The sequence below is a fragment of the Hymenobacter mucosus genome, assembly GCF_900188255.1.
Classification (GTDB): Bacteria; Bacteroidota; Bacteroidia; order Cytophagales; family Hymenobacteraceae; genus Hymenobacter; species Hymenobacter mucosus.
The window spans coordinates 1-115,343 of record NZ_FZNS01000008.1 but is presented as its reverse complement, the minus strand read 5'-3'; the positions used below and the strand labels follow the sequence as shown (position 1 = coordinate 115,343).

The following is a 115,343-nucleotide window of genomic DNA, read 5'->3' as shown; positions in this document are numbered from 1 at the left end:
GTCGGCCGACCGGAAGCCCGCGGAGGTTTGCACACCGGTAGCCCGGCCATTCTCCACTACTATTTCTTGCACGGGCGTATTGTATTCCAGTTGCACGCCTCGCTCCTGAGCCAAGGCAACCATACCTTCCACAATCTTGTGCATGCCTCCCAAGGGATACCACGTTCCCAAGGCCAAATCGGCGTAGTTCATCAGCGAATACAGCGCCGGCGTATTCTCTGATGTGGCTCCCAGAAATAGAATAGGAAACTCCACTAACTCCAACAGGCGCGGGTTCTTGAAGAACTTGCGCACGTGCTTGTGCATGCTCTGCAAGATGTCGAGGCGCAGAGCGTCAACCAAGAGACGGGGGTCGGCAAACTCAAGCAAAGAGCGCCCCGGCATGTGCACAAATTTGCCAATGCCTACCTCATATTTATACGCCGCCTGCCGCAGAAATTCGTCGAGGCGCGCCCCACTCCCGGGCTCATAGTGCTCAAACAACTGGCGCAGCTCGCTCATAGCGGCTGGGATGTCAACCGTTTCGGCGCCTTTGAAAATTACTTGATATGATGGATCCAGGCGCACCAAATCGTAGTAGTCAGCTACCTTCTTGCCAAATCGGGCAAAGTACTGCTCAAAAATATCGGGCATCCAGTACCAGCTTGGCCCCATGTCAAACGTAAAGCCCGCAGCCTTAAACACTCTGGCTCGACCACCTGGCCCCTCATTCTTCTCTAATATGGTGACGTGGTAGCCGCGTTGGGCCAGCGAAGTAGCCGCCGCCAGTCCGGCAAAGCCAGCTCCGATTACGATAACGTTTTTGGTAGTGGTGGGGGTAGTAGATGACAACGGAAAGGGCGTTTGAGGAAGCTGAACTGCAAGCTACAATTTGATGGGCATACGCAAATGTTTCAGTGATGGCCGCCAATGGGAGGTAGCTACCAACGGTACCTCCACAAACAATCGGGCCGCGAACCACGCAGCCAAAGGCTTGCGTCGTCCGCGGCCCGCGATACGCCCGGGGCGGGTCTGTACTCTCTCCCTATTCCCTACACGCCGGGGGCGTATGTCGTCAGCGCCTGCTTAAGTTCTTTGCGGGCGATGTGAATACGGTTCTTAACGGTGCCAATCGGAATTTGCAGCTTCTCCGCAATTTCCAGGTACTTATATCCGATGTAGTACATCATAAACGGAGTCCGATAGTCAGAGGAGAGACTGGCAATGGCTTCGTTTATATCTGTTACTACGAAGTCTGAGGTTGCTCCGTTGTGCGTAATGTAGTTTTCGTCAGTATTAAAGTACTGGAAGTACTCTGTGCTGTCGATATTACTGTTACGCTTGGTGATCTTGTTGTAATTGTTAATGAAGGTGTTGCGCATGATGGTGTACAACCATGCCTTCAGATTGGTGCCCGTCTTGAACTTGTCCTTATTTAGGAGCGCTTTCAACAGCGTTTCCTGCACTAGGTCCTTGGCGTCATCGGCGTCACGGGTCAGGTTCATCGCCACGGGCTTTAGCGAGTAAGAAATCTTTTGTACTTGGTCGGTGAATTCCAAAGAGGTCATACTGTTTAGCTTTTCGTGGCAAAAAGTTAAACAAATATACGAGCGTTTCCGGAAGTCGACTTACCAAGCCCTATTTATTTTTCTCTAGCTCAACACGACGGCCTTACCTCGCCCACAATAGCACAATGCATTGACGTCCAATTAGTAACAAGGTTGCTAGCACATTCAATAATTCCGACCAACAGCCCCAAATGCCACACAAACCGCTTGTTCTACGCCATGAAAAAACCCGTTCGCTAGAAAGATTCTAACGAACGGGCTCCGGTAAGGTTAAACAAGTGATGTTATGTTTTTATGATGCTAGCGCCTCAGTTCGTGCTTGATGTACCAAGCCATCGGCCAAGGCCAGAAAATCAGTCATAACGTGCATACGTACTGCATTTACGGGTACTTGCAATGTATCTGTTTGTACCAATGGACCATACAGAAACAGCGTAGTATCCGGGCAGAGGTCGGCCATTTGATTCACAAAATGTTGTACTTGGTCGCGCTCGGGCACCGCCGTCATTACCGTACATAGCGCGTACGGCTCGTAGGCTTCACACACGGGCTTTAACTCCTGAATGGGCAAGTTCTGACCCAGGTACAACACATGATGACCACGTGCCCGCAATGCGTAGTTCATGAAGAGAAGTGCCATCTCGTGCATTTCTCCCTCCAGCAGAAACAGTACCCAGCGTCGAGCCTGAGCAGGCTGTACAGGGGGCAAAGCATCGGTAGCGGCCAGCAGCTTCTGGCGCAGTAGGTTGGTGACCAGATGCTCCTGCGCAGGATTTACCGTTCCGGCCTGCCACATTACCCCTATGCGCTGCAGGAAGGGGTAAGCAATGTGTAAGATAGCCTCCTCGAAGCCCCGCTGCCGAATAGCCCGATTGAGTAAGTAGGTGAGTTGCTGCTCGTCCATGGCAAGCATGGCGGCCAACAGAGCATGTACTTGCTGGCAACAGTCGTTCGTATCGTTGTAGCAGGAAATAACAGCGTCAGCCAGTTCTTGCTCTGAGAGGCGCGCTACTTGCGAAATCCGGTATCCACGGCCGCATAGAGTAGCTACATTGAGCAGACGACGCAAGTCGTCGTCGCAGTACGTGCGGATATTGGTAGCGGTGCGCACCGGACGCAGAATTCCGTAGCGCTGCTCCCAGATACGAATGGTGTGCGCCTTAACTCCAGAAAGCTGCTCTAGGTCGCTAATTGAAAAATGTCCCACGGTTACGTTCTCCCTCTACTAGTCAAGTTAAACAGACGCATTGGGCGGCTGACGTAGTACCCGCGTGGGAGCAGGCTTGCGCAGGGCCAGTGCAAAATATTTGGGTGACACCCACAGCAATCCAAACTCTTCGGAACCGTCGCGACCAGTTGTTTTGTGGTGCATTTTGTGAGCCATATTCAGAGCCCGCAAGTACGTATTCCGCGACTTTCGCCAAAAACGTAGGCGCCCATGGATCAACACATCATGTACAAAGAAGTACAGTGTGCCATAGGTTGCAATGCCAGCCCCCATCCAAAAACGGTAGTCCTTGGCGGGCGAGCCGTAGATAATAAGCAGCATAGACAGTGACCCGTAGAACAGGAAAAAAAAGTCGTTGCGCTCAAAGCGGTGTGGGTGACGCACATGGTGCGAGCGGTGCAAAAACCATAGGGGCCCGTGCAGCACAAAGCGGTGCATAAACCACGCCACAAACTCCATTCCCAGAAAGGTAGCCGTCAGAACGGCCACGGCTGCCAGCGTTGTCATACAGGTGAAACTAGCGTACTAGTAAGAAGGTTTGAAATGGGTAGCAGGGAGAAAGTTAACAAGAATTGAGGCTATGGGCTGCCTCTTTGTGCTACCAACCTAGAAATAACTCTGTGACGCAAAAGCCTCCTAATAGCAACTCAAGCTACTGAGCACTACCACGAGGCTTCCACAGCTACGCATTAAGAATGTGTGCTTCTAGCTAACTGGCTCTTTGCTATTGCCTGTTGATTAGCTAGTACTGAGGTAACTATTAGTTGTCCCAAGCTATTTTTTGCTTGCTGAGAAAAGCAGCAATGCCACGGCGGCAGTCCTCCGATCCGCGCGCCTCAGCATTCATCCGTGCTGCGTAGCGGAGGCTGTCTTCCAACGGCATCTCCGGAAGCCGGGCCAGCATTTCCTTGGTTGCTTCCATGCTTTGGGCAGAGTTTTCCACGCACAAGCGGCGAGCAAAGCGATACACGTTATCGGCTAGTTCACTAGCAGGAACGAGAAACTGAACCAAGCCAAAATCGAGGGCCGTTTGCGCCGTAATGGTATCGCCCGTCAAGAGCAACTGCTTGGTACGTCCCTCTCCTATTTTGCGCAATAAGAATACACTTACAATAGCTGGCAAGAAGCCAATCTTCACTTCTGTGTACCCGAATTTGGCCTCAGGTACCGCAAATGCAAAATCGCACACGGTAGCTAGGCCGCACCCACCGGCTAGGGCATGACCCTGAACCTGAGCAATCACCACCTTTTTCAGGGTGTACACTTGATGAAACAACTGCATGAGATGAGTGGAATCGGCCAGATTATCCGTGTAGCCGAAGCCCTGCAATTCTTGAATGTATTGCAAGTCAGCGCCCGCGCAAAACACGTCGCCCTGGGCTCTCAGCACAATCACTTTGCAGGCTTCATCATCTTCTGCAAACTCAAAGGCCTGCTTCAGCTCCGTTACCATGTCGGCACTGAGGGCATTGCGCTTTTCGGGGCGGTTAAGGGTAATGTAACCGATAGAATCCTGAGCATCATAGCGGATATAGCGCAGGGCTTCCAATTCCTGAGTCGGCATATTTTCCATAGTCAGGGGCTTTGCAAATCGGTGAAAAGAACAGCACATACGGGCTTTTGCCCGCCAACAACATTGTGCCCACGAGGAACACAGTCGCTAAACGTAACAAAAAGCCGCTAGCCATACACTCTATAGCGCAGGAATAGCCGCCGGGTTTCGACCAACGTTTCTCTTGGCCCCGCCTACTGCACAGGGCGCACGATGAACGCACCCTGCGCTGTGACGTCATGCGTCTGGAAACCAACTTGGTGCAGGAGTGAATCTTGCCGGGCTACGTACCAGCTTTTGCAAGAAGAATCAAATACAATTAATCCGCGGGTGCCAAACGTAGCCGCTAGGTCAGCCGGTTGCACGCGCGCATTTCGGCGCAGCACCACGGCATCGACTGGCACTGGCTGATGGGCTCCGCTAAGTCGGCCGTTGATGATGGCTATTCGCAGCCCCCGCCAAGCTGCCAATACCAGGCCGGGCTCAGCTACGCGGGCAGGCACACCGCAACTGCGCCACCCGGCGTGGTAGTTCACGCGTCGTGCCTCCCGCTGAATAATACCGGGCACAATGCGGTAGGTACGTTCCGTTTCAGTTAGGGGCAAAGAGTCGAGCGTGACTACCTCCGCGGCGGCTCCTTGCCAGAAGCCCACTACGGACCGCCGCGGTATGCTATACACTACCAGTTGCTCATCGGGGGCCACTTGCTGGGCGGCCCACACCCGGCTACCCGCAAAAACGCCCAACAGGGCACAGGCTATACCCAGCCAGGGCAGCTTTTTGACGGTAAAGAAAACCAGCAGCGCGAAGATGACAGTGAAGATCAGCCAGGTTTGCGGGGCCGTCACGTGTACTCCCGAAATCAAGGCCCCCGGCATTGTGCGCCCTACCCAAAAAATATACTCGTTAAACGCCCATATCAGTTTCTCAAACACCCATGCCACCCCCTTAGGCCCATAGGCAAGCAACGCTGCTAGCCCAGGTGCTATACTGCCCACTGCTGTTATTAATCCATGCAATACCAACAGCACCAGCCCTACATACACGGCGACGCTAGAGATGGGCACGGCAATCAGATTAGAAAACAGAAAGCTAAGCGGAAACTGTTGGAAGTAAAATAAGCCCAGCGGGAACGTGGCTACTTGGGCGGCCAACGACAACGCCGTGGCTTGCCATGTTTTTTCTGCCATCCAGCCCATTCCCTTCCATAGCTTCTGCACGGCCTGCGGCTGCCACGGCCGCTGCTTGCTCAGGAAAAAATCGTTGGGCTCTAGCCATGCCACAATGCGCGGCTGCAGATATACAATACTCAGAACAGCCAGAAAGGAAAGCTGGAACCCGACGTCACATAGCAGGTAGGGGTCGTAGCAGAGTAGCACAAACGCCGCCACGGCCAGCAAGTTGTACATAGACGTCTGCCGAGCCGTGGCGCGTGCTACAATAATGAAGGAGAACATAACGGCGGCCCGCAGCACCGAGGCTGATAAACCAGTAAGAAATGCGTAGGTCCAAATAACGCCCAGGCTCACTAGTACCGTCAGCAGCCGCAGCCCTGGCCCCCGGCGGCCGGGCACCTTGCTTAGCAGCCACATCACAACGCCAAACAACAAGCCTACCTGCAAGCCCGATACGGCCATGATGTGGGTGGTACCCGTGTTGGCGTAGGCCTGCTTGGTTTCCTGATCTACATCGTCTTTAATACCTAACACAAGAGCCGAAGCCAACGCATACTCTCGTTTGGCCTGCACGTAGTGACGAAATACCCCATCCAGTACACGCGCTGCCCGCATGGCTATAGCCCGCAGCACGCTTGGCGGTTCCAGGGCAAGCACCCGATACTGATCGGGGTGGACGAACTGCTGATGATATACTTGGTGGTAACTTAAGTAGCGTCGATAATCGAACTCGCCGGGGTTGAGAGGCGCTTTGCTGGGTGCTGGCGCGCCCCGCACCAACCACACCTCGCCGTACTGCGGGGCGGCCACAGCTGAGTCGCGCGGGATAGATACTCGAATGCCACCAACTGCCGCTTGCCACTTACCACCCACCCGTACCGCCGATACCCGCACGGTAGTAGCATAGGTTAGCGGCCGCACTACAGTGTAGTCATCCACCACGGCTCGGTAGAACTCAACGCGGGACCCAAAACGATACAGGTGAACCGCACTTCGGCTTTCGGTGGCTTGCTGGGTTAGGGCCACACCCACTACGTACAGGGTAGCTATTGCCAGCAAGCCCACAATATCGATTGGACCACTGTGGCGCTGCCGGGCCGCCCACCCGTGCACGACGCCATATACGCATACCAATAGCACTACTACCAGCCGTAAGTCGGGCAAAGAGGCTCCTAGGTAGAGGTAGGTTACGATACCACCCATCAGTGGTAGCACTAGCCGAACAAAGGCATTGGGGGCCCAAGTGATACCCATAATGTATAGTTGATAATCGAGAATAACTACCCGGCCACTAAGGAGTAGGGATACAAGAAGTAAAGTCGTAAAAAGAAGTCATAATTCAATCGCCCTAGGCAAATTACAAATTACTTATTCTTCATAAAAAAAGCCGCTTTGCTGGTGGCAAAGCGGCTTCTGATTTTAAATGGGCAGTATTTAGTCAGGTTGTTTCCACTGCATTTTGTAGTGGTCAATGTCGCACTCGGCAAACTTCTCCCCTACTTTCTCAAAGCCATGACGCTCGTAGAAGCGTACGGCGGGCAATTGGGCGTGCAAGTACACCGTGGCAGCAGGATGCGCCGCCCGTACATCATGCAGCACGGCCCGCAAGAGAGCTGCCCCGGCCTCTTGGTTACGGTGGGAGGCCAACACGGCAAAGCGTTCCAGCTTTACCCCTTTTTCCGTGGGGCGCCAGCGGGCCGCTCCACACGCAGTACCATCGGTCGTACGGGCGAGGTAATGAATGGCGTCCGTATGGTCGTGTATGTCACGTTCGTCTTCGGCCGGTACGTTTTGCCCTTGCACGAACACCTCATGGCGAATGGCAAAAGCAGATTCCAAGTCTTGGGGAGCAGTAATGCGGTGAGCTTTCATAATCAACAGAGTAAACAATGAACTGCTGCCCGGCGCACAAGTGGGTAGTAGTGCCGCCTGTGGGCAGCACCACAAAAGTACCACACCAGTAACATTGGACGGAAAATATTACCCAACAAAAAGGGCTGCTCGAGGCAGCCCTTTTTGTTTCTATGCGAAATACGCTGGTATCTACGCACCGTAATTCAGCGGCTCCAAGCAGACAACAAACCTACTGCTCGTGGTTGACGGGTAGCTCCTGCATGCCGTCATCCTCACGGCGGGCATCGGGGTGGCGCCCTGGGTCAGAAGCAGCCATGCCGGGGCCATTGGGGCGGCGGTAGGGCTGGTATTCACGCGGAGCACGGTTGGCTTGATTAGCTTGATCCTTCTGCATTTGCACATCGAACTTGTCGTAGGCCTGCACAATTTGCTTTACCAAGCGGTGGCGCACGACGTCCTCGGAGGTCATTTCCACGAACCCAATGCCGTTTACATCGCGCAGAATATCCAGGGCTTGAATCAGGCCGGATTTCTGTTTGGTAGGTAGGTCAATCTGGCTACGGTCACCGTTTACCATCACCTTGGCCGAGGGCCCCATCCGAGTCAGGAACATCTTCAGCTGCGAAGGCGTGGTGTTCTGGGCCTCATCCAACAACACAAACGCGTTGTTAAGAGTACGGCCGCGCATGTATGCCAACGGAGCTATTTCAATGGTCTTGTTCTCAAGATAAAACTTAAACTTCTCGGGCGGCAGCATGTCTTCCAGCGCATCGTAGATGGGCCGCAGATACGGATCAACCTTCTCCTTCATGTCGCCGGGCAAGAAGCCCAGGCTTTCTCCTGCTTCTACTACGGGGCGGGAAATGATGATCTTTTTGACCTCCTTGTTTTTGAGTGCCCGCACGGCCAGCGCTACCGAGATGTAGGTTTTGCCCGTACCGGCCGGCCCCAGCGCAAACACCAAGTCATTCTTCAGCACCGTATCTACGAGGCGCTGCTGATTGGCAGTCTTGGCTTTAATAACGCCGCCTTTGGCACCAAACAAGATGACATCCGGAGAAGCCGCTAGTATCCGGTCCTGCTGGTCCTCATCGGCAGAGGTTAGGTACTGGCTTACCGTTTTATCGGTAATCTGTCCGTATTGATGGTAATGCTCCAGCAATGCCGACAGGATGTCGTTGATGCGGCTGATTACCTGGGTCTGCCCCTGGATTTTAATCTCATTGCCGCGGGAAATAATTTTACTGCCCGGAAAAGCAGCCGCTAATTGGCGGATATTCTGGTTATCGGGCCCCAAGAACTCAACGAGGGACACGTTTTCGAGCGTGATGACTTTCTCGACCAATCTGAGGGAATTTAAAAACGAATGGGAAGGAAAAGAGCCGGCGGGCTGAGCCCATACCATCCTCTGCGTAGGAGAACAGCAAAAATTCGCTAATCGTTGCTATTCCCGATTCACGGCAAAACGCCTACTTTTGCCGCCCGCGCAGGGGTACTGGCAATAGTACGAAGAACTCACAATTTCCGGCTATGGGGTTGATTACGTTTCTATCCGATTTTGGCTACCGTGACCACTATGTGGCGGCCGTCAAAGCGCGTATTCTCCAGCTTGCCCCTCAAGTTCCGGTACTGGATATATCGCATGGTGTTGAGCCCTTCAACATTGCACACGCAGTACATGTGCTCAATGCAGTATTCCGAGATTTTCCTGCTGGCACCGTGCATTTAGTGGGCGTCAACGATTTGGGAGCTCCGCGCGCCGCATGGCACGCCGCCAGCTTTCAGGGCCACTTCTTCGTTGCTGCTGATAATGGACTTCTGCCTCTGCTCTGCGACGGCCAGCCCGATGCCCTCGTGACGTTGGCCGCTGGGCAGTCGCCAACTTCATCCCCCACCCGCGACCTGCTCGTGCCAGCTGCGGTGCACTTAGCCAAGGGCGGCGGGCTGTTAGACCTGGGCCCACTCACAACGGATGTGTATCAGCTACTCAATAGGCAGTTGCGCCTTCAGGATAACCGCATTATGGGTCACGTAGTGCACGTTGACCACTATGGCAACCTCGTCACCGATATCACGCGCACGGCCATGGAAGTCATTGGTCGCAACCGCAGCTTCACCATTCATTTCGCCCGCGAAACCGTGCGCGATATATTTCCGCACTTCCAAGCTACTACTCCCGGCGAAGTGGTCTGCATTTTCAATAGTCAAGACCAATTGTGTATTGGAATTAACCAAGGCAACGCCTCAGAATTACTAGGACTCCACTTCGATTCACAGGTGGATGTACGCTACCCTACCGAGTCCTAGCATCCTTTACAATCACTCCTCATGTTGCTACACAAGGGTATTTTTTCTATATATTTATTATGTTAAGTAGTTTGTGACAACCTGTCACCTGTTTTACAGCATTCCCACTACTTGTATTTTTCTTATGTTGATACGCATTGTGCGCATGACTTTTCTTCCTGAGCAAGTAGAGAGTTTTCTGCGCCTATTCCATGAGTCGGAAAATAAAATCCGTCAAATGCCGGGGTGTCAGCTGCTGGAACTCTGGCAGGATGCCGACCAGCCCCATATCTACTGCACCCATAGCCATTGGGAATCTGCCGACGCGCTGAATACTTACCGTCGTTCTGAGTTATTCGGTGAAGTGTGGCCCGCTACCAAGCGGCTGTTCGCAACTCCTCCTCTAGCGTTTTCAGTTCATCGAACGACTTCTCCTGCCGGGCAAAAAGTTGTGTAGGTGGGCCCAAACACCTTCCGCTGGCCTAGTTACCCTCAGTACAGAGATAAACAAAGCCGCGCGTTTCGGCTTCTACTGCTGCTTCCTCTTACCTCTCCGTGCCTACGTGCGTAGAAGAATCCAAACCTTTCGGAAGCAACTGCCTTTCTTTTCCCATATGACTCCCGATTATTTTGGCTTTTACAGCCTGCCCGAAACATTTCGCCCGGATGAGGCGACACTCAAGCGCCAGTACTACGCGCTCAGCCGCCAGTACCATCCCGATTTCCACGCCACTGAAAGCCCCGAGAGGCAACAGGAAATCCTTGACCTAGCCACGCTCAACACGAATGCGTACCGCACGCTTTCCGATTTTGACCACCGAATGGCGTACATTTTAAGCCGCCACGGTCTGCTAGAAGAAGGAAAACAGGAGCTTCCACCAGATTTTTTAATGGAAGTTATGGACCTGAATGAGCAACTCATGGAGCTCGAATTTGACCCCGATCCTGCTACTACCACCAAGGTAGAAACAGAAGTTAACGCTCTGACTGACACACTAGATGCCGGCATTGAACCAGTACTAGTTGGGTACGAAGGTCTACCAGCAGATGCTCGCCCACAAGCCCTACAGCAGATCAGAACTTATTATTTGAAAAAGCGCTACCTCTTGCGCATTCGCGAAAGTCTAGCTAAGTTTGCAGCCCGTTCCTGATCTACCAACAGGGACGGTTGAAATGCCCAGATGGCGGAATCGGTAGACGCGTTGGTCTCAAACACCAATATCGAAAGATGTGCCGGTTCGACCCCGGCTCTGGGTACTAGAGTAGAAAAGCGAGGCCGATACTTCAGTGAAGTATCGGCCTCGCTTTTTTATGGTATTTTCCTTTCGCAAGTGAAAGGCCGACGGGCAATACGTCGCAACATCGGCTGGCAACCCTATTTCGCTTCCAATTTTTTCAGTTTGTCGTAGGTCTTCTGCGACAAGGCGTACTGACGTTCTACTGCTAGTCGAACGCCTCCTTCCAAAGTGCCCTGGCTAAGCGCGTCTTCGTAGGCTTTCAGTGCCCATTCCTCACCATATATATTGGCGCCGAGGATGGCTTTTTCGTCCTGACCCGTAAGGCTTGCTTTGGCGTCCATCCAGCGGCGGTACAGCTTTCCTTTGAGAGTAGTAGCGTTTTGCTCCTCCGCTCCTTGCTGACGCAGCGCAGTATTTAAATCATTAGCAAACTTCTGGCTTTGGCTTACTAGCTGCTTATAATAGCCCCGTAGTTCTGCATCCTCACTTTCGTCAACGGCCCGCTGATATCCTTCAATGCGGTCATTTACAAAGTATAGCAGTTCCTGCAATGTGCTAGCTTGGCTGGTAGGTTGCGCAGCATTTTTGTTGCGGCTAGCGAGGTAGCCCACTCCTATTACTAGTAAGGCTCCGCCTACTACCTTTTGTGTAGTGCTCAGCTTATCATAGCTGGTAGTCACCTTATTGCCCGCATTTTTCAAGGAAGGGGAGATTCGTCCAATCATATCGGCCATGCTGCCTTGGTTGAGCCATTGCAGAGCTTGGTCGAGCAGGGGACCACCAGAGCGCGATGTTGAAGTTGAAGACTGATTCATAGCTAAAAGAAAGTATGGTATGTGGCTAGGCTTACGCACACTGTAACCTATTCGTTAGGTTGAGTTTACCTTATTATTATTCCGCTTCGTGAAGTGCGGCACTAGGGTAAGCACGTTTTTACACTTAAGGAGAACCTATTCACCGCATAGGCATACTGCCCTCATCCAAGATGGATGGACGCATTTTGCGTGTGCTACTCCAGTTGGTTTGTCAAGAGTGTATTGCGCGTGCAGCTGTTCCTAATCACCTAAGTAGTGCAGGCACCTATACCTGCTTACAATTGCACCACCTATAAATTTTATGTCACTTTGATATAATAATTGCTTTTTATTCAAATAACACCCTTGCATGAGAGGTGTATTTTGCTAGATTTGTGAATATACACACCTACACCCATCATAATTTAAGGCTTTTTTCAAAAGTCTTATTTCTTGATAGGTGTGTATTGCTCCTAGTTACTGCTCCACCCACACTTTACTTTTCTTCTTTTGTATACTTAACCTCTCGGTCCTATGGTACCGCAGCACGTTCCTACCGTCGTTGTAATTGGCAATGGCATGGTTGGCTACAAGTTTTGTGAAAAGCTTCTCGCCAAAACGTCGGTTTTCAAGTTGGTTGTTTTTGGGGAGGAGCCGCGAGTGGCTTACGACCGGGTGCACCTGAGCGAGTACTTCGGGGGCAAAACGGCCGACGATCTGTTGATGGCGCCCCTACAATGGTACCACGACCATGGGGTAGTGCTACACCTCGGCGACCCCGTGCTGGAAATTGACCGCGCCAGCCAAACGGTACACTCACGCAGTGGCCTTATACAGCCCTACGACTACTTGGTACTGGCTACTGGCTCGTCGGCCTTTGTGCCCGACATTCCCGGAGTTGAGAAAGAAGGTGTGATGGTATACCGCACCATTGAGGACCTTGAAGAAATTAAAGCCAGTGCAGCTACTGCTCGAAGCGGGGCAGTACTAGGTGGCGGACTGCTTGGCTTGGAAGCAGCAAAAGCCTTGCTCGATTTGGGCGTGCCCGAGACTCACGTGGTAGAATTTGCTCCACGGCTTATGCCGCGGCAGATTGATGCGGCTGGTAGTCAGATGCTGCAAACCAAGCTGGAAGCGCTAGGACTGCAAATTCATTTGAGCAAGGCTACGTCGAGCATTGCCGGGGAAGGAAAAATAGAGGCCTTGCATTTTGGCGATGGCTCTATTTTGGAAGTTGATATGCTGGTTATTTCGGCAGGTATCCGCCCACGGGATGAACTAGCCAAGCTGGCGGGTCTGGAAGTGGGAATGCGCGGCGGCATCGTGGTAAACAATGAGATGCAAACCAGTGACCCACGCATCTTTGCCATTGGCGAATGCGCTTTGCACGGCGGCATGATCTACGGATTGGTGGCGCCAGGTTACGACATGGCCGAGGTAGTAGCCAGCCAGCTCACGCAGGGCACCCGTGCCTTTACGGGGTACGACATGAGTAGCAAGCTTAAGCTTATTGGGGTAGATGTAGCCAGCTTCGGCGACCCATTCATTGCTGAGCCACACAGCCGCTCTATTGTATTCGAGGATGCCCACAACGGGGTGTACAAGCGCATCAATATCAGCCCCGACGGTAAACTGCTACTCGGAGGCGTACTCATCGGCGACGCGGAGGCCTACAACATGCTGCTGCAAACCGTCAATAACAAGATTGCGCTTCCTCCCCATCCCGAAGACCTCATTTTAGGGGCGCGGGGCGCCGAGGCAGCCGAAGGAGCCGGTGTACTGAGCCTACCCGATGATGCCCTGGTATGTTCGTGCGAGGCCGTGACCAAGGGTGCAATTTGCGCTGCCGTCACCGACCTCAATGTTACCTCCCTAGATGCCATGAAGAAGTGCAACAAGGCCGGCACAGGCTGCGGAGGCTGCATTCCTATGGTCAAAGACCTAATTAATGGTACCCTCACGGCGCAGGGAGCGTATATCAAAAACGTGCTGTGTGAGCATTTCGACTACTCCCGCCAGGAGCTATTCGACCTACTCAGGATCAACGACATCCGTACCTACGACGCGGCCCTCAACCATTTTGGGAAGGGCGACGGGTGCGAAACTTGTAAGCCTGCCATTGGCAGCATTTTGTCGGGACTCTGGAATGATCTGATTGTCAAGCATAACACGATTCAGGATACCAACGACCGGTACTTGGCTAACATCCAGAAAGGTGGTAGCTACTCGGTAGTGCCGCGCATTGCGGGTGGTGAAGTAACGCCCGAGCAGTTGATGGTGATAGGTAGGGTAGCTCACAAATACGGCCTGTATACCAAGATTACGGGTGGTCAACGCATCGACATGTTCGGGGCCCACGTGAGCGACCTACCCGATATTTGGGAGGAGTTGATTAACGCGGGTTTTGAGAGCGGACACGCCTACGGTAAGTCGTTGCGCACCGTGAAAAGCTGCGTGGGAAGCACCTGGTGTCGGTTTGGCCTGCACGACAGCGTATCATTTGCCATCGAAATAGAGAACCGGTACAAGGGGATCCGCTCCCCCCACAAGCTGAAAAGCGGTGTGAGCGGCTGTGTGCGCGAGTGCGCGGAAGCCCAGGCCAAGGATTTCGGTATTATTGCTACGGAGAAGGGCTGGAACCTCTTTGTATGTGGCAATGGTGGCTCCAAACCCCAACACGCCCAACTTTTGGCGACCGACATCGACAAGGATACTGTGGTGAAGTACCTCGACCGGTTCCTGATGTTTTATATCAAAACTGCCGATCCGCTGATGCGCACGGCCACCTGGCTTAACAAGATGGAGGGGGGCCTGGCTTATCTAAAGAACGTGGTCATTAATGACAGCCTCGGTATTTGCGCTGAGCTGGAGGCTGAAATGGCCCTGCTCATCCAGAACTACCACTGCGAATGGAAGGAAGTGGTAGAAAATCCTGAACTGCGCAAGCAATTCACCCACTTCGTGAATGCTCCGAAGGTGAAAGACCCTACCATGGAATTTGAGGAAATGCGGGGACAGAAGATGGTAAAAGCCTGGTAAAACCGGCCGTCTATTTCCCTTCCATCTTCTTTGCCCCTACCTAGCTCAGCAACCACAAACACTTAACGGATAGATTTTTATGGAGACTACCACTGCCGTAGCCTGGCTACCCGTGTGCCATACTACCGACATTCCCGCCGATGGCGGAGCCTGCGCCCTAGTAGAGGGCGAGCAGGTAGCTATTTTCAACTTTGCCCGTCGGGGCGAGTGGTTTGCTACCCAAAACCTGTGCCCCCATAAGCAACAGATGGCGCTGGCGCGGGGCATGATTGGCAGCACCGGCGAAACCTGTGAGCCCAAGGTGGCCTGCCCGTTTCACAAGCGCACCTTTTCCCTGCGCACGGGAGAGTGCCTCAACGGCGACGAGTGCAGCATCCAAACCTACCCCATCAAGGTGGAGGGCGATGTTGTATACATCGGGTTAGCCTAATGCTCGCCAATATTTTCTTCTGCTGTATCTCCTAGCCCTACTCCCCCACATGGACGCTTCCCTTGCTGCTCAGCAGCCCCTAAACCGGCTCAACATCTTTGCTACGAAGGGTGTGCAAATGCGCACGTTTCATCTGACGTGGCTTACGTTTTTCTTCTGCTTTTTTGGGTGGTTTGGCATTGCCCCGCTTATGCCTCTGGTTCGTGAGCAGCTTCACCTTGATAAGGGGCAAATCGGCAACATCGTTATTGCCTCGGTGTCCGCTACTATCCTGGCTCGCCTCATCATGGGCAAGCTGTGCGATACCATTGGACCGCGTCTCGCCTACACCATCTTGCTGGGGGTAGGCGCCATTCCGGTGCTAACCATTGGCCTGAGCAATAGCTACGAAAGCTTCCTGCTATTCCGGCTAGCTATTGGCATCATTGGAGCTTCGTTTGTCATCACGCAGTTTCACACCTCCATGATGTTTGCGCCCAACGTGGTAGGCACAGCCAATGCCGTAGCGGGTGGCTGGGGTAACCTGGGAGGGGGCATTGCCAACATGGTGATGCCGCTGGTGGCCGCGGGTTTCGTGAGCCTGGGTTACGTAGATAAGGCCAACTCCTGGCGCCTAGCTATGGTAGTACCCGGCGTGATTTTGCTTTTGATGGCGGCCCTGTACTACAAGTACACCCAAGACACCCCCCGCGGCAACTACGCCGACATTCAGCGCAATGCAGCCGTGAAAAGCCAGGGCACCTTTATGGTAGCCCTGCGTGATTACCGCACCTGGATCTTGGGGCTTGCCTACGGGGCCTGCTTTGGCATCGAAATCACCATTGATAATGTAGCCGCCGTGTACTTTGTGGACCACTTTGGTGCTACACTGGTAGCGGCTGGTATGCTAGCGGGCATTTTTGGCTTCATGAACATCTTTGCTCGCGGCCTGGGCGGCGTGGTAAGCGACCGGGCCGGCCGTGCCTACGGCATTCAGGGCAAGTGGATGTTGCTGGGCGGCTTGCTGTTACTGGAGGGGGTAGGCATTGCCGCCTTTGCGCTGGCACCTAGCCTACCCCTGGCTATTGCGGCCATGCTGGTGTTTGCCTTGTTCCTAAAAATGGCCAACGGCTGCACCTACTCCATCGTGCCATTCGTGAATACCAAGGCCATTGGTAGTGTAAGCGGCATTGTAGGCGCTGGCGGCAACCTGGGCGCTATGCTGGTAGGATTTCTGTTCAAGTCAGCTACCATCAGCTACACTATGGCGTTTCTGTACATCGGTGTTGGCGTGGCCGTGGTAGGAGGCCTCGTGCTGCTGCTCCGCTTAGTGCTGAAAGAAGCAACCGAAACGGCTCCAATGGCGCTGGCCGGCGCTTAAGCCATTTTTTGCAGCTTCCAATACCCTAGCGCCTCCTGTGTATGCCCCTTGCCTCCCCTGCTATTCCTTCTACGTGTTGCTACTGCGGCGTGGGCTGCGGTGTGCTAGTTAAGCCGGAAAAGAACGGTGACGTCACCGTCACTGGCAACCCTGCCTACCCCGTAAACCGAGGTGCCTTGTGTAGCAAAGGCCTAAACCTGCAATACACCGTGAACGACCGGAGCGACCGGCTGCTGTACCCACACATGCGCTACAGCAAAAGTCGGCCTCTACAGCGCGTGAGTTGGGAGGAAGCTCTGCACCGCACCGCGGCCGTATTTCGCACTTTTATTGAGCAGTATGGCCCCGACTCGGTAGCCTTCTATGCTTCGGGCCAGTGCCTGACAGAAGAGTACTACGTCATCAACAAGCTGATGAAGGGGTTCATTGGCAGTAACAACCTTGATACCAACTCCCGCTTGTGCATGAGTAGCGCGGTGGTAGGGTATAAAATGGCCTTGGGCGAAGACAGCGTACCGGTTTGCTACGACGATATTGAACTGGCCGACTGCTTTTTGGTGACGGGCGCCAACCCCGCGTGGTGCCACCCCATTTTGTGGCGACGGGTAGAAGCCCACAAGGCCGCCAACCCCCACGTCAAAATTGTAGTGGTAGACCCCCGCGCTACGGACACGTCTGCCCTAGCCGACGTGCACATACAAGTTCTTCCCGGTACCGATGTAGTGCTGCACCAAGCTTTGGCGCGGGCCCTCATCGAAAACGGGGACATTGATGTAGCCTTCATTGAGCAGCACGCCGAAGGATATGAGGCCTACCGGCAGTTGGTGTTTGCGCGCACCCTGGAAGAAGCGGCCCAATTATGCGGAGTAGCCGAAGCCGATATTCGGCTGGCGGCAGCCTACATTGGGGCCGCCAAGGGCTTTCTGTCGATGTGGACTATGGGGCTCAACCAAAGTGCCATGGGGGTGGATAAGAACCTTAGCTTGCTGAACCTACACCTTATCACCGGGCAAATTGGCAAACCCGGCGCTGGCCCGTTGTCCCTTACTGGCCAGCCCAACGCCATGGGTGGGCGCGAGGTAGGCGGCCTCAGCAACTTGCTGCCGGCTCACCGCAACCTAGCCAACCCTGAGCACCGGGCGGCAGTACAACAGTTTTGGGGCAGTGGTCCGTTGGCTGAGAAGCCAGGCTACACCGCCACCGAAATGTTTGAGGCCCTGGAAGACGGACGTCTCAAAGCTATCTGGATTATTTGCACCAACCCGCTCACGAGTTTGCCCCAGGTGCGCCAGGCAGAAGCTGCCCTGGCTAAGGCCAAGTTTGTGGTAGTGCAAGACATTAGCACCAAGCCCGAAACTCTGGCGTACGCCGATGTAATTCTACCCGCTGCGGCCTGGGCCGAGAAGGAAGGCACCATGACTAACTCGGAGCGCCGCATTAGCTACCTGCCCAAGGTAGTGGAAGCGCCGGGCGAGGCCCTGCCCGATGCCGAAATCATCTGTCGCTTTGCACGCGCCCTGAACTTCCCGGGGTTCGACTTTCCAACCACGGAGGCGATATACGAAGAGCATACCCGCCTCACGGCCGGCACTACCCTCGATATTTCGGGCCTGAACTATACTGTACTCCGAGAGCAAGGGTCCGTGCAGTGGCCCTACCGGTCCGGTCAGCCACAGGCCTCCGCCCGGCTGTTCACCGATCAGCAATTTTACACGCCCTCGGGCCGGGCCATCATTCATCCGGTAACGGCCACCTTCCGTAGCGAGGCACCCGACGATGACTTCCCGTTTATTCTCACCACCGGCCGCATCCGCGACCAGTGGCACACCATGACCAAAACGGGCAAAGTCAGTAAGCTCAACCAGCACACCCCGCAGGCCTACTTAGAAGTACACCCCCAAGACGCCGCGGCGCTGGGCGTACGCGAAGGTAATTTATTGACTGTGAAGTCGCGCCGGGGTACGGTACGGGTGGCAGCCCGGCTCTCAACGGGCATCCGACCGGGCGTGGTATTTCTGCCCATGCACTGGGGGAAAATTCTGGGCTCCGACCTGAACCGCGCCAACAACGTGACTTCGGCCACGCTAGACCCCATTTCTAAGGAGCCCGATTTTAAGTTTTGCGCCGTACAGCTAGAAAAGTATCGTAAGCCCAAACAACGCATTGTGGTAGTGGGCGCCGGAGCGGGCGCCTACGGCTTCGTCAAATCTTATCGGGAGCTTAACCAGGAAGACGAGGTTACGATTTTCAGCAAGGAGGATTTCCCTTTCTACAACCGGGTGATGCTACCCGATTACATCAGCGGGCACCAGGCATGGGAACAGCTGGTGAAGATGCAAGACCACGAGGAGCCCGCATATAATATCCGGCTGCTGCGCGGCGTGAGCGTAGAGGAAATAAACCGGACCGAGAAATACGTGGTGGACTCGCGAGGCAAGCGCACCGAGTACGACGTGCTGCTGCTGGCAACGGGTAGCCGCGCCAATGTGCCCCGCAACGTGCCTACGCTACCGGGTATCTTCACCATGCGCAGCCGCACCGATGCCGATGAGTTTAAGCGCCACTTGCCGGCTCAGGCGCACGTAGTAATTGTGGGCGGCGGCCTGCTGGGGCTGGAAATGGCGGCCTCTCTGCGGGAAATAGGCACCCGCGTTACCATTGTGCAGCGCATCTCCCGGTTTCTGGACCGGCAGCTCGACGCCCTAGGCAGCCAGCTTCTGCAAGAGGAAATGCTAGATCAGGGCTGTGATTTGTACTTCAACGACGAAGTTGAGCTGTACTACGGCCGCGCGCGTCTTACAGGAATAGGCCTGAAAAGTGGGCGCCGCTTGTCCTGCGATGCGCTCATCATGGCCATTGGCACAGTGCCCAACCTGGAGCTGGCGCGCGAGTGCGGGCTAGAGTGCCGCCGGGGGGTACTGGTAAACGAACGGCTGCAAACCAGTGACCCACACATCTATGCCCTAGGTGAAATTGCCGAATTTGAGGGCACTCTCTACGGCATCACGGCGGCGGCCGAGCAGCAGGCAGCCGTAGTGGCGCGTTACCTCAGCGGCGACGTGAGCAGCTACTACCGCGGCAGCACCTTCATGAACATCATCAAGATTCACGGATTTGACTTGTGCAGCATTGGCCTCCCCGAATGCCCGAACTCGACTGAGTACGAAGAGATTGTTTTCATTGATAAGGCCCAGCGCTACTACAAGAAGTGCATCATTCACCACGACCGCCTGGTGGGGGCCATTCTTATCGGCGACAAAAGTGAGTTTCAGGAATTTCGGGAGTTGATTGCGAACGGCACCGAGCTAAGCGACAAACGCCTCCAGCTGCTGCGCAGTGGCCGCACGCCAACGCCCGTGCTGGGCAAGCTGGTATGCAGCTGCAACAACGTGGGAGCCGACAACCTGCGCCAAGCCATTGCCGCCGGCTGCGATACCGTGCCGGAGCTGTGCGCTACCACGGGCGCGGGCACCGGGTGCGGCTCGTGCCGGCCGGAAGTGCAACAGCTTTTGGCCGCCGAACTAGCTCTGCTGGTGCCTACTGCTGGCTAACTACCCTTGCCCCTACCAATGACTGCTGCCTCCCCCCTCTCCATCGTCGCTGTAAACTTACCGGGCGGCATTGTGCCCGCCGGCGACCTACTGGCCGTGCTGACTGCTGCCGAGGCGGCCGGCATTGACCATGTGCAGTTCGGCCATCGGCAACAACTCCTGTTGGCGGTGGAGCCAAGCCGCCGCTGGACCTTGCTGCAAGCACTTGCGGCCGTGGGCGTGCCCGGCGAGCCTTACAAGGAGGCGCATCCCAACATCATGAGCTCGTACGTGGGCGAGGACGTGTTCTACAACGCTACGTGGCTACGCGAAGGCGTGTATAAGGACATTCTAGACCTATTTGACTACCAGCCCCAGTTAAAAATCAACCTGGTTGATAGCCGACAAACGTTCGTGCCATTTTTCACGGGCCACCTCAACTTCATTGCCGCCGAAACTAGCAACCATTGGCACCTGTACGTGCGGTTTCCACGTGCGGGCGGCCTGTATACATGGCCTCAGCTGGTTTACTCCGAGGACGTTCCCATCCTGAGTGCAGCCATCGAGCAGGCACTGCTAAGCACTGCCATAGACTACGATGGCGCCCCCGCAACGGCCGGAGCTCGGTTGTTCGCGCATATCAGCGCTACCCAACCGCTTGCTCCTACCGCCGAGGCCAGTCCTTTGCTGGTGCCTACATTCACGCTGCCTTATTACGAGGGCTTTAACCGCAGCGGCCAGCAACTGTGGCTGGGAATCTACCGGCGCAATGAGCAATTTGCCGTAGCTTTTTTGCAGGATGTGTGTCGCCTGTGTTTGCATACTCGCATCGGGCAGTTGTGCACCACTCCCTGGAAATCATTGGTGATAAAAGGCATTGCCCTCCCTGACCGCGCTCAGTGGGACACTGTGTTGCAGCGCCATCGCCTCAATGTACGCCACGCCGCCAACGAACTCAACTGGCAGGTGGAAGATCGTTGCCCCGACGGCCTAGCCCTCAAGCATGAGCTAGTGCGCTACCTCAACGAGGAAGATGTGCGCACCTACCAACTGTGCTTCGCCATTAAGACGCAACCCCAAACGGGTCTTTTCGGCTCCATCATCATCCGCACGCAGGCGGCCCGCGTTGGTACCCAGTACGAAATTCTGCATACCCGCGACTTCAACCCTAACTCCCGCGACTTCGTGCTCTTCCGCCAGCAAGTACGCCGCGACCAGCTTGGCTGGTACCTTGCCGAGCTGTGCCACCAGTTTTATGCCCAGCGCGATGCTACGGCCGCACCAGCACCAGAGCAATCGGCCGCTTCCCATAATCTGCCCCTGCCTGGAGCCGCGAGTACCCCGCTGCCGCGCTGCCGCCGCTGCTTGACTGTGTACGACCAATCTTATGGCGACGCGGGCCAGGGCATTGCCCCAGGCACCCCGTGGGCTAGCTTACCTTCCTACCACTGCCCTACCTGCGAAGCGCCGGCCACCGAGTTTGAACAGTGGCACGACCCGGCGGCGCTGCCAGAAGATGCTTCTATAATGTCGCCCTAAGTGCCGGGCATACGTATGAAGTACCTATTTCACTAGTTCTGTTTTCATGTCATCCCCCCCCATTGCCAATCCGCTTTTTCCCGTTTTTTTGAAGCTCGAACAGTTGCGCGTACTCTTGGTGGGCGGGGGCAACGTGGGCTTGGAAAAGCTGTCGGCTATTTTACGAAACAGCCCGAACACCGCCGTTAGTGTAGTGAGCATTACTTTTCTGCCGGAATTGCAGAAGGTTGCTGCCCGCCATCCGGCCGTGCAATTGCATCAGGGCGAGTACACAGATGCCTACCTCGACGAAGCCGATATAGTATTTGCCGCTACCGATGACCCCGCGCTGCACCGCCGTATCCGGGAGGCTGCGCACGCCCGGCGTTTGCTGGTGAATGTGGCCGATACGCCCGCATTGTGCGACTTCTACCTTTCATCGGTGGTGCAAAAGGGCGCCCTCAAAGTAGCAGTATCTACCAACGGGCAGTCGCCAACGGTGGCGAAGCGCTTGCGGAGCGTACTTGAAACGGCGCTTCCCGACGAGCTGGATGCCGTGCTTCAGAAGATGCCCGCTATTCGGCAGCAGTTAGCCGGCGACTTTGCAGCCAAAGTGCGGGCGCTGGATGCCGTAACGGCTGGCCTAACCGGTGCCCCCGGCTACGAAGCACCGGCCACGCGGCGCTGGCGGCTGGTGGCCTTGGGCGCTTTGCTCACTACCGGCATGCTGGCTGCCGCCCGGTGGCAGAGGACGCAAGCAAACAGATAGCCGCCCGTAATTGACCCTACCATATGATGCCTGCCCCAACGCCCGAGCTATACGTAGTGGGCGCCGGCCCCGGCGACCCGGAATTGCTGACCATCAAAGCCTACAAAGTGCTTCAAACGGCCGCAGTTATTCTCTACGACAACCTAGCCAACCAGGAGTTGCTCGCCTTGGCCCCTACAGCTTGCGAATGCATTTACGTAGGTAAAAAGCCCTATGGCGAGTATACGCCCCAGGAGACTATTCACGAGCTCATTCGGGAGAAGGCCTTGGCTCATGGGCGGGTAGTGCGCCTGAAGGGCGGCGACCCCTTCATTTTCGGGCGGGGGTTTGAGGAAGTCTTATTCGCCCGTTCCCACGGCATTGCAGCCCACTACATACCGGGCATTTCCAGTATGCAGGCGCTGGGCTTCGAAGATATTCCGCTGACGCACCGCGTTATCAGCGAGGGCGTTTGGCTGCTGACGGGTACTAAAAAAGACGGTTCGCTTTCCGCCGACCTGCGGCTGGCCATGCACAGCAACTCTACCGTTGTACTCTACATGGGGCTGATGAAAGCCGAAGAAATTGCCCGGACCTACCGCGACATGGGCAAAGGCGACACGCCAGCAGCCGTGGTTCAGCACCTCTCCCTCCCCCACCGCAAACTGGCAGTGGGTCCCGTAGCTCAATTACCCGAACTAGTAGCTACACATGGCATTACCTATCCGGCGCTTATCGTTATCGGCGAGGTAGTGGCTTTGGGGCACCCCGTTGTCAAAGAATAGTACCCTAGGCTGCCCCTAAGGCTTTGGCCACCAAAGCGTGGGCGGGGGCCGGCAGGGGCAGTTGCAGGGCCAGTTGATGACCGTTAGAAGTCATTTTCTTCCACGTTTTCTGCACAATGTCAATAACTTTCTCTTCTGGGTGATGCTGGGCAAAGTCGAGGAAGTAGTACTCCAAAAATACCAGGCAGATTACGTCTTCCAAGAGCTGCACATCCGCGTCGTGGGCGAGCTGCTGCTTTTGTAGTAAGGCCTGCACGCGTTTTATGGTTGCTTGATCGTATCCTACTCCGGTCAGGATTTCGCCGGCCAGGGTGGCGTGGAATTTCTTAAGTGTGTTGCGCCACTGGTGGTAGCCCGGCCGATCCATAGGAAAGTCGTGACGCGGAATGGTCCAGCGGCGGATGTGCTGACAGCGAGCAGCTAGTTGCACGGCCTCCGGGGCATCAGGCGCCACGCGGGCCAGGCAGTCACTCATCCGATGGCCGTACAGGAGTTCCTTTGGCCATACCCGCCCGTCGGCGTCTGTTTCCTGATTGGGGTCTTCGGCGTTAGCGGCATCAAACTGAGCAAGAGCAGCGGAGAAGCGAGAATCGGAACTCATAAACGAAAAGCGCAAGTGGAATAGAGCAACAAGGTACATGCTCTGCCAGAAAATAAGTACGTAGGCCACGTACAACGTGTCATGCTACGAACAGGCAGAAGCTAGTACCGCCGCCGTCTGCTAAACACCTACTTACTGCAAGGCTACCACTTACTAAAGTAACCAGATTACGCCTACGGCAGTGCCGCACATACGCGACTTATAACTTTCTTTGCAGTATTGTATTCTTTCATGACCTACTCACTTATACCCGTTGAGCCAAGTCATAGCCGTAATATCCGTATGAAAGTCGTTGCTACGTTCGTCTCCCTGATTGCTTTTTCTGGTGGTGTATTGGCCCAGGAGCCCACGCCCAGCCTCACTACCCTAGACGAAACGTATGGCTTTCGGGGTGCTCGCTTCGAGACAGTTCCTTCTGCATACCGGGATTTGGCCCTAGCCGAAAAAGCGGGCAAGACGAGTTACTACCGCCGCAAGGGCGAGCAAAAGCAATTTGGCACGGGCGAAGTAGCCGACGTGACGTACGGCTTCTACCAGGGCAGGCTCGCCGTAATCCTCGTCAAGACCCGCGGCCTGCACAACAGCCGTGCTGTGCTGGAGGCCTTGCAGGCTCAGGCAGGCCCAGGGGTGCAGAGCAGCCCCTACATTCAGCGCTACGCCTGGAACGGGCAGAAGGTACACATGAGCTACGACGAAAATGCCATGAGCAATGATGCCCTGATTGTGCTGACTTGCAAAAAACTGAAGGAGCAGGAGATGAAGCAGGCCCTGCGCAGCACGCCCCAGGCACCGCCCGCAGGCATGTAAGCAGACTCAGTATGGCGTAGTTGTTCCGGCCTGTGGTGCGCGGCTACCCATTAGGGAACCCTACTAAAAACTACGGGCGCTATACGGTGCAAGCCAGGTGTACAAAATGGCTGTTAGTCAATAGCGCACGGAAACCAGGCAACTACGCTGTAGCAAACCGGCGGGAAGAGCGACAACTTGCGACGGCGTACCTTACAGATGTTATTGGGCTTTTGCCCTAGCACAGTCAAGATACGCCGAACCCTTCTTTCCCCCTTCCCACCATGCTTTTTGACCGCATCAGCCGGTCGGCTTCCTCTGGAAACCGCCCCGTCGTTTCTTCTTCCTGGATATCGCGCTCCGCCCGCCGGAGTGGGCGCACCATGCTAGTAGCGTGCTTGTCCCTGCTTGCGGGCCTAGCCCAAGCCGAGGACATTCAGTCGCCCAATAAGCAGTTCACCCTCAGCGTAAATGTGCAGGAAGGCGGCGTGCCTACTTATAGCCTTACCTACAAAGGACGGCCGGTGCTTAAAACCAGCCGCCTCGGCCTGGACCTAAAAAATACAACCTCGCTGACTAGCGGCTTTACCCAAACTAGCGCCCAGCGCCGCTCCTTCGATGAAACGTGGCAGCCGGTATGGGGCGAGGTTAAAAACATCCGCAACCACTACAATGAGCTGGCCGTCACGCTCACCCAGGCCCAAACCAACCGCGTGATGCGGGTACGGTTCCGGGTGTTCGACGATGGCCTGGGCTTTCGCTACGAGTTTCCTCAGCAGAAAGGCCTCGACTACTTCACCATTAAGGAGGAGCGCACGCAGTTTGCCCTGGCCGGCGACCATAAGGCTTTCTGGCTCCCCGGCGACTACGACACCCAGGAGTACAGCACCGTCACGTCGAACCTGTCGGAGATACGCGGGAAGATGAAGGCAGCTACCACGCCCAACGCCTCTCAAACTCCCTTCTCGGCCACGGGAGTACAAACCCCGCTCATGCTCAAGAGCAAAGACGGCTTGTATATCAACATCCACGAGGCGGCCCTGATTGACTACTCGGCCATGCACTTGGAGCTGGACGACAAGAACTTCGTGCTGGAGTCGCACCTGACGCCAGATGCCGTGGGCGACAAAGGACTGCTCCAGACGCCGGCCAACTCGCCCTGGCGCACCGTGATTGTGAGCGACCGGGCGGGCGATATTCTGGAATCGAAGCTGGTGCTGAACCTCAACGAGCCTACCAAGTTCAAGGACGTATCCTGGATTAAGCCCGTAAAGTACGTGGGCGTTTGGTGGGAGATGATTACGGGTAAAAGCACCTGGTCGTACACCAACCAAGAAAACATCAAGCTCGACTCTATTGACTACTCCAAAGTAAAGCCCAATGGCACCCACGGCGCCAACACGGCCCACGTGAAGGAGTACATTGACTTTGCCTCCAAACACGGGTTTGATGCTGTGCTTGTGGAAGGCTGGAACACCGGGTGGGAAGACTGGTTTGGCAAGCACAAAGACTATGTGTTCGACTTTGTGACGCCCTACCCCGACTTCGACGTGCAGGAGTTGCAGCGCTACGCCGCCAGCAAGAACGTTCGGATGATTATGCACCATGAAACCTCCGGCTCAATACGCAATTACGAGCGGCACTTGGACACGGCGTTCCAGTTCATGAACAAGTACGGCTACAACGCGGTGAAAACCGGCTACGTGGGCGACATCGTGCCGCTGGGCCACCATCACTACGACCAGTGGATGGTAGACCACTACAACTACGTGCTGACCAAGGCGGCTGAGCATAAAATCATGGTGAACGGCCACGAAGCCGTGCGCCCTACTGGCCTGGCCCGCACCTACCCCAACCTAATCGGCAACGAGGCCGCCCGCGGTACCGAGTACGAGTCGTTTGGTGGTAATAATGCCGACCACACGACCATTCTGCCCTTTACCCGCCTCATTGGCGGCCCCATGGACTACACACCTGGCATCTTCCAAACCAAGATCAGCGCCTACAACCCCAGCAATACGTCCTTCGTGCACAGCACCCTGGCTCGACAACTGGCCCTGTACGTAACGATGTATAGCCCCCTGCAAATGGCCGCCGACCTACCCGAAACTTACAACAAGCACCTCGAAGCCTTCCAGTTTATCAAGGACGTAGCTGTAGATTGGGACGACACAAAAGTATTGGAAGCCGAGCCCGGCGACTACATCACTTATGCTCGTAAAGCCAAGGGCAAGAACAACTGGTTTGTGGGCAGCACGTGTGATGAGAACGGCCGCACTTCTAAAATCAACCTGAGTTTCCTGGACCCCAGTAAGAAGTACGTGGCAACCATCTACGCCGACAAAAAGGATGCTCACTACGAGAAGAACCCGCAGGCCTACGAAATCCGCAAGGTTAACGTCACGAACAAAACCAAGCTGACGCAGTACTGCGCCCCTGGCGGCGGCTACGCCATCAGCCTGATGGAAGCTGGGCGGTAATCCTTCCGCACTAGCGTGCCTACTACGCAAAAGCCTCGTTGCACTGTGTGCAGCGAGGCTTTTACTTTTAGATGATGGCAGGCGCACTGCTGCGCTAGAATGGTTTCGGCACTAGTTACTCTAGTAGCCAGGCAATGGCGTCTTCTTGCTCCTGAAAGGTGCGGCTGACCAACCCGTAGCGACTAAAGGCTTCTTCAAACAAATAGGTGGTTTGCATGCGCACATACAACTGGGTAGGCGGCAGAATAGCCGTACGCTGAAGGTAGGGCGTTGCCACAGTGCGAGGAAGCCAATCCACTACTAACCAACTCACTAGCTCATCCTTATACGCACCTAGCTGACGCTGGTCGGAAAGCAGCCGTGTGCAGCCGGTTTGCTGCAGCTGCTGCAAAAGCTTTTCCAGAAGCTGCTGCACCGCTGTTTGGTTGGTAGAGCCGGGCAGCCATGTTAAGTGAAAATACCCGGCAGAATTTTGTCGAAGCACACCTGCTTCATTTTGAATGGAATCGGCCATGAGGCAAGTGGACTGAACAGAAGCACGGGAATACACAAGCTAGACATAAATAGAATAAATGGTATGTATCTAAGTAACGTATTTAACCTTGTATAGTTTTATTCAAAAAATCCGTATTTTCGTTATATATATTTTGAACAAGCGTACTCATTTCTGTAGTTTTACAGATGAGCCCTCAGGTGGTGGCCAAACCCGTGTGGAATATGCAGAGGACATCTTTAACTATTTATGTAGGAGGCAATTGGGGAGGAATCGGGCTGAGCCTGCATGGCACTTGCTCGGGGTCTGCCGAAGCAACTCAGTTGTTGCAGGCAGTACGCCAGGTGTTACTACGCGGTACCATCAACACCCTTTGGTTAGATTGCCAGCACCTAGCTGCTATCAGCAGTGAAGGACAGCAAACTATGCTTCAGCTTGAGCGCGAAGCTCAGCAAGCGGGCCTGCGGTTGTACTGGTGTAACTTTAACGAGCAAGTAACCCAGCAGCTTTCCGACACGGGCCTGCACTTGTTGCTACGTACCCAGCCGGCTGCCACCTACCCAGCCCCGCTAGGCAGCCTAGACAGAAGCAGCCTGGGCTATGCATCGTAGAGCCTTTGCGAGTACTTGTACCTAGGCAAACCCAACAATTTGAAAATATGAAGGCCCCGGACTGTACCAGTCCGGGGCCTTTCTACTATCTGCCCACTAGGGGGTAGCTAGCGGATAAAATCCGGGCGGATGAGGTTTTCGAAGGTGAATATTTCGTCCCACTTTGCCTGGGTCAGCAACTGGCGCTCCTTCACGGCCACCTCGTACACCGACTTGCCGGTTTTCAAGGCCTCCTTCGCAATTTCTGCCGCGGTTTCGTAGCCTAGGACGGGGTTGAGCTGGGTCACGATACCGATACTGTTGCGCACTACATTCTCGGCGTGTTGCGCGTTGGCCGTGATGCCAACCACACACTTTTCGCGCAGGGTGTGGCAAGCATTGGTCATGTAGGAAATAGAGGTGAACAGAGCAAAGGAAATAACCGGCTCCATCACGTTCAGCTGCAACTGCCCAGCTTCAGCAGCCATGGTCACGGTCAGGTCGGCCCCAATGACGTAGAACGCCGTCTGGTTGACTACTTCGGGCACTACCGGGTTTACTTTTCCGGGCATAATGCTGGAACCGGGCTGCAAGGGCGGCAAGTTGATTTCAAACAGGCCCGCGCGGGGCCCTGAGGACAGCAGGCGCAGGTCGTTGCAGATTTTAGAGAGCTTCACCGCCGTACGCTTCAGCACACCCGAAAGCTGCACGTAGGCGCCCGTATCGTAGGTAGCTTCAATTAAGTCGCCGGCCAGGATCAGGTCGAGGCCTGTTACATCCCGCAGGTGTTTGGTTACCAGCTCGGCGTAGCCATGCGGCGCATTTACCCCCGTTCCAATAGCCGTAGCGCCCATATTGATTTCACTAATGAGGCGGCGGCTATCCTCAATGCGCAGCAGTTCCTCGCGCAGGTTGGTAGCAAAGGCCCGAAACTCGTCGCCCATGCTCATGGGCACCGCATCCTGCAGCTGGGTGCGGCCCATTTTCAGCACATTGCGAAACTCGTCGCCTTTGGCCGCAAAGGCATCGGCTAGTTCGCCTAGCGCCTTGCTGTAGCCGATGAGCTTATTGCTGAGCGCGATGCGGAAAGCCGTCGGGTAGGCATCGTTGGTAGACTGCGAACAGTTGACATGGTTGTTGGGGTGGCAAAACTCATACTGGCCTTTGGCTTTGCCCATGAGTTCCAAGGCCACGTTGGCAATAACCTCGTTGGCGTTCATGTTGACGGAAGTACCGGCTCCGCCCTGAATCATATCCGTCAGGAACTGGTCGTCCATCTCTCCCGCAATTACCCGGTCGCAGGCCCGCAGGATGTAGTCAGCAATAGTAGGGTCTAATACGCCTAGGTCTCGGTTGGCCATGGCAGCCGCCTTCTTCACGTAAGCCAGCGACTGCACAAATAGCGGCTCCACCCGCAGTGGAATGCCCGTAATAGTGAAGTTCTCAATGGCTCTTAGGGTCTGAATACCATAATAGACGTGTTCTGGAATAGCTCGTTCGCCTAGAAAGTCGTGCTCAACGCGGGTGGTTTGCATAGAAGGGTGGTCTGTTGGAAAGCCCATTCTACGAAAAACACCTGAACAATGGCAACCGACTATACTAGGCTGCTTCGGTGCTCGGCACTGGACTAAGCAAAGATATTTCTGTATCTATTTGATTACTTGTACCTTCCGCGCCTTCCTACTAGCTAGTATCGGCCCAAACGCCCTAGCTTTGCCCAGTTATAGCCCACAGCTCAAGGGCTATTAACCAGCGTGCCATCTTATTTTATGACCCTGCAACTTTTGTTTGATACCCCTGGCTTCACCGTCACGCACGACTGCCGCCACAAGCTACTGCATGTTACCTGGCGCGGCACATACACAGCCGCTTCCGCCATTACGCACTGCTACTTGCTGCTTGACTTCGTACGGACTACCTGCTCCACCAAGATTTTCAACGACAGCGCTGAAGTGTTTGATGGCTGGCAGGAGGCTAGCCAGTGGGTTGGTAAAGACTTTTTTCAAATTCTAGGACAGGCGGGAGTGGAAGCCATTGCCTGGGTCACGGCCATGGACTGGCCCGCCCGCACGTGCATTGAGCTAGCCATGAACCATGCGCAAGCCCTGCCCGTGGCTACTTTTGAGTTTGATCAGGAACAAGCCGCCCGTAGCTGGCTACTCAGCATCCGGTAAAAATGACCTTGGGCTTCTGCTGTTCAGCCTGTAAGTTTGAGAAGGCGTCAGTGCTTCGATACTAGTTGATGGATTCTTATACCCCCGGCTTGCACGTGCTAGCCACTTTTACAGCCCCCGTGGGCGCCCTTACGGATGTAGAGGCTTGCCGGGCATTTTTTAACCAGCAGATAGCTCAGCAGCAGCTAACTAAGGTGGGCGAGGTATACCACTCCTTCCCCAACGGAGGCTTTACGGCGGTAGTAGGCCTCACGGAATCACACTTGAGCATCCATACCTGGCCCGAATACGGACACGCTACCTTCGACGTATTCCTCTCCAGCTACCGGCGCAACAATGCCGACACGGTGCGCCTGCTGTATGCCGAAACCCTACGTTTCTTTGGTGGAGAGGAACAAGCCAAAACGGAAGTCTGCCGATGAGCGCCCCCGCAGCCCCCGCCCACGTAACTTGTCCGCAGTGTAAGGCGCCCTTGCCGTGCTTCGATGAGCAGCAAAGCACCCATTTCAGCTGTCCTAGCTGCCATATGTTCTTTGGGCTGAAAGAAGGCAATCTGCACACCCCGAAAAAGCTACGCAAGTTCACGCAGGAGCCAGCGCACGCGCTGGCCTTGCCAGTAGGCACCTTGGGTAGCCTACGCGGGCAGCCCTTCCGGGTAACGGGTTACATGATTCGTAAGGAGGCCAGAACGCGCGCTTCCTGGGAAGAATACCAGTTGCTCAACCCCGAAACCCACACCTACGCCCAGCTAGCCCTGTACGAAGGCCACTGGACGTACATCACCCCTACCGACCAGAAGTTTACCATTATTGCCCGGCAAGGAAACCGAGCTACGGTTGATACTGATGACCACTATTATGAGCTTTACAACCGCTACTCGCCACGGGTTTTGTACGCGGAGGGTGAGTTTGACTGGAACGTCTTAGACGACGAAGGACTTAAAATTGCCGAGTTCATCGACCCGCCATTGATGCTCGTGGAAGAGAAGAAGGTGCGCTCGGCTACTTGGTACTTGGCCGAGCATGTGGAACCGGCCGAGGTGCAGGAAGGCTTCAACGTGCCACCTACCCGAATGCCATTTCGCATGGGCACAGGGGCCGTGCAGCCGGCTCCAGGCGCTAATTGGGACGCCCTCAAGAACTTTTCGTTGGGGCTGGCCGTGCTGGTTATTTTCACCCACGTGTTCTTCTCACTGCTCCGCCCAGAAACTACCCTGGCTGATTTGTCGTGGGCTACTTCTAGCACTACTCCGGCTGCCGCAGTGCCACCCGATTCGAGCACGGCACCCGTGCTCGAAGCAGTAAAGGTTTCTTCGCCCTTTGAGGTGCCGTACAACACGGCCTTGGAGTTTGATTTGCGCGCCAACCTCAACAACCAATGGGTAGAGGTGCCCGTGGTGCTAGTAAACGAGCAAACCGGCCGCACCTACGACTTTACTAAAACCATGGAATACTACTCCGGGGTGGAAGACGGGGAAAGCTGGAGCGAAGGCAGCGTAACAGCCGACGCCGTGCTGGCGGACATTCCTGCGGGCCGCTACCACGTAAACCTCTACCCCACCACCGACATTACCCAAATCGTGACGGGCAACTTGCGAGTAGCAATCAACACACCGCTGCATTCCAATGTGGTGCTATTCCTGGTTCTTCTGCTGGCTTACCCAGCGGTACAGTACTTACGGCGCCAGAACTACGAGCACAGCCGCTGGCAAAACAGCGACTACGGCCCTCAAGACTAATAATCTGCACCTCTGCGTATGCTTCGTTCTTTTCGCTCCATTCAGTATTACGCGGCCTTGGCTTTGCTCGGCTACGGCGCCTTCGTATGGTCAGGTCTGCACGGTTGGCGCTGGCTTGGCGACGACAACGACAGCACGGAAAACATCAATGGCACTGGCGGCCACAGTTCCGGCAGCCACGGCCGCAGCACCTACTTTCACAAGTAGCACCTAACTCGCAGCCTACTTGCTCTAACGTGGCACGCTAGCCCCTTGGCCGGCGCCCCGCCTCTCTACTCCTTACTATCTCGCCTCATGGAATACCTCAACTTCAAGCTCATTGCCGCCTCTATTATCTATTCCGTTCTGGGCATTCTTATTCTGGTTTTGAGCTTTGTAGTACTCAATAAGCTTACCCCAGGCACGCTCTGGAAGGAGATTATTGAGGAGCACAACACGGCCCTGGCTATTATGGGAGCAGCTTTCATCCTGGCCGTGGCCCTCATCATCAGTTCCGCTATTCATGGATAATGCCACCCTGGCTCGGCCGCCCCGCGAGGCGGCGGCCGCTACGGCCGGGGCACAACCGGCCCTGCTGCTGGGCTCGGTGTTCGTCATTGCCACCTGCGGGCTGGTGTATGAGCTGATTGCGGGCACCCTAGCCAGCTACCTCCTCGGCGACTCGGTACTTCAGTTCTCCACCATTATTGGCGTCTACCTGTTTTCGATGGGTATCGGCTCCTGGCTGTCGCGCTACCTGGGTGGGTCGTTGCTGCGCTGGTTTATCCGGCTCGAAATTCTGGTGGGGTTGGTGGGCGGCTTCTCGGCTCCGCTGCTGTTCGTGCTGTTTGAGTACGTAACGTCGTTTCGGCTCATTCTCTACCTGCTGGTAGGCCTTACGGGCGTATTGGTGGGACTGGAAATTCCGCTGCTCATGCGCATCCTGGAAGGGCGCTTCGAGTTCAAGGACCTGGTTTCGCGCGTGTTCACATTCGACTACATTGGGGCGCTGCTGGCTTCCCTCATCTTTCCGCTGGTGCTGGTGCCGCAGTTGGGTCTCATCCGGACTTCCCTGTTCGTGGGCGCGCTAAACATCATTGTGGCGGGCGTGGCCCTCTACCGCTTCCCCGAAACGCGGCCCTTCCGGCGCAGCCTCACGGGAGCAGTGGTAGCCTCCCTGCTGGCCCTGGGGGTAGGCATCTTCTTTGCCGAGCGCATTCAGACCTATACGGAGGGCATGGCCTTTCAAGACCAGGTGATTTTCAGCAAGAGCACCACCTACCAGCGCATTGTACTTACCAGAAACAGCCGAGAGCTACGCCTTTTCCTCAACGGCAACTTGCAGTTCAGCTCTCAGGATGAGTACCGCTACCACGAGGCCCTAGTTCATCCGGCCCTGCAAGCCTTGCCCCAAGCGCGGCAGGTACTAGTGCTGGGCGGAGGCGACGGCCTGGCGGTGCGGGAGCTGCTGAAGTATCCGCAGGTGCGCCACATCCGGCTGGTGGACCTCGATGCCGGCATGACCCGCCTATTTCAGCACAACGCCATGCTGGTATCCCTCAACCAGCGCGCCCTACTGTCCCCAAAGGTAGAGGTACTCAACGGCGACGCTTACCAGTGGGTGCGCCAAGATACTGCCCGCTACGACTACATTGTGGTGGACTTTCCCGATCCTTCGAACTACTCTATTGGAAAGCTATACTCGGCAGCCTTCTACCGGGAGCTAGACCATCTGCTGGCCCCCGGGGGGCGCATTGTGGTGCAGAGCACCTCGCCCTACGTGGCTCGGCAGTCGTTTTGGTGCGTGGCCCACACGTTGCAAGCGGCCGGCTTTCAAACCATTCCTTACCACTGCTACGTGCCTTCCTTTGGGGAGTGGGGCTTTGTGATGGCGGGCCGCAACTCGCACTGGCGCCCCAACGGCGGCCCCCTACCTCGAGGGCTGCGCTACGTGACTACCGCTACTATCCGCGACATGCTCTACTTCCCCCCCGACATGACCGAGATACCCACCGAAATCAACCAGCTGAATAACCAAGCGTTGGTGCGCTACTTCGAGGAAGATTGGGGTCCCTATTCGCACTGATTTCTGTCGCTGAAATACTACCTCGACTACTGCTCATGGCTATTAACTAAATCGTGCAGCACAAAGCATAGGTACTGCACTAACTACCTTGATTGACTTGCTTTCCCTTGACTGTCACTGATGATTAACCGGCGCACGTTTCTGCAACGCTCCGGGCTGGGGCTGGCGGGCACTTTGCTAGCCCCCACGAGCCTGCTGCATTCCTGCCGGCCCGGCACGGCGCGGGCTCATATTCAGGGCAGTTTGCACGGGGCCAACCACGCAACGGGGCACGTACTACGCCAACCAGACCGCCTACCTCCTCCCACGCGCACGCTCCGGACGGATGTACTGATTGTGGGCGGTGGCGTGGCGGGCTTGGCAGCGCGGCGCGAACTAGCGCGCCGCGGAAAGCAGGAGGTACTGCTGGTGGAGCTAGATGAGCACGTAGGCGGCAACTCAGCCGGGGGCCGCAATAAGGTATCAGCCTATCCGTGGGGGGCGCACTACCTCCCCGTACCCGACCCGCGCAACCGTGAACTGCTGGCTTTTTTGCAGGAGGCAGGCACAATCAGCGGGTACGATGCCACCTCCGGCTTGCCTATTTACAATGAGTACCACCTGTGCCACGACCCCGAAGAACGCCTGCTCCTCCATGGCCATTGGCAGCAAGGCTTAGTGCCGGACTTGGGAGTGCCGGCGGCGGAGAAAAACCAAATAGCGCGCTTTTTCCGTCTGGTTGAGGAGTTGCGTCACGCCACTGGTGCCGATGGGCTAGATGCCTTTCGCATTCCGCTGGATGCGTCGTCGGGTGATGCGCAGTTTCGTCAGTTGGATGCCCTTTCGTTTGCTGAGTATCTGGATCAGCAAGGGTTTACCTCGCCTCACCTGCGCTGGTACCTCGACTACTGCTGCAAGGATGACTATGGTACCCTGGCGGCTCATACGTCGGCGTGGGCGGGACTGCACTACTTTGCTTCGCGCAAAGGCCGCGCCCACAACGCCACCGCAGCCGATGTGCTGACCTGGCCCCAGGGCAACAACTTTCTAGCGGAAAGCCTGCGCAAGCAGGCTGATTCCCCCATCCTACCCCACACGCTGGCGTACCAGCTTGAGGAAACCCCTGCGGGCTTGGCCGTGCTGTGCTACGATGCCGCCACCCGCCACACTATGCGGATTGAGGCCCGGCAGGTGCTGCTAGCTACCCCCGAGTTTATCACGCGCCGGCTAGTGGCCGGACTACCAAACCTGGCGCGCCCCGCGCTAGCACTTGAACACGTGCCTTGGGTAGTGGCAAACCTATCGGTAGCGGGCCTGCCCCAAGGCCCCGGTCGGCCCTTGTGCTGGGACAACGTGCTGTATGGTACGGCCTCCGTGGGCTACGTCAATGCTACCCACCAGAGCTTGAGCCTCAACAACCACGGCCCCAAAGTCATTACCTACTACCTGCCCCTGACGGGGCCCCATGCCACTGCCACCCGCCAAGCCGCCTATCGCACCAGCTACGACGAGTGGGTGGCCCGCATCTTGGCTGAGTTGGAAACTGCTCACCCCAACCTCGCCACCTTTGTGCAGCGGGCAGATGTGTGGGTGTGGGGTCACGGGATGGTAGCTCCTACCCCCGGCACCATCTGGAACCCAGTTCGGAAAGCGGCCATGCAGCCCTGGCAAAACAAGGTATTCTTCGCCCACACCGATTTGAGCGGCGTTTCTATCTTCGAGGAGGGATTCTACCAAGGGCTGCGTGCGGCTACTGAGCTTCTAGCGGCGGCCCCACCCACGGCCAACGCCTAAGCAAACTTCGTTCTCTACTCCCCCATGCCTGCCCTTGCCCCGCCCACCTCTGCGCCCGTAGCCAGCCGCCAGCCCTGGATTCGCTCCGCAAGCTTTGACGGGCTGTACGTATTGGCACCTCCTTTTTTGGCCTTGCTGGGGGTGTTGCTACTGCCTGATACCTACCGCACCACCAGCCGCATGCCCTTGGTGGCCTGGGTGGGCCTAGTAGTCCTTATTGATGTAGCGCACGTGTACAGCACCCTGTTTCGCACCTACCTTGACCCCGTGCGCCGGCGCCAGCACCGCACGTTGCTGTGGGTAGCACCACTAGCTTGCTACGCTGTGGGCATTGCCCTGTATGCGGCCAGCGGCCTTTGGTTCTGGCGCGTGTTGGCGTACTTGGCCGTCTTTCACTTCATCCGCCAGCAGTATGGGTTTCTGCGCCTCTATTCCCGCCGAGAACCAGCCGCGGGTGCTGGCCGTCAGCTCAATACGGTGCTCATCTACTATGCCACTATCTACCCGCTGTTGTACTGGCACCTGTCGGCACCGCGCAATTTCAACTGGTTTGTAGACGGCGACTTTGTGCAGTACAACTGGCCAGGAGGTCGGCTGGCAGCCACCATCGTATACGTGGCGCTGCTGGTAGCCTACGCCTACAAAGAAGTGAGGCAGTGGCAGCAGACGCGGCAGTTCAACTGGCCCCGCAACTTGCTCGTAGCAGGCACGCTTGTGTCTTGGTACTGCGGTATTGTTCTGTTCAACGGCGACTTGGCTTTCACTCTGCTCAATGTCGTTGCCCACGGTATTCCTTACCTCGCCTTGGTATGGGCGGCTAGCCACCCGGACGCTCCTAAGCAGGCAAACAGCCTTCCACACCGGCGGGCCACGGCGCCGTGGTGGACGGGCCGCTACGGAATCATCGGCTTTCTAGCCGTACTCATAGGGCTAGCTTTCCTGGAAGAAGGTGTATGGGATGGCTTGGTATGGCGGGAGCACGCCCCCGTGTTTGGCTGGTTTCATAGTCTACCCACCGTGACGGATTCAGTGGGGTTGATGCTGCTGGTTCCTTTGCTTGCCCTGCCCCAAGCCACGCACTATGTACTAGATGGCTTTATCTGGCGCCGCGGCCAGTAAGCCAGCGCTACCCCCTCAGCTACCTACAAAGCACAGAAAAGCCAAGACCAGCCGCTGCTAGTCTTGGCTTGTATAAGTTGAGTGAACAAAGCGGTTAAGCAGCCTGCTTACCTTAGAGCAGCGGAAGTTAAGCAGCTTGCGTAGTAGCCTGCGGACGGGCTACTTCTGCTTCCAGAATTTCTATTACGTAGCCTGTCTCGGTGGAGTAGGTTTTACGATAATACACAGTAAGCTGACGGCCGCGCGGCGACTCCACGCTTGTGGAGCAGACCGTACCGTAGGCTTTTTCCTTTTCCAGGAAAGGACGCAGGATGTGCAGAGTCTGCAAGAATTCGGCGGGTAGAATGCCTTGTTCTTCCTGCAACCGAACGGCGCTGACGGGATACAAAAATCGGGTTTGAAACAGAATCATCGACGGTAAAAAACCAGAGTGAATACGTACGGCTGCTAAACAGTAACTAGCTGCTGTACATTCCACTAAGGCCATTTTTCTCGCTGATTATCTTTCTGCTTTCTCTCCCGCTACCTGCGCGCTACGCTTACACCGTGAGCACCACCGAAACAGCCGTCGAACCGCCCTGGTCATCATCTGTTACCAGCAGTAGCTCGTACCGATTAGAGCCACTGCGCCGGCGCACTACCACGCTTTCCACCTTGCCCCGGTAGGGCTGGCCGTCGGGTTGCGTCAGTAGGGTGCACGCCACTGCTACAGGCTGCCTCAACTCACGCTTCAAGTCTAGTAGTCCCACAAAGGAGCCGAGCACGGCCCCATCTAGTACTGCATCCTGCGTGTCTTCCACGGAGGCCGTAATGAACAGCTGGTCTTCAAAAAAAGCCGCCCCCGAAAAGCCCGCAGGCTTACCGTCGATAGTGGGCAGGTGGTAGAACTGGTGCCGTACGGCAGGGGCCTGTGTAGTATGGTGCTGCAGAAAGCTCAGGGTAGCGGCTAGGGGCAGCCGAAACACTAAGTTGCCAGCGGCTGATCCTACCGTGCGCTGAAACAGCAGCAACTCCTGGGGCGTGGTAGCAGCAGCTTCCAGGTTCAGGGTAATGCCCGCGGGCAATTGCTTGCGCAGGGCGGCGTACAAGCCGCTGAGTGCCAGTGGGTATACCGTAGCGGCGGCTCCGGGCCCATGCGGAAGCACCACCCAGAAGCCCTGCTCCCGCACGGATGTAGCTCCTGAACCCAGGGCCAGCAAGCCCTTCTCGCCACTAGCAGTAGTCAGGGCCGTGAGGCATTCCAGATCCAGCTTTCTGTCCTTGGGGATGCGGCCGGTACTAAAGTGTGCTGTCTCAAATAGCGGCGTCGGCTCACCCGCTACCATTGAGGCGGCGTCTAGCTGATACAGAAAGGGCGCATCGTCGCCAATTACGTAGGCTACATTGCCGACTAGCTCTACCCCGGAAGCTGAGGGCAGATTAGGCAGTGCGGTTTCCTGCTGAATGAGAGCTTGCATATCCTGAGAGCGTTATACCGTGGTTGAGTCGTCCTGGCAGCTACTTACTTGACGATGGTAAACTCTACGCGCCGATTGAGCTTGCGGGTTTCTTCTTTGGCATTGCTAGCGCGGGGCTTGCTGCCTCCAAAACCAATAGTGCTGATGCGCCGCTCGGGCACGCCGCGCATTACAAGGTAGCGTTTCACCTCCGCCACCCGGTTTTCGGACAGTTCTTGGTTTAGCTTAGCATCGCCCTGGTTATCGGTGTGGCCTTCTAGCCGGATGTTTACCGCAGGGTTGTCTTGCAGGGTACGGGCCAAGCGGTTCAGCTCGGTGTAGGAGGCGGGCAGCAAGCTAAACTTACCCTGGGCGAAAATAAGGGTAGGCAATTCCAAACTAGAACCCACAGCGGCTGGTACCAAAGGCAGCTCACGGCTCAAGGAGCCAGTAGTTAACGTCACCGTATCGGTAGCGGTGAGGTAGCCAGCCCGGGTAGCGAGCAGGCGGTAGCTGCCCGGGGGCAAGGAGAGCTGGAACCCGCCCACGGCTGCATCGGTGCGCATAGTGGCATTGAAGGCCATATCATTACCGAGCCGAATTGCTTTTACTTCCGTGGCTAAGGCCTGCCGCGTTTTGGCATCTATGGTGCGACCAGTAAGTAAAATGCGAGCGGCCACGGCGGGCGCTACCGGGGCGGGGGCGGGTGCCCGAGCCGTATCCACGGACACTACTCCGGTAACTGTGCGGAACAAATCAATAGGGCCGTTGGCCGTGGGCGACGACGCGTAGAAAGCCTGCTTCTCATCCCCGGAGAGCGACAAATATGCGTCAAACCCCGGTCCGTTCAGGGGGGCGCCCAAATTGCGCGGCTCAGTCCAGCGGGTCCACGTGTCGTCGAGGCGCTGGCTCACGAATATATCGGCGCTGCCGTAGCCAGCATGACCGTACGAACTGAAATACAGCGTTTTGCCATCGGCCGCTAGCCAAGGGGCAAACTCAAAGCCCGGTGAGTTCACCACGGCTCCCAGGTTCAGCGGCTCCGTCCAGAGGCCGTCGGCAGTGGGGCGGCTCACATACAGGTCGTTGAGGCCCTGGGAGTCGCCCCGCTCCAAAGAGAGGAGCAAAATCTTCTCATCCGCCGTTTGGAAAAAGGAGGTTGCGGGGCCAGCAGAGTAATAGTTAGCAATTTCTAGTGGCACAGGATGCGCGTTTTTGCCCTGAGCATTGCGAGCAATGCGGCTCACACTTTCGTCGCGGTAGCTACCGTCCCGCTCATAGGTTCCCCGCACCAGCAGGGTGTTGCCAGATGTACCCGTTACTGCCATTATCCCGTTGTTTTGGGGCGTGTTCAAGGTAGTAAGGCGTGTAGCCGCTCCCCACGTTCGCCCGGCATCGGCCGAGCTGCTCACCCAAATATCTCCCGACTCCGATACGCCTTCCATGTTGCCAGCATAGCGAGTACGCACGAAATACAATGTCTGACCGTCGGGGGTCACCACGGGTTGCAATTCATTACCGTTGGTATTGAGGTTAGCCAGCGGAGCGGGTTGCCCGAAGCCAGGCTGCTGCGGATCGACATTTAGGCGCAGTTTAAATAGCTTCCACTGTTGCGTGGCGCGGTTTTGTGGGCGCTGCCCTACCACTGGTGTACCATTAAACTTGTCGGCCGCGGCCAGGGCAGCGCATTTGTCGTTGCCTCGGCTCACGAGCATAAAGCTGCCAATAGGGCCCGATGGCACCAGCTTCCACTGCTGATAGAAGCTGCCTGTCCAGGGCCGCTGCACCAGGGGAGCTCCTTCATCCGGGCGGTCGAGGGTGAGGCACTTGCCACTGTGGCGGGCCTCAATCCGGTAGAAGTCGCTACCAGCAGCAGCCCGCACAAAGCGCCACTGCTGGCTATTGGCGTGGGTAAACTCCCATTGGATGCCCAGGGCAGCAGCCTCCGTAGAAGCACCCGTAATATCTAAACTGCGGCCACTACTGCGGGCTACTACGCCGTACCACGCGTCCTCGTCAGGGGTAAAAGCCGACTGGGCTTGGGCAGGCAAGGTCAGCAACAGGCAATAGGCTACACAAGGCAGCAAAAAGCGAATCAACGAAGTAATCATGCAAGCAAAACGGATGGACCGGGCCGCAAGTTAGCCGAAATCCTCCCTCAGGGGGTTTGTATAACAAAACGCCGCCTCCCCTATAAGCTAGGGAGGCGGCGTTTTTCGTAGTGCACCAACAAAGCTACCTGGCTTAGCAATATCTAGCTAGGGTTGCTGATGTACTTAAACCGGACGAACCGCTCGTTCTCGTAGATGGCGGTGAAATGACCGCCCGCAACTTTGGATTCGCTCTTGCGCTCCGCGTTCTTAGATGGAGCACTTGAGGTAGAGTTAGTAGTTGGTACTGCAGGATATGCACCGGGCATCATGCCGGGTACGTGGCAAATGAAGGATAGAATTTTAGAAGCCATGGTTGGTAAAAATTTGATGTTGTACAATGGGTGTCGAAAGTCGAAGAAAGCGAGGGCTCAAGGCCGCTCGGAAAACATAGTACAGCGAATGACTCCTATATGAAGATATCGCCATTATTTTGAACGATGCTAAGGTATAATTTTTCTTTGTATAATGTAAATCCGTGGTAGCCCGTATTTTTTATCCGTGCTAGTACGGATGTTACTTACACCGCTGAAAATCCTTATGTGGAAAGTGAGACGCGTGAAAAGAAAACTCCTTAGCTACGCACTTAGTAATCTGACTGTGTTCTACTTACTTACTAGATACTCTCCTCTATAACCGGGAGATACTAGCGGTCCGAAGATTCAAAGTGCAGCCTACCAATGAGCGCAAAAGCCTGTATATCACTCGTCTTTTTATACAACAAAAAGCTCACATACTGCCTCATATCAGAACAGACACTGCGCACTCTTCGCCATATGTACCAAAAACGATTATATATGACTATTCAAAAGCAAAAATCAATTCTTTTATTGATTATTCCTATTGAGCGTTCATGGTATACACCTATTATTACTGAAAAGTGCCATATTTAGGTTCATTTGGGCAATTCTTTCTGAGAACTATCCTACTCTGAAAATATCCTGAATCTAGTACGCACTTAGCTATCAGGGCAATACACCAGTAAAAAGCAAGGGTAGTCTAGCTTATGCCTGACTTAACTTTGCTTCTTTAGCCCCGCTCCCTTCCCCTACTAAAGCATTCAGCCGATTAGCTTGTGGCGCATGGCATATTGAATCAGCCCCACTACCGACTTAGAGTTTGTTTTGGTCAGGATGTTTTTGCGATGGGTTTCTACCGTCCGCTCACTGATAAAGAGCGTCTCGGCAATGTGGGAGTTGGAGTACTCGCGGGCAATCAACTGTAGAATCTCGCGCTCCCGGTTCGTTAGCTCGTTAGCTCGCGGCTCCTGAGGCCTCTCCCGCAGCCCCGAAAGTTGCAGGTTTTGTAGCATAGTAGCGCCCACTTCGCCGCTGAAATAATTGTGCCCAGCCGCTACTTCCCGAATAGCAAGCGTAAGCTCCGACTTAGTAGAGGTTTTGAGGACGTACCCGGCGCAGCCCGCTTCCAGAACCTCTGCCACCGATGCATGATCATGGAACATACTCAGAATCAGGATGCGTACCTGTGGCCGCTGGGCCCGGATAGCAATGGCCAGTTCCGTTCCGCTCATGCCTGGCATGTTAAGGTCGAGTACGGCCACCAGCACTTCGGGGTGCATAGCTAGTACATCCAAGGCTTCCTGGCCACTACAGGCTTGCGCCACCACGGGTAAGTCGGCTTCTGACTTTAACAAGGACTTGATTCCTTCAATCACCACCGGATGGTCATCTACCAGAAGCAAGGGAATACGGGTGAGGGGTAGTAATGGTACACTCATAGGGTAAACACAGAAGAGCCAGCTCTAAAAAGCCGTAAAAAGGAAAGAGCACGCCCCAACACAATATGCGTAGCACATGAAGTAGGAAGATATTACTTTCTAATTTGGTTTTCAAAGGAAATCATCGGTCCTCCCCGTTATCTTTTCCAATGTCATCCCAGAACTGTACTTCGGCTTTTCTAAACACCACGGGCCCGCCAAATTGGCGGGCCCGTGGTGTTTAAGGGAGTCGGAAAACGCTAGCGCAGACCATATTTCGCCCGAAACTTGTCGCGCAAATAGGTTTGCTTAGTGTCGAGACGAAATGCACGGCCATCAATGTAGGCTTGCGTTACATTATTGGTACGCATATCCAATAAGTCGCCGCGGCTCACTACCAGCGTGGCACTCTTGCCCGCCTCTAAGGACCCGTATTCCTTATCAAGCCCTAGAATGCGGGCCGGGCTGAGCGTTACGGCCGTAAGGGCCTGCTCCTTGGTTAGGCCGTGCCCAGCCGCAGTGCCCGCAATAAAGGCTAAGTTGCGCGCCCCCGATGTTTCCATACCACCTTCATAATCAAGGCAGAACCGAACACCGGCCTGTTGCAACAAGCTAGGCAGTTTGTAAGGCAGGTCGTAGTCATCGCCCTCCCGGCGAGGTAGGGCGTGAATGCGGGATAAGATTACGGCTACGTCGTTCTGCTTCAGAAAGTCCAGCATCATCCAGGCATCGCGGGCGCCTACCAGCGTCACCTTCTGCACGCCCAGGCGCTTAGCAAACCGCACCGACTCCACTATTTCCTTACCGTAGTCGGCGTGAATAAACAAGGTTTTAGAGCCATCGAACAAGCCGCCCATCGACGTCAGACGCAGGTTTTCCTTGCGGCTGGTAGGTTGCTGGCGGTAGGCGCTGGCTTCCGTAAGCAAGCTTTCTAGCTGGCGGAGCTGCTCCGTGCGGTTTTTCTCGCGCATCTCTAGTGCCTTTGCATCTTCGGCGGGGCTGGTTTTGATGACCATAGCCGGCCAGTTCAGGTGCAGACCATCGTCCGTTTTTACGGCCGCATCCTGCCAGTTCCAGGCGTCTAGCTGCACCACGCTGCTTTGCCCCGAGAGCATACCACCGCGGGGCGTCACTTGCGCCAGCAGCACGCCGTTGGTCCGTACTGTGGGCAGAATATCAGAGTCGGTGTTGTAGGCAATGATGCTGCGCACGTTCGGGTTGAGAATGCCCACTTCCTGCTCGTCGACGGTAGCCCGAATGGCTTCTACCTCCGTAAGACCCAGGGTAGTGTTGGGCAGAATCAAGCCAGGGTATATTTCCTGACCGTTCACGTCTACTACCTCGTAGCCTGCTTTGTCTTGCTGAAAGCCGCTCTGGGCGCCAGCGTACGTTATTTTACCTTTGTCGAATGCTACGGCCGCGTTGGGCACTACTGTGCCGTTGCCTACGTGCAAGGTGCCGCCCACTAGTAGCACAGGTTTGCTTTGGGGCGGGGCCGGAGCCGGCACCTGGGCAGCGGCAGTGGTGGCCGCTAGCAGACCTAGGGAAAGAAGAATATGCTTCATGGAAGTGTTGTCGTTAGTTGTCTGGGCCGTTGGTGCGGAGGGTACTCCCGTAAGTGCCGTTGCAGCGCAAGGCGGCACCTACGCGCGGGAGCCTGAGCTGAACGGCCGAGTATCGCACTGAGTAGAGCACTAATCTGGCTGATTTACTGGTCTAGCTCCTTGTCCTCGCCTAGGGTGTCGCAGTGGTAGTGTTTGGTGGGCCTAGCGGTTGGGGCTTGGGTAGGGGCACCACCCTTCTTAGCAGCCAGCATCAGCTGCACAATGCGCAGGCGCTCCTTCTGCATATCCTGGCGCATCTGCTGGTCGCTTTCCACGTCGAATAGCAAGCGGCCATCCACAAACGTGCGCTCAGCGTGAGCGTAGATGCTCAGCGGATTATCGCTCCACAGCACTACGTCGGCATCCTTCCCTTCCTTGATGCTACCCATCGTCTTGTCGAGGTGCAGCATCTTGGCCGGGTTAATCGTTACCAGCTTCAAGGCCTCTTCTTCCGACAGCCCGTTGTACTTCACCATTTTGGCGGCTTCCTGATTGAGGCGACGGCTCATCTCGGCATCATCGGAGTTGATAGCCACGTTCAGGCCCACGTCGTGCATGATACCCGCGTTGTACGGAATGGCGTCGCGCACTTCGTTTTTGTAGGCCCACCAGTCGGAGAAGGTGCTGGCATTGATGCCACGTGCTTTCATCTTATCGGCCACCTTATAACCTTCCAGAATGTGGGTGAAGGTGTTCACCTTAAAATCCATGCGGTCAGCTACGTTCATCAGCATGTTGATTTCTGACTGCACGTAGCTGTGGCAGGTGATGAAGCGCTGGTCGTTGAGAATTTCTACTAGGGCCTCCAACTCCAAGTCGCGGCGCGGGGCTTCGCCTTTTCTCTGCTTGGCTTTGCTTAGCTTATTCCAGGCTTTCCACTGCTGCTCGTACTCCTTAGCCCGCGTGAAGGCATCTACAAACACCTGCTCGGTGCCCATGCGGGTTTGGGGGAAGCGCAACACGTTGGCCTCGCCCCAGTTGCTTTGCTTCACGTTTTCGCCCAGGGCAAACTTGATGAAGCCCGGCGCGCCCTGAATCTTCATCTGCTCGGCGGTTTGGCCCCACCGCAGCTTAATCAGCGCCGACTGCCCACCAATGGGGTTAGCCGAACCGTGCAGTAGCTGTGCGGCTATTACGCCGCCAGCCAAGTCGCGGTACACATCCACATCCTCGGCATCTACCACGTCACTAATGCGCACCTCACTGGTTACCGACTGGGTACCTTCGTTTACGCCTTCCGAAATGGCAATGTGGGAGTGCTCGTCGATGATGCCGGGCGTGAGGTGCTTGCCGGTGCCATCCACGGTGCGGCCCCCGCTAGGCACGGAAAGGTTGCGGCCAATTTTGGCAATTTTACCGTTTTGCAGCAGTACGTCGGTGTTTTCCAGCTTGCCGGCGGCCTCACTGGTCCATACCGTTGTATTCTTGATAAGCACCGTTTGCTGGGTGGGTAGAGCCGGCCGGCCGTAGGCTACAAATGGAAATTGCAACTGCCCTAGCTGCACCGGCTCGGGCGCCTTGGCCGAGTCGCGGCGGGCGGCCCGGCTGGCTTCGTCTAGGCGGCGGGCACTCCATTTAATAGCAGTAGCATCGGGCAGTTGGCCGTCGCCTTGAAACACGCGCCCCTCTTGAGTGTAGTAGCCAGCCAGCCGCACGGAGCCGCTGCCCTTCTTCTTCGGAGTTGGGTTATACACAATGGTTGTCAGGTCGCCGGACACCGTCAGGTTGCCCTTCACGGTGTCGCCGGGGGCGGCTACGATCTTCAGCTCGGGTGCTTCGGGCTTGCCAGCCAGCAGCAACTTGGTTTCGGGCTGGTTGCCCAGCTTCAGGGTGTACACTCCCCGGTAGTCGTTGGGAATTTCGCTGAGTTGGTACCGCACCCCCTGCACCCAGTTGTCCAGCATCACGTTGTCTTCGGCAAACAGGCGGGTAGAGCACACCAGGAAGTTAGCTTGCATGCCCGGCTTCAAGGCCCCTACCCTATCCTGAGCTTTTACCAAGGAAGCGGGAGTAGCCGTAAGCGCTTGCAATGCCTGCTGCTCAGTTAGGCCGTACTGAATGGCTTTACGCAGGTTGGGCAAGAACTTCTTCTTGTCTTTCAGGTCGGCGGCGGTTAGGGCAATGGGTACCCCGGCCTTGGCAAGTAGCCCAGCATTGGCGGGGGCCATTTCCCAGTGCTTCAGGTCTTGCAAGGGCACGCGTATGGCATCGTACACGTCGTCTACCACGTAGGCATCGGGAAAATTGAGGCTTACAATAAGCGGGGCTTCCGTGGCCTGAATGTCGGGTAGGCGCTGGTACTCGTCGCCGCGGCCCTTCAGAATGTATTGCACGCCAAACTCGTCACCAACTTTATCGGCCCGCAAGGCGCTTTGCTTGTCGCGCACCTCAAAAATAGCCGGCAAACTGCGCTGCTGGTTTAGGGCCCGCAACGATAGGTTTTGCTCCCGTGTGGGGTTGCGCTGGTTCCAGTCGGCGTCGAGGTAGGTTTGGCGCAGCAGGGCAATGCTCCCCATCAGAGAAGAGGGATAGTCCTGGGTGCTAGTGCCTTTATCGAACGAGTAGGCCGTGGCTGCTCGATCCTGCAGAATCAGTTCGTTTTCCTGGCGGTTGGTGTTCAAACTTACCAGGGCGGCCGTGCCGCGCACAATGCCATCGGGCTGGTGGGTAAGCACCGCCCCAAAGCCCAACTTGCGCAAGGCATCAGCCTGCTCATCATTAGCCGCAAATAGCTCCGCCGCATTTACTTCCGGGTGCACGGCTTGGTTCCAATCGTAGGCGCCGGTTTTGGTGCTTTCAAACTGCGGACCACCGCGGCGGCCGCGGCGTTCGAGAGCTTTTACCTCGGGCACGCCATAGCTGGCGTACAGGTCTACGAAGCCGGGGTAAATGAACTTGCCCTTCAGGTCCTGAACGACGGCACCAGCTGGAATCTTAACCTTGGTACCCACGGCTTCCACTTTGCCATCCCGAATAATAAGAGTGGCGTCGTTGACCCGGGTTTTGTAGTCGGTGAAGATGGTAGCGTGTGTGAAGGCGTACAGGCCGGGCCGGTCATCGTACACACCGTTGCGTGGAAACGTAGCCGACTGTGCATACGCAGCCGAAAGGCTGCCCATGAAGAGGCCGCCCGCCAGGCCTAGCTGGCGCAGGTCAATTCGCATAAGAGTACAGGGTAGAGTTCAGGAAATATGTAGAAAGGCTAGCGTGCAGGTGGTAGAGCCAAAGGCCTACTGCCAAATGTAAAGAAAGAAACCACCAGCTACAGTAGGTTGCAGCACCTTGCCTCAACCTTGTACATACCTCATCAGTATGTGCATTATTCTCCACTCTTTCACTTACCTACTCATGCGCAAAGGCACCAACGTCAGCTGGAAGTACGGAACCGGCACTGCTACTGGCAAAATTGAAGAAACCCACAAGGAAAGCGTAACCCGTAAGCTGCAGGGGGCCGAAATTACTCGCCACGGCACACCCGATAACCCGGCTTTTCTTATTGTGCAAGAAAACGGCGACCGGGTTTTAAAGCTGCAAAGCGAAGTAAAAGCCACCTCAGCCGCTAAGAAATAGCCATTCGGCCAGGTAGAATGCCAGGGTACTACTCGCAAAAAAAGGCTCCGCTGGATAGTCCAACGGAGCCTTTTTTAAGCAGATTTTGCTGGTAAAGCCTACAGATTGTTACTGTCTGGCTTGATGAAGGCTTCTTCTTCCATTTCCTTGGGTACTACTACAATGCCTTGCTGCAGCTTAGAGTTGCGCTTGCCATACAGGAAGTACACCACAAAGCCCAACAACATCCAGCCCATGGCCACTTTCAGCGTGAAGGTATCGAGGGCAGCAATCATGGCCAGGCATACCAGAATGCCCATAATAGGCACGAAGGGGAACGAAGGATTTGAGAGAGGCGAACGGAACGGACGGGGCTGCGCCGGATCGGTTTTGCGCATAATCCATACACCCGCCGACACCAACACGAAAGCCAACAGCGTACCAAACGAGGTCAGGTCGCCGGCCAAGGAGCCAGGCACAAAGGCGGCAAACGCGCCTACAAACACTAGCAGCACCAAGTTCGACTTATAAGGGGTGCGGAACTTGGGGTGCAGCTCGGAGAAAGCCTTGGGCATCAGGCCATCGTTGGCCATGGAGAAGAACACGCGGCTCTGGCCCATCAGCATCACCAGTACTACCGACGAGAAGCCGGCCAGAATAGCCACCGTTACGGCCGTAGAAAGCCACTCGTAACCGGGCATGTGCTCTTTAATAGCGTAAGCCACTGACGCCTCACCGCCTTTAGCAGGGTCAGCAAATTCGCGCCAGTTAGCCACGCCCGTCAGCACGTGGCCAAACAAGATGTAGAGCACGGTGCAGACGGCCAAAGAGCCGAGAATACCAATGGGCATGTCGCGCTTAGGATTCTTGGCTTCTTGTGCGGCCGTCGATACGGCGTCAAACCCAATAAAGGCGAAGAACACGATGGCCGAGCCACCCAGAATGCCGAAAATGCCATGCTTGTTCCAGTCAGTGTACTCGCGCACTACTTCGCCGGCGGCGTTGCGCACGGGCTCGGCATTTTCCGGAATCAGGTAGGGGGTGTGGTTGGCAGGGTTGATGAACTGCCAGCCGATAGCAATGAACACCAGCACAATAGCCACTTTCACCACCACAATGATGGAGTTGAACGTAGCCGATTCTTGGGTGCCTTTGATTAGGAGCAAGCTCAGGGCCACGATTACCAACAGGGCAGGCAGATTTAGCCAGCCCCCTTCGCTGGGCGCGTGGCACAACTCAAAGGGTATTCGGGTTCCGAACACCTCCAGCAGCTTATTTAGGTACTCGCTCCAGGCAATGCTTACAGTGGCTGCCCCCAGGGCGTACTCCATAATCAGGGCCCAGCCAATTACCCAAGCTACAAATTCGCCCATGGTAGTGTAGGCGTAGGTGTACGCCGAACCAGCAATTGGAATCATGGCCGCAAACTCGGCGTAGCACAGCCCGGCAAAGGCGCAGCCAATGGCGGCCACAATGAAAGCCAGCGTTACGCCCGGACCGGCGGCCTGGGCGGCAGCGGCCGCCGTGCGCACGAATAGGCCGGCTCCAATAATAGCCCCGACGCCCAGAGCCACGAGGTTAGCCGCGCCCAAGGTGCGCTTTAGCGAGCCTTCTCCGGAGGAGTTGGCCTCGCCCAGCAGCTGGGACAGCGGTTTTTTGGCGAAAATATTTGCCATACAGGTTATGAAGGAGTAAAAAAAGAGAGGTGTGAGGTGTAAAAATGGCAACGACAGCCGCCTGCAAGCAGCCACGTGGCCCGAATATAGCCGTTTCTGTTGAGTGCATGCATTGGCGCTACGGATGCTGGCTGGAATTGCAGAGCCAGATTAAACCTGGCGTAGGCTCGACTATCCAACCAGCATACCTCCATTCCAAAGACTCTCTGCTCATGAAAAAGATGCTTGCCATCCTCGCCGTTGCTTTTCTGACGGCTGGCACTGCTACTGCCCAAACTGCTACAACCCCCACTACCCCGGGTGCCCGCCAGGGCCAGCGGGACGGGGGGCGCATGAACATGACGCCTGAGCAGCACGCTGATAGGCAGGCCCAACGCCTCACCAAACAGCTCGGCTTGTCGGCCGATCAGACAGCCCAAGTGCGGGCTATTGCCCTGGCTGAAGCCCAGGAAACAAAAACAATGCGTGCCAACGCCTCTGCTAGCACCGACCGCCAAGCTGCTATGCAACAGATGAAAGCCACCCGCGAGAAGTACGACGCACAGCTGAATGCCGTACTTACCCCCGCCCAGGCTACGAAATACACCGAAATGCGCGACCAAAAAATGGGCAAGCGCAAAGACACGATGAAGGGTGGCAAGATGAAAGCTAAAATGAAGAGCTAAGCTGCCTTCATCTTACTCGTACCATTAAGTAAAAAAAGCTCCGGCCTATGCGGCCGGAGCTTTTTTAGTGGACAGCATTCTACCTCAGTCACTACCTATTTATGCGTTACAGGTACCGGCTACTAGAACATTCCAGCTTTTTAGTTGTATCCAAATCAGTCTCAGTATCACAACAGTAACCAGCACAATTCATAGTACTCGGCGCAAATAGCAGTAGCGAAAAACCAGCACCTGCTTATATTTGACAATATGCCTCCCGTATCAGTTGAGCTGACGGGTAGGCAGCCACTACATCTACCACCCCATGAGTCCTCTGCCCAGTAGTACCGCGTCGGTACAGATTCAGCAGTTTTACGACAAGGGTTTAGCTCACGCGAGCTACGCCATCCGCAGCGGCCGTCAAGTAGCCATTATCGACCCGGCCCGCGACCCTCAGCAGTACTATGATTTCGCCGATGAGCACGACGCCAAGGTTGTTGCCGTCATCGAAACGCATCCCCACGCCGACTTCGTGAGCAGCCACCTGGAAATAGCCCAGGAAACAGGAGCCACTATTTATGTAAGTAAGCTGGTACAGGCCAGCTACGAACACCAGCCTTTTGACGAGGGCGACCGTATTGTCCTGAACACGGTGGAGTTGCACGCCATCAACACGCCCGGTCACTCCCCCGATTCCATCAGCATTTTGCTGATCGACGACCTTGCGCAAACGCGCGCCGTCTTTACCGGCGACACCTTATTTGTGGGCGACGTGGGCCGCCCCGATCTGCGGGAAGATGGCACTGTGGGCGGACACAACCGCCAAGACCTGGCCGCCCAGCTGTATCAGTCTACCCGCCAGAAGCTCATGACCCTACCCGCCACTACGCGCGTGTACCCGGCGCACGGCCCCGGCTCGCTTTGTGGCAAGACTACCTCCCCCGACCTCGACAGCACCATTGGCAAAGAGCTGAAAACCAACTATGCGCTTCAGCCTATGTCGCAGGCCGAGTTTATTAAAGTGCTGCTCGAAGATCAGCCCTTCATGCCTAAGTACTTCGGGCATGATGTGTTGCTGAACAAACACGGCGCCCTACCCTTCGAAGACAGCATTCGGGCGGTACCACGCCTGCAGCCCGGCACGGCGCTAGAACCTGGGGTAGTAGTTATTGATACTCGCCCGGCCGCCGAGTTCCGCGCGGGCCATTTGCCTGGCGCCATCAACCTCATGGATGGCGGCAAGTTTGAAACCTGGCTGGGCTCCATTGTGGGCCCGGACGAGCCGTTCTACCTCATTGCCGACTCACAAATTGCCCTTGATGTGGTAATTCGTAAAACGGCTAAGATTGGGTATGAGACTACCATCAAAGGGGCTTTGCTTACGCCCCGCGAGCTGTCCGCTACTAGTCCAACCATTGATGTGGAGCACGTTCGTCACCGGCCCCAAGACTTTACCATCGTTGATATTCGTAACCGCACCGAAGCTCAGCAGCCCATCTTCGACAATGCGCTGCTGATTCCGCTACCCGAGCTGCGCGAACGAGCCCACGAAGTACCTACTACAAATAAGCCCGTGCTGGTGCACTGCGCTGGCGGCTACCGCTCCGCGGCGGGAGCCAGCATCTTGGAGGCAGCGCTGCCGGGGGTACAGGTGTTTGACCTTGGTGAGGCCATCTCCACCTTTCAGCCGCAACCAGCGCACACCTAGCCTACCGATACCTAGTACGAGGTAGTGCAACCTTTGCGCCTTATATGACCTCTTAGAATGACCAAGGTAGCTGCCTTGGTCATTCTTGTTTTACGGCCTACGCCCACTACAAATCTTTTCGCCCTGTGAAGACGACCTACTCATTGCTACTAGCCACCAGCCTTCTTTTTACCTTCACTGCCTGCGACAAAACAGATGTAGCAAAAGGGACCCCTAGCTGCATCCGGCAGAGGATAAATAAGGTGGAGGAGGAATCTCCCTGTAAGGAAGGAGCTAGCGTACGAGAATACTTCTTTCAGGGTAAAACGGTGTATCTGTTTATCCCCGGCAGCTGCATTGCCGATGCTAGCTCCGAAGTGCTGGACGAAGATTGCAACACTGTAGGATACTTGGGTGGCTTGTGGGGTAATACTCAAGTAAATGGGTTAGACTTTAGCACGGCCGAGTTCAAGCGCACTATTTGGGAACAGTAGCCGTTGAAGTAGACGCTGCTGGCTGCTTGCGAGCTAGGTAGCCACGGCCGCGCAACGCAGGGCTTTCTTCTTCCGGCGGGCCGAAGTATCTTCGTAGTTATGCGCGTACTACACACCGCCGACTGGCACCTGGGCCAGCGCTTTATTAGCGGCCACGAACGAACCGATGAGCACCGTCACTTTCTGGAGTGGCTGGTAGCTACGGTGCGCGAGCAGCGCGTGGAAGTGCTGCTAGTAGCCGGCGACATTTTTGATACCGGCTCGCCCTCCAACCAAGCGCTAGAGCTGTATTATTCCTTTCTGCTGAACATGCGTGGCACCGGCTGTCGCGATATTGTGGTGGTCGGCGGCAACCACGACTCGCCCGCTACGCTAAATGCCCCAGCCCGGCTGCTGCGCCACCTGCGCGTGCACGTGGTAGGCTGCGTGCCGGAGTGCTTTGAAGACCAGGTGCTGGTGCTGGATGATGCTGCCGGCAACCCCGGCCTAGTAGTGTGCGCCATCCCTTTTCTGCGCGACCGGGATGTGCGCCTCTCAGTACCCGGCGAAACAGCTGAGGATCGGGAAGCCCGCATCAAACAAGGCATTGCCGACCACTACGCCCGCATAGCGGAGGTAGAGCGCGTATGGCAGCTCAAAGACACGGGCCTACCCGTAGTAGCCACTGGCCACCTCTACGCCGCCGGGGCAGCCCCCTCCGACTCAGAGCGGACCATTCATGTGGGCAACCTGGGCCAGATTACGGCTGACCATTTCCCAACGGTATTTGATTACGTGGCCCTAGGGCACCTACACCGCCCCCAGCGCGTGGGCGGCAGGGAACACATTCGGTATTCGGGCTCCCCTATCCCCCTGTCCTTCTCCGAGGTAGACCACCCTAAGGAAGTGCTGCTGCTGGAATTTGCCGCTGGCAAGCTTTTAACCCTCGACTCGCTGCCCGTACCGGGTGCCCGGCGCCTCGTGCGGTTTCATGGCTCCCTGGAAGAAGTTACGCAGGGCCTTACAACGTATGATAACGCGGGCTACCTGCTGCCGGCCTGGGCAGATGTGCAGATTCACTCCGAGCTGACCCAGCTAGAAGTAGCAGAAGCCTTACTGAAAGTAATTCAGGAGCTAGACCGCAAGCAGGTGGAAGTGCTGGCTCGCCGCCACTTCCGGCTAGTAAAGCTGCGCGCCCTGGGTGAAACTGAAGCGGCCGACGAGCCCCTCACCCGCAGCCTGCACGACTTCACCGAGCGCGAAGTGTTTGCTCAGCGCCTGGAAACCGAGCCTGAGCACGGCCGCGCTGAGCTACTGCGCACCTTCGACGAGCTGCTGGAAAGCCTGTAACCCTGCCCCGAACCCGTAACTTGCCCCATACTTAGGCCGCGCCGCGACTTTTTTCTTCGGCGCAAGCTGCCGCTTCTGCCCTATGAGAATTCTCCGCGTCCGTTTCTTTAACCTAAACTCCCTACGCGGGGAGCACGAGGTAGACTTTAGCAATGCTCCCTTGTCAGAATCGGGGCTCTTTGCTATTACTGGTCCTACTGGCGCGGGCAAGACCACCATTCTCGACGCCATTACGCTGGCCCTATATGGGCAGGTTCCGCGCCACGAAGGCAGCGGCCCCGAGCAGGTAATGAGCCACGGCACGGGGGAAAGCTGGGCAGAGGTAGAGTTTGAGGTAAATGGCCAGCAGTACCGCTCCAAGTGGGGCCAGTACCGCGCCCGCAAGCGCGCCGACGGCAAGCTGCAAGACCCTCGCATGGAGCTTAGCGAGCGAAAAGTGGCCGAGGACGGGGAAGTATCGTGGCCGTTTCTGGAAACCATGAAGCGCCAAGTGCCCTTTCGCGTAGCCGAGCTCAGCGGGCTGGAATACAAACAGTTTCTGCGTTCCGTACTCCTTGCCCAGGGCGACTTTACCCGGTTTTTGAAGTCGACGGCGGGCGAGCGGGCTCAGCTTCTGGAGAAAATTACCGACACGAAGAAGTACTCTGATATTTCCAAAGCGGCTTTTGAACGGGCCAAGCAGGAAAATCAGCGGACCGAGCAGCTGCGCCAGGGCTTGGCGGGCGTCGTGTTACTTTCCCCGGAGGATGTACTGGCTCTAGAAGGCGAGATTGGTGACCTGCAACAACAGCTCAGCACCATTGTGGCTGCCCAGCAGCGCCAGCAAGAAGCGCGACTATGGTTGCGCCAGCTAGCCGACTTGCGCCAGCGCCAGCAAGCGGCCCAACAACGCCGGCAGCAACTGTCTGCCCAGGCTTCTTCGCTCGCGCCCCTGCGCCAGCGTCTGGCGTTGCACCAGCAGGCCGCTCCTTTTGCAACGGACTATGCCCTGCTTCGCCAAGCCGATGAGCAGTTAACCCGCCTCCGCCACGAAGCAGCCCGCCTGCGCGAACAGTTGCCCCAGCTAGTTGACCGGCAAGCTACTGCTGAAGCCACCCGCCTAGCGGCCCGCCAGGCCCACGAGCAGGCTACTGCCACTAAAGAAACTCAAGAGCCCAAGCTACGCGAAGCCGAGCAACTCGACTTGCGTATCACGGAGGCGCGGCGGGTTCTCACCCAAGGGAAGACAGAATATGAAGACAAGAACGAGCAATGCAAGCGCCTAAAGGCAACGGCCGAGCACGCAGGTAAGCGCCAGCAGGTGCTGCGTGAGCATGTAGCAGAAGCAGAAAAATGGCTGCTTGTAAACGCCGTTGTGAGCGAGCTATCTTCTTCTCTACCCGAACTGTCGGCTAGCTTACAGCACTGGGAGCACTTGAAAGGGCAGCTAGGGCAGTTGCGGCAGCGCTTGGCGGAAGCGCGCCAGCGTCAGCAGAAAGCCGCCGCCGATGCCAGCACCCAACAACAGGCCGTGGAAGCTGCCCAGCAGCAGTTGGCTCGCCTGGTGGCGCAGCAAGAGCAAACCACCCGCACCCGCACCGTATGGCTGCACCGCCTGCGCTTCCATATTAGCAGCCTACAACAGGAGCAGGAGCGCGAGCAACAGCACTGGGACGATTTGCGCCGCAGCCTGCAAATGCAGCAGCTTATTCTCTCCCACACCGATACGCGCGCGTTGCTGGAAGCGGGCCAGCCCTGCCCCGTATGCGGCGCTACCGAACACCCCTATATGGCGGGTGTATTGGGCGTAAGCGAGGACTCTTTTCAGCGCGACCGGCAACGCGAGGAGGACCTTAGCCAACGCGTACGAGCTTTAGGAACCCGGTTCAACCGCTTGAATACCTACGTAACGATGCTGGAGCAGGCAGGCCCGGAACCCGCGGCGGCCCCTACCGCCACCATTCAGCTGCTACCGGAATCAGCTGAGAAAGCCGCAGCTGAGGAAGTGAAGACCCTGGTGCACACTCTGCGCGAACTGCGCGACCAGGTGGCCGCGGCCCAGCAGCGTGCCCATCAGGCCGTGGTGCAGCAGCAAACCACCAGCCACCAGCAACAGGACTACGCGCTCATAGTACACCAACTGGAAAAGGAGCTGGGCGACGCGGAAGACCAGCTTCAGCCCGCTCGGGAAATGATTCAAAGCCACGCGCAAAGCTTTGGCTTACCCTTCACGGGCGAAAATGGCCGGGCGCTTATGGAAACGGCCCGCCAGCGTATTGCTGAGTTTGACGACTACCACCGTAGGCTCAATGAAGCCAAACAAGAGTTGAGCGGAGTGAGTGTAGAAGCAAAAAAGGCAGCGGACGATCAGCAGGACCTGCAAACGTGGCTGCGCACCCGTAAGCAAAGCCTTGTTGATCAGCACCAGGATATTATGCGCCAGCAGCAGCAGCGCGAGCAGCTCCTTCCCGATGCCGACCTAGCCCGCGTGCGGCAACAGCTTGACGAGGCCGTTCGGGTTGCTGATGCACGCCGCCAGCAGGCCGAGCAGCAAGCGCAGCAGCACGAAACCGCGCACTCAGTAGCCACGGCTCGCCTGCGCCAGCACGAGCAAGACACCGAGCAGCAACAGCAGGCCCAAACTACCCGCCATACTACCCTTACAGCATCCTTAACCGCAGCAGGCCTCAACCCCGACCCTGCCACGCTACCTGCCTTGCTTTTACCAACTGCCGAGGTTACTACCCTGCAAGATCAGCTACGCCGCTACGAACAGGAAGTAGCCCTGGTAGAGCAGACTATTCAGGATACTACGCAGCAGCTAGCGGCAGAAGAGGCCCGGAATCTTACCACCGAGCCGCTCGAAGCACTTGAGCAGCAACTTGCCGCCGCTAACCAGCAAATAGCCACGCTCAACCAGCAGTTTGGGCAGCGCCAGCAACGTCTCCACGACCACCAGGCTGGCCTGGAACGGCACGCGTCGTTGGCAGCTGCGTTAGACAAGCAGCAACAAGAGTCCCAGCGCTGGCGCCAGCTCACGGAGCTAATTGGCTCTGCCGACGGAAAAAAGTTCAGTGAGTTTGCCCAGGGCCTTACCCTCGCCCGCCTTGTAGATTTGGCCAACCGCCACCTGCACCGCCTCACCGACCGGTACCGCATCCTACGCAACCCCGATGAGCACCTCGATTTACTGGTGCAGGATGAGTACCAGGCCGGCAGTACCCGTTCCATGAATTCGCTGTCGGGGGGTGAAAGCTTCTTGGTGAGCTTGGCCTTAGCACTCGGCCTTTCGGAGCTAGCCGGTCACAAAACCCAAATCGATACGTTGTTCATTGATGAAGGCTTTGGAACCCTTGATCCGGATGCGCTGGATGTGGCTATTTCGGCCTTGGAGTTGCTGCAAGGCACGGGCAAAACCATTGGTATCATCTCGCACGTGGAGGCGCTGAAGGAGCGCGTCACCACTCAGATCAACGTGCGGAAAGGCGCCGGCGGCATCAGCTCCCTCCGAATTGTGGGCTTTGGGGAGGAGCTATAGCAGGAGCAATAGCCTATTCCGGGGTGCCCGCAGCCCTAATTTCGGCCCAGCTCCAGTAGCGACGCGGTGTGATGGTGGCGTATCGGCTCTCGAAAAAGCGGACTACCTCATCCTCCACTTGCTGGGGCGAAATGGAAGACGAATAAATCGGCCGCTGGTCGGGGTCGGCGTAGCGCTGGGCCTTCGTGAGACCTTTTCCACCCAGGCGTAGTAGTGGCCCCGTGTCGGTAATTCCGTCAAAGGTCCAGCGGCGGCTGCCTTGTTCTAATTCGTTGAGGCAAGCAGCTAAGGTATCCAGCGGGAGTCGGGGTAGTGTGGGTCGGCTTTCCAGGTCAATCCAGGTAGTGTACTTGTACTCAAACTCGTAGCGCTGTCCATCGTAGATGCTCAGGACCATATCAGCACCAGCAGTGGGCCCGAATAACGCGTAGTATGGCAAGGGCTCGGGCGTACGCACTACTACCAGACCAATAGCAGGGTAGCTGGTACGGATGGTAGCGGGGCTGTGCACTACCTCTAGTGCTTGGCGCACGCGCAGATATTCCGGCTCCCAGCTCGCCTGGCCCACCTCCGGGTCTTCTAGCACGGCCTGAAAACGGGGCAGAAACCATTCAAACTTCTCGGCCGATGCCTCATCTTCCCGCCGCCGCCGGGCAGGCGCCCCAAAGGGCTCGTAGAAACGGACTTTTTCCTCAGCATTAAGCCAGCACACTAGCTTTAGCGCCTGGTCGGCGAGCGGGTGCTGCCAATCCAACTCCCGAAAGTCGCCGAGGGTAGCCACCAGGCGCAGCAACTCTTCGTACTGCACAGCCGCTTGCGGATGTAGCAACGCCCATACGCCCACAAACCCATCCACATCAAAGTGATTGGCCGTAACGGCCCAGGCTTCCAGCCCTGGTGTGTGGGGGGCATGCAACGCCCGCAAGGCCGAACCTGCGCTGGTATCGTCGCGGAGTGCCTCGGGTGTAGCGGCGCCGCGCCAATGCGCCAGGGTTAGGGTAGCTCCCAGGCCCGTACTGTCTACTACTATGGTTGGCTGCTGCCGCAGCTGTCGGAAAGGAACAAAAGTTTTCAAAAACGAGATATGAAGTACCCCTACTTTAGGGAGTACGTTGTATACCAGCAAATGTAGTCTGTGCCCTCAACCTCGGAGCTTTTTGCCGCGCCGATTTGAAATATGCTCAACCCGGCTCCTACGAATCCAGTGCAAGTATTTCTGTAGCTCCTCCGCCGACTGTAATGCTTCAATGGTAGCGTAACGCCGGGCAAGCTCTCGGTTGCTCAGCAGCAAATGAACAGTACTATGGCATGGCTGGCACAAATCGACGGTGGGGCCGTGCCGCCCGCCCTCCTCGCGCGGCACCAGGTGGTGACGTGATACGTGCCGAACCTCGCGTTGGCAAAGCTCACAGTGTGTAGGAGTTGCCCCCGCCAAAGTAGCTATGGGTGGGGCTGCGCGGCGCCTAGTCATTGTAAAGCGAGCTTGATGGCAAAATACTAAAATGTTCTTTTACCAAGAATTAGTATTCTACTATAAAGGTTGAACAAAAAAGAGAACAAAGTTTTGTTAGCACTTCCGATTTACTTCTATATTTGGTTGCAGGCCAGGTATATGGCTACTTGAAGGAGCGGTGAGTATGGTTTGTTCATCTCTTTTTCCGGCTATGTAGACGAAGGGGTTGCACCTTCTATATCTTTTGATTTTTCACTTTCTCCATTTTGCGTATGCCCATTTCTACTTCCTTCTCTTTTTCGCGTGTATTACGGGTAGCGGGTTTGCTGCTAGCCCTGCTTGTGCTGAAGCCGTCGACCTCGCACGCCCAAACTTGGCTGGTGTCAACTGATGCGTATGTTAAGCTAGGAGTGATGGATAAGTTTGGACAGCTCGGCACCTATTCTGCCAAGTTCATCGTCATCGATCAAACTACTGGCAAGGAATACGCGCTGACAAAGCAAATCCCTACCGGCCAGCACGGCATAGACGTAATCTTCCCGTCGGAGCCGGCAGAGGCAGATTATTTCAAAACCGAAACCGGCGAAGCGGCCAAAGCAAAACCCGGCCGCTACACCTGGGAGTGCCACGTAGGCGGAAAAAAAGTAGTTGGCGGCCGTTTTAATTTTTCTGAAGTCGCGAATGATGTTACCTTGGTAGGGAAAAATTAAATTTCTTTCCCTTCACTCACTTCATTACCCAAAGCCCGACGTTGCAGCGTCGGGCTTTTTTGTGCGGTGAAACTACGTGTAGGATGACTCTTTTTGCGGGCAGTTGCGTACAGAAACACTGCGTTGTTTCACTCTTAGCATTCTCGCCTCATGGCTAAAAAGTCGTTTTCTGAGCTGATTAATAGTCCTGGTATGCCCGTGCTAGTTGACTTTTACGCCGACTGGTGTGGCCCTTGCAAGACCATGGCCCCCATCCTGGAGCAGGTTGCCGCTCAGCATCAAGGAAAGCTCAAAGTTGTTAAGGTCGACGTTGACCGTAACCAAGCCGCGGCCCAGCAATTCCGGGTGCAGAGCATTCCTACCCTGATTTTATTTCACAAGGGCCAGCCCGTGTGGCGCCAGGCAGGTGTAGTGCCCGCCGCCCAGCTTAGCCAAGTAGTGCAAGGCGTGCTACAGTAGCCAACCGCTACCAGTACTACTTGCCACATCCCCTGCTGATAAACTAACTGTTCGGCTCCCGCGTTTGGGCTAGGCAGGGCTACCTTTGCTCTGCTACCCTTCCTTTTGCCGATGACTCTACGGTTTATTATCTGTTTATCAGGGCTGTTGTTTATGCTGTTGCCGGCTCCCGTATGGGCGCAGGTGCAATACACGATAAGCGGCTACGTTCGGGCGGCAAACACTGGTGAAGCACTGCCCGGCGCTACCGTGGCGGCTCCTTCCCTGGGCCTAGGCGCTACTACCGACGACAAAGGCTACTATGTGCTTACCCTACCCAGCGGGCCCCAGCAGGTAGTAGCTTCTTTTATTGGTTACCAAAATCAGCCGCAGACTATCACCCTTACCCGCAATCAGCGGACAAACTTCAACCTAGCCGAAGCTACTAATACCTTAGGGGAAGTAGTGGTACAAGGCTCGGGTACGCTAGAGCAGAAGCTGCAAACCACGCAGATGAGCTTGGAGCGCCTCACCACCCGGGAAGCCAAGCTGCTACCAGCCCTCTTCGGGGAAGTAGATCTGCTGAAAACGTTGCAGCTGAAGCCGGGCGTGCAAAATGGCGGCGAAGGTACTAGTGGCCTGTTTGTGCGGGGTGGCTCCGCCGATCAGAACTTGTTTCTGGTGGACGATGCCGTAGTATACAATCCAAGCCATTTATTCGGGCTGTTTTCGGTGTTCAACCCCGACGCCGTGCAAAGCGTGGACTTGTACAAGGGAGGATTTCCGGCTCAGTATGGCGGGCGCCTATCGTCGGTGGTCGACGTGAAGATGCGGCCGGGGGAGCCGGAGAAGCTGGGACTCAGCGGCGGCCTGGGGCTGATTTCTTCTCGCCTGACGTTGGAGGGCCCGCTACCCAACAAAAAGGGTTCGTGGCTGCTATCGGGGCGCCGCACTTACTTCGACGTGTTTACGCGCCAGATCAATAAACTTAATGAGGGGCAGGACGACTACAACCCCATCCCCGATTACTATTTCTATGACCTCAACGCCAAGGTAAACTACCAGTTAGGAGCCAAAGACAACCTATTTATTACGGGCTACTTAGGGCGCGACGTGTTTGGGTTTGGCTCACAAAACGGGTTCGACTTTAATTTCAACTGGGGGAATACCGTTGGCTCAGCGCGGTGGAACCACGTGTTCAACCGGCGCCTGTATGTAAACACGACGGCAGCAATTACGCGCTACGAGTACAACATCAGCAACGCCCTCGATCAGTTTAGCTTCAACCTAGCCTCTGACATCCGGGATTTGAGTTTGCGCACGGATTTCGACTACGCGCTTAACGACCGACACGCGGTAAAATTTGGCGCTACCCTTACTGACCACCGCTTTGGTACGGGCCGCCTGCGGGCAGGTGCCGAGGATGGCTCCCTCAACTTGGGCTCCAACATTAACTACCGCGGGCAGGAAGCAGGCTTGTACGCGTCAGACAACTTTCGCGCTTCCGATAAGCTACAACTGGATTATGGGGTGCGCCTTTCCGGCTTTCAAAGCGGTAGTGACCGGTACGTTGGGGTAGAGCCACGGGCATCGGGCCGTTACTCGCTTACGTCGCGCACTTCCCTCAAAGCCAGCTACGCCCTAATGTACCAGTATGTGCATTTGGTGTCAAACTCCGGGGCTTCGCTGCCAACGGATATTTGGTACCCCTCGCGCGGGTCGGTGAAACCGCAACGCTCCCAGCAGGTAGCTACCGGCGTGAGCTTCTTGCTGGGCAACGGCCGCTACTTGCTCACCAACGAGGTATACTACAAGTGGGCGCAACGGCAAATTGACTTCAAAGACGGCGCACAGCTATTTGTGAACCCCGACCTGGACTCGGAATTTCTATTCGGCAGGGGCTGGGCATACGGCAACGAAATTTACGTGGAGAAGAAAACGGGCCGTACCACCGGTTGGATTGGCTACACCTTGTCGTGGACCAAACGGCAGTTTCCGGCCCAGCGAGGCACGGCGGGCATCAACAACGGCAACCCGTTTTACCCCAACTACGACCGGCGCCACAACCTTACGGTGGTAGGCCTGCACCGGCTCAATCACCGGATTCAACTCACGGGCTCCCTGGTCTACACTTCTGGGCAAGCTACTACCCTACCCCTGGGCCGGTTCGTCTTGCAAGATGTTTACGGTTCCGATGCCTCAGCAGTGCCCATCTACCCCCAACGCAATACCTACCGCCTGGCTCCCTACCACCGCCTCGACTTAGGCCTGGTATACAAGGTAAAGCCCCTGCGTGAAGGAGGCGAGTCTGACTTCACCTTCAGCGTGTATAATGCCTACAACCGGCGCAATCCGTACTTCGTGTACTTCGACCAAGTGAAGGACAAATCCACTAATACCGTGACGAGCTACCGTGCCCGCCAGGTGTCCCTGTTTCCAGTCATCCCCTCGGTGACGTACAACTTCAAATTTTAAGCACCCCGCATGCTCACTAGGTCGATCTTCCAAACTCTAGCGCCGATGATTACACGGCGGAGCTTAGGCTACACGCTGGCGGGGGTGTTGCTGGCGAGCTGCGGCTTGCAGAAAGACATTGACGTAGAACTGCCAGCCTACCCCGCCCAGTTGGTGGTAGAGTGCTACCTAGAGCCTAACCGGGTACCGCGCATGTCGGTGACGGAAAGCGGCTCTTACCTCGCTGAACCGACGCCAAGAATCCCCCAGGATGTGAAAGTGGTACTCACCCTGCCCTCGGGCCGCCACGATACCCTGGACTTTAAGCCCGGTATTAACCTAGCTACCGGAAAGGCCTACACGCACATTGGGCGCAGCCGCATTAGTGCCTCACCGGGCCAAACCTTTCAGTTGGAGGCCTATGACACCCAGGGCCGCCGGGTTACGGGCTCGGCCACCATGCCCGCCATTGTGCCCATCGACAAGGTAGAGTGGAAGTTTAATGACCTGAGTGGGGAGCAGCGCAAAGCCTACGTGACCACCCAGTTTCAAGACCCTGGCAATACGGTCGACTTCTACCGTTTCCAGATTCACAAGAGCACTGTGGCTACCGACCCGGAGGTGGAGTATACTATTGAGGACCGCCTCAACAATGGCACCAACTATACCTTGGGCACGAGCTATGAGTTTCAAACAAATGACACGCTGTTTGTCACGCTCTACCACCTCAACCAGCCCTATTTTCAGTTTTTGCAATCGGTAGAGGAAGCACGCAATGCCAACGGCAACCCGTTTGCGCAGCCTTCTGCAGTCCGTAGTACGGTAGAGGGTGGCATTGGCGTTTTCACCGTGCTGAGCTACCAGCGGCAGCGCATCATTGTGCGGTAGAAATAAATTTCGAGCGGCAGGCAACTTTCTGATTGCGGCTAGGCTCACCTTATTACCTATCCATCTTTATTCATGTTAGTATGTCTCGTACTATTACTACCCTCCTCCCGGCCCTCTTCCTTGTAGTGGGCAGTCTTTCATTGAGCAGTTGCGAAAAGCAAGAAGACGCTAGACCGTGTGGCTGCACGCCACCACCCCAAGAGCCTTTCATACCTGCTTCCATAAGCCAAGTGAACACGTGGTGGTTGAACTCGGCCACTACCTCGGGCAAAACTGCCATCGGTTCCGATATCAAGGACCGGTACTCCATACGGTTCCAAGCGGATGGTAGCTACATACAAACCTTGCTACAAGACAGCACGCAGTTCAAGGGCAAATGGATGCTCATGGGCACCGAAAATCGCACCCTGCACCTTACAGACCACAAGGGAACTGAGCAGGAGTACACCATAGCAAGTGCCACTGTTAACTCGCTATTCTTTTGGCGCGCTGGCAAAGATGGAAAAACCGAGATGTATCTGTTCAAGCCTACTCTATAGCTTCCTATACTCTCACAAAAAAGGCTGCTACGCATACGTAGCAGCCTTTTTTGTGCTCACCATCTAGCGTACTACAGGCGCTCCAGCACCCGCCGAAACAGCGCCGTAAGGCGGGGTTCGGCTACGGCCGCCGTGCGCAGAATGTCGGCTATGTCCACTTTCTTGAGCTTGCCGGGCGAGGCTAGGTCGGTGATGACGGATATAGCCAGCACGGGCAAGCTCATTTGCACCGCGGCAATAACTTCTGGGGTGGTGCTCATGCCTACCGCATCGGCGCCAATAGTGCGCAGGTAGCGGTACTCGGCAGGAGTTTCCAGCATGGGTCCGGAGAGGCTGGCGTACACCCCGCGGCGCATATACTGGCTTAGACCTAGCTCTTGGGCAGCCTCCTCAGCTAACCGGAGCAGGCCCAAGTCGTAGGGCTCCATCATGTCGGGGAAGCGAGGCCCCAGCTCGTCAAAGTTTTTACCGATCAGGGGGTTAGTGGGCTGTAGGTTGAGGTGGTCCTCAATCAGCATCAGGTCGGAGTAGTCGAAATCGGGATGCAGGCCACCGGCGGCATTGCTCACGAAGAGCTTCTGAATACCCAGCAGCTTCATCACGCGCACCGGAAACACTACCTGCTGCATAGTGTAGCCCTCGTAGTAGTGGAAGCGGCCGTGCATCACTAGCACCCGCTTGCCTGCCAGCATACCGGCTAGCAACTTACCCGCGTGGCTTTCTACCGTTGATACCGGGAAATGGGGAATATCGGCGTACGAAAAAGACTGGTGCACCTCCACTTCCTTGGCCAGGGCACCCAAGCCCGTACCCAAAATAATGCCTACTTCGGGCTGGAAGTCTGGTAGGCGTTGGCGGAGGTAAGCGGCGGCTTCGTGAAGTTCGTGCATGGAGAGTAGTTGAGGTTGGGCTTGCAAGGTAGTACTACCCTATGAACTACGAGGTACATAAAAAAGGCGGCTGGTACCGTACCAGCCGCCTTTCTAGTTATGCACGAGGCGAGCTACTGCACATTCATCTCAAACGGCATCCGCGCCTGCACGCCATTCATTTGGCTGAGCGTCTTGTACTGCTTGTACAGTGGGTACATGGGTCCCATTTCCTCCTTCACGAAGTGCAGGCGGGCTTCTTCGCTGAAGGAAGTGAACAGGTTTTCGGCAAAGCTTTTCTGGCGGGGCAGCTTCTGAATGCTGTAGTCACCTTCTTTCAGCTTGGCACGGCGGGCCGCAATGCGCAGCGCATCGTCGAACGAGCCGAGCACATCAACCAGGCCCCGAGCCTTGGCTTCAGAACCCGACCATACCCGGCCCGAGGCCAAGCGGCGCAGACGCTCCACGGGCATATGGCGGCCCGCAGCGGCCTTAGTAGTGAAGTCGGCGTAGATGCGGTTAATTTCCGCCTGAAACTGCTGCTGCTCGAAGGGAGTGAGGGCCCGGGTGATGGTAGGAAAGTCGGAGAACTTGCCCGTTGTTACGCGGTCAGTGGTTACGCCAATCTTGTCGCGCAGGAAGGGTTCGATGTTGGGCAGTACTCCAAACACGCCAATGCTACCCGTAATGGTAGTTGGGTGCGCCACAATGGTGTCGCAGCCCATGGCAATGAAGTAGCCCCCAGAAGCCGCCACATCAGACATAGAGCAGATGATGGGCTTCACCTTCTTCGTTAGCATCACCTCGCGGTAAATGATGTCGGAAGCTAGGGAAGACCCTCCGGGCGAGTTTACGCGCAGCACTACTGCTTTCACTTTATCGTCGAGGCGGGCCTTGCGGATAGCCTCGGCAAAGCGGGTGCTACCAATGCTTTCGTTGCCCCCCTTGCCCGTTACAATGTCGCCTTCCGCGTACACCACCGCAATGCGGTTGCTACCCAGCTCGGCATCCGTATCCTCCCCTTTTGAGTAGTCGCTTAAGCTAATCAGGCTTAGCTTTTTGTCTTTCGCTACGCCCAGCTTACCCTTCATGTAGTCGGTAGCTTGGTCGTAATACCCTAGGTCTGTCACGAGGCCCAAGCGCTTGGCATCGTCGGCGTTGTGCACCAGCATGGAGTCGGAAATGACTTTGGCGCGGCCCAGGCTCAGCTTACGAGCTTTGGACACATCAGCCAGCACAGCATCGTTGATGGACGTCAAAAACGACTTGGTTTGCAGGCGCGCCGAGTCCGACATGTTGGTGCGGAAGTACGGCTCCACGGCGCTCTTGAACGAGCCCACCCGGAAGATCTGTGCCTGCACCCCTAGCTTATCGAACAGGTTTTTGTAGTACATGGTCTCGGAACTGAGGCCATTGAACTCCAGCGTGCCTTGAGGGTTCAGGTACAGCTTATCGGCTACGGAAGCGAGGTAGTAGCTTTTTTCCGACTGCGCATCGGTGTACGAAACAATGAACTTACCCGACTTCTTGAAGTCGACAAGTTCTTGGCGCACTTCCTCCAGGGAAGCCATACCCCCCTGCACCAGCTCTAGGTTCAGGAATATACCCTTGATATCCTCGTCTTCTTTGGCGCGGCGAATGGTTGCCTTCAGCTCATCTAGCCCGATGCTGCTAGCTTGCCCGCCCGTGAAGCCCGACAATGGGTTATCAAAGCTCCGCTCACCCAGGGGTTTGTCGAGGGTAAGCTCCAGTACGGAGTTGCTAGCTACGGTTACTTCCTTGTCGGAAGAAGCTAGGCTGACAACTATTCCAACCAGCAGAATAATGCTCAGCAAGCCGAGAATGAATATGCCGGTGATGGTGGCCAGCACATACTTAAAGAATTGTCTCATTGAAAAAGAAATAGCGCGTTTGGTCTCTAAACAAATGTAAAGGCTTTTGGAGTGCCCTGCCGCCTATTCAACCAACAGGCACATTTGGGCGGTGAAAGCAGGATAAAACCGCGCTAGAAAGCCCCGCTCAACTGCGCCACTCCACCGAGACGGGTAGTTTAGTAGCCGTACTTCTGGCCCCACCACTGCTGAAGCCGCTCGCGCATTTTGTGTTCCTGCGCATTGTCGCCGGGGTGGTAGAACACGGTGCCGCTGAGCTGGTCAGGCAGAAACTCCTGGTAAGCAAAGTTGCCGGCATGGTCGTGAGAATACTGGTACTCATTGCCGTAGCCCAGCTCTTTCATCAGCTTGGTGGGCGCGTTGCGCAGGGGGATGGGCACGGGCGCAGGACCGTGCTGCCGCACGTAGGCGCGCGCCTCCCGAATGGCTTTGTAACTGGCATTGCTCTTGGGCGAAGTAGCCAAGTACACTACCGTCTGACCGAGAATAATATCCGATTCCGGCATGCCGATAACCGTTACGGCCTGAAAGCAGCTTTGGGCCAGCATCAGCGCGTTGGGGTTGGCGTTGCCCACGTCTTCGGAAGCCAGAATGAGCAGGCGACGAGCAATAAATTTGGGGTCCTCCCCTCCTTCCAGCATCACGGCCAGGTAGTACAGCGCCGCGTTGGGGTCGGAGCCGCGGATGCTTTTGATAAAGGCCGAAATAACATCGTAGTGCATTTCGCCGCCCTTGTCGTAGCGCGCGAGGTGCTGCTGGGCCAGTTGCTGCACGCCCTCATCGGTGATGACGATTTCGCCGGTTTTGGGGTCGGGGCGGCTGGCCTCCACCACAATATCGAGTAGGTTGAGGAGCTTGCGCGCATCGCCGCCGCTGATGGTGAGCAGGGCACCGTAGTCCTGCATGCGCACGTTTTTCTGCTTGAGCACTTCGTCCTCGGCCAGTGCTTTATCCACCAGGCTCATTAGCACCTCCTTGCTCAGGGGCTCTAACACATATACCTGCGCCCGGCTCAGCACGGCAGGAATAACTTCAAAGGAAGGGTTTTCGGTGGTAGCCCCAATGAGCGTAACAATGCCCTGCTCCACGGCCCCCAGCAGGGCGTCTTGCTGACTTTTGCTGAAGCGGTGAATTTCGTCAATAAACAGCACTGTGCCACGCTGGCGCTTGGCTTTTTCAATGACGTCGCGCACGTCCTTCACGCCGGCATTCACGGCGCTCAGGGAAGCAAAGGGCTGCCCCAGCTCCTGGGCGAGCAGGTTGGCCAGCGTGGTTTTGCCTACGCCGGGCGGGCCCCACAGGATAAGGCTGGGAAGGCGGCCGGCGTTGAGGTAGCGCCGAAGCACGCCGTCGGGCCCAATAAGGTGCTGCTGGCCAGCGTACTCCTCCAAGGACCGGGGGCGCATTCGCTCGGCGAGGGGAGCACCCGGACGAGGACCCGCAGGCTGCGGTGGGGTAGGCGTCGGGTCAGAATCGAAAAGAGAACCAATAGACATGGGAAAGGAAATAGGAAGCCAGCGGCTAGGGAGCCAGCGCCGCAACAAAGCTGCGCAGAATGACAAAGGTCGGAGTACCTTCGCTGTAGTGAAAGCAGACCTGGCAAGCTAGTTCACCGGGTTGGTACTCCTACGAGTTCTACGAACTCTTTGCTGCTTGGTGCAGGCGCGCTGCCCACGCCCTATTTTTTGCTCATGAAGAACGCTCTGCGGGTTCACACTGCCTTGTTTGTGGTGGCCCTTATTTACGCCGCCAACTACAGTATTTCGAAAGACGTGATGCCGCGCTACATGGGTCCTTTCGGGCTGGTGCTGCTGCGCATAGTGGGCGCCACCCTGTTTTTTGGCGTTGTAAGCCGCATTGTAGCGCCCCAAGACCGTATTAGCGGCCGCGCCGATAACCTGCGGGCCATTGCCTGCGGAGTGCTGGGCATCGGGCTCAATCAGCTGCTGTTCTTCTCCGGCCTCAACCTCACTTCGCCCATTAATGCGTCGCTTATTCAAACGGTAGCCCCCATTATCACGGTGCTGGCCTCGGTGGTACTGCTGGGCGAGAAGATGACCTTGCCGCGCGTTTTGGGTCTTGGCGTAGCGGGCCTTGGGGCGGCTCTCATTATTTTGGGCCGCGGGCACGGCCCTGCGGCGGCACCAGGCCAAGACACCATGCTAGGCAACCTATTCATTTTGCTCAATGCTACTGCCTTCGGCATTTACCTGGTGTTGGTAATGCCCCTGATGCGGAAGTACCATCCGTTTACGGTCTTGGCCCGCATCTTTCTGGTAGGCGCGGTGCTGGCCGTACCGGCCGGCTGGCAGCAAGTGCAGCAACCCGACTACGCCAACTTTCCACCTAGCATCTGGGCTGCCATTCTCTATATGGTCATTTGCCTGACCATCTTGGCTTACTTGCTTAACAACTGGGCACTGAAATACGCTTCTCCGGCCCTGCTGGGGGCTTATATCTACTTACAGCCGGCCTTGGCCGTGCTTATTGCGGTAAGCCTGGGCAAAGACACCCTTACCACGGCTAAGGCCGTACAAGCCCTGCTCATTTTCGTCGGTGTATTCCTGGTAAGCCGGAAGCCCAAGCCCCAACCAGTGGTGGCCGTAGCGCAAGAATAACCTAGCGGAAGCAGTGCCACCCAGAGCAGCTAGTATGCACTAGCCGCATGCAGGCGCTACCGGGCGTTACCTCCACTTGTCAGTCCTCCGACTTATCTAAGCGGCTGGCGAATTTCCAGATCATCAGCACGCCAGCCACAAATTGCACCACTAGCCCCATGAGCACCACTATACCAGCGGCAGCTATCTGCTGGGTTTTGAGGTAGCTAGCCAGTAACATTAGCCCCAAGCCAACAAGTAAGACGATAAACAGCGTGCGGTAAGAAACAGAGGTCATGAGAAGTGCTATACAGAGTACAAACTAAGCTTACTAACGAGAAAAAGCCCCGGTCAGCTAGCTGACCGGGGCTTTTTCTACTGGTACTGGGCAGCTTACAAGTGAATCACCTCGCCGTAGGCGGCGGCAGCGGCTTCCATTACGGCTTCGCTCATAGTGGGGTGCGGGTGCACCGACTTAATGATTTCGTGACCGGTAGTTTCCAGCTTGCGCGCCACTACTACCTCGGCAATCATTTCCGTCACGTTGGAGCCAATCATGTGGGCGCCCAACCACTCGCCGTACTTCTTATCGAAGATGACTTTCACGAAGCCATCCTTTACGCCGCCAGCGGAGGCTTTGCCCGAAGCGGAGAAGGGGAATTTACCAACCAGGATGTCGTATCCCTGCTTCTTGGCTTCCTCTTCGGTGAGGCCAACTGAGGCAATTTCCGGCGAGGCGTAGGTGCAGCCCGGAATGTTCTGGTAGTTGAGCGGCTCGGGGTGGTGACCAGCTATTTTCTCTACGCAGATGATGCCTTCGGCCGAAGCTACGTGCGCCAGGGCGGGGCCGGGGATGATGTCACCAATGGCGAAGATGCCGGGCACGTTGGTCTGGTAGAAGTCATCAACCAGCACGCGGCCTTTCTCTACCTTAATGCCAAGTTCCTCAAGGCCAATGTTTTCGAGGTTAGTGGTTACGCCCACGGCGCTCAGCACCACGTCGCACTCCACTTGCTGCTCGCCTTTGGCCGTCTTGATGGTTACTACGCAGCCAGCGCCGCTAGTGTCCACCTTGGTTACCTCTGCGCTGGTTAGCACGTTGATGCCGATTTTCTTGAAGGATTTCTCCATCTGGCGCGACACCTCTTCGTCTTCCACGGGTACAATGCGGGGCAGGTATTCCACCACCGTCACTTCCGAGCCCATGGTGCGGTAGAAGTAGGCAAACTCAACGCCGATGGCGCCGGAGCCTACTACCACAAGCCGCTTGGGCAGTTGGGGCAGCACCATGGCCTGGCGGTAGCCGATAATTTTCTTGCCATCAACGGGCAGGTTTGGCAACTCGCGCGAGCGGGCACCGGTAGCCAGGATGATGGACTTTGCTTCCACGATTTCCTTAGAGCCGTCCTGCTTGGTTACTTCTACCTTGCCGGGAGCCGAAAGCTTGCCCGTGCCCGATACAACGTCAATCTTGTTCTTTTTGAACAAGAAGTTGATGCCCTTGCTCATGCCATCAGCTACGCCACGGCTGCGCTGAATCACGGCATTGAAATCGTAGCCTATGCCATCGGCCTTGAGGCCATAGTCGCCGGCATGGTTGAGGTATTCGAATACCTGAGCGCTCTTGAGCAGGGCTTTGGTGGGGATACAGCCCCAGTTGAGGCAGATGCCACCGAGCGACTCGCGCTCCACCACGCCTACTTTCAGACCAAGCTGCGAAGCCCGGATGGCGGCCACGTAGCCGCCGGGGCCGCTGCCGATAACGACCAGGTCGTATTGCAATGCCATGTTGTGTTCAGTTGAAGGTTGAGTAGGGGAAACACCGCCCAGCGCAGAAAGGCTCCGCAGCGGCCCGGCAAAGATAGGCACGGCGCGCAACTCCGCACGCGCCCAATTTTCGGCCCGATTTTAGGCATGTAACAAAATTTTGTCCTACCCTTCAGCCATTGTGCAGTCCACGCCGTAGAAGGGCCGTTACCGTTTTTTAGGCTACCAAGCCGCCTGCACCCCGCACCCCCACACCATGAAGTCACTGATACTCACACTCCTGTCTGCTACTACCTTACTTGCAACCACGCAGTGTGCCCGCAGCACCACCGACGTAGAACGACCCACTACCTCGGCCGCCCGCAATCTGAACCGCGAAGCAGTTGTGGCCCGCGCCGCCGATAGCACTGCCCGTTCTTCCATGAATGTTACAGCGTCGGCGGGGGCTACTTCCCCCGCTCCTACCGTAGTAGAGCCCGCAGCCCGCAAGTCGAATGCCGATTACAAGGCGGAAATCCGTACGGCCGACGCCATTCTTAAGAGCAAACCTCGGGATTTCGACGCCCTACTGACGCGCGCCAAGGCCAAAAGCCATCTTAAGGAGTACAACGAGGCTATTCTGGATTACAATGCTGCTGTGCGCCTCAAGCCCACCAACGCCGAAGTATACTACAACCGCGGCCTCAACCGCCTGAAATTGAAACAGTACAATCCGGCTATCAGCGACTTCAACAAGGCCACCAAATATAATCCCCAGGATAAGGAAGCTTTCTTTGGCCGCGGCGCCGCCAAGATGCAGATGTTCAATTTTAAAGGTGCCATCCCCGACTTCACCAAGGCACTGGCACTGGACCCCAATTACGCCGATGCGTACGAGTACCGCGGCATTAGCTACTCCTCTATCAACAAACCACTGGAAGCCAAAGCCGACCTAGAAAAAGCCGCTCAACTCAACCCAGAAGCGGTGAAGAGCCTCCGTCGCTACGCTGGCAAATAGTCCGGCACTTGCTCAGAGAGCACCACTTAAAAAGAGGGCAACCCGGTAGCGGGTTGCCCTCTTTTTACTTACCGGCCTAGTAGCAGTTTCAGGTAGAAACTGGGCTGCCGGAGCCGCTCGCGCAAATCCAGATCGAGAAACATATTGCTGATGGTCTCGGCGAGGGTTGGGTTGTTTGCGGCGCGGGAGGCCACAAAGTTGAACAGCCACGGATAGCTCAGCAGACGCTGCATTACCCGGCTAAGGCGCAGCTCCTGCCACAGCCGGTTGTACACGGCACCATCGTAACCGCGCAAAAACGCCGGGGAGAAATCTTGCGCCACGAGGGCGCGCCCAGCCCAATCGGCGGCGTGACGCCCCGAAATGATGGCGTGCCCGATGCCCTCCCCCGTGAAGGGGTCGATGAGGGAGCCGGCGTCGCCGAGCAGTAAGTAGCCCCTGCCCGATAGTGCTCGGCGCTTGGAGCCTAGCGGCAGTCCAAAGCCCCGCACTGGTCCCAGGCGCTCGGCCCCGGCAAAGCGCACTTTCAGGGCTGGGTGGGCTTGTAGCATGTCGTCGAGCCGCTGACGCAGATTTACTTTTTTCTGGGATACCGCTTCCGTGAGCATCCCTACTCCCACATTAGCCTCGCCGTTGGGTAGTGGAAATACCCAGAGGTAGCCCGGCAGAAAGTCTTTGATAAAGTGCAGCTCAATGAAATTATCGGGGCTGAGACCTTGCACACCGCGGTAATACGCCCGCAGGCCCGCGCAATGGTGGGCCGGCTCCAGGGCGTGCCCACCTACCTGCCGGGCAAAGCTAGACTGAGCCCCATTGGCAACTAACAGCAGCCGGGCCGTAGCTATTTCTGTGCCGTCGGCGGCCGTTAAGCGCCAGCGGCCGTCGGGCAGTTGCTCGTGGTTAGCAACGTCTACCCCTTCTTGAAAGTCGATTTCGGGTCGGCAGCGCACCTCTTCTACTAGGAAGTTGTCAAAATGGAGGCGCTTGATGATGTGGCCGGCGGCGGCATCTGTGGCTTTATTAAAGCGCGGCTTGAACGGAACGCTGAGGCGGCGGCCGTTCGGAGCATAAAACTCGATTCCCCAACTGGGCAACTGGGCGGGGGAAGTTTCCAGCTCGGCGGGTAGCTCCGGACGAATGCGGCGCAATTCGGCCAGCACTTTGCCGCTGAGGGCGTCGCCGCACACTTTGTCGCGGGGGAAGCGGGCCCGGTCGAGGAGCAGGCAGGGGCGGCCGGCATTGGCCAAGTGCAGGGCCGCGGTGGCTCCACCAGGTCCGGCTCCTAGTATACAGATATCTACGTCGGGCATAAGAGGCGACGAAGATACGAGCGGACGGCATTGCAGACTGGCATTCCTGGGGTGAAGCCCTAACACGTAGCCCATAAGTTGGCGGGTAGGCTGGGTGAGCGCGCCATTTTACGGAGCAGGAAGGCGTATTTCTGGCTTCTGCTAGCTTTGTGAGTTTCACGCCTACTCTCCCTATGCCGCTACGACTTCTACACAGCGAACCTTCCATCTCCATTTTTTACGACTACCACCACAACTGGCTATATGCCAACTGGACTGGTGACCAAAGCCTAGAATCGGTGCAGGGAGGCTGCCTACTCCTGCTCGACTTTCTGCGCAACGAGCGGTGCTCAAAGGTTCTTAACGACAACACGGAGGTAACAAGCATGTGGAGCGATGCCTCGGAATGGGTGGGCGCCACTTGGTTTCCGATGATGGCCGACGCGGGTCTTGAGTATTTCGCCTGGGTTTACTCCTCCAATGTGTACAGCCGCCTGTCGGCTGATCTTTCCATGCAGCATACTACCCGGCCCATTGTCCTGTCCTTTGACAGCCAGGAGCTAGCCACCAGTTGGCTACGGCTTATGTAAGCGTGGGGGGCACTAGTTACGAAGCTAGGGTAGAACATAGAACCCGTTCGTTACTTACCTTCGCCCCCATGACGAAACTGCTCGACGGAAAAGTAGCCCTGATAACGGGCGCTTCTAAAGGAATCGGCCGCGCCATTGCGGTGCATTTCGCCCAACTGGGCGCCCAGGTAGCCTTCACCTACCTCTCCAGCGTGGAGAAAGGTCAGCAACTGGAAGAAGAATTAGCCGCCCACGGCACCAAGGTAAAAGGCTTCCGCTCCGATGCGTCCATCTACGCCGAAGCTGAAAAGCTGGTAGATGATGTGGTAGCGGAGTTTGGCAAGCTGGATATTCTGGTAAACAACGCCGGCATCACCCAGGATGGTCTGCTCATGCGCATGAGTGAGCAGCAGTGGGACCAGGTTATTGCCGTAAACCTGAAATCGGTGTTTAACCTGACTAAAGCAGCCACTAAGCCTATGATGCGCGCCAAAGCTGGTAGCATTATCAACATGACTTCGGTGGTGGGTATCAAAGGCAACGCCGGCCAGGCCAACTATGCGGCTTCCAAGTCGGGTATCATCGGCTTTACGAAGTCGGTAGCGCTGGAATTGGGCTCGCGCAACATCCGTTGCAACGCCATTGCTCCCGGCTTCATTGAAACCGAAATGACGGATGCTCTCGACCAGAAGCAGGTAGATGAGTGGCGCAAAGCTATTCCGCTAAAGCGCGGCGGCTCTCCCGAAGACGTGGCCAAAGCCACCGCCTTCCTTGCCTCCGATAATTCGAGCTATATCACCGGACAGGTGCTACAGGTAGACGGTGGCATGCTGACCTAGTCGTCCTAGGCTCCTTCTTACTCTGGGCCCTTTCGCTTAACCACTCCGCTTGCTAAGCAGCGTGTTTAAGCGAAAGGGCTTCTTTATGCGCTGACTTTTCGTCCCAACCAACATTCAACCTATTATAATACAAATACTTACCGCATTATCAATCTGCATTAGGATGATGGCCGCTCTGTATTACATCCTACTCCAGATGTGTTAGGTAGGATATTGCAGGACAGGGTAGTAGTGAAAGTGTAGCCTTCCGTGGGCCTACCTGGGCATAATGTTTTTTACTGGACTATTTATAGTTCAGTTTCTCCACTAGCCTCGGGTACTTCTGCTACCCTATACCTGTTGCGCTTAGCAGGCTTGGAGTGTAAGAGCCTTGCTCTTAGCGCTAGTAGGCTCGCTGCGTACCCCTGTGAGTTAGGGGCCAATTAACAAGCCCTTTTGTACATCTACCAGCGGTTTGCAAAGGCTCTTATACACCCACCCGATTTTGATGGTACAAGTCTGTCCAGCAGCTACTCATGTCGGCTCCTGACAAGCAAAATCGGCTTTGGTAAACAAATAAATAATTGTACTATTTTATAGATATATGTTATTATCTATTCTTTAGTAACAATTTCATAATAAACCGATCCTATCCGAGGTGTAATTTTGTGGCTTGGCCGATACCCATATGGGTCGGCTGGAACTTGTTTGAATACTTTTTTCTTGCCGCTGTATGTCAAAAAATTTACGCAGTTATCTGCGCTGTTTATTTCTACTCTCGTGCTTGGCGTATGGTCCGGTTCGCGCAAGTAGCCCAGCCACTGAGGAGTCTGCCGCAGTTACTTTTCAAGAGTCATTCGACACGGGGACCAAGCCGGACTATCCTGCGGCTTCTGCGGCACTGGCTACTGGCAACTGGACCCTGACTAATGCCGCGCTAGGTAGCTCCGACGCTGACCACAAGACCGGTACGCAGAGTGTGCGCCTGCAGCAAAACGGCAAGCTCACCATGGAGTTCTTCCTGCCAACCGGAGCTTCTACCATCACGGTGCAGCACGCCATCTACGGCACCGACGCCAGCAGCAGCTGGGAGCTGTGGGCCCAGTCAGAGGCCTGCAACTGCAACAAGTGGACAAAGGTGGGAAACACAGTATTCACGACCTCCCCTACCCTACAGGTAGTATCCTTTACCGCTAACATTCCCGGCCACGTCAAATTCGAGATTCGGAAGACATCGGGTGGGGCGGCCCGGCTAAACATCGACGACTTCGCGGTGACGGAGTACGGCGTGGTACAGCCATCGGTTGACAACGACAACTTAGCCCTGGGTAACCCAAGCGGCGCCACTACGGACCTCAACTCGTATAACAACTACCTGCTCACAAAGCCGCAGTTCGTCATTGGCTACAACCGCGACCAGGGCAAGCCTAACTGGGTGAGCTGGCACCTGGACATCACCAACCGCGGCAGCATTGACCGCCAGGACGACTTCCGCAACGATACTTCCCTACCCGCGGGCTGGTACCAAGTACAAAACACCAGCTACTCCAACACGGGCTTCGACCGGGGCCACAACTGCCCTTCTGCCGACCGTACGTCTACTCTGGAAGATAACTCAGCTACCTTCTTGATGACCAACATGATGCCGCAGACGGGCGACAACAACCAGGGCCCTTGGGCCGCGCTGGAAAGCTATACCCGCACGTTTCTGCCCAGCAATGAAGTGTACGTCATCTGCGGCAGCTACGGCGTAGGCGGTGGGGCAGGCGGCCTGATTACCTCCATTGACCAAGGCCGCGTGACGGTGCCCAAGCGCACCTGGAAGGTGATTGTGATTCTGCCGGTAGGCGACAATGACGTCGCGCGCATCTCCGCTACTACCCGGGTCATTGCCGTGGATATGCCCAACACTACGGGCATTCGGGAAACCAACTGGGGCACGTTCCGCACCAGCGTAGACGCCATTGAGGAGGCCACCGGCTACGACTTGCTGTCGAAGCTGCCGCTGGAGGTGCAAGCGGCCCTCGAATCGAAAGTAGATGCCGGTCCGGCGCTGTAGTTTTCTCTTCCTGTTGCTTTTTGAAAAGACTGAATCGTCTGTATGACAATTTTTTATAGTAGCGTTTCGAACGTTAAGAAGTGGTCGGCTGCTCTGGCTTTCCTCTTATTGATGGGGGTGCAACTGAGTTGGGCCCAAACCACGGCCCCGACACCTTACCCATTGCGAGAGGGTACTTATCAGGAGGCTTTTACAGCCATTGCTACCTGGGGAAGCAACTTCTCGACCGGCACCGGCGCAAACCGGTTCGGCGTGGCCTACCCCGACCCTGTTTACCCTAACACCAACACGGTTTTTAGTACCGGCTCTACCGGGGGCGTGCAGAAAGGAACCGCCGCCATTGTCTTGTTATCGACGGGTAGTGACGGAGAAAAGCCAGCTGCCTTCGACTTGCACCTCGACTTTTCGGGCACTGCGGCAGGAACCATTAGCCTTGACTGGGCCGAGGTCAATAACTCAACCGGCAACCGGCAGTCTACTTTCAAGCTGCAAACTAACACGGGGCCCAACGGCTTATTCATTGACTTACCCCAAACCGCCACTGTCCTCACCAACAACCTAGCTGCTTCGGGCAAGCTGACAGTTGCGCTGCCAGCTGCCTTCAACAACAACGCCCAGGCCAAGGTACGCTTCTACATGAGCGCCAGTGCCGGCGGAATTGCTCCTAGCGGCAGCCGCCCCAAAATCAGCATCGACAACCTGCAGGTAACGGCGGCTACGTCCGAAAGCCCCGCAACTACCACCATCACCACGGGGGCAGTAGCTACCACGTCCTTCTGCGTCACTACTACGGCGGGCAGCCCCGAGTTTGTGGTGCCCTACACCGGCAGTGGCTCCTTCACCGGAACGTACAAAGTGCAGCTGTCGGACGCGGCCGGCGTATTTACGGCTACTACGACCACCAACATTATCGGCACGGGCAGCAGCTCTCCTATCACCGCGGTTATTCCGGCCGGTACGGCTAGCGGCAGTAAGTACCGCGTGCGCGTGCTCAACGACGCTCCGGCTACCTACGGCACCGACAACGGCACGGACCTGACGGTTAGCTTGGCCGCGGCCACCAACACCGTTACGGTTTCGCCTACGCTGGCCCAAACCGTGCCAACTACCGGTACGGGTGCCACGCTGCAAGCCAGCACCGCTGCTACCTCTACTTTTACCTGGAAGTACGCCACTAGCCCCACCGGCCTCTACGCGGCCATTGCCGGCGCTACTACTAATTCCTACCAACTACAGGGCAGTGATTTCCCCACGGCAGGTACGTATTATGTAGTTGCGGAAGCTACCACTACCAGCGCCTGCGCCTCTGCCACGGGCGTGAGTGAACCAATTACGGTTACGGTGTCGGCCCCGATTTCTGTTCCGGCCCTGACTGTCTCGGCCACTAGCCTTCCTAGCTTTGGCAACATAGCTCTCGGCGAAGGCGCCCCCTTAAAAAGCTTTACCGTTGGCGGAACCAACCTTTCCGATAACATTACCATCACGCCACCCACAGGCTTTGAAATTCGCACGGGCAACACCCCTTTTGCTTGCTGCGCCATTGTGCTACAGCCCGTAAACGGTGAGGTGCCCACTACCGTCATCGACGTGCGCTTTACCCCCACGGCTGTCCAGGCCAGTGAAGCTACCATTCCGGTAACGAGCACGGGCCTGCCCGCCGCAGCCGTGGCCGTATCCGGCACGGGCGTTGAGCCTATGTATCCCGCATCATTAAGCACCACCACCCTGTCGGGCCTGACGCCTACCACAGCTACCACGGGCGGCACGGTGGACACCGACGGTGGCAGCGCCGTAACAGCACGAGGCGTAGTATGGTCCCGGACTGCCAACCCGCTTCTGGGCACAACCAAGACGTCGGACGGTACTGGCACGGGAACGTTTGCCAGCACCATCACTGGTTTGCTGCCCGGCACTACCTACTACGTGCGGGCCTATGCGACCAACGCCACCAGCACGGCCTACGGCGAAGAGCTTTCGTTTACAACCGTAGAAGTACCCCTGGCAGCTCAGCCTACTAGTCCGGCTAGCCTCACCGCCACCCAGGTAACGGGCTCCTCCTTGCAGCTTAATCTAACTGGGGGTGATGGTGCAAAACGCCTGGTAGTAGCTCGCCTGGGCAGCGCCGTAGACGCGGAACCTGTAAATGCTACCACTTATCTCGCCGACGCAGCTTTCGGCAAAGGCAGCGTGCTGGGCAAGGGCAACTACGTGGTGTACAACGGAACCGGCGACACCCTGACGGTTACCAACCTACGCCCCAACACACCCTACTACTTCACGGTATTTGCCTTCAACGACAACAACACGCCCTACGCCGAGAATTACCTGACAACGACGCCGGGGACCCTCACCCAGACGACAACGCCCATTCCTACGGCTCTGCTGCTGGAAGAGAATTTCGACTATGCGGCGGGTTCCTTGCTGACGGCAACTAACTGGACGGCTCACAGTGGAGCGGGTACCAAACCCGTTGCGGTAACGGCTACCGGCCTTTCATACCCAGGCTACGGCCCAAACAGCGGCAACGCCGCCGCCGTGGTAGCAAGTGGCGAAGACGTTAACCGCACCTTTGAAGCAGTATATGCCCGCACGCCCGTGTATGTGTCTTACCTGGTGAATGTGGCCAACGCTTCTACAAGCTTGGCCGGCGACTACTTCTTCCATCTTGGCCCGAAAGCCATTGGCACCACGTTCCGCAGCCGCATCTACGTGCGCAAAGATGCCACCACCAACAAAGTGCAGTTTGGCATCACTAGCGGCACGGGTACTACTACTTTCACCACGGAGCAGTATGAGTTGAATGCCACGCACCTAATTGTGTTGAAGTACTCGTTTACTGAAACGGGCAGCACCGCCCAGCTTTTCATCAACCCAACTACCGACACGGAGCACGCCACGGCCACGGCTAGCGCAACGGAAACCGGCGCCACTCCCGCCGCGCCCAACGACAACATTGGTTCCGTAGCCTTACGCCAGGGTGCCAGCTCCCCTAACTTGGTGGTAGATGGTATTCGCGTTGGCACCACCTACAAAGCTGTTAAAACGGGCATTACGTGCGAGCCACCGGTGCTGGCAGTACCCACCGTTCCGGTGGCTACCGCGGCCGCCGACCAGTGCGGAGCCCCAGTACTTTTTGCGGCCACCGTTTCTGGCGACCCAGAGCCTAGCATTACCTACTCTATCGTGAAGGAAGGCGTTGCTACCACCATCACTTCGCCCTACATTTTCCCGGTAGGCGCTACCACCGTTACGGCCACGGCTACCAACCGCTGCGGCACCGATACGCAAACCTTCGTGGTGACGGTGCAAGACAAGCAGGCTCCTCTGGTGCTCACCCAGAACGTAACTGTAGCGCTCAGCAATGGCACAGCTACTGTTACGGCGGCACAGGTAAACAACGGCAGCACCGACGCCTGTGGCATTGCTACGTTAGCCCTCAGCCAAACCACTTTCAGCTGTGAGAACATCGGCGCCAACACTGTAACGCTGACGGCTACCGACCGGTACGGCAACACCGCCAGCCAGACCGCCATTATCAACGTGACGGGCACGGTTCCTACTCCAGCTATTGCCGTGAAGCCTTCTTCGACGGTGTATACGGGGGGAGTACCTACCAACTTATACTTCGGCTACGGTCCGCAGAGCGTTACGCTGGCGGCTTCGGGTGGGGTAAGCTACCGCTGGAGCCCGGCCACTGGCCTAAGCAATGCCACCAGCGCCAACCCGGTGTTCACCGCTACGGCTGCCGGCACGTTCACGTATACCGTAACGGTGACCAGCAACTCGGGCTGTACTGCTACCAAGAGCGTAGTGCTGCAAGTAATTGACGTACGTTGTGGCAACAAGAACAAGGGCATTATGGTGTGCCACAAAGGCTCATCCCAATGCGAGCCCCTCGGTGATATTGCGGGCCACCTGGCGCACGGCGACCAGCTAGGCACGTGCGCAGGAAGTCTGCAGGCGAAGTCCTCTTCCGACGCTCAGCTTCTCGGCGACGCTACCAGCACGGCTACCGCAGCTTTGCTGTTCGAAGCATACCCCAACCCCTTCGCGGAGCGCACCGTGGTTCACTTCCGCCCCGTAAGCACGGGCACGGCTCAGCTACAAATCTATAACTCGCTTGGTCAGGTAGTGAAGACGTTCCACAACGGCGTCGTGCAAGGCGGTCAAGATTACGAGTTCACGCTGGAAGGCAGCGCGCTACCCGCAGGTCTGTACACAGGTCGTCTGCTCATTGACGGCAAGGTTCAAACCATTCGGGTTGTACTGAACAAGTAAGCATAGGCTATAAAGCAAGCAAAAAGGGGGCGCCAACTTGGCGCCCCCTTTTTGCTTCTGCAAGCTGGCAGATAGGCCGGCGGGAAACCACCCAATCTACCCCAGGTGACAAAACCTAGTGGTATGCGCCACTTGTGGCACAGTCTGGTTGGAAGGCTTATCATTGTACTACGCTACTCTAGGTACACGTATGTTTCGTTTCCTCCTACCTGTATTAGTACTGCTAGCCATTTCAGTAGCGTGCTATCCGCGCCTATGGCGTAGGCTTACCCGTTACCAGCAAGCACAAGCTGCCCAAGCCACCGTCGCCCGCCTTAGCGCCAGGCTCCACAACGGCGACCTAATTTTTCAAACGTCCCAGTCGGCGCAAAGCCAGGCGATACAACTGGCTACGCACTCGCCCTATAGTCACTGCGGCATTCTGTTTCATAAGAACGGAGAGTGGCGCGTATTTGAAGCGGTGCAACCTGTAAGCGAAACCTCTTTGGTAGCCTGGGCAGCGCGCGGCAAGGATGGCAAGGTGGTCATAAAACGCCTGCGCGATGCCAGGACGGTGCTGACACCCGCAGCCTTGCAGCGCCTCCAAGCGGCCGGCGAGCAGTACCGCGGCAAGAACTACGACTTATACTTCGGCTGGTCTGATGATCGGATTTACTGCTCGGAGCTGCTCTGGAAGATGTACCAGCAAGCTACCGGCCGCGAAATAGGTGAACTGCAAACACTACGCGAGTTCGACCTGAGCCACTCCGCCGTGCAAGCCAAGCTGCGCGAACGGTACGGAAATCGTATTCCACTGGATGAAAAAGTTATTTCCCCGGTTCAGATGCTAGAAAGCAAGGAGCTAGTAACGGTGCAGTAAGAGGTACTCATGGTCTCACCTGAACTGCAAGGGTAGCGCCATAGTACCAGCAAACCTTATTTCGACTTAATTACAAGTTTTAGGCATTGGCTCAAAGGGCCGAAGGTAACTTTCACCTATTTTCTCTCTCACAAGTCCCTACCTTCGTTTTACTAACCCCGGAGACTATCCTGCGCAACTATGCGGGTAGAACTGGGGTTCTTTCATGCAGTTGCTATACCGTTCTGCCTTTGGTACTATCTGCTTCTCCCTGGTTTATTCTGTTGTGCCTGCTGGTGGGTGCGGGCTACGCGGCGCTGCTTTATTCCGCCAAAGCGCCTTGGAGCCGGGCTGTAAACTACGCGCTGGCTTTCGTGCGCTTTGCGGTGGTAAGCTTTCTATGCTTTCTGCTCCTCTCGCCCTTTATCAAAACCACCACTAATACCACCGAGGCGCCTACCCTGGTGCTAGCCGTTGATAACTCCCAATCGGTAGGCTTATTTACACCGGCTCCGGTGCTGCGGCAGGCTACGCAAGGACTGACCCAACTGGCCCAAACGTTGCGCGGGCGGGGCTTCCGGGTAGAAACGCGCGTGCTGGACCAAGTGCGCCCTACCCGCCCCGACTCAGTGCAGTTCCGGGCAGCATCTAGCGACTTGGATGGGCTACTAACCAACGTGCGTGAGCAGTATGAAGGCCGCAACTTGGCGGGGGTTGTATTTGCCTCCGATGGCCTTGTGAACCAGGGCCGGGCCCCGCAGTTTGCCGACTATAACTTCCCGATTTATAGCCTGGGCCTGGGTGACACCATTGCCAAAAAGGACTTGAGCCTGCCCATTCTTACTTACAACCGCGTTGCGTTCAGCGGCAACCAGTTTCCGGTGGAAGCCGAGGTAGCGTACGATGGCTTTGCGGGTGGCACGGCCACGGTGGTGCTCCGCGAAAACGGCCGCACTCTCCAAACCAAACGCGTAAGCCTGCCCGCTGGCCAGCGGCGCACCAAAACCACGTTTCTAGTAACGGCCCCAGCCCCCGGCAAGCGACGCTATGAGGTAGTAGTAGCACGGCAGGCGGGCGAGTTCACCCCTGTGAATAACAACAAGTTTGCGTACGTGGAGGTAGTAAAGGGCAAGCTGCGGGTGCTGCTGGCTGGCGCAGCTCCCCACCCCGACCTCAAGGCCCTGCGTGCCGCTATCCTGCAGAACGACAACTTCGACCTCACTACCTATTTACCTGGCATCAATCCGCTAAAAGCCCAAGACTACGATGTTGCCATTTTACACCAGCTGCCGGCGCAGGCCGGGCAAGGGCAGGAAGTACTAAGCCTGGTACGTACGCGTCGTTTGCCGGCCTTGTATATCCTGGGTAGCCAGTCGGATTTTGGGACGTACAACGCCATAAGCACGGGCCTCACCGTGCAGCCCCGCGGCCAACAGACCGACGATGTGACGCCCGTGCTTAACTCGGCCTTCTCCCGTTTTACCTTCGAAGCGGAAGCGCTGGCCCGGTTCGCTACCTATCCGCCCGCCCCCGTACCGTTTGGCGATGTGCGCCTGAGTGGCAGCGCCGAGGCCGCCTTGTACCAGCAGGTAGGGCGCCTCAAAACGCAGAAGCCCCTGCTGGTTTTCGGGGGTACGCCCCAGCAGCGCCAGGCTACCTTGCTCACGGATGGCAGTTGGCAGTGGCGCCTCCAGGAATCTGTGGAGCACGACGACCGGCCTGAAGCCTACGACCGGCTGATTATTCGAACGCTGCAACTGCTCACGCAGAATGCCAATAAGAAGCGCCTTGATGTGTATCCGACCCAGGACGCCTTTACTACGCAGGACGATATAACCTTCGGGGCTGAAACCTACAACGCCATTTTTGAGCGTATCTACGGTCAGCAAATCACCCTCACGCTCACCGATGAGCAGCAGAAAACCCGCACGTTCACGTACACCAACACCGAAGACGGCGCCCCTCTGCACTTGGGCACGTTGCCCGGCGGCCTGTACCGCTACGCTGCCCGTGCTACCCTGGGCGGCCAGCCTCAACAGGACCGCGGCGAAGTGCTGGTGCAAGACCAGCAGCTAGAGGCGCTCCAGTCGCGGGCCGACCACAATTTGCTTAGCCAGCTTAGCCAGCGTAGCGGCCAGCGCCTATACTACCCCGCCCAGCTTGATCAACTAGCCCAGGACATCCAAAAAGCAAACTACAAGCCCGTCATCTACGAGCAGGAAGACCTCAAAGACCTCATCAACCTGAAGTGGCTGTTCTTCCTGTTGCTGGGTCTGATGACGGTGGAATGGGCCACCCGCAAGTACTCCGGGGGGGTGTAGCACGGACTTGATAGGCTTGCTTTCGGTGCCCACGCCCGCTCCGGCCAAGTTGCGTTTGGCCGCCTAACTGCCTGCGTTGCCAAGCATTCCGGTTGCGGGAACCGAGGTTGTGCCTTAGTCGGTTTGGTCTGCGCTATCTTTACTGCCTTATGAAACGCCTTTCTTTTTCTTTTCTTGCCGCTGCCGTTCTGCTGGTTGGCTGCAAAAAAACGGGTCAGCAGCTAGCTGAGCTAGCCGTGCAGGACTTCGTACGCAGCCGAGTTTCGGATGCAAAAAACTACTTCCCCGGTAAGTTTGAGGCCCGCCCTTACACCAAGCGCGACTCCTTATTGTACCTGGCTGATATGGCCCGAATTAATGGCATGCCCGCGCCGCCAGCCCCTACCGCCGCCGATTCTGTACGCATCGGCACCCTAATCTACCACAACTACCGCGACGAAATGCGCAACGGTCAGATGGTGCTCGACAGCGGGGAATTTGTGGTGCGCCCCAGCGGTGACGTTCGAATCCTAGTTGCGGAAAGCATCCGTCGTAAACGCCTACAGAAGTAAGCGTACCTTTGGGCAGCCTTGCCCGGGTAGCCGAAGAGCAGCAGCCATTCTGCTCTCCGTTCGGCGCCCTGAGAAAGGCCACTCTTCTTTCTTTTCTTTTTTCTGCGAATTCGTGGTTCGCGCCAGCTATGCGCTACATTCTCGTCAATAAGCCTTTCGAAGTACTCACCCAGTTCACCGACGAAAATGGCCGGGCTACGCTCAAGGATTTCGTATCAATTCCCAATATCTACCCAGTAGGCCGCCTCGATTACGACTCTGAGGGGCTGGTTTTGCTTACCGACGACAAGCAGCTGCAACACCGGTTGTCGGAGCCGCGGTTTAAGGTACCCAAAACGTATTGGGCGCAGGTAGAAGGTATTCCCAGTGAGGAAGCGTTGCAAAACCTACGGCGCGGCGTTGACCTAAAGACCGGCTTCACTACTCCCGCTGAGGTAGAGCTGCTACCCGAGGCGCCCCAGCTTTGGGAGCGAAGCAAACCCGTTCGGTTCCGGGCCAACATCCCGACTACGTGGGTGCAGATCCGTATTTCTCAGGGTATGAACCGGCAGGTGCGCAAGATGACGGCCGCCGTGGGCTATCCTACTCTTCGCCTGGTGCGCGTGAGCATCGCCGACTTGCGCGTGGATGCCTTGCAGCCCGGCCAGTGGCGCGAGCTAACCAAAACCGAAGTACAAGACCTGACAGAAGACATGGCGGCGCAAACCGCTGCCGCGGGTACGTATAAAGCACCCAGCAGACCATCGGAATACTGGCCGGGCGGCGTACGGCCCAACGCCGCCGCTGCCAAGCCAGGAGGCAAGCCAGCACAGGCCCGGCCAGCTAATTCGGCAAGGCGCGACAACCCAAGCAAAAAGGCCACGCGCCCTGCTGGCTCCGCCGCTCCCGGCTCGAAACCGGGTGCTTCTGCTGCCCGGGGTGCCGGCCGCAAGCCAGGCTCTAGCCGCACCGGAGGCAGTGGCCGCACGGGGGGCCGACGCTAGGCTCTTGGTCGGGTAATCGTCCTAGGTTGGTCTAATTTGCTCTTTATGCCCAGGGTAATGAAACGCCTCCTCCTGTTCGCTACTATTGCATTTGTGGTGATGAACGTAGTAGCGGCATTTCACGCCTGGCGCTTCACCCATTTCACTATAGAAGCTGGCACGCATACCGACAACCCTGAGCAGCTTACCCCGCTAGAGAAGATTGGGGTACTGCTCACGGGTATTAAAAATCCGAAGCCGACTAACCGCACGACTCCGGCTTTTCCCTACTCCACCCAATATCTGATAAGCCCCAACGGCCGACTGGAAACGTGGTATAGCACCGTACCGCAACCGCGGGGAACCGTGGCCTTGTTTCACGGCTATACCAGCAGTAAAAGCAAGCTGCTACCTGAGGCAAGCTATTTTCGGAGCCTGGGCTACAACGTGCTGCTCACTGACTTTGCTGGTAATGGCGGCTCGGCAGGCAATGTCTGCACCGTAGGCCACCACGAAGCCGAAGATGTAGCTGCCGTAACGCGCTGGCTGCAGCGGCGGCCGGGCCCGGTTTTTCTCTACGCCAACTCCATGGGGGCCGTGGCTACCTTGCGGGCTGAGGCGGAGCTAGGCGTGCGGCCTACCGCCAATCTGCTGGAATGCCCCTATGGCAGCATGCTCCAAACGGCCCAGAGCCGTTTCCGCTCCATGCACGTTCCTTCGTTTCCAATGGCCAACTTATTGGTGTTTTGGGGCGGCGTGGAAAACAACTTTTGGGCTTTTGACCTTGATGCCACTGCCTACGCTGCCCAGGTAACTACCCCTACCCTCCTGCTCTGGGGCACCGCCGACCCCCGGGTTACACCGCAGGAGACTAATGCTATTTACCAGGCCCTACGCGGCCCCAAGCAGCGGCAGGATTTTCCTGGCTCTGGGCATGAGCCCTACTGGTGGAAGCATAGAGAGCTGTGGCAGCAAACCCTTGCTCAGGCTCTCCAGCACCTGCCCGCCACTTCCTCTTCTTCGCCCTTGGTCTCCCACTAGGGCCCGCAGCGCAGCCAGTTGCACACAGTAAATCTGGAACATGCTTGTACTGTGCAAGGCCTAATAGGCAACCTGAGCCAGCTTCTAGCCGGCCTTTCAGATCCCTTACCGGGCACAGGATGCCAATATTAAGCCCTATGGGCGTGTTATGGCCTTGTCCTGGGCACCAGTTTCTGCCCCTGTGTCAGCATATCCTACCCGTAGTTTTCCCGTAAAAGTCAGACAGTCGCGAAACTATACCACGGAATATCCCTAAATGACAATCTGTCACGAAAAAGGGCCTTTTCAGTGGCTGGTACGCGTCTTGTAAATACCCCGACGCGAGTGATTCGCATCCAGTATCTGACATCTCAACTCCTAATATACAACCATTCACATGGGCAAAATAATCGGTATTGACCTCGGCACCACCAACTCGTGCGTGGCCGTAATGGAAGGCAACGAGCCGGTGGTAATTCCGAATAGCGAAGGCCGCCGCACGACTCCCTCAATCGTGGCGTTCCTCGATAACGGTAAAGGCGAACGGAAAGTCGGTGACCCCGCCAAACGTCAGGCCATTACCAACCCCAAGAATACGCTGCAGTCGATTAAGCGCTTCATGGGCCGCGGCTTCGGCGAAGTAACCGAAGAGTCCAAGCACGTATCGTACGAGCTGGTGCGCGGTTCCAACAACACGGTAGCCGTTCAAATCGGCGACCGTCAGTACACGCCCCAGGAAATCTCGGCCATGGTACTGCAAAAAATGAAGCAGACGGCGGAAGACTATCTGGGCACTAGCGTAACGGAAGCCGTTATTACGGTACCCGCGTACTTCAATGACGCCCAGCGCCAGGCTACTAAAGAAGCTGGTGCCATTGCTGGCCTCGACGTAAAGCGCATCATCAACGAGCCGACTGCTGCTGCCCTGGCTTACGGCCTCGACAAGAAGCACAAAGACCAGAAGATTGCTGTGTACGACCTTGGTGGTGGTACTTTCGACATCTCGATTCTGGAGTTGGGTGATGGCGTATTCGAAGTACTGAGCACCAATGGTGACACTCACCTCGGTGGCGACGACTTCGACCAAGTAATTATCAACTTCCTGGCTGAAACTTTCGCCAGCGAAAACGAAGGCCTCGACCTGCGCAAAGACGCTATGGCGCTCCAGCGCTTGAAGGAAGCTGCTGAGAAGGCCAAGGTAGAGTTGTCTTCCTCTACGGAGACGGAAATCAACCTGCCCTACGTAACGGCTACCGCTTCGGGACCCAAGCACTTGGTAGTGAAGCTGAGCCGCGCGAAGTTCGAGCAGCTAGCCGACAACCTCGTACGTCGCTCAATGGAGCCCTGCAAAAAGGCCCTGCAAGACGCTGGCCTGAGCACTGCCGACATCGACGAAGTAATCCTGGTGGGTGGTTCTACCCGTATCCCCCGCATTCAGGAAGAAGTAGAGAAGTTCTTCGGCAAGAAGCCTTCTAAGGGCGTTAACCCCGACGAGGTAGTAGCCGTAGGTGCAGCCATCCAAGGTGGCGTACTGACTGGTGAAGTGAAGGACGTACTCTTGCTTGACGTAACCCCGCTGTCATTGGGTATCGAAACGATGGGCGGTGTTATGACTAAGCTGATCGAGTCGAACACCACTATTCCGACCAAGAAATCAGAAACCTTCTCAACGGCTTCGGACAACCAGCCTTCGGTAGAGATTCACGTACTGCAGGGCGAGCGTCCGTTGGCTTCGCAGAACCGCACCATTGGCCGCTTCCACCTCGACTCGATTCCGCCAGCACCCCGCGGTGTTCCGCAAATTGAAGTGACCTTCGACATCGACGCCAACGGCATTCTGCACGTGTCGGCCAAAGACAAAGGCACCGGCAAAGAGCAGAAAATCCGTATCGAAGCTTCGTCGGGCCTCACCGACGCCGACATTGAGCGGATGCGTAATGAAGCTAGCGCCAACGCCGAAGCTGACAAGCAGGAGAAAGAGCGCATTGAGAAGGTAAACCAAGCTGACTCGATGATCTTCCAGACTGAGAAGCAGCTGAAAGAGTACGGCGACAAGCTGAGCGCTGGTAACAAGACGGCTGTTGAAAACGCCCTCGCCGACCTCAAGAAGGCTCACGAGAGCAAAGACCTCGGTCAGATTGACACCGCTATGGAAGCTATTAATGCTGCATGGCAGGCTGCCTCGCAAGAGATGTATGCCCAAGGTGGCCCAGAAGGCCAGCCCGGCGCCGACGGTGGCAACCCCTTCGGTGGTGGCCAGCCCGGCGGCAACGGCCAGCAAGGCCAGCCGCACGACAACGTGACGGACGTAGACTACGAAGAAGTAGGCAAGTAATTGCCAGTTAAGTAAATCGAAAGGCCCGGGGCATCTGCTCCGGGCCTTTTTTGTTACTCATCGACTTCCGATTACGTCAAACGCCGTACCGGACAGTCAGCCCTTACGTTATGGTAGCCCACCACTTGTAGCTCTTCCTCACAACATGGCACACTTTGTTATTATTGGCGCCGGCATTGGTGGTCTTACCGCGGCGCACGCCGTACTACAGCAAGGCCACACCGTGCAGGTATACGAAGCAGCCCCGGAGTTGCGGGAAGTAGGCGCCGGCATTGTACTCGGGGCCAACGCCATGCGCGCCCTGCACCAACTCAGCCTGCACGATGCCGTTCGTCCCCATGGTACCCCCGTCACGCACCTCGACCTGCGCGACCAAGCGGGCCAGCTACTACAAGCCGCTGATACGTCGGTGTTCACTCGTAAAGTAGGGTTTGATAATTTGGGGATTCATCGGGCGGCGTTGCAGCAGGTGCTGTTCCGGGCGCTGCCGGCAGGTACCGTGCACCTGGGCTACCCTTTCGAGCAGTTTGAGGCCACTTCAACTGGCGTTATGGCGCACTTCGCCAATGGCCGGATGGCTACGGCTGATGCATTGCTGGGGGTGGATGGCCTTCGCTCCCGGGTGCGGCAGCAGCTACTACCAAGGGCTACACCGCGCTATGCTGGCTACACTTGCTGGCGAGCTGTGGTAGACGCAACCCGCTTAGCCTTGCCCGCCGGAGAGTCATGCGAGACGTGGGGCGAGCGAGGCCGGCGGTTTGGCTACGTGCCGGTGGGGGGCGGCCGAGTGTACTAGTTTGCGTGCATCAACAGTCCTCAGCCTCAGGATGCGCGCTTTCGAGGCTTTCGTACTGCCGACTTGCAGCGGGAGTTTGCCGCTTTTCACGCGCCCGTACCAGCGCTGCTAGCCCTCACCCGCGACGACCAGTTACTGTGGAACGACATTCTGGACCTAAAGCCGTTGGCTCACCTTGCCTACGGCCGCACGCTGCTGCTCGGCGACGCGGGCCATGCCACTACCCCCAACATGGGCCAAGGGGCCGGCATGGCCGTGGAGGACGCGGCCGTACTTGCGCAGTGCCTAGCCGAAACCACGGACCTACCGGCCGCTTTCCGCCGCTTTGAGCAGCGGCGCTTGCCACGCACTACCCGCATTGTGCGCACCTCTTGGCAGCTTGGCCGGGTAGGGCAGCTAGAGAATCCGCTGGTGGTTATGCTGCGCAACACAGTTATGCGCTATTTGCCGGCTGCTGTCAGCCGTAGTCAAATGGCGTGGCTCTACGAAACCGTATAAGTTAATTATTTGGCCACCGATGCTAGCTAGTGGGCTCCTGGTGTTTCAGGCAAATTTCTCCCGTGCTTAAGAGCAAGGCAAACTGTTCACGGTTGCTAGTAGGCAGAATGGCTATGATGGGCGCTTCGGTAGCAAATGAAGCCTCGGGCGTCCCGTCTTCGTCATCCTTAGAGTAGGCATAGAGCACTACCTGCTGCACACTCGCAACGGCAAGCTTGTTGGGGCCCACAAACTGGATAGCGGTGGGCGCATTGGCCGATACGTAGGCCTCCTGTTGCCCGCCGGTGCGGCCTGGCTGTAGTGGGCCACACAAGAAACTACCGTGTTCCGTGCCAAACGCCAGTGTCATCTCTTCTGCGTAAGCTGACACTGCCATTTGCCCAATGGTAGCGCTTGTGCCAGCAATTCGAGGCTCGCCGGTTTCCTGCAACTCCAAGCGTACCTCCCCCGCAAATGTGTAGTACGTGCCATTGCGGTACACCATCGTGAAGGCCGTTCCCCCTGGAGTTTCCCACGCATACGCCGGCATATCGCCCGCTGGGAAGTAGTCTACTTTGTTTAGCAACGCCCCCGTGCCACTGTACCGGCGGAGCATCATGGTGCCGCCACTAATAGTAAGTGTAGCAATTTCCCGCTCGGGCAGCAGAGCAATTGCAAGTGGCCCTTTTGGCAGCCATACCGGCGATTCAATGGTCAGTGCTTCGCTGAAATATTTATTCTTGGGCAGCAGCTTGGTTTCGAAGAGCATGCTAGGATAGTCGCGCAACAGAATACGCGTGCCGTGCTGCGCATCGGCAAGGAGCTGAATGTGAGAATCAGCCGCTAGCTCGTTGGGCCAGGAGTAGTACTCAAAGTTGCCGTACCAGTTGCCCCGCACCAAATGCAAGCGGTTTTCCCGCGTGCCAATTGCCACAAACTGATTGCGGTGGGCCACGGCCTGCAGCCACTGTATCTCAGGGTCAAGTTGCCAGGACGTTGCCGCGGGGCTAGTTTCAGGCCGCGTAGTGGGCCGAGCTGCCATCCGAGCCCGCTCACCTGTAACGTAACGGCTAAGATCGGCACCCAGCAACTGATCTTGGGGCAGAAACTGCTTGAGCAGGTGCACGTTGCCTAGCTGTCCGGCGCTGGCCTCACCACTGATAATTTCGTAGGCTATTTCTCGGGAGACATCCTGCAACCCTCTCTCCTGCTTCCCCTGCACGGCTACGAGCACCTGTAGTAAAGCCGGCCGCTTCTGCGGCGGGGTGTGGTCCTGATACACTTGCTGCACGGCAGGAGCCAACGCCGCTTCTGGTTGGTTGGCTACTACTTCGAAATAGCGCAATAGGCAGGCTTCCGCTTGCTTAGCTCCATTCCAGCCTTGCAAAAGCACTTCCTGAGCCCGCGCAGGATCAGCCAGCTTCTGTTCCAGCACGCGAGCAGTTTCTAGGTAGTCACCGTTGTCTCGGAAGATAGTTGCGGCCTGTTCATACCGTTGGGCGGCGCGGGCAGGCTGCCGGAGCTGTTGGTATAAGTCGCCAGCTTTTTCGGGCCTGCGTAGTTGCTCATACACTTCCACGGCTTCCAGCAGCAAGTTTCCGCGCTCCAGGCACTCGGCGGCGGCGGGCAAGTCCTTGAGGTGGTCTTTATACAGAATGGCGGCCTCCCGGTAGTAGACACCTTGCTCCAGCACGCGCGCCGCGCTGTGATAGTCGCCCAGCAGATGCGCATAAATGTAGGCCGCTTTCTTGTAGTTGCCCGCTTCGGCTTCCTGGGTAGCAGCCCGCTGGTAGTTTGCCCGCAGTTGGTACTCGTGCAGCCCCAAGTTCCAGCCATCCACCCGGCTTCCACCACCTAGCCGCGTAGGGTCGAAGTTGGTACCATGCCGCTGCAGAGCAGTAGAAGGGGACGCCACGCCACGGTTGAGGTAAGGACCATCAAGTGGAATAGCATACTTGAGAGCTTCCTCCATGTTCTCGTCGAACAGCTGTAGCAGGCGCTGAATTTCGTCGTTGCGCTTCTGATCTAGCCCACTTAGGTTGCTAGCCAGCCAGTTCTCGAACCGATCTAGCAGCCCTGGCCCGGCGGAAGCAGTGTCCCCCGGCCCTCCCCCGGCGCTTGGTAGCAGGCTGCCCAGCCCAGTCAGCGCCTGCCCTACTCCCTTGACGCCTGCTAAGCTAGCCTCCAAGGCGCGGCGCTTCACTTCATCCAGCGTTTTTTGCAGGGGGGTGCGCTCCTCCGGGGTATTCTGTGGTAAGCTGGTCAGGGGTTCAGTTCCAACATCTTCGCGGAAGGAGCCCACTACTTCCGTTGCGGTGGGCTGCTGCACTTGTAGCTGTTGCAGGGGCGGACGCGCGGGCAAGCCGGGGTGTGCCCACGTCCAGTCAGCGTCTAGGCTCGTACCACAGTCAAGCAGGTCTGCGAGGTGCAGCTCATCCGTGGCTTCGAACCCTACTACGCCTATGGTTGGATGAAAGAGCTGCCGCTCCCAAAGTAAAAGTTGAGCTAGCTCGGCGGGGGTAGTTTCGGGCCAGAGGGCAGCCTGCACGGGCACGTAGAGGCGCCCTGCTACCACGCCGTACGGCTCTAACAGATCGGCGGCGGCGAGGGCCGTGCTAGTACTATTGCGCAAGGCAACAAACAACCCCGCTGCCTTCACGCTACGGATAGATTCTGGCACGAGGAAGCAGACCAATTCCGCAAGCGGCACGTTCCAGCGGCTTATTTCGCGCAGCCATTCGGCCGGTGCGGTGCCCCGCAAAAAAGCGGCGCACGGCGCATGGCTCGCAGTAGCTTGGTAATGAAGGGTCAGCTGCATAACGATAAACGAATTTAGGCTAGCCGGTCGATAAAGCGTTGAAGATAGATATCATAGAACTCTACCGCCGGAATACTGGGCTGGTGGCCGGAGCCCGTAAAATAGGTGGAGCCCGCTACTACTCCATTGGAGGCCCAGGCAGCCGTCGGCTTGCCAATCACCAGCACAACAGTCAATTCTGGCAGGTTGGCGTCGGAGCTACGCAGGTGCAGGAGGCCGCGGGGGTCAATGACTGCCACGCTTCCGTCGGCCCAGGTAAGGCGCCGGAACACCACGTTCGGGTTCTCCACAAGGGTTAGCGGCTCAGGCTCAAAAGTAGCCAGGCGCCGGGCGGTACCGTCCTGCTTTCTGGGCTGTAGCTCCAGTTGGGTGTCCTGTTCCGTCAGTTGCAGCACGTAGCCCTCCACAGTTAGCTTACCGTCTACGTTCACGCCCATCTGATTTACGCGCTGCAATACCGTGTAGCCGTTATTGATGTGGCGCTTCATAACTTGGTGCAGCAGGTACACCGGACGCTTCTTGTTGCTCAGGTGCTGGCCTGGGTCAAAGGGCACAATCTGCTGGCGCCGACAGTCAACGGCCAGTGATGAGCCTTCCAGCAGGACAATGGAAAAGACCCCGGCGTGGTAGGTGATTTCGGGCGGCGTAGGATTACTGCCCCAGGCTAGTTCTTTGCTTGCCAAGTCGCGGCTCCTAACCAGGTTTTGCTCGGGCGTAATCGTGTAGAGCTTCAGCCGTTTCGCGTACGGGTTACAGATTAGCAGGTAGACTATCGCGTCGCCCTCAAAGCCAAAGTGAGAGGTTCCCAACTCAATAACCGGTAGCAGCTCACGGGCTCCCCGTTCCTTTTGGGGCCAATAGAGCAAGCGTTGCGTCGTGCTGACGCCTATTGCCCCCAAATGGGTGTCATAGAAAACTGTTGTCTTCGCAGACCGAATACCGGTAGTGGGCAGGTATAAGGGGCATGGGTCAGCATTCAGGAAATGAGGCAGTTCCGCTACTTCTTCGTCTGCCAAGCGCCAACGGGGCTTCGGGAGAGGGGCAAACAACAGCGCATCAAGGTCGAAGCGGGTAGTACTTAGCTGGGTACGGTGGCCGCGGGCATACTCATAAAACTGTAGCTCACCGGTGCGGTCCACCGTCAGCAGAAACCGCACGCCCGGAGTATGTGCCAGTATACGCGTGAAAGCTGGCTGGTGCAGTAACTGGGCTTCCGTGATAAGCAGGCACTCGGGTAGCTGAGCAGCCCTTGCCTCTTGATCTAGAAACACTTGCAAGGCCTCACCGCAGTGCAAGGCGGGGTCCAAGATACCCAATGCCTCTACTATACCAGCCTTGGTAGTAATGTCGATGGCTTGTGCACGGCTTCCTCCCAAGGCATACGCCTCTAGCGGACCCGTATGGGTACGGGGGGCGCGGGCGTTTTGGGCCCACGCCAAGGCGGCCGACAAAGCAAACACGCGAGGCACGCCCCACAAACGCAGGGTAGTATCGAGCAGGATAGTGCGCGGACGGGGTTGGGGCTGGGGTGGCTCCTCTCGCCGCAGGTACAACGCCTCGTTGTTGACCAAGCGGGCTAGCAGCGAAAGATCGTCGTGGGCCAACTCACTCAGCAATAGCCGGTCGAAACTGCCCCGATTGGCTACGTCGGATACGCCGCCAATGGGCTGGTCGCTGGCACCTTGGGTGTGCAGGGGAATGTGCAAAGCAGCCACAACGCGCTGCGCAAGCCGGGCTAACCCTACCGTGCGGGCATCTTCAGCCAACTGGTCAAGCAGGGGCACGGCTCGTTCTGCCACTTCCGGCGCGGGCAGCGGAATTGGCAACTCAGCCAGGCCTGTGCGAATGTGCAACTCCAAGCTAGCGGCCGCGGGGAAACGCTTGGAAGCCCGGATTAATAAGGCAATATCTACTTCCAGGCGCTGCAACGTAGCTGCGGGGCCAGCAGTGGCCAGTACCGCATCTAGGCGCCCACTGGTCCATTCCTCCACCGTGTCGCGAGCCCAATCGGCAGAAACGGGTCGGTACTCGGAGCTGAAGATGGTATGGAGCAGATGTAGTTTAGCTGTTCCCTGCCGCAACTCGCGGGGCAGGGCGGCTACGCTATCCAGGAAAGTAGCAGCTTGCTCAAGCAGATAAGCCACTTCCTCTTCCTGACCTTTACCAGCCGTGCACAAGCGGTACGCTATTTCCTCAAGTATCTGCTGTCCATTTGCTTCTGCCCAGCTGCCTTGGCACGCGGCTAGTAGGAGCAGCAAGGTGCTGAGGGTAGGCAAGCCTGATGGCGCTAGCTCGGTGAGAAGCTGAGCTAGCTCTTGCCGGTAGCAGATGGTGGCGCCATTTTTCCATTCTACCACGGCTTCCTGCTCGGCCCACCGCCAGAAGTATTCTTGCGAGGCATGAAAGTACGCTACGGCTCGTTTGGTAGCATCGGTGGGGGCTGATGGCTTATTCATCCTGCTTGGCTTCCTACTTGAGTGAGACGAATGGCGCTGCGCGTGGCGGGCTGTAAGCTGCTCCAAGGCACGCGCTGCCACGTACCGGCAGCATCAAACAGCACCAGGGCCTCGCGCGCGGGATTGAGTTTGGCAGCTACCAACTCAGCCAACAAGGGTGAGGCAAAGTCTAGTCCGGCGGGTAGTAAAATATCGTGGCGTACCCACAGTTCCTGACCTGGCACAGTAGGCAAGGGCGTACCCAGCACCAGTACCTGCTGACGTGCCGATACGGCAAACCGGAGCTGCTCTAAGCGCACTTGCGGTGCCCCTTCGGCATACGCCTTCCAGGCAGCCAGGGTGGTTAGCACGGCGGCGCCTGGCTCGAATTGTCCAGTTGGCACTAGCTGCACTTGGTAGTGCGGAGGATGCTGGGCAGGCAATGCTGCCGTGGGCAGCTCCAGCGGCACAAACTCCCGGATGGGCTGCCAAGCCAGTTCTGGTAGGCGCCCCGTAGGGGTCAGGCCGCCCGCGGGAAACAAATTGCCTTCGGTATCCAGCTCGTAGCTAGCTGCAACTGCCAAAGCCCGGATGGCAGTTGCCAGCGGCACAGGCGGCGCGGGCACTCCCCGCAGCCACACGTGCCCCGCCTGCATGGCCACGCGCAAGCCGGGCAAACTGCGCACGGCTGCCAGCGCCACGGGGGCAGTGGTAGGCAGAACTAAAATGCGCTCTGTTATCATGCCTGCAATACTTTCTGCCATAGGGCATCCAGCGGAGCCTGCACATAGGCGCGCTGCACGTCATTCGTAAGCCACTGGCAGCGCCCGTTGAGGTGGCGAAGCTGGTCTTTGATGACGGTTCGCTCGGCGGGAGAGGTAGTTGGCTCGTCCCATTGGGCCGTTAGGGCGGCTACTTCCTGGAAAATAGTATCAGCATTGGGAGCCTCAGTGCCGGTGGCTCGGGGGTGCTGGGCGGGTGCTTCATCGGCCCGCACTACGGCGTCAACAATACCGGCTAGTACCTCCCGTTGCTCGTCGGTGTCCCAGATGTAGCGCAGCACCCACATGTCCGACGGAATGGCCTCCGTGCGCTGGCACAGCAGGGCACTGGCGGCCAGCAGGCGCTGTAACTTCACTGCTCGCCGATCTGATACTGGCAAACCAGCCAAGCGCAACTGGCTTATCAGGTCGGCGTAGGCTGGGCGCACGGCGCGGAGGTCAACGGTGGGGATGGCCGCTTGCAGGTGCAGAATTTCCTCGGCTGAGATTTCCGGGGCGTCAGCGGCGGCCTGGGCTTCCAGGTTCCAGCCAGCCTCCAGTACTTCAGCAAGCGCCGTGGGTGCCACGTAGTCGCAGTGCACGCGTACCAGAAAACGGTCGAATAGCGCTTGCAGGGCGTCATCTTCGGGGAGGTGGTTGCTGGCGCCTACCATCAGCAAGGCCGGCAAGGGCCGGGTCTCCCGTCCCCGCCGAAACACCCGCTCGTTCAGCACCATGAGCAGACTATTGAGAATAGCGCTGTTGGCGTTCAAGAGTTCATCCAAAAACACCAGGTTGGCTTCAGGAAGCATGCCTTCCGTATTGGTTACCAAGTCGCCCTCACGCAAACGGCGGATATCGAAGGGACCAAACAGCTCGTTGGGCTCGGTGAAACGCGTGAGCAGGTACTCAAAGGTTTTGCCTTGCAGACGTTGCGCCAGTGCCCGCACCAGGGCGCTTTTAGCAGTGCCGGGAGGCCCCAGCAGAAACAGGTTTTCGCGCCCTACCAGGCAAATACACATCAAATCAATGATGTCGTCTTTGCCCACGAAGGTATTCTTGAGGTGGCGCGCCACCTGGTTTAGCTTATCAATGAGGAGAGCGTGTGCTGGCGCTATGCTAGCCATAGAAACAGAAAATACGAGGTAGTAAACAAGAAGGCAGAGTACGAAGCAGGCACCCTAGAGCAGTGAGGTGGCCCAATCAGGCCATAAGGTAGAGGCGTAATTTCCGAGGGCCGCGCGCACCAACTCAGCTACGGCGGGCTCCTGGGCCCGAGCCAGGTCGCGGGCCGCAATAATGCGGTCGGCATAGGCGGTGCGCAAACTGGGGTGCTCCAGGATGGCTGCCGGAGTAGGCTCGGGCGTAGCTGTGCCCACAAAAGAAAAGGGCCACTGCTGCGCCGTGGCTTGTAGGCGGGCCACTAGGGCATCGGCCGGAGCTAGGCCTTGTGCTAAGTGCAGAAGGATAGGCAGGTACCGGAAAGTGAGGTCCACGGAGTAGACGGCTTCGGGGGTTGGTGAGCCCGAAAAATCCTGCAACCACACCTGCACCGCCGTGTCATCCAGCTCCCGCACCAATACCAGTTGCACCACCCGGTACACGTAGCGCGCTGCCCACAAGGCCGCATCGGGGTCAAAGTTGGGCGCTTGGTAGGGCTGGTGCACGGCATCTTCGGCGTGGAACTGCCGGAGTTGGTGCAGCACGGCGTCTTGGTCTTCGGCAGCAAGGGCCATGGGTTCTCCCATCACCGTCACTTGCCCGCTTTCTAGCAACTCTTTCACAAACCCAGCCAGCGTCATCCGATAGTATCTCCTAGTGAATAGCATATGGCACCGAGAGTGATGCCTGGTAAAAAGGCTGGCGCCCTGAAATTATACTACTTGCAAGTACCGCATAACCCATCATTTTCCAGCCGACACTCGCAAGAATTCTTCAACGGATCAGCACCGCCAAGTAGTGCTTTGCTTACTAGATGAGCACAAAAAAACGGAGCCTACCCACAAGTGAATAAGCTCCGCCTCGTGCGCCACCAGGTAAGGCGACGGTTAAGTAGTTAGTTCTTTCGCGGGCGTTGGGTTCTGAGATTCCTCCTCCTCTTCTTCATCCTCTTCCTCGAACCCCTCCTGAATTTTTTCAATGGCTTCCTCGTGGTCGTCAGCGTCGGCCTGCTCGGCGTTTTCCTCCTGGATTTCTTTGTCCTCGGGCTCGTAGCTGAGCTTGATGTAGATGGGAAAATGGTCGGAGCCTACGTAGGGCAGACGCTCCATATCATCTACCTTGAAGTGAGCTGACACGAACACGTGGTCAAGGGGCCAGCGCAGCAGGCGGTAGTCGGCGTGGAAAGTAGGGAGCAAGCCCCGGCCCACGCGCGGGTCCATCAGGCCGCTGATGCGGCGAAATAACTCGGAAGTATGCGACCAGGCTACGTCGTTCATATCGCCGAACACGATGGTAGGTTCCTCGTTCCGGTCGATTTCTTTGCCTACCAGCAGTAGCTCCGCGTCGCGCTTGGTGCTGGTCTTCGATTCGGCCGGTGCGGGCGGCTTGGGGTGCAGACCGTAGAGCCGGATGCGGGTTTTGCCATCGGGCAATTCTACCTGGGTATGCACCGAGGGCACATCATCATCCAGCAAGTACTTGATCTGACACCCGTGCAGGGGTAGGCGTGAGAAGAACAGCAGGCCGTATGTGTTGTCGAGGGGCTCGTGGCAAGTATAGGGGTGAGTTTCGGTGAGAGGCTTGAGCTGTTCTAACCACCAGTTGTCCGTTTCCACAGCCATGATGATATCAGCATCCGCCTTTTGCAGCACCTCCAATGCCTTTTTGCCCTGCTTGTTGTACTGCAACACGTTCATGACCGTGAGGCTTAGGTGCTGCTGGCTATCAAACCGGGTACTATCGCCTACCTGCTTGGCCAGCAAAGTGGTATAGGGCACAATGCGGTACGACTGGTAGATAATGGCTACTACCAAGAGTGCTAGCAGGGCGGGCCCCCAATAGGTACCGTCGGTGGGCTGGTGCCAGGAAAGCAGAACGCCGGCCAGCAGGGTCAGGAGCAGGGCCCCAACAATTTGCAGGCGGGGAAAATCAAAGACTCTAATCCACCAAGCCGTTTGGCGCAGCAGGGGAAGCGCAGTGGCAACCAGGGCTACTACCGCCAGCAATAGGGTGAAGCCATGCGCAAGCAAAATCCAGATGGAAACGTCGAGGTCGGGCACTTGCGAGGGAGCTAAGGGTGGGTACAGAAGAAAGCAACAAGCGAGGTGAACGTTGTGCGGGAAGATGAAGCCGGGTCATTGGCTAGGCGAAAGTACGCCCCTCATCTCCACTGCACTTTTCATGCCGTCACCTAATCGTCGCTAAACCCACCCTTGCGCAGCTCCTCAATGGTGCGCATTACCTTGTCTTTAAGCGAAGTACGGTATTTTTCCAACACGTCGGCCAAGCGGGCGTTGGTGAGCGCCAGCATTTGGGTGGCTAGCACGGCGGCGTTGGCGGCTCCGTCGAGGGCTACGGTCGCCACGGGTACTCCGGCCGGCATTTGCAGCATGGACAGAATGGAATCGAGTCCGTGAATGGAGGTAACGGAGTTGATGGGTACGCCAATAACCGGCAGCGTAGTGAACGAGGCCACCATGCCCGGCAGGTGGGCCGCTCCTCCCCCACCGGCAATGATAACGCGCAGGCCGCGCTTGCGGGCGGTTTCGGCGTACTCCACTAGGCGGTGCGGAGTACGGTGGGCCGACACCAGGGTGATTTCGTAGGTGACGCCAAACTGCCGGAGCAGCTCGGCCGCCGCCGACATGGTTTTGAGGTCTGACTGGGAGCCCATGATGATGCCCACGAGGGGCGTATCGTTGGGAGCTGGTGTGTCGGCCGCCGAAGAGGCGGGAAGGGTAGTGCTCATGGGACGATGTAGAGAAACAGGACAGGGCAGGGCGGGATAGGCTTCTACGCGCCCCCGGAAAGGGAGTTTCCTCCTCAAACATAGCATTTTCCCTGTTTGCTGATTCTCAAAGGCTCGTACCTTTACTCATCCATACTGTGCTCCCCTATTTATGGAAATCCTGCTTGCCACTTTCACTACCTTGTTCTCGGTAGTAAACCCCTTCGGGGCTATGCCGGTGTTTCTGACCCTGACTGAGGAGGATACGCCTGCCGAACGAGCGAATATTGGCCTCAAGGCCTGCTTGTACATGGTAGCGGTCCTGACGGTATCCTTCTTTGCGGGCCAGTACGTGTTGAACTTCTTTGGTATCAACATCCATCATCTGCGCATTGCGGGCGGCATCCTGCTCATGCGTTCTGCTTTCGACCTGCTCACGCCCGGTGGCAACCGCGCCAAAGTATCGGATGCGACCCTGGAAGAAAGTATGCACAAAAATGACATCAGCTTCACGCCCCTGGCTATGCCCATGCTCTCAGGACCGGGCTCCATGGCCGTATGCATTGGCCTGTTTACAAAAAAGCTGAGCGTGCCGGATATGGGGCTAATTGTGCTAGGCTTCTGCTTGGTAGCTCTGGCTGCGTACATCATCCTGATGTCGTCGCTCCGGCTCACGCGGTTTCTGGGGCGGCCCGGCATGGCCGCGCTGGCCCGCATCATGGGCTTCCTGACGCTGGCCATCGGGGTGAATTTCTTGGCTACGGCCATTGTAGCACTGTTTCCGGGCCTGAGCCGGTAAACTGCAGAGCCAGATGAAAAAGGCAGCCTTGTTACTGGTCATACTGCTTTATCATGGGTTATATAGCTGCAATAGCCCAGCTCTACCGTACCGAGAAACTCCCGCACAGTCTTTTCCGGTTTATTTCTACGTGGAGAATGGTAGTAGGACCCAACCAGCCACGGATCTGCTAATCAAGTGGGATACAACAGTAGTAGCTCAAGACACCTTTCGCTATTCTGGTATTGCCGACCAATATGATGGTTATTCTGTATTAGCAAAGTCAGGCGAGCACCGAATCAAGGTTGTTAATAGCCTGAATCATCTAGTCAGGGACACCACTATAACAGTGGATACTCTCACCCATGTGTTTATCAGCTTTTGGTATACACAGTTAGATTCAGCGACGCTTAATCGTGTTCATGAACAGCATCCGCCCGAAGGCGAGGAAGCCGTGATTAAAGCTCTATCCGAACCCAAGCGGCTTGTTATTTACCTTATGAAGGGCCCAATATCTATTCCGTAGCCTAATTGCTTATGTTGTGGTAGCGCGGGCGACCTATCTTTGTACTTCCTATGCTGAAGAACGACCTCCTCCTCCGTGCCGCCCGTGGCGAAGAAACTGAGCGCACCCCCGTATGGCTCATGCGCCAAGCCGGCCGCATCCTGCCCGAATATCGTGCCCTGCGGGGCCGTCTCAGCGGCTTCAAAGAACTAGTAGAAACTCCCGAGCTGGCCGCCGAAGTCACCATCCAGCCCGTGGATGCGCTCGACGTAGACGCCGCCATTATCTTTTCCGACATTCTGGTGGTGCCAGAAGCCATGGGCCTCACCTACGAGATGGTGGAAGCCCGCGGCCCGTTGTTTCCTGAAACCATCAAAACGGCCCACGATGTGGAGCGCATGCGCGTGGCCGACCCGGAGGAGCATTTGGGCTACGTGCTGGAGGCCATTCGCGTCACTAAGCAGGCCCTCAATGGCCGCGTGCCACTGATTGGCTTTGCGGGCGCCCCCTGGACCATCTTGGCCTACATGGTAGAAGGCCACGGCTCCAAAACCTTCAGCAAGGCCCGCCGCCTGCTCTACGCCGAGCCGGCACTGGCCCACCAGCTGCTGCGCAAAATCACGGATACGACCATTGCCTACCTACGCGCGCAAGTGGAAGCCGGCGCCAACATTGTGCAGGTATTCGACTCCTGGGCGGGCATTCTACCACCCGCCCACTACCAGGAATTTAGCACCCGCTACATTGCCGAAATTTGCCAGGCCATTCCGGAAGTACCCGTAACGGTATTTGCGAAGGGTGCCTTCTGGGCCGTAGAGGAATTTGCCCAGCTTCCTTGCCGCACCATCGGCCTCGACTGGAACCAAGATGCCCGCACCGTGCGCCCTCTCGTTGGCAACAAAACGCTACAGGGCAACCTCGACCCTTGCGCCCTCTACGGCACGCCCGAGCAAGTGCGCACCGCAACCAAACAAATGCTTGACCAATTTGGGCCGCACCGCCACATTGCCAACTTAGGCCACGGCGTGTACCCCGACACCAATCCGGATAACGTGAAGGTGTTTATTGAAACGGTAAAGGAGTACAGCGCCCGCCAGCGGTAGTAGCAGCATACGCACCCACAAAGCAGCGGGGCCGCGCCTAGTAAATTATTTACTAGGCGCGGCCCCGCTGGTGTTTTGTTGCCTTACTTACCTTACCTAGCTAGAGTACCCGCTTCTCTTGAGCTTCGGCTAGGAGCAAGGTTTTTTCGATGGGCACTACCCCTACTTGCTCGCATACTAAGCCCCCACCCAGGTTAGCCAACGCGGCCGTTGTGGGAGCTGGCAAGCCCAGCGCCACGCACAGAGCCGCAATACTGATGACCGTATCGCCGGCGCCCGATACATCGGAGATGCTGCGCAGGTGGGCCGGAATGTAGGTAGGCTTCCTTTCGCTGTTCTCCACGAAAACGCCGCGTTCCGAAAGCGTCACGAGCACAATTTCGGGGGTGAGTACCTCCCGCAGCCGCGCTACCGCCGCTTCAAACTGGGGCCGGTCGGCGTCATTATCGCCAAACTCCAGCTTCAGTCCTTCGCGTAGCTCCTTCAAATTGGGTTTGAAAAGCGTACAGTTCCGATACGCCAGGAAGTTCTTTTTCTTGGGGTCAACGACGGTTGGAATGCCCTGCTGGCGGGCTAGCTGAACGAAGTGCTGAATGCTGGTTTCATTGAGGACGCCTTTATCATAATCCTCAAAAATCACTACGTCGGCGCGAGACAGAAGCTGTTCAAACCGGGCCGTGAGGCCCGCATTTTCCTCGCCGTTGAGGTCTGTTTCCACCTCCGAATCGATGCGTAGGAGTTGCTGACCATGGGCGAGAATGCGCTGCTTCACGGTGGTAGGCCGGTAGCCGGAGCGCACAATGCCCTCGGCCGATAAGCCGGTGGCATGCAGTAGTTCCACTAGCTGGTCGCCGCCCTGGTCCTCTCCTATCACGGCGCACAGCAATGGGGTAGCTCCCAGAGCCTGTACGTTCAGAGCTACGTTGGCGGCCCCACCCAGGCGCTGCTCGGTGCGGCTTACATTTACTACCGGCACCGGCGCTTCGGGTGAGAGGCGGGTGGCCTTGCCCCACACGTAGGCATCCATCATCACATCGCCCACAATCAGGACGGTGAGGCGGTCGAAGGCAGCAAAAAGTTCGGGCAGAGAAGCGGGCGGTACGGCGGCAACGGGCATTACGGCGAAATCAGGGGGTATGAGCCGCAAAGGTAGGTAGTATGCCAATAGTGCAACGCTCCGGCCGCAGACACAAGCCTTGGCCCCAACAGCTCTGCCCGACGCGGGGCGGCTGAGCCGGGGCTTTTGCTACGTGTTCTGCGCCGGAGCGCTGTTACTACGTCTGGGTGGGCGTGCTTGCCCACGCGTTTAAACCAGTTTCAGGAGGCTGGCTTTAATGCGAATAAACGCCTCCCGCAGCTTTTCGTCGGCGGCGGCGGTGCTGAAACGAATGCAGTTGGGTGCTCCGAAGGCCCCACCGTCTACTGCCGCTACATGGGCATCATTGAGAATGAACAACGCCAGCTCGGCGGCCGATGTAATGGTGCTGCCATCGGGGGTCTGCTTGCCGAAGTACCCCGTAACATCGGGAAAAATGTAGAAGGCGCCGCTAGGCGTGGGCGTGCGGAAGCCGGGCACGTCTTGCACCAGTTCCAGCACTAGGTCGCGACGGCGACGGTAGGCGGCTACCATTTCGTCGGCGGAGGTGCGCCCGCCTTGCAGGGCGGCCAAGGCACCGCGCTGGGCTACGGAGCAGGTGCCAGAGGTAATCTGGCTTTGCATCTTTTCACAAGCTGAAGCAATTTCTTTGCGAGCCGCCAGGTAGCCCACGCGCCAGCCCGTCATGGCATAGCCCTTCGAGAAGCCATTGACCGTGATTACGCGGTCTTTGATGTCGGAGAACTGCGCAATGCTCACGTGCTCGCCCACGAAGTTGATGTACTCATAGATTTCGTCGGCTAGCACATGCACCTGCGGATGGCGGGCCACTACCTCCGCAATGTCGGCCAGCTCTTCACGCGAGAACACCGAGCCCGTAGGATTACAGGGCGAAGAATACATGATGAGCTTGGTGCGGGGCGTAATGGCAGCTTCTAGTTCGGCGGCCGTCACTTTAAAGTCGTTTTCCAGAGAGCCCATCAACGGTACGGGCGTACCTTCGGCTAGCTTCACCATCTCCTCGTAGCTCACCCAGTAGGGCGCAAACACGATAACCTCGTCGCCGGGGTTGACCATGCTCATCACCACGTTGGCCAACGACTGCTTGGCCCCGGTGCTCACCACAATATTTTCGGGCTTGTAGTCTAGCTGGTTGTCGCGCTGCAGCTTGTCGCAGATGGCTTGGCGCAGGTCGAGGTAGCCGGGTACGGGCGTGTAGAACGTGAAACCTTCGTCAAGCGCCTTCTTGGCGGCGTCTTTGATATACTGCGGGGTCTGGAAGTCGGGTTCGCCAAAGCTTAGGTTGATAACATCTAAGCCTTGGGCGGCCAGCTCGCGGGCTTTTTTGGCCATGGCAATTGTCTGCGACTCCTGCATGGCATTGATACGATCGGACAGAACAGACGGCGCGAGGGTAGAAACTGCGGACATGAACGGTAGAGGTGATGGAAAGCGTAAAAGTACAGAAGGCACCAAACTCGGCCAGCCCACTGGGGCAGACCGAAGTGGTAAGGAACGCAAAAGATTCGGCACCGCCCAATCTAACATCCTACGCTTTTACGTTCTCTAACGCCCAGCTACGCCCACGTATCATCCCGAGGGTCAGCGCCTAGCCGTCTGTGCGGCCCAGGCACCGGAAGCAGCGGAGCAGCAGCCGCAGGTCCATGCTTGGCTCGTAGTCTTTCGCATAAAGTAGCTCCAGGCGCCGCCGAGTGGCATCAGTAAGCGGGGCGGCTGAGCGCGCCGCATCGGCCGGCGACAGGATGGCCTGTGCCACCCGCCGAGGGGCGGCAGCGTAGCGCAAGCCCACCCAGGTGCGCGAGCCACCTAGTACCCGCAGGCAGTTGCGAAGAAACTCTCCTTTGTGAGTCTGCAACCACACGAGTACCGGCGAAGCCAGCAGCAGGAACAGGCTGGTCAGGATGTCGAGCACGCGCTTGTTGCGGACCTGCTGGGGCCGAAACAGATTGAGCGTAATATCTAGCGTGTAGTAGTCGCCGGGCGAGTTTTTGCCGGAGCTACCAATGATGTACTCACTGTCTTGGGGTAGGATTTTGTACGCTACCGGCGGGTGCTGGGGCAACGACACCATTAGGCCAATAATTTGGCTGGCGGGAAGGTCGCGCCCGCAAAAAATCAACTCATCCAGCTGGTAGATGCGGATAATATCATCGAGCTGGCGTACCTCACCCAGCACATCGTCGGCGGGCGGCGCGGCACTCCCGTTTGGTTCGATGTAGCCAATGATGCGGGCCGGTACGGCGGCGTGTTCCAGCAAATGACGCACCCGCTGGCTTTCCTGCTGGGAGCCAACGATGCCCACGTTTTTCTGGTGCCGATCTGCCAGGCGAAAAGTGCGGTGCCGGATAAGGTTAGCCAGTTCGCGCCGGAGCAGCAAAGCCGCTACCGCCCACACTGCTCCCAGCACAATGAGGGCCTTGGAAAAGCGCCACGGGTCCAGGAAGTTGCTGACGGCCGATATTAGCACCGTGCCCACAAAGATGCCCCGCACAATACGGCTGGTGCGGATGGGCTTGTCGTAGGCCCCACTGAAAAAGCACGAAATCAACCATACTGCCACGTATACCGGCACGGCCACTTCCATGTACTTATCGGGGTAGGGCGCGCGTACGTACCGATGGTTCTGCTCCCAATACGTTTTGAGAAAATACATACCTCCGTACACCAGCGCACCATCAAGTAGGGCGGGTGCCACCTGCACCAGTAGGCGCTCTATTACCGCCGCGCCGGCTCGCAGCCAAATAGCGAGGTTAATCAGAATGCGGAAAGTGCCCGCTCGCCCGGGGGCAAAGTGCTTCTGAGCGAAGATGACCATGGCCCGGTAGAACACGAAAACGTAGTTTACGCTCGTGCGCTTGGTGCTTTCTCCTTTGTAGTGGATAATGCGCGTACCCGGGTAATAGTAGTTTTTCCAGCCGGCCTGCGTAAGTCGATACGACAGGTCAATATCCTCGCCGTACATAAAGTAGTCCTCATCCAGCAGGCCTACTTGGTCGAGGGCTTCCCGACGCATCAGCATAAAAGCGCCGCTTAACACCTCTATCTGGTGGGTTTGCTCCTTATTGAGGTAGCCTAAGTGGTAGCGCCCAAAGCGCCGCGACGTTGGAAACAGCTGGGCTAGGCCAAATATCTTGTAAAACGCCACCCAGGGCGTAGGCAGGCCCCGCTTGCTTTCCGGCAGGAACTGGCCCTGCCCATCAAGCATCTTCACGCCCAGCCCTCCCGCGTCGGGGTGGGCTTCCATAAACTCGCAGCACAGCCGGAAGGTATCTTCCTCTACTACCGTGTCGGGGTTGAGTAGAAGCACGTACTTGCCCCGCGCCCGGCGCAGCGCTTGGTTATTGGCGCGAGAAAAGCCAGGGTTGTTTTTATTTTCGATAAGATGAACCTCCGGAAACCGGCTGTGCACCATTGCCACCGAGCCGTCCACCGAGTTGTTGTCAACCACGAACACCTCCACGGGCTGCCCTAGCTTTTCTACTGCTCGCCGCACCGAAAGTAGCGCCTGCTCTAGAAAGTAGCAGACGTTGTAATTGACGATGACGACCGAGAGCGTAATGGAGGACGGCACAGGTACAGGCGGGGAAGGGCCACGAAAGGTAACAACGATTGACCGAACGAAGAATCACACAACCGGACGGCTTACTACCTCAGCAGTACAATCGCCTTGCATTCTCTTAGAAACAGTGCATACGATATAAAAAAGCCCCTCAGATTCCGTCCGAGAGGCTTTTTTAAGAAAATGTTAAGTTCCTGGCGGGCGCCGCAAACGCCTACCGAGCCTGACGCTGGCGCTCCACAATGCTACGGCCCAGCGTAATTTCGTCGGCGTACTCTAGCTCGCCGCCCATGGGGATACCGCGGGCAATAGTGCTGACGTGCACCTGGGGAATATCCCGCAGCTTGCGCGAGAGGTAGAAGGCCGTCGTGTCGCCTTCCATAGTGGGGCTGATGGCCAAAATAACCTCCCGAATCTCGGACCCGTCCTTAGTCACACGCTCTACCAGCGAGTCGATGGTCAGGTCGCCAGGGCCGATGCCTTCAATGGGGGAAATCACACCGCCCAGCACGTGGTAGGTGCCTTGGTATTGGGCCGTATTTTCGATGGCAATAACATCGCGAATGTCCGATACTACGCAAACCGTGCTTTGGTCGCGAAGCTGGTTGGCGCAGATACTGCACTCGGCCGTATCAGAGATGTTGTGGCAGGTGTCGCAGTAGCGAATTTCAAAACGCATCTTCGCCAAGGCTTCGGCCAGGGAGGCAGTAGTATCCGTCTCGGCCTTAAGCAAATGCAGAGCCAGTCGTAGCGCGGTTTTCTTGCCCACGCCCGGCAGCTTTGCCAGCTCGCCCACGGCGTTTTCTATGAGTTTGGAAGGGAATTCCATTCAGATCGAGAAGTAGTAAAAAAAGCGTGTCATCCGGGCCGCACAACGGACAGTAATGGACCTATTGTGTAACAACAACTGGCCCGTGATAAGTCCTTTTGGTGCGCCGGATGACAGATTTTTTCGGCCTAGTATGGCTTACATTACGTCGGCGGAGATGCCCCGGTCGTGAATGGCGGTACACATGTCAGCCAGCTCATCGTAGGAGCCATGCTTTACGGTGCACTGGCCTTTGTAATGGATGAGCAACGTGCACTGCTCGGCCTGCTCAGGCTCATGCCCGCACACATCAATGAGGGTGCGAATTACGTGTTCGAAGGTGTTGATATCATCGTTGTACACGATGAGGTCGCGCACGTCAATAGTTTCTTCCAGGAGCAGAACGTCCTCGTCGTACTCGATTTGCGGGTTGCTGTTCATGGTGCAAAAATACGGAAAAAATGGGCGAAAAACCGGGTTTACTAGCCTCAATAAACTTGGTATAACTACTTGATTGGCAGAATTGTTTCGCACTTAGCGAGTAAAAAAACCAGCCATTGGGCGGCGGTAGTAGCCGGTGGTTTGCGGGCGGCGGCTGGGCGCATGGCATCCAGATTCTGCTGTAGATTCGGCTTTCGTTTCCCCTACCCTTCTCCTTTTCATGCTTCACTTTATTTCTCGCTTGCGGGTACTCCCACTGCTAGCCGTGGTGGTGCTGACGCACCTACCCGCCCGCGCCCAGCAGCAACTGCTGACCATGGAAGATGCCTTCCTCAACCGCAGCCTGCAACCCCAGAGTCTGCGGCAGCTTTCCTGGATTCCGGGTTCTGCTGATGATTTCAGCTACCTGCGTATTGAAGGCGGGCACGATGAACTGGTACGCGGCACAAATAGTGGCCAGACCAAGGCCATCATGACGCTAGCTGAGCTGAGCCAAGCCTTGCAAACGGCCGGCGCCCCCGCCGTGAAGGCCACGGCGTTTCCGGTAGTAACGTGGAGCGCCGCGAATAGCTTCCAAATCACTCGCGCTGGTACGGTGTACCGCGTGGACGCCGCCACCAAGCAAGCCGCCGCCCTGTTTGGGTATGCTACCGATGCTGAAAATGTGGACCCGGACCCCAGCGGAACCCGCGTAGCCTACACCAAAGACCAGAACCTGTACATCTCGTTGGCGGGCCGTGAAAATGAAGCGGTGACGCAGGAAGCTACCCCCAGCATTGTGAACGGGCAGGCGGCTCACCGCTCGGAGTTCGGCATCACGAAAGGTACTTTCTGGAGCTCTACCGGCACTAAGCTGGCCTACTACCGCATGGACCAGACCATGGTAACGGATTATCCGCTGGTTGATATTTCCACTGCTCCGGCGCAGGCAAAGCCATTCAAGTACCCAATGGCTGGCGACAAAAGCCACGAGGTAACGGTGGGCGTGTATGACCTGAACTCGCGCAAAACGGTGTTTTTACAGACCGGCGAACCCAAGGAGCAATACCTTACTAATATCAGTTGGAGCCCCAACGAGAAGTCGGTGTATGTAGCCGTGCTAAACCGCAACCAAGACCACCTGAAGCTAAACCAGTATGACGCAACCACCGGCGCTTTGGTAAAGACGTTGTTCGAGGAAAAGTCAGACCACGATTTTGTGGAGCCCTTGCACCCGCTCACCTTCGTACCGGGCCACCCTGACCAGTTCATTTGGCGCAGCCAGCGCGATGGGTACGAGCAGCTGTACCTGTACAGCACCAGTGGCAAGCTGCTGCGCCAGCTTACGAAAGGCAGCTGGCAAATCACGGACCTATTAGGCTTTGCCGATAAAAACCGGGAGGTAGTGTTTCAGAGCACGGCGGCTGGCCCTTTGCAGCGGCAGCTATATGCCGTGAAGCTCAGCGGCGGGAAGCCCCGCCAACTCAGCCAAGGCCAGGGCACCCATACCGCCACACTCAGCCCCAGCGGCACCTACCTACTCGACACGTACAGCAGCACTACCACGCCGCGCATCATCCGCACAGTACGCGTGGCTGATGGTAAGCCCGCGCAAACGCTGCTTACGGCGCCAAACCCGCTTACAGGCTACCAGTTGGGCGAAACCAAGCTCGTCACCATCAAGGCCGCCGACGGTAGCACTACCCTCTACGGGCGCCTCACTACGCCGCCCAACTTCGATGCCAGCAAGAAATATCCTACCGTAGTGTACCTCTACGGCGGCCCGCACGTGCAGCTCGTCACGGATTCGTGGCTGGGTGGCGGCAACCTCTGGATGCAGCTGATGGCGCAGAAAGGCTACGTTGTGTTTACCGTCGATTCGCGCGGGAGCGGCAACCGGGGTTCGGCGTTCGAGCGGGCCACGTTCCGGCAGCTCGGCACCGTAGAAATGGCCGACCAGCTTGCGGGAGTTGAATACCTGAAGAGCTTGTCCTACGTAGACCAGGCCCGCATGGGCATCCACGGTTGGAGCTTTGGCGGTTTCATGACTACCACCCTGATGACGCGCAGCCCCGGCACCTTTAAAGTAGGCGTGGGTGGCGGTCCGGTTATCGACTGGCGCCTGTACGAAATCATGTATACGGAGCGCTACATGGATACGCCCCAGCAAAACCCCGAAGGTTACGAAAAAGCCAACCTGCTCAACTACGTAGACAAGCTGCAAGGCAAGCTCCTACTCATCCACGGCACCGTAGATGACGTGGTAGTGTGGCAGCACAGCCTCGACTACCTCAAAACTGCCGTCGATAAAGGCATCCAACTCGACTACTTCGTGTACCCCGGCCACCCGCACAATGTAGGCGGCAAAGACCGGGTGCACCTCTACAACAAGATTACCCAATACTTAGACGAGAAGCTGTAGCCTTTTTTCCGGAATGAAACATCCCCGGCCTCCTATCTATCCAAGGATGAGAACCAACCGTCAGCCGTAAACACGGGCCGCAGCTGCTGAGCTGCGGCCCGTATGCTTTTATGCCGCGCGCTTAGAGCATATATTTCCAGGTAGCGGAGTAGATATTCGAGTACTCCCAGACCAGCAGTGACTAGATCAAATAGAACAGCAATACCACCAAAAATTGCGTAGCTGCGTTTCTTGCTTACTTGTAGCCTACCTCTGCCTTTTCTTGTATGCCCGTACCGTCCGCCGAATTCAAACGTGCTCTGAAACATCTATCCGACAAAGAGAAGGAAGCCTTGCTTCTGCGCGCTGCCCGTCGTGATGCAGAGCTCTACGACACGCTTTGTTTTGAGCTGCTACCTGACGTAACAACGGAAACCGTGTTTGAGCAGGCTTCCGATCAGATTCACGAGCTATTTGCTGTGGGCGCCACGGGGCGCCTCCTCAACCGCAGCCTTACCAAGGCCCTGGGTAAAGCCACCAAGGAAGTAGCCAAGGCCCGCCGCATCACCAAGGATAAACGCCTGGAAATAGACCTGAACCTTTACACCTTGCGCCACATCTTCGAGAACTACACCGGGCAGTTTGAGAGTGTGTACGCCGGTTTCTACACCAGCACGGCCCGTTTGGCGGCCCGCACCACTCAGCTTGTGCTTCAGAATTTGCACGAAGACCTCTGGCTGGAGTACAAGCCGGAGCTAGACGACTTTCTCGCCCAGCTCCACGCGCGCGCCAAGAGTCGTAGTCTTAAGTTTGAGCTGCCACGGGAGCTTGTGCTACCAGATTAGTAGTTTATTGCGGGCAAAACTTGCTCCATGCTTATTTCTCGCAGTACCGCTATTCTTATCCTAGTCAGCAGCCTAGGGGCTTGCTCTGAAAGCTCCACCCAGCGCCCAGCAGCCACATCAGCGAAAGCACCGCCAGATACGGCGGCCGTTCGCAAAGCCGCCCGCGAGTACCGGGTGCACTACAATGCGCCCGTAAGCTTAGATAGCACTGATTTTTATTATCAGCCGATTTCGGTGGTGCCATTAGACCAGACCGTCCGCAGTCGTATCCTGTCCAGCAGTTCCTACGGCAGCGAATACGATGAGACCAGCAGCAACATTGAAGGCACCTGCTACAACGTACTGTTCTTTCAGAAATCGACCTTACAGGAGCACGCGTTGCTTTCGCACGGGCGCTTCGTCATTTCCGAAATTGACACCTACATCAAACCGGATGCCCGGTGGCCTTACCTGTTCTACACCATTATCAAGGCGGACACAAACGCCGATGGCAGCCAGAACGAGGAAGATGCCAGCGCCCTGTTTACGTCCGACCGGAGCGGGCAGCAACTCCACCAGCTTACACCCGACGGCACGCATCTGGAAAATCGCCTGATACTGCCCAAAACCAATGTTCTGCTCGTAGAAGTAAAACCCGATGTCAATCAAGACCGCGAGTTCACGCATGCCGACGGCACGTATTGGCTCCGATTTGACTTGCGGAATCTTGCCACTCCACCACAACGGCAGCCGGCTGCTTCGTTAACTAAGCAACTACAGCAGCAGATGCTTGACCGCCAGAGTCGGCTAGCGCAATAGGGCACTCCCTTTCCCACCCACAAAAAAGCCCCGCTGGATCACCAGCGGGGCTTTTCGATTGCAAGCGCAACCAGGCTTTAGCCTACGTGCTTACTTGGCGATTACGTTGAAGCTCAGCGTGAAGTCATCATTGATGGCTTTGTCGCCGATACCGTCGAAGAATGACTTCGAGCCATACTTGATGTCAAACTTAGTACGGTCAACGGTAGCGGTACCGCTAGCGGCGGCTACACCACCCTTCACGCCCACTTTGGCGGGGAAGGTAATGCTGTTGGTTTTGCCTTTGATGGTCAGGTCGCCGGTGATATTGGCGTTGTTAGCACCAGCAGCGGCACCTTTAATGTAGGCTACTTTCGTGATTTTGAAGGTAGCGGTAGGATAAGCAGACACGCCGAAGAAGTCGTCGGACGTGATGTGCCCCATGAACTTGGTGTTCGTTTCGGCGTCCTTGATGTCGGTAGCCTTGATGGTCTTCATGTCAACCATCACGGTGCCACCTACTAGCTGGTTGCCACGCACCAGCAAATCACCGCCTGAGAACTGTACGGTACCGTTATGACCGTGCGTTACGGCTTTGCCATCCCAGCCCAGGGTGCTGAGTTGGGGCTGCACTTTGTAGGTTTTGTCGGCCACTTTCGTGGTGCCAGCGGCTTTCGTAGCTACGGGTTGGCCAGCGTATACAGGAGCAGCCAGCAGAGCAGTGGCCAGCAGAGCTGGCAGAATCATTTTTTTCATGGTTGAAAAAAGCAGTGAAAGCAAAAGAATGGGTAAGGGAGAGTAAGCGAGAGGCGAGATTAGTCGCGAATTTTATCCAGAAGATCACTCAGGTGCGTGGCTTCCTCAGCGGTGAGGTTATTCACCCCGAGCTGCTGTTGCTTCATTACTTCGTCTAGGCGCCCCAGCAGGGCTAGTCCTTCCTCAGTAATGCGAATATCCACGGCCCGGCGGTTGCTTGGGCACACAATGCGGGTCACCAGTAGCTTGGCTTCTAGCTTGTCCACAATGCGGGAAGCATTGCTGGTTTTGTCCAGCATCCGCTCAATCAGCAGGTTTACAGTAGCCGGCTTGGGGTGCTGCCCACGCAGAATGCGCAGCACGTTAAACTGGGGCAGCGTGAGACCGAATTCTTTGAACGTAGCGCTTTGGCGCTGCTGCAGCCATCCAGCCGTGTATACCAGATTGATATAGGCTTTCTGATATTGGTCTAGGAAAGTACGTTGCTTGATTTCGTCTTCGATTTTCATGTAAGCCAGCACAAAGTCATGCGGAATGATGCTGCAAATATATGTACATACATTTAATGTTGCAACACACGTTCCACTTATTTCTATCTTTTTCGTTTCCGCTTGAGCTAGACCATTTGGCCCCTACCTCCGTATGTCTACTTCAACTCCCATTTTCTTACACCCATGAAACGCATTTTGCTTCCTGCTGCGGCCCTTTTTGCCAGTCTGGCACTGGCATCAACCGCTACCGCCCAAACCGCTACGCCAGCCGCAGCTACTTCGGCTAGTTCTGAGCGCTACCTCATGCAGAATGGTCAGGTAGTATTGATGCAAGGAGGCCGCCCTTCCGCTATTAGCAAAAATGTAGTGCTGCGTAACGGCACTAAAATTAATTATAAAAGCGGAATTGTGGAGCTTCCTGGTGGCAAGATGACGACGCTGAAAGAGGGTGACTATGTGCGCCCCGACGGAGGAATTGTATTTGCTACCCCCAGCAGCGCAGCCCAGGCGCGGGGCGACAACTCTGTACCCACTTCCGCCCAGTTTGATAAGTACGTAGACACCCGGCCGGCTCCCAACTCCTCCGCCGACGTAGAAGCCCGGCTTACCGTGCTAAACAACAAGATTACCCTCATGGGCGAGAAGATTCAGTTGCTGAACCAGAAAATCAGTCTGCTGAGCACCAATGCTCAACGCCCTACCGATACCAGCCAGCTCGACCAGCAGATTAAGGACCTTGACGCGAAGCTGAAGTAGTTTCTTGATTGCCCTATCAGGCAGCATCCCCTTCGTACACGCCTCCTGCTGAGGGCACACGCAGCTACCTACTAATGCAGTGGGCACCACGCGCGGCCCCCACCAGGAGGCGTTGCTGTACTACTCTTCTAAGATGTCGGCTTGTGCTTGGTCGCGGTAGGCCCTAGCCCGGTATGCCAACGGCGACAGCCCTGTATGCTTGCGGAAGAACCGGGTGAAGTAGCTGGAATCGGCGAATTGTAAGGTATAGGCAATTTCAGAGATGGAGGAGGATGTATACACCAAGTGGTTGTGCGCCCGCCGAACCGTGTTGGCATTTACAATTTCCAGCGCCGATTTTCCTTTTACCGCTTGGCAAATCCGGTTTAAGTGTACCGAAGTGATATTAAGCTCCCGGGCATACTCCACAATTTTTTTCTCGAAGGGAGCTGCCCGCGCCACGCTTTTCTGAAACTCGTGGAAGTAGTGCAGGTTGCGGTTAGAGCTGCTGTCGGCCTGGCGTTGCTTGTGCTTCAGCAGCCGAAACAGCTTCACGAATAGCAACTTGAAATAGCCGTTCAGGGCAAGTTGTCTTTCCGGCAAATGAGAGTGCATTTCCGCGTGAATATGCCGCTCTAGGCTAAGTAGCTCCGCAAAGCTTTCTTCCTCCGTGAAGGCCGACAGCACGTGCAGGCTGTTGAGCTCAATCAAAATAGAAGGGCTAACCTGCAAAATAGTGTCTAGGAGGGCTTCGGCCACCGTAAGGGAGCGGCCTTTTACCTGAGGGCTAAACGTGAAGCCGTGCACCACCCGCGCCGGAATGAGCACCACGCAAGGCGTAGACAATTCTACGGGTTCCACGTCGGCGTCCAGGGTAGCCTTACCAGCTTCCAAGAAGAACAGTTGGTACAAGTTGTCGTGCACGTGTGGCTTAAGGCCCCAGTTAGTTGCCCGGCTGCGTGGAGCAATGAGCTGGCTGTAGATGTAGCTGTGCGAAACCTGAGCCTTATCGTCGCCATATAACCCGTTATAATGAGCAATATCCTTGTGCATAGCGGAGCGGTACTGCGGGCGTTAAAGAAAGCCACTGACGTAGGCGAATGTAATAGAGAAGGTGATTAGTCCGTCAGAAGGAATTGACCAAATGTTTCATTTGTCCTAGCAATAGGCCAAAACATCTTACTCTGCTCAGCAGTGCACCAGTAGCTTTGTAGTACCACTTAGCACTGTTCATACAAGAGCGTAACAGTAGCTTCCCTAAGCAGTATTTTTTGACATGTTTTATTTGTCTGCCTATTTCCACAGGCAGAGCTGGGAAAGCTATGTCTCGCTCATTCGCTCTATTTCTTGGATGGTGCTAATTCCGAAGTCGGTTTCCCATTCCTTTTTTCCTTCCCAACCCCCTATCCTATGGTTACCCCCGATAACCGCCTCGCGTCGTTAGGCTTTGCGCCTGGCGTCTCTGCCCACCTAAACCTGCCGCCCGCCGCCCTCGTTGAGCACGCCCTGCGCCGGGGCGAAG

At 56.6% G+C, this 115,343-nt stretch carries 94 protein-coding genes and 1 tRNA gene (1 of these 95 running past the window's edge); 53 read left to right on the top strand and 42 right to left on the bottom strand.

Annotation, left to right across the window (positions count from 1 at the left end):
- The 8 genes from CHB83_RS17540 to CHB83_RS17505 form a co-directional block, all read right to left on the bottom strand.
- On the bottom strand, positions 1 to 831 hold the 5' portion of the coding sequence (locus CHB83_RS17540) for a phytoene desaturase family protein (RefSeq protein ID WP_245855379.1). It extends 672 nt beyond the left edge of the window; 831 of the gene's 1,503 nt are visible here — the first part of the coding sequence; it begins with the start codon at positions 829 to 831; the stop codon falls past the left edge of the window.
- Between the two features lie 200 nt (positions 832 to 1,031).
- Positions 1,032 to 1,547, bottom strand: a complete 516-nt coding sequence (locus CHB83_RS17535) for an RNA polymerase sigma factor (RefSeq protein WP_045689096.1) — start codon at positions 1,545 to 1,547, stop codon at positions 1,032 to 1,034.
- 292 nt (positions 1,548 to 1,839) lie between these two features.
- Positions 1,840 to 2,754 carry a MerR family transcriptional regulator gene (locus CHB83_RS17530; RefSeq protein ID WP_045689095.1) on the bottom strand — a complete coding sequence of 305 codons (915 nt, stop codon included), beginning with the start codon at positions 2,752 to 2,754 and terminating at the stop codon, positions 1,840 to 1,842.
- 27 nt (positions 2,755 to 2,781) lie between these two features.
- On the bottom strand, positions 2,782 to 3,282 hold the full coding sequence (locus CHB83_RS17525) for a sterol desaturase family protein (protein WP_045689094.1): 501 nt from the start codon (positions 3,280 to 3,282) through the stop codon (positions 2,782 to 2,784).
- A gap of 253 nt (positions 3,283 to 3,535) precedes the next feature.
- Positions 3,536 to 4,348 (bottom strand): enoyl-CoA hydratase/isomerase family protein, encoded by an 813-nt coding sequence (locus CHB83_RS17520; RefSeq protein WP_089333560.1) that lies wholly within the window; start codon positions 4,346 to 4,348, stop codon positions 3,536 to 3,538.
- 173 nt (positions 4,349 to 4,521) lie between these two features.
- Positions 4,522 to 6,756, bottom strand: a complete 2,235-nt coding sequence (locus CHB83_RS17515) for a ComEC/Rec2 family competence protein (RefSeq protein ID WP_089333559.1) — start codon at positions 6,754 to 6,756, stop codon at positions 4,522 to 4,524.
- 180 nt (positions 6,757 to 6,936) lie between these two features.
- Entirely contained in the window at positions 6,937 to 7,374 is a 438-nt protein-coding gene (locus CHB83_RS17510; RefSeq protein WP_045689091.1) for a GNAT family N-acetyltransferase, read from the bottom strand.
- 211 nt (positions 7,375 to 7,585) lie between these two features.
- Positions 7,586 to 8,701, bottom strand: coding sequence for a PhoH family protein (locus CHB83_RS17505; RefSeq protein ID WP_082455342.1), 1,116 nt, complete (start codon positions 8,699 to 8,701; stop codon positions 7,586 to 7,588).
- Between the two features lie 185 nt (positions 8,702 to 8,886).
- Between CHB83_RS17505 and CHB83_RS17500 the strand changes: the two genes are divergently transcribed.
- From CHB83_RS17500 to CHB83_RS17485, 4 genes are all read left to right on the top strand, one after another.
- Positions 8,887 to 9,663 (top strand): SAM hydrolase/SAM-dependent halogenase family protein, encoded by a 777-nt coding sequence (locus CHB83_RS17500; protein WP_045689090.1) that lies wholly within the window; start codon positions 8,887 to 8,889, stop codon positions 9,661 to 9,663.
- A 124-nt stretch (positions 9,664 to 9,787) separates the two neighbouring features.
- Complete coding sequence (locus CHB83_RS17495; RefSeq protein ID WP_045689089.1) at positions 9,788 to 10,099, top strand: putative quinol monooxygenase; 312 nt, start codon at positions 9,788 to 9,790, stop codon at positions 10,097 to 10,099.
- Positions 10,100 to 10,256: 157 nt separating this feature from the next.
- A complete protein-coding gene (locus tag CHB83_RS17490) occupies positions 10,257 to 10,793 on the top strand; it encodes an iron-sulfur cluster co-chaperone HscB C-terminal domain-containing protein (RefSeq protein WP_089333558.1) in 537 nt (178 codons plus the stop codon).
- Between the two features lie 24 nt (positions 10,794 to 10,817).
- Positions 10,818 to 10,899: transfer RNA gene (locus tag CHB83_RS17485), tRNA-Leu, on the top strand.
- Positions 10,900 to 11,017: 118 nt separating this feature from the next.
- On the opposite strand, the gene CHB83_RS17480 is transcribed toward CHB83_RS17485, so the two are convergent.
- The gene (locus CHB83_RS17480; RefSeq protein ID WP_055562166.1) at positions 11,018 to 11,695 is read right to left on the bottom strand and encodes a PA2169 family four-helix-bundle protein; all 678 of its coding nucleotides are present in this window, start codon (positions 11,693 to 11,695) and stop codon (positions 11,018 to 11,020) included.
- A gap of 513 nt (positions 11,696 to 12,208) precedes the next feature.
- On the opposite strand from CHB83_RS17480, the gene nirB reads away from it, so the two are divergent.
- The 7 genes from nirB to cobA all read left to right on the top strand — a co-directional run bounded on the left by nirB (position 12,209) and on the right by cobA (position 23,084).
- Entirely contained in the window at positions 12,209 to 14,713 is a 2,505-nt protein-coding gene (gene nirB, locus CHB83_RS17475; RefSeq protein WP_089333557.1) for a nitrite reductase large subunit NirB, read from the top strand.
- Between the two features lie 79 nt (positions 14,714 to 14,792).
- The gene (gene nirD, locus CHB83_RS17470; RefSeq protein WP_045689086.1) at positions 14,793 to 15,143 is read left to right on the top strand and encodes a nitrite reductase small subunit NirD; all 351 of its coding nucleotides are present in this window, start codon (positions 14,793 to 14,795) and stop codon (positions 15,141 to 15,143) included.
- A gap of 49 nt (positions 15,144 to 15,192) precedes the next feature.
- Complete coding sequence (locus CHB83_RS17465) at positions 15,193 to 16,503, top strand: MFS transporter (protein ID WP_089333556.1); 1,311 nt, start codon at positions 15,193 to 15,195, stop codon at positions 16,501 to 16,503.
- A 41-nt stretch (positions 16,504 to 16,544) separates the two neighbouring features.
- Positions 16,545 to 20,054, top strand: coding sequence for a nitrate reductase (locus CHB83_RS17460; RefSeq protein ID WP_089333555.1), 3,510 nt, complete (start codon positions 16,545 to 16,547; stop codon positions 20,052 to 20,054).
- An 18-nt stretch (positions 20,055 to 20,072) separates the two neighbouring features.
- Positions 20,073 to 21,572 (top strand): rubredoxin, encoded by a 1,500-nt coding sequence (locus CHB83_RS17455; protein ID WP_089333554.1) that lies wholly within the window; start codon positions 20,073 to 20,075, stop codon positions 21,570 to 21,572.
- Positions 21,573 to 21,618: 46 nt separating this feature from the next.
- A complete protein-coding gene (locus CHB83_RS17450; protein WP_089333553.1) occupies positions 21,619 to 22,320 on the top strand; it encodes a precorrin-2 dehydrogenase/sirohydrochlorin ferrochelatase family protein in 702 nt (233 codons plus the stop codon).
- 23 nt (positions 22,321 to 22,343) lie between these two features.
- Positions 22,344 to 23,084, top strand: coding sequence for a uroporphyrinogen-III C-methyltransferase (cobA, locus tag CHB83_RS17445; RefSeq protein ID WP_089333552.1), 741 nt, complete (start codon positions 22,344 to 22,346; stop codon positions 23,082 to 23,084).
- Positions 23,085 to 23,088: 4 nt separating this feature from the next.
- Here the strand turns inward: cobA and CHB83_RS17440 are convergent, their stop codons facing one another.
- Entirely contained in the window at positions 23,089 to 23,685 is a 597-nt protein-coding gene (locus CHB83_RS17440) for a DUF4202 domain-containing protein (protein WP_089333593.1), read from the bottom strand.
- Positions 23,686 to 23,967: 282 nt separating this feature from the next.
- On the opposite strand from CHB83_RS17440, the gene CHB83_RS17435 reads away from it, so the two are divergent.
- Both CHB83_RS17435 and CHB83_RS17430 read left to right on the top strand, forming a co-directional pair.
- On the top strand, positions 23,968 to 24,492 hold the full coding sequence (locus tag CHB83_RS17435) for a hypothetical protein (RefSeq protein WP_089333551.1): 525 nt from the start codon (positions 23,968 to 23,970) through the stop codon (positions 24,490 to 24,492).
- Positions 24,493 to 24,854: 362 nt separating this feature from the next.
- Entirely contained in the window at positions 24,855 to 26,951 is a 2,097-nt protein-coding gene (locus CHB83_RS17430) for a glycoside hydrolase family 97 protein (protein WP_089333592.1), read from the top strand.
- 115 nt (positions 26,952 to 27,066) lie between these two features.
- Here the strand turns inward: CHB83_RS17430 and CHB83_RS17425 are convergent, their stop codons facing one another.
- Positions 27,067 to 27,465 carry a hypothetical protein gene (locus CHB83_RS17425; RefSeq protein ID WP_089333550.1) on the bottom strand — a complete coding sequence of 133 codons (399 nt, stop codon included), beginning with the start codon at positions 27,463 to 27,465 and terminating at the stop codon, positions 27,067 to 27,069.
- A 203-nt stretch (positions 27,466 to 27,668) separates the two neighbouring features.
- On the opposite strand from CHB83_RS17425, the gene CHB83_RS17420 reads away from it, so the two are divergent.
- The gene (locus CHB83_RS17420) at positions 27,669 to 28,055 is read left to right on the top strand and encodes an STAS domain-containing protein (protein WP_179225555.1); all 387 of its coding nucleotides are present in this window, start codon (positions 27,669 to 27,671) and stop codon (positions 28,053 to 28,055) included.
- 107 nt (positions 28,056 to 28,162) lie between these two features.
- On the opposite strand, the gene aspA is transcribed toward CHB83_RS17420, so the two are convergent.
- Positions 28,163 to 29,569: an aspartate ammonia-lyase gene (aspA, locus tag CHB83_RS17415; RefSeq protein ID WP_045689115.1), complete on the bottom strand. Its 1,407-nt coding sequence runs from the start codon at positions 29,567 to 29,569 to the stop codon at positions 28,163 to 28,165.
- A 234-nt stretch (positions 29,570 to 29,803) separates the two neighbouring features.
- Here aspA and CHB83_RS17410 point away from each other — a divergent pair, with 234 nt between their 5' ends.
- The 8 genes from CHB83_RS17410 (at position 29,804) to CHB83_RS17375 (ending at position 36,903) form a co-directional block, all read left to right on the top strand.
- Positions 29,804 to 30,208, top strand: a complete 405-nt coding sequence (locus tag CHB83_RS17410) for a SpoIIAA family protein (protein ID WP_045689079.1) — start codon at positions 29,804 to 29,806, stop codon at positions 30,206 to 30,208.
- A gap of 68 nt (positions 30,209 to 30,276) precedes the next feature.
- Positions 30,277 to 30,630 carry an S-adenosylmethionine decarboxylase family protein gene (locus CHB83_RS17405; protein WP_089333548.1) on the top strand — a complete coding sequence of 118 codons (354 nt, stop codon included), beginning with the start codon at positions 30,277 to 30,279 and terminating at the stop codon, positions 30,628 to 30,630.
- Positions 30,627 to 31,946: a DUF4178 domain-containing protein gene (locus CHB83_RS17400; RefSeq protein WP_089333547.1), complete on the top strand. Its 1,320-nt coding sequence runs from the start codon at positions 30,627 to 30,629 to the stop codon at positions 31,944 to 31,946. The genes CHB83_RS17405 and CHB83_RS17400 overlap by 4 nt, the downstream gene beginning before the upstream one ends.
- Before the next feature lie 18 nt (positions 31,947 to 31,964).
- A complete protein-coding gene (locus CHB83_RS17395) occupies positions 31,965 to 32,153 on the top strand; it encodes a hypothetical protein (RefSeq protein ID WP_089333546.1) in 189 nt (62 codons plus the stop codon).
- Between the two features lie 87 nt (positions 32,154 to 32,240).
- Positions 32,241 to 32,456, top strand: a complete 216-nt coding sequence (locus CHB83_RS17390) for a DUF350 domain-containing protein (RefSeq protein WP_045689076.1) — start codon at positions 32,241 to 32,243, stop codon at positions 32,454 to 32,456.
- On the top strand, positions 32,449 to 34,011 hold the full coding sequence (locus CHB83_RS17385; RefSeq protein WP_089333545.1) for a polyamine aminopropyltransferase: 1,563 nt from the start codon (positions 32,449 to 32,451) through the stop codon (positions 34,009 to 34,011). Before CHB83_RS17390 ends, CHB83_RS17385 begins: the two co-directional genes overlap by 8 nt.
- A gap of 120 nt (positions 34,012 to 34,131) precedes the next feature.
- On the top strand, positions 34,132 to 35,784 hold the full coding sequence (locus tag CHB83_RS17380; RefSeq protein WP_089333544.1) for an FAD-dependent oxidoreductase: 1,653 nt from the start codon (positions 34,132 to 34,134) through the stop codon (positions 35,782 to 35,784).
- 24 nt (positions 35,785 to 35,808) lie between these two features.
- Positions 35,809 to 36,903, top strand: a complete 1,095-nt coding sequence (locus CHB83_RS17375) for a hypothetical protein (protein ID WP_089333543.1) — start codon at positions 35,809 to 35,811, stop codon at positions 36,901 to 36,903.
- Positions 36,904 to 37,030: 127 nt separating this feature from the next.
- Here the strand turns inward: CHB83_RS17375 and CHB83_RS17370 are convergent, their stop codons facing one another.
- From CHB83_RS17370 to CHB83_RS17340, 7 genes are all read right to left on the bottom strand, one after another.
- Positions 37,031 to 37,315, bottom strand: coding sequence for a hypothetical protein (locus CHB83_RS17370; RefSeq protein WP_089333542.1), 285 nt, complete (start codon positions 37,313 to 37,315; stop codon positions 37,031 to 37,033).
- A 127-nt stretch (positions 37,316 to 37,442) separates the two neighbouring features.
- Positions 37,443 to 38,360: a DUF6929 family protein gene (locus CHB83_RS17365; protein WP_089333541.1), complete on the bottom strand. Its 918-nt coding sequence runs from the start codon at positions 38,358 to 38,360 to the stop codon at positions 37,443 to 37,445.
- Positions 38,361 to 38,404: 44 nt separating this feature from the next.
- On the bottom strand, positions 38,405 to 40,450 hold the full coding sequence (locus CHB83_RS17360; protein WP_089333540.1) for an OmpA family protein: 2,046 nt from the start codon (positions 40,448 to 40,450) through the stop codon (positions 38,405 to 38,407).
- Positions 40,451 to 40,593: 143 nt separating this feature from the next.
- Positions 40,594 to 40,803, bottom strand: a complete 210-nt coding sequence (locus CHB83_RS17355) for a hypothetical protein (protein WP_055562163.1) — start codon at positions 40,801 to 40,803, stop codon at positions 40,594 to 40,596.
- A 746-nt stretch (positions 40,804 to 41,549) separates the two neighbouring features.
- Positions 41,550 to 42,227: a response regulator gene (locus tag CHB83_RS17350; RefSeq protein WP_045690208.1), complete on the bottom strand. Its 678-nt coding sequence runs from the start codon at positions 42,225 to 42,227 to the stop codon at positions 41,550 to 41,552.
- 239 nt (positions 42,228 to 42,466) lie between these two features.
- Positions 42,467 to 43,771, bottom strand: coding sequence for an amidohydrolase family protein (locus tag CHB83_RS17345; protein WP_089333539.1), 1,305 nt, complete (start codon positions 43,769 to 43,771; stop codon positions 42,467 to 42,469).
- A 143-nt stretch (positions 43,772 to 43,914) separates the two neighbouring features.
- Positions 43,915 to 46,974, bottom strand: coding sequence for an amidohydrolase family protein (locus tag CHB83_RS17340; protein ID WP_089333538.1), 3,060 nt, complete (start codon positions 46,972 to 46,974; stop codon positions 43,915 to 43,917).
- Between the two features lie 148 nt (positions 46,975 to 47,122).
- Between CHB83_RS17340 and CHB83_RS17335 the strand changes: the two genes are divergently transcribed.
- Positions 47,123 to 47,380, top strand: a complete 258-nt coding sequence (locus tag CHB83_RS17335) for a hypervirulence associated TUDOR domain-containing protein (protein WP_236704814.1) — start codon at positions 47,123 to 47,125, stop codon at positions 47,378 to 47,380.
- Positions 47,381 to 47,478: 98 nt separating this feature from the next.
- Here the strand turns inward: CHB83_RS17335 and CHB83_RS17330 are convergent, their stop codons facing one another.
- Positions 47,479 to 49,035 (bottom strand): amino acid permease, encoded by a 1,557-nt coding sequence (locus CHB83_RS17330; RefSeq protein ID WP_045690207.1) that lies wholly within the window; start codon positions 49,033 to 49,035, stop codon positions 47,479 to 47,481.
- Between the two features lie 212 nt (positions 49,036 to 49,247).
- On the opposite strand from CHB83_RS17330, the gene CHB83_RS17325 reads away from it, so the two are divergent.
- From CHB83_RS17325 to CHB83_RS17305, 5 genes are all read left to right on the top strand, one after another.
- Positions 49,248 to 49,700, top strand: a complete 453-nt coding sequence (locus CHB83_RS17325) for a hypothetical protein (protein WP_143437178.1) — start codon at positions 49,248 to 49,250, stop codon at positions 49,698 to 49,700.
- Positions 49,701 to 50,004: 304 nt separating this feature from the next.
- The gene (locus tag CHB83_RS17320; protein ID WP_045690204.1) at positions 50,005 to 51,387 is read left to right on the top strand and encodes an MBL fold metallo-hydrolase; all 1,383 of its coding nucleotides are present in this window, start codon (positions 50,005 to 50,007) and stop codon (positions 51,385 to 51,387) included.
- Between the two features lie 125 nt (positions 51,388 to 51,512).
- Complete coding sequence (locus tag CHB83_RS17315) at positions 51,513 to 51,860, top strand: DUF6970 domain-containing protein (RefSeq protein ID WP_143437177.1); 348 nt, start codon at positions 51,513 to 51,515, stop codon at positions 51,858 to 51,860.
- A gap of 99 nt (positions 51,861 to 51,959) precedes the next feature.
- Positions 51,960 to 53,189 (top strand): exonuclease subunit SbcD, encoded by a 1,230-nt coding sequence (gene sbcD / locus CHB83_RS17310; protein WP_089333535.1) that lies wholly within the window; start codon positions 51,960 to 51,962, stop codon positions 53,187 to 53,189.
- Positions 53,190 to 53,271: 82 nt separating this feature from the next.
- On the top strand, positions 53,272 to 56,706 hold the full coding sequence (locus tag CHB83_RS17305; RefSeq protein WP_089333534.1) for an AAA family ATPase: 3,435 nt from the start codon (positions 53,272 to 53,274) through the stop codon (positions 56,704 to 56,706).
- 13 nt (positions 56,707 to 56,719) lie between these two features.
- Here CHB83_RS17305 and CHB83_RS17300 read toward each other — a convergent pair whose 3' ends face one another.
- Positions 56,720 to 57,781 (bottom strand): DUF6687 family protein, encoded by a 1,062-nt coding sequence (locus CHB83_RS17300; protein ID WP_089333591.1) that lies wholly within the window; start codon positions 57,779 to 57,781, stop codon positions 56,720 to 56,722.
- 650 nt (positions 57,782 to 58,431) lie between these two features.
- Between CHB83_RS17300 and CHB83_RS17290 the strand changes: the two genes are divergently transcribed.
- From CHB83_RS17290 to CHB83_RS17270, 5 genes are all read left to right on the top strand, one after another.
- The gene (locus CHB83_RS17290) at positions 58,432 to 58,869 is read left to right on the top strand and encodes a hypothetical protein (protein WP_045690200.1); all 438 of its coding nucleotides are present in this window, start codon (positions 58,432 to 58,434) and stop codon (positions 58,867 to 58,869) included.
- Between the two features lie 150 nt (positions 58,870 to 59,019).
- Positions 59,020 to 59,328, top strand: coding sequence for a thioredoxin (gene trxA, locus CHB83_RS17285; protein ID WP_045690199.1), 309 nt, complete (start codon positions 59,020 to 59,022; stop codon positions 59,326 to 59,328).
- Between the two features lie 111 nt (positions 59,329 to 59,439).
- Positions 59,440 to 61,782: a TonB-dependent receptor gene (locus tag CHB83_RS17280; protein ID WP_089333532.1), complete on the top strand. Its 2,343-nt coding sequence runs from the start codon at positions 59,440 to 59,442 to the stop codon at positions 61,780 to 61,782.
- Between the two features lie 45 nt (positions 61,783 to 61,827).
- On the top strand, positions 61,828 to 62,649 hold the full coding sequence (locus CHB83_RS17275; protein ID WP_179225554.1) for a DUF4249 domain-containing protein: 822 nt from the start codon (positions 61,828 to 61,830) through the stop codon (positions 62,647 to 62,649).
- A gap of 230 nt (positions 62,650 to 62,879) precedes the next feature.
- Positions 62,880 to 63,188, top strand: a complete 309-nt coding sequence (locus tag CHB83_RS17270; RefSeq protein ID WP_089333530.1) for a hypothetical protein — start codon at positions 62,880 to 62,882, stop codon at positions 63,186 to 63,188.
- Positions 63,189 to 63,259: 71 nt separating this feature from the next.
- On the opposite strand, the gene CHB83_RS17265 is transcribed toward CHB83_RS17270, so the two are convergent.
- From CHB83_RS17265 to CHB83_RS17255, 3 genes are all read right to left on the bottom strand, one after another.
- Complete coding sequence (locus CHB83_RS17265) at positions 63,260 to 64,078, bottom strand: purine-nucleoside phosphorylase (protein WP_045688751.1); 819 nt, start codon at positions 64,076 to 64,078, stop codon at positions 63,260 to 63,262.
- A gap of 113 nt (positions 64,079 to 64,191) precedes the next feature.
- A complete protein-coding gene (sppA, locus tag CHB83_RS17260) occupies positions 64,192 to 65,949 on the bottom strand; it encodes a signal peptide peptidase SppA (RefSeq protein ID WP_045688750.1) in 1,758 nt (585 codons plus the stop codon).
- A gap of 158 nt (positions 65,950 to 66,107) precedes the next feature.
- Positions 66,108 to 67,355 carry a replication-associated recombination protein A gene (locus tag CHB83_RS17255; protein WP_245855380.1) on the bottom strand — a complete coding sequence of 416 codons (1,248 nt, stop codon included), beginning with the start codon at positions 67,353 to 67,355 and terminating at the stop codon, positions 66,108 to 66,110.
- 285 nt (positions 67,356 to 67,640) lie between these two features.
- Here CHB83_RS17255 and CHB83_RS17250 point away from each other — a divergent pair, with 285 nt between their 5' ends.
- Positions 67,641 to 68,567, top strand: a complete 927-nt coding sequence (locus tag CHB83_RS17250) for a DMT family transporter (protein ID WP_045688754.1) — start codon at positions 67,641 to 67,643, stop codon at positions 68,565 to 68,567.
- 79 nt (positions 68,568 to 68,646) lie between these two features.
- Here the strand turns inward: CHB83_RS17250 and CHB83_RS23590 are convergent, their stop codons facing one another.
- Together CHB83_RS23590 and lpdA are read right to left on the bottom strand one after the other, a co-directional pair.
- On the bottom strand, positions 68,647 to 68,844 hold the full coding sequence (locus tag CHB83_RS23590; RefSeq protein WP_143437176.1) for a hypothetical protein: 198 nt from the start codon (positions 68,842 to 68,844) through the stop codon (positions 68,647 to 68,649).
- A 95-nt stretch (positions 68,845 to 68,939) separates the two neighbouring features.
- Positions 68,940 to 70,334: a dihydrolipoyl dehydrogenase gene (gene lpdA, locus CHB83_RS17245; RefSeq protein ID WP_089333529.1), complete on the bottom strand. Its 1,395-nt coding sequence runs from the start codon at positions 70,332 to 70,334 to the stop codon at positions 68,940 to 68,942.
- Positions 70,335 to 70,569: 235 nt separating this feature from the next.
- Between lpdA and CHB83_RS17240 the strand changes: the two genes are divergently transcribed.
- On the top strand, positions 70,570 to 71,310 hold the full coding sequence (locus tag CHB83_RS17240) for a tetratricopeptide repeat protein (RefSeq protein WP_052695539.1): 741 nt from the start codon (positions 70,570 to 70,572) through the stop codon (positions 71,308 to 71,310).
- A 68-nt stretch (positions 71,311 to 71,378) separates the two neighbouring features.
- Here the strand turns inward: CHB83_RS17240 and CHB83_RS17235 are convergent, their stop codons facing one another.
- Positions 71,379 to 72,620 carry an NAD(P)/FAD-dependent oxidoreductase gene (locus CHB83_RS17235; RefSeq protein ID WP_089333528.1) on the bottom strand — a complete coding sequence of 414 codons (1,242 nt, stop codon included), beginning with the start codon at positions 72,618 to 72,620 and terminating at the stop codon, positions 71,379 to 71,381.
- Positions 72,621 to 72,793: 173 nt separating this feature from the next.
- Here CHB83_RS17235 and CHB83_RS17230 point away from each other — a divergent pair, with 173 nt between their 5' ends.
- From CHB83_RS17230 to CHB83_RS17175, 12 genes are all read left to right on the top strand, one after another.
- Positions 72,794 to 73,189: a hypothetical protein gene (locus CHB83_RS17230; RefSeq protein WP_045690132.1), complete on the top strand. Its 396-nt coding sequence runs from the start codon at positions 72,794 to 72,796 to the stop codon at positions 73,187 to 73,189.
- 68 nt (positions 73,190 to 73,257) lie between these two features.
- Positions 73,258 to 74,007, top strand: coding sequence for a 3-oxoacyl-[acyl-carrier-protein] reductase (gene fabG / locus CHB83_RS17225; protein ID WP_045690133.1), 750 nt, complete (start codon positions 73,258 to 73,260; stop codon positions 74,005 to 74,007).
- 712 nt (positions 74,008 to 74,719) lie between these two features.
- A complete protein-coding gene (locus tag CHB83_RS17220) occupies positions 74,720 to 76,045 on the top strand; it encodes a DNA/RNA non-specific endonuclease (RefSeq protein WP_236705045.1) in 1,326 nt (441 codons plus the stop codon).
- Positions 76,046 to 76,087: 42 nt separating this feature from the next.
- Complete coding sequence (locus CHB83_RS17215; protein WP_089333527.1) at positions 76,088 to 80,323, top strand: T9SS type A sorting domain-containing protein; 4,236 nt, start codon at positions 76,088 to 76,090, stop codon at positions 80,321 to 80,323.
- A 190-nt stretch (positions 80,324 to 80,513) separates the two neighbouring features.
- Positions 80,514 to 81,182 carry a YiiX family permuted papain-like enzyme gene (locus CHB83_RS17210; protein ID WP_089333526.1) on the top strand — a complete coding sequence of 223 codons (669 nt, stop codon included), beginning with the start codon at positions 80,514 to 80,516 and terminating at the stop codon, positions 81,180 to 81,182.
- A gap of 230 nt (positions 81,183 to 81,412) precedes the next feature.
- A complete protein-coding gene (locus tag CHB83_RS17205; protein ID WP_245855378.1) occupies positions 81,413 to 83,482 on the top strand; it encodes a VWA domain-containing protein in 2,070 nt (689 codons plus the stop codon).
- 149 nt (positions 83,483 to 83,631) lie between these two features.
- Positions 83,632 to 84,033 carry a hypothetical protein gene (locus CHB83_RS17200; RefSeq protein ID WP_089333525.1) on the top strand — a complete coding sequence of 134 codons (402 nt, stop codon included), beginning with the start codon at positions 83,632 to 83,634 and terminating at the stop codon, positions 84,031 to 84,033.
- 128 nt (positions 84,034 to 84,161) lie between these two features.
- Positions 84,162 to 85,016 (top strand): pseudouridine synthase, encoded by an 855-nt coding sequence (locus CHB83_RS17195; protein WP_089333524.1) that lies wholly within the window; start codon positions 84,162 to 84,164, stop codon positions 85,014 to 85,016.
- A 57-nt stretch (positions 85,017 to 85,073) separates the two neighbouring features.
- A complete protein-coding gene (locus tag CHB83_RS17190) occupies positions 85,074 to 86,036 on the top strand; it encodes an alpha/beta hydrolase (RefSeq protein ID WP_179225553.1) in 963 nt (320 codons plus the stop codon).
- Between the two features lie 376 nt (positions 86,037 to 86,412).
- A complete protein-coding gene (dnaK, locus tag CHB83_RS17185) occupies positions 86,413 to 88,350 on the top strand; it encodes a molecular chaperone DnaK (protein WP_045690140.1) in 1,938 nt (645 codons plus the stop codon).
- Between the two features lie 145 nt (positions 88,351 to 88,495).
- On the top strand, positions 88,496 to 89,146 hold the full coding sequence (locus tag CHB83_RS17180; protein WP_089333522.1) for an NAD(P)-binding protein: 651 nt from the start codon (positions 88,496 to 88,498) through the stop codon (positions 89,144 to 89,146).
- 63 nt (positions 89,147 to 89,209) lie between these two features.
- Positions 89,210 to 89,644 carry an FAD-dependent monooxygenase gene (locus CHB83_RS17175; protein WP_089333521.1) on the top strand — a complete coding sequence of 145 codons (435 nt, stop codon included), beginning with the start codon at positions 89,210 to 89,212 and terminating at the stop codon, positions 89,642 to 89,644.
- Between the two features lie 22 nt (positions 89,645 to 89,666).
- Here the strand turns inward: CHB83_RS17175 and CHB83_RS17170 are convergent, their stop codons facing one another.
- The 7 genes from CHB83_RS17170 to purE all read right to left on the bottom strand — a co-directional run bounded on the left by CHB83_RS17170 (position 89,667) and on the right by purE (position 99,472).
- A complete protein-coding gene (locus CHB83_RS17170) occupies positions 89,667 to 92,441 on the bottom strand; it encodes a hypothetical protein (protein ID WP_045690142.1) in 2,775 nt (924 codons plus the stop codon).
- A 14-nt stretch (positions 92,442 to 92,455) separates the two neighbouring features.
- Entirely contained in the window at positions 92,456 to 94,897 is a 2,442-nt protein-coding gene (locus CHB83_RS17165; protein ID WP_089333520.1) for a hypothetical protein, read from the bottom strand.
- On the bottom strand, positions 94,894 to 95,640 hold the full coding sequence (locus CHB83_RS17160) for a hypothetical protein (RefSeq protein WP_143437174.1): 747 nt from the start codon (positions 95,638 to 95,640) through the stop codon (positions 94,894 to 94,896). The genes CHB83_RS17165 and CHB83_RS17160 overlap by 4 nt, the downstream gene beginning before the upstream one ends.
- A complete protein-coding gene (locus tag CHB83_RS17155; protein WP_089333518.1) occupies positions 95,616 to 96,764 on the bottom strand; it encodes an AAA family ATPase in 1,149 nt (382 codons plus the stop codon). The genes CHB83_RS17160 and CHB83_RS17155 overlap by 25 nt, the downstream gene beginning before the upstream one ends.
- 54 nt (positions 96,765 to 96,818) lie before the next feature.
- On the bottom strand, positions 96,819 to 97,466 hold the full coding sequence (locus CHB83_RS17150) for a hypothetical protein (protein ID WP_143437173.1): 648 nt from the start codon (positions 97,464 to 97,466) through the stop codon (positions 96,819 to 96,821).
- A 219-nt stretch (positions 97,467 to 97,685) separates the two neighbouring features.
- Positions 97,686 to 98,858, bottom strand: a complete 1,173-nt coding sequence (locus tag CHB83_RS17145) for an endonuclease/exonuclease/phosphatase family protein (RefSeq protein WP_052695549.1) — start codon at positions 98,856 to 98,858, stop codon at positions 97,686 to 97,688.
- A 131-nt stretch (positions 98,859 to 98,989) separates the two neighbouring features.
- Positions 98,990 to 99,472: a 5-(carboxyamino)imidazole ribonucleotide mutase gene (gene purE, locus CHB83_RS17140; protein WP_055562562.1), complete on the bottom strand. Its 483-nt coding sequence runs from the start codon at positions 99,470 to 99,472 to the stop codon at positions 98,990 to 98,992.
- A gap of 226 nt (positions 99,473 to 99,698) precedes the next feature.
- On the opposite strand from purE, the gene CHB83_RS17135 reads away from it, so the two are divergent.
- On the top strand, positions 99,699 to 100,325 hold the full coding sequence (locus CHB83_RS17135; protein WP_055562555.1) for a MarC family protein: 627 nt from the start codon (positions 99,699 to 99,701) through the stop codon (positions 100,323 to 100,325).
- Between the two features lie 555 nt (positions 100,326 to 100,880).
- Positions 100,881 to 101,912, top strand: a complete 1,032-nt coding sequence (gene hemE / locus CHB83_RS17125; protein WP_045690149.1) for a uroporphyrinogen decarboxylase — start codon at positions 100,881 to 100,883, stop codon at positions 101,910 to 101,912.
- Between the two features lie 100 nt (positions 101,913 to 102,012).
- Here the strand turns inward: hemE and CHB83_RS17120 are convergent, their stop codons facing one another.
- The 5 genes from CHB83_RS17120 to CHB83_RS17100 form a co-directional block, all read right to left on the bottom strand.
- Positions 102,013 to 103,029, bottom strand: coding sequence for a bifunctional heptose 7-phosphate kinase/heptose 1-phosphate adenyltransferase (locus CHB83_RS17120; protein WP_045688325.1), 1,017 nt, complete (start codon positions 103,027 to 103,029; stop codon positions 102,013 to 102,015).
- Between the two features lie 189 nt (positions 103,030 to 103,218).
- Entirely contained in the window at positions 103,219 to 104,439 is a 1,221-nt protein-coding gene (locus CHB83_RS17115) for a pyridoxal phosphate-dependent aminotransferase (RefSeq protein WP_045688324.1), read from the bottom strand.
- Between the two features lie 178 nt (positions 104,440 to 104,617).
- A complete protein-coding gene (locus CHB83_RS17110) occupies positions 104,618 to 106,600 on the bottom strand; it encodes a glycosyltransferase family 2 protein (protein WP_218823192.1) in 1,983 nt (660 codons plus the stop codon).
- 202 nt (positions 106,601 to 106,802) lie between these two features.
- On the bottom strand, positions 106,803 to 107,417 hold the full coding sequence (gene recR, locus CHB83_RS17105) for a recombination mediator RecR (RefSeq protein WP_045688323.1): 615 nt from the start codon (positions 107,415 to 107,417) through the stop codon (positions 106,803 to 106,805).
- 138 nt (positions 107,418 to 107,555) lie between these two features.
- Entirely contained in the window at positions 107,556 to 107,837 is a 282-nt protein-coding gene (locus CHB83_RS17100; RefSeq protein ID WP_045688322.1) for an ATP-dependent Clp protease adaptor ClpS, read from the bottom strand.
- Between the two features lie 220 nt (positions 107,838 to 108,057).
- Between CHB83_RS17100 and CHB83_RS17095 the strand changes: the two genes are divergently transcribed.
- The 3 genes from CHB83_RS17095 (at position 108,058) to CHB83_RS17085 (ending at position 111,860) form a co-directional block, all read left to right on the top strand.
- Positions 108,058 to 110,238: a S9 family peptidase gene (locus tag CHB83_RS17095; protein ID WP_089333517.1), complete on the top strand. Its 2,181-nt coding sequence runs from the start codon at positions 108,058 to 108,060 to the stop codon at positions 110,236 to 110,238.
- 266 nt (positions 110,239 to 110,504) lie between these two features.
- Complete coding sequence (locus tag CHB83_RS17090; protein ID WP_045688321.1) at positions 110,505 to 111,062, top strand: hypothetical protein; 558 nt, start codon at positions 110,505 to 110,507, stop codon at positions 111,060 to 111,062.
- 27 nt (positions 111,063 to 111,089) lie between these two features.
- Positions 111,090 to 111,860 carry a hypothetical protein gene (locus CHB83_RS17085; RefSeq protein ID WP_089333516.1) on the top strand — a complete coding sequence of 257 codons (771 nt, stop codon included), beginning with the start codon at positions 111,090 to 111,092 and terminating at the stop codon, positions 111,858 to 111,860.
- A gap of 90 nt (positions 111,861 to 111,950) precedes the next feature.
- Here CHB83_RS17085 and CHB83_RS17080 read toward each other — a convergent pair whose 3' ends face one another.
- Both CHB83_RS17080 and CHB83_RS17075 read right to left on the bottom strand, forming a co-directional pair.
- Positions 111,951 to 112,595, bottom strand: coding sequence for a YceI family protein (locus CHB83_RS17080; RefSeq protein WP_045688319.1), 645 nt, complete (start codon positions 112,593 to 112,595; stop codon positions 111,951 to 111,953).
- Between the two features lie 59 nt (positions 112,596 to 112,654).
- Positions 112,655 to 113,104, bottom strand: a complete 450-nt coding sequence (locus CHB83_RS17075; RefSeq protein WP_045688318.1) for a MarR family winged helix-turn-helix transcriptional regulator — start codon at positions 113,102 to 113,104, stop codon at positions 112,655 to 112,657.
- A gap of 165 nt (positions 113,105 to 113,269) precedes the next feature.
- On the opposite strand from CHB83_RS17075, the gene CHB83_RS17070 reads away from it, so the two are divergent.
- Positions 113,270 to 113,842 carry a DUF6799 domain-containing protein gene (locus CHB83_RS17070; RefSeq protein WP_089333515.1) on the top strand — a complete coding sequence of 191 codons (573 nt, stop codon included), beginning with the start codon at positions 113,270 to 113,272 and terminating at the stop codon, positions 113,840 to 113,842.
- A gap of 120 nt (positions 113,843 to 113,962) precedes the next feature.
- Here CHB83_RS17070 and CHB83_RS17065 read toward each other — a convergent pair whose 3' ends face one another.
- Entirely contained in the window at positions 113,963 to 114,874 is a 912-nt protein-coding gene (locus tag CHB83_RS17065) for an AraC family transcriptional regulator (protein ID WP_045688316.1), read from the bottom strand.
- Between the last annotated feature and the right edge of the window lie 469 nt (positions 114,875 to 115,343).

What these genes read in the sequence shown, in the direction of transcription:
- CHB83_RS17250 (WP_045688754.1), top strand. Translation starts at nt 67,641, where the DNA reads ATGAAGAACGCTCTGCGGGTTCACACTGCCTTGTTTGTGGTGGCCCTT.
- CHB83_RS17365 (WP_089333541.1), bottom strand. Translation starts at nt 38,360, where the DNA reads ATGCAAGCTCTCATTCAGCAGGAAACCGCACTGCCTAATCTGCCCTCA.
- fabG (WP_045690133.1), top strand. Translation starts at nt 73,258, where the DNA reads ATGACGAAACTGCTCGACGGAAAAGTAGCCCTGATAACGGGCGCTTCT.
- CHB83_RS17425 (WP_089333550.1), bottom strand. Translation starts at nt 27,465, where the DNA reads ATGGCCGATTCCATTCAAAATGAAGCAGGTGTGCTTCGACAAAATTCT.
- CHB83_RS17085 (WP_089333516.1), top strand. Translation starts at nt 111,090, where the DNA reads ATGCTTATTTCTCGCAGTACCGCTATTCTTATCCTAGTCAGCAGCCTA.
- sppA (WP_045688750.1), bottom strand. Translation starts at nt 65,949, where the DNA reads ATGAGACAATTCTTTAAGTATGTGCTGGCCACCATCACCGGCATATTC.
- CHB83_RS17235 (WP_089333528.1), bottom strand. Translation starts at nt 72,620, where the DNA reads ATGCCCGACGTAGATATCTGTATACTAGGAGCCGGACCTGGTGGAGCC.
- CHB83_RS17160 (WP_143437174.1), bottom strand. Translation starts at nt 95,640, where the DNA reads ATGGCAGAAAGTATTGCAGGCATGATAACAGAGCGCATTTTAGTTCTG.
- CHB83_RS17220 (WP_236705045.1), top strand. Translation starts at nt 74,720, where the DNA reads ATGTCAAAAAATTTACGCAGTTATCTGCGCTGTTTATTTCTACTCTCG.
- CHB83_RS17165 (WP_089333520.1), bottom strand. Translation starts at nt 94,897, where the DNA reads ATGAATAAGCCATCAGCCCCCACCGATGCTACCAAACGAGCCGTAGCG.
- CHB83_RS17190 (WP_179225553.1), top strand. Translation starts at nt 85,074, where the DNA reads ATGAAACGCCTCCTCCTGTTCGCTACTATTGCATTTGTGGTGATGAAC.
- nirD (WP_045689086.1), top strand. Translation starts at nt 14,793, where the DNA reads ATGGAGACTACCACTGCCGTAGCCTGGCTACCCGTGTGCCATACTACC.
- CHB83_RS17405 (WP_089333548.1), top strand. Translation starts at nt 30,277, where the DNA reads ATGGATTCTTATACCCCCGGCTTGCACGTGCTAGCCACTTTTACAGCC.
- CHB83_RS17240 (WP_052695539.1), top strand. Translation starts at nt 70,570, where the DNA reads ATGAAGTCACTGATACTCACACTCCTGTCTGCTACTACCTTACTTGCA.
- CHB83_RS17400 (WP_089333547.1), top strand. Translation starts at nt 30,627, where the DNA reads ATGAGCGCCCCCGCAGCCCCCGCCCACGTAACTTGTCCGCAGTGTAAG.
- CHB83_RS17080 (WP_045688319.1), bottom strand. Translation starts at nt 112,595, where the DNA reads ATGAAAAAAATGATTCTGCCAGCTCTGCTGGCCACTGCTCTGCTGGCT.
- CHB83_RS17520 (WP_089333560.1), bottom strand. Translation starts at nt 4,348, where the DNA reads ATGGAAAATATGCCGACTCAGGAATTGGAAGCCCTGCGCTATATCCGC.
- dnaK (WP_045690140.1), top strand. Translation starts at nt 86,413, where the DNA reads ATGGGCAAAATAATCGGTATTGACCTCGGCACCACCAACTCGTGCGTG.
- CHB83_RS17335 (WP_236704814.1), top strand. Translation starts at nt 47,123, where the DNA reads ATGTGCATTATTCTCCACTCTTTCACTTACCTACTCATGCGCAAAGGC.
- CHB83_RS17440 (WP_089333593.1), bottom strand. Translation starts at nt 23,685, where the DNA reads ATGAGTTCCGATTCTCGCTTCTCCGCTGCTCTTGCTCAGTTTGATGCC.
- CHB83_RS17500 (WP_045689090.1), top strand. Translation starts at nt 8,887, where the DNA reads ATGGGGTTGATTACGTTTCTATCCGATTTTGGCTACCGTGACCACTAT.
- CHB83_RS17210 (WP_089333526.1), top strand. Translation starts at nt 80,514, where the DNA reads ATGTTTCGTTTCCTCCTACCTGTATTAGTACTGCTAGCCATTTCAGTA.
- CHB83_RS17155 (WP_089333518.1), bottom strand. Translation starts at nt 96,764, where the DNA reads ATGGCTAGCATAGCGCCAGCACACGCTCTCCTCATTGATAAGCTAAAC.
- CHB83_RS17215 (WP_089333527.1), top strand. Translation starts at nt 76,088, where the DNA reads ATGACAATTTTTTATAGTAGCGTTTCGAACGTTAAGAAGTGGTCGGCT.
- CHB83_RS17120 (WP_045688325.1), bottom strand. Translation starts at nt 103,029, where the DNA reads ATGCCCGTTGCCGCCGTACCGCCCGCTTCTCTGCCCGAACTTTTTGCT.
- CHB83_RS17070 (WP_089333515.1), top strand. Translation starts at nt 113,270, where the DNA reads ATGAAACGCATTTTGCTTCCTGCTGCGGCCCTTTTTGCCAGTCTGGCA.
- CHB83_RS17495 (WP_045689089.1), top strand. Translation starts at nt 9,788, where the DNA reads ATGTTGATACGCATTGTGCGCATGACTTTTCTTCCTGAGCAAGTAGAG.
- CHB83_RS17275 (WP_179225554.1), top strand. Translation starts at nt 61,828, where the DNA reads ATGATTACACGGCGGAGCTTAGGCTACACGCTGGCGGGGGTGTTGCTG.
- purE (WP_055562562.1), bottom strand. Translation starts at nt 99,472, where the DNA reads ATGGGCTCCCAGTCAGACCTCAAAACCATGTCGGCGGCGGCCGAGCTG.
- CHB83_RS17170 (WP_045690142.1), bottom strand. Translation starts at nt 92,441, where the DNA reads ATGCAGCTGACCCTTCATTACCAAGCTACTGCGAGCCATGCGCCGTGC.
- CHB83_RS17340 (WP_089333538.1), bottom strand. Translation starts at nt 46,974, where the DNA reads ATGCGAATTGACCTGCGCCAGCTAGGCCTGGCGGGCGGCCTCTTCATG.
- CHB83_RS17435 (WP_089333551.1), top strand. Translation starts at nt 23,968, where the DNA reads ATGAAAGTCGTTGCTACGTTCGTCTCCCTGATTGCTTTTTCTGGTGGT.
- CHB83_RS17135 (WP_055562555.1), top strand. Translation starts at nt 99,699, where the DNA reads ATGGAAATCCTGCTTGCCACTTTCACTACCTTGTTCTCGGTAGTAAAC.
- CHB83_RS17320 (WP_045690204.1), top strand. Translation starts at nt 50,005, where the DNA reads ATGAGTCCTCTGCCCAGTAGTACCGCGTCGGTACAGATTCAGCAGTTT.
- CHB83_RS17430 (WP_089333592.1), top strand. Translation starts at nt 24,855, where the DNA reads ATGCTAGTAGCGTGCTTGTCCCTGCTTGCGGGCCTAGCCCAAGCCGAG.
- nirB (WP_089333557.1), top strand. Translation starts at nt 12,209, where the DNA reads ATGGTACCGCAGCACGTTCCTACCGTCGTTGTAATTGGCAATGGCATG.
- CHB83_RS17455 (WP_089333554.1), top strand. Translation starts at nt 20,073, where the DNA reads ATGACTGCTGCCTCCCCCCTCTCCATCGTCGCTGTAAACTTACCGGGC.
- CHB83_RS17065 (WP_045688316.1), bottom strand. Translation starts at nt 114,874, where the DNA reads ATGCACAAGGATATTGCTCATTATAACGGGTTATATGGCGACGATAAG.
- CHB83_RS17115 (WP_045688324.1), bottom strand. Translation starts at nt 104,439, where the DNA reads ATGTCCGCAGTTTCTACCCTCGCGCCGTCTGTTCTGTCCGATCGTATC.
- CHB83_RS17330 (WP_045690207.1), bottom strand. Translation starts at nt 49,035, where the DNA reads ATGGCAAATATTTTCGCCAAAAAACCGCTGTCCCAGCTGCTGGGCGAG.
- CHB83_RS17465 (WP_089333556.1), top strand. Translation starts at nt 15,193, where the DNA reads ATGGACGCTTCCCTTGCTGCTCAGCAGCCCCTAAACCGGCTCAACATC.
- CHB83_RS17395 (WP_089333546.1), top strand. Translation starts at nt 31,965, where the DNA reads ATGCTTCGTTCTTTTCGCTCCATTCAGTATTACGCGGCCTTGGCTTTG.
- CHB83_RS17255 (WP_245855380.1), bottom strand. Translation starts at nt 67,355, where the DNA reads ATGCGCCCCCGGTCCTTGGAGGAGTACGCTGGCCAGCAGCACCTTATT.
- CHB83_RS23590 (WP_143437176.1), bottom strand. Translation starts at nt 68,844, where the DNA reads ATGACCTCTGTTTCTTACCGCACGCTGTTTATCGTCTTACTTGTTGGC.
- CHB83_RS17075 (WP_045688318.1), bottom strand. Translation starts at nt 113,104, where the DNA reads ATGAAAATCGAAGACGAAATCAAGCAACGTACTTTCCTAGACCAATAT.
- CHB83_RS17090 (WP_045688321.1), top strand. Translation starts at nt 110,505, where the DNA reads ATGCCCGTACCGTCCGCCGAATTCAAACGTGCTCTGAAACATCTATCC.
- CHB83_RS17390 (WP_045689076.1), top strand. Translation starts at nt 32,241, where the DNA reads ATGGAATACCTCAACTTCAAGCTCATTGCCGCCTCTATTATCTATTCC.
- CHB83_RS17150 (WP_143437173.1), bottom strand. Translation starts at nt 97,466, where the DNA reads ATGCTATTCACTAGGAGATACTATCGGATGACGCTGGCTGGGTTTGTG.
- CHB83_RS17200 (WP_089333525.1), top strand. Translation starts at nt 83,632, where the DNA reads ATGAAACGCCTTTCTTTTTCTTTTCTTGCCGCTGCCGTTCTGCTGGTT.
- CHB83_RS17370 (WP_089333542.1), bottom strand. Translation starts at nt 37,315, where the DNA reads ATGATTCTGTTTCAAACCCGATTTTTGTATCCCGTCAGCGCCGTTCGG.
- sbcD (WP_089333535.1), top strand. Translation starts at nt 51,960, where the DNA reads ATGCGCGTACTACACACCGCCGACTGGCACCTGGGCCAGCGCTTTATT.
- CHB83_RS17515 (WP_089333559.1), bottom strand. Translation starts at nt 6,756, where the DNA reads ATGGGTATCACTTGGGCCCCCAATGCCTTTGTTCGGCTAGTGCTACCA.
- CHB83_RS17095 (WP_089333517.1), top strand. Translation starts at nt 108,058, where the DNA reads ATGCTTCACTTTATTTCTCGCTTGCGGGTACTCCCACTGCTAGCCGTG.
- CHB83_RS17490 (WP_089333558.1), top strand. Translation starts at nt 10,257, where the DNA reads ATGACTCCCGATTATTTTGGCTTTTACAGCCTGCCCGAAACATTTCGC.
- CHB83_RS17100 (WP_045688322.1), bottom strand. Translation starts at nt 107,837, where the DNA reads ATGAACAGCAACCCGCAAATCGAGTACGACGAGGACGTTCTGCTCCTG.
- CHB83_RS17480 (WP_055562166.1), bottom strand. Translation starts at nt 11,695, where the DNA reads ATGAATCAGTCTTCAACTTCAACATCGCGCTCTGGTGGTCCCCTGCTC.
- CHB83_RS17325 (WP_143437178.1), top strand. Translation starts at nt 49,248, where the DNA reads ATGAAAAAGATGCTTGCCATCCTCGCCGTTGCTTTTCTGACGGCTGGC.
- CHB83_RS17535 (WP_045689096.1), bottom strand. Translation starts at nt 1,547, where the DNA reads ATGACCTCTTTGGAATTCACCGACCAAGTACAAAAGATTTCTTACTCG.
- CHB83_RS17180 (WP_089333522.1), top strand. Translation starts at nt 88,496, where the DNA reads ATGGCACACTTTGTTATTATTGGCGCCGGCATTGGTGGTCTTACCGCG.
- trxA (WP_045690199.1), top strand. Translation starts at nt 59,020, where the DNA reads ATGGCTAAAAAGTCGTTTTCTGAGCTGATTAATAGTCCTGGTATGCCC.
- CHB83_RS17305 (WP_089333534.1), top strand. Translation starts at nt 53,272, where the DNA reads ATGAGAATTCTCCGCGTCCGTTTCTTTAACCTAAACTCCCTACGCGGG.
- CHB83_RS17230 (WP_045690132.1), top strand. Translation starts at nt 72,794, where the DNA reads ATGCCGCTACGACTTCTACACAGCGAACCTTCCATCTCCATTTTTTAC.
- CHB83_RS17385 (WP_089333545.1), top strand. Translation starts at nt 32,449, where the DNA reads ATGGATAATGCCACCCTGGCTCGGCCGCCCCGCGAGGCGGCGGCCGCT.
- CHB83_RS17380 (WP_089333544.1), top strand. Translation starts at nt 34,132, where the DNA reads ATGATTAACCGGCGCACGTTTCTGCAACGCTCCGGGCTGGGGCTGGCG.
- lpdA (WP_089333529.1), bottom strand. Translation starts at nt 70,334, where the DNA reads ATGGCATTGCAATACGACCTGGTCGTTATCGGCAGCGGCCCCGGCGGC.
- CHB83_RS17450 (WP_089333553.1), top strand. Translation starts at nt 21,619, where the DNA reads ATGTCATCCCCCCCCATTGCCAATCCGCTTTTTCCCGTTTTTTTGAAG.
- CHB83_RS17375 (WP_089333543.1), top strand. Translation starts at nt 35,809, where the DNA reads ATGCCTGCCCTTGCCCCGCCCACCTCTGCGCCCGTAGCCAGCCGCCAG.
- CHB83_RS17420 (WP_179225555.1), top strand. Translation starts at nt 27,669, where the DNA reads ATGCAGAGGACATCTTTAACTATTTATGTAGGAGGCAATTGGGGAGGA.
- CHB83_RS17290 (WP_045690200.1), top strand. Translation starts at nt 58,432, where the DNA reads ATGCCCATTTCTACTTCCTTCTCTTTTTCGCGTGTATTACGGGTAGCG.
- CHB83_RS17265 (WP_045688751.1), bottom strand. Translation starts at nt 64,078, where the DNA reads ATGCACGAACTTCACGAAGCCGCCGCTTACCTCCGCCAACGCCTACCA.
- CHB83_RS17360 (WP_089333540.1), bottom strand. Translation starts at nt 40,450, where the DNA reads ATGATTACTTCGTTGATTCGCTTTTTGCTGCCTTGTGTAGCCTATTGC.
- CHB83_RS17525 (WP_045689094.1), bottom strand. Translation starts at nt 3,282, where the DNA reads ATGACAACGCTGGCAGCCGTGGCCGTTCTGACGGCTACCTTTCTGGGA.
- cobA (WP_089333552.1), top strand. Translation starts at nt 22,344, where the DNA reads ATGATGCCTGCCCCAACGCCCGAGCTATACGTAGTGGGCGCCGGCCCC.
- CHB83_RS17355 (WP_055562163.1), bottom strand. Translation starts at nt 40,803, where the DNA reads ATGGCTTCTAAAATTCTATCCTTCATTTGCCACGTACCCGGCATGATG.
- CHB83_RS17410 (WP_045689079.1), top strand. Translation starts at nt 29,804, where the DNA reads ATGACCCTGCAACTTTTGTTTGATACCCCTGGCTTCACCGTCACGCAC.
- hemE (WP_045690149.1), top strand. Translation starts at nt 100,881, where the DNA reads ATGCTGAAGAACGACCTCCTCCTCCGTGCCGCCCGTGGCGAAGAAACT.
- CHB83_RS17280 (WP_089333532.1), top strand. Translation starts at nt 59,440, where the DNA reads ATGACTCTACGGTTTATTATCTGTTTATCAGGGCTGTTGTTTATGCTG.
- CHB83_RS17195 (WP_089333524.1), top strand. Translation starts at nt 84,162, where the DNA reads ATGCGCTACATTCTCGTCAATAAGCCTTTCGAAGTACTCACCCAGTTC.
- CHB83_RS17460 (WP_089333555.1), top strand. Translation starts at nt 16,545, where the DNA reads ATGCCCCTTGCCTCCCCTGCTATTCCTTCTACGTGTTGCTACTGCGGC.
- aspA (WP_045689115.1), bottom strand. Translation starts at nt 29,569, where the DNA reads ATGCAAACCACCCGCGTTGAGCACGACTTTCTAGGCGAACGAGCTATT.
- CHB83_RS17345 (WP_089333539.1), bottom strand. Translation starts at nt 43,771, where the DNA reads ATGAAGCATATTCTTCTTTCCCTAGGTCTGCTAGCGGCCACCACTGCC.
- CHB83_RS17350 (WP_045690208.1), bottom strand. Translation starts at nt 42,227, where the DNA reads ATGAGTGTACCATTACTACCCCTCACCCGTATTCCCTTGCTTCTGGTA.
- CHB83_RS17510 (WP_045689091.1), bottom strand. Translation starts at nt 7,374, where the DNA reads ATGAAAGCTCACCGCATTACTGCTCCCCAAGACTTGGAATCTGCTTTT.
- recR (WP_045688323.1), bottom strand. Translation starts at nt 107,417, where the DNA reads ATGGAATTCCCTTCCAAACTCATAGAAAACGCCGTGGGCGAGCTGGCA.